This is a genomic window from Thermobifida sp., from assembly GCF_017577275.1.
In the GTDB taxonomy this organism is placed as follows: Bacteria; Actinomycetota; Actinomycetes; order Streptosporangiales; family Streptosporangiaceae; genus Thermobifida; species Thermobifida fusca.
The window spans coordinates 1-115,343 of the sequence record NZ_PITY01000021.1 but is presented as its reverse complement, the minus strand read 5'-3'; the positions used below and the strand labels follow the sequence as shown (position 1 = coordinate 115,343).

88 protein-coding genes, 4 tRNA genes and 1 pseudogene are annotated in these 115,343 nt (G+C 66.8%); 47 read left to right on the top strand and 46 right to left on the bottom strand.

Going from position 1 to position 115,343, the window contains the following annotated elements; translation table 11 throughout:
* The first annotated feature begins 968 nt into the window (after nt 1–968).
* Both CW348_RS09005 and CW348_RS09000 read left to right on the top strand, forming a co-directional pair.
* Complete coding sequence (locus CW348_RS09005) at nt 969–1,304, top strand: Lsr2 family protein (RefSeq protein ID WP_016189353.1); 336 nt, start codon at nt 969–971, stop codon at nt 1,302–1,304.
* 442 nt (nt 1,305–1,746) lie between these two features.
* Nucleotides 1,747–4,239: an ATP-dependent Clp protease ATP-binding subunit gene (locus CW348_RS09000; RefSeq protein ID WP_011293299.1), complete on the top strand. Its 2,493-nt coding sequence runs from the start codon at nt 1,747–1,749 to the stop codon at nt 4,237–4,239.
* Nucleotides 4,240–4,457: 218 nt separating this feature from the next.
* Here CW348_RS09000 and CW348_RS08995 read toward each other — a convergent pair whose 3' ends face one another.
* Nucleotides 4,458–5,333: an A/G-specific adenine glycosylase gene (locus CW348_RS08995; protein ID WP_011293298.1), complete on the bottom strand. Its 876-nt coding sequence runs from the start codon at nt 5,331–5,333 to the stop codon at nt 4,458–4,460.
* Between the two features lie 67 nt (nt 5,334–5,400).
* Between CW348_RS08995 and CW348_RS08990 the strand changes: the two genes are divergently transcribed.
* The gene (locus CW348_RS08990) at nt 5,401–6,156 is read left to right on the top strand and encodes a hypothetical protein (RefSeq protein WP_011293297.1); all 756 of its coding nucleotides are present in this window, start codon (nt 5,401–5,403) and stop codon (nt 6,154–6,156) included.
* Nucleotides 6,157–6,171: 15 nt separating this feature from the next.
* Here CW348_RS08990 and CW348_RS08985 read toward each other — a convergent pair whose 3' ends face one another.
* On the bottom strand, nt 6,172–7,203 hold the full coding sequence (locus CW348_RS08985; protein ID WP_011293296.1) for a folate-binding protein YgfZ: 1,032 nt from the start codon (nt 7,201–7,203) through the stop codon (nt 6,172–6,174).
* 302 nt (nt 7,204–7,505) lie between these two features.
* Nucleotides 7,506–8,045 (bottom strand): FABP family protein, encoded by a 540-nt coding sequence (locus CW348_RS08980; RefSeq protein WP_011293295.1) that lies wholly within the window; start codon nt 8,043–8,045, stop codon nt 7,506–7,508.
* A gap of 279 nt (nt 8,046–8,324) precedes the next feature.
* Between CW348_RS08980 and CW348_RS08975 the strand changes: the two genes are divergently transcribed.
* Both CW348_RS08975 and CW348_RS08970 read left to right on the top strand, forming a co-directional pair.
* On the top strand, nt 8,325–9,095 hold the full coding sequence (locus CW348_RS08975; protein WP_011293294.1) for a hypothetical protein: 771 nt from the start codon (nt 8,325–8,327) through the stop codon (nt 9,093–9,095).
* Between the two features lie 471 nt (nt 9,096–9,566).
* Complete coding sequence (locus CW348_RS08970) at nt 9,567–10,976, top strand: PepSY domain-containing protein (protein ID WP_011293293.1); 1,410 nt, start codon at nt 9,567–9,569, stop codon at nt 10,974–10,976.
* A gap of 465 nt (nt 10,977–11,441) precedes the next feature.
* Here CW348_RS08970 and CW348_RS08965 read toward each other — a convergent pair whose 3' ends face one another.
* On the bottom strand, nt 11,442–12,047 hold the full coding sequence (locus CW348_RS08965; RefSeq protein WP_011293292.1) for a hypothetical protein: 606 nt from the start codon (nt 12,045–12,047) through the stop codon (nt 11,442–11,444).
* 2,202 nt (nt 12,048–14,249) lie between these two features.
* Between CW348_RS08965 and CW348_RS08960 the strand changes: the two genes are divergently transcribed.
* The gene (locus tag CW348_RS08960; protein ID WP_011293291.1) at nt 14,250–14,582 is read left to right on the top strand and encodes an Lsr2 family protein; all 333 of its coding nucleotides are present in this window, start codon (nt 14,250–14,252) and stop codon (nt 14,580–14,582) included.
* A 141-nt stretch (nt 14,583–14,723) separates the two neighbouring features.
* Here CW348_RS08960 and CW348_RS08955 read toward each other — a convergent pair whose 3' ends face one another.
* On the bottom strand, nt 14,724–15,545 hold the full coding sequence (locus CW348_RS08955; RefSeq protein WP_011293290.1) for an SAM-dependent methyltransferase: 822 nt from the start codon (nt 15,543–15,545) through the stop codon (nt 14,724–14,726).
* A gap of 930 nt (nt 15,546–16,475) precedes the next feature.
* Between CW348_RS08955 and CW348_RS08950 the strand changes: the two genes are divergently transcribed.
* Nucleotides 16,476–17,063 carry a hypothetical protein gene (locus CW348_RS08950; protein ID WP_011293289.1) on the top strand — a complete coding sequence of 196 codons (588 nt, stop codon included), beginning with the start codon at nt 16,476–16,478 and terminating at the stop codon, nt 17,061–17,063.
* A 676-nt stretch (nt 17,064–17,739) separates the two neighbouring features.
* Nucleotides 17,740–17,815 (top strand) — tRNA-Lys (locus CW348_RS08945).
* Between the two features lie 314 nt (nt 17,816–18,129).
* Here the strand turns inward: CW348_RS08945 and CW348_RS08940 are convergent.
* Entirely contained in the window at nt 18,130–18,969 is an 840-nt protein-coding gene (locus CW348_RS08940; protein WP_016189348.1) for a VanZ family protein, read from the bottom strand.
* Nucleotides 18,970–19,066: 97 nt separating this feature from the next.
* The gene (locus tag CW348_RS08935; RefSeq protein WP_011293287.1) at nt 19,067–19,636 is read right to left on the bottom strand and encodes a hypothetical protein; all 570 of its coding nucleotides are present in this window, start codon (nt 19,634–19,636) and stop codon (nt 19,067–19,069) included.
* Between the two features lie 551 nt (nt 19,637–20,187).
* Here CW348_RS08935 and CW348_RS08930 point away from each other — a divergent pair.
* Nucleotides 20,188–20,652: a hypothetical protein gene (locus CW348_RS08930; RefSeq protein WP_011293286.1), complete on the top strand. Its 465-nt coding sequence runs from the start codon at nt 20,188–20,190 to the stop codon at nt 20,650–20,652.
* A gap of 512 nt (nt 20,653–21,164) precedes the next feature.
* Here CW348_RS08930 and CW348_RS08925 read toward each other — a convergent pair.
* The 6 genes from CW348_RS08925 to CW348_RS08900 all read right to left on the bottom strand — a co-directional run bounded on the left by CW348_RS08925 (nt 21,165) and on the right by CW348_RS08900 (nt 27,197).
* Nucleotides 21,165–22,769, bottom strand: coding sequence for a cation acetate symporter (locus CW348_RS08925; protein WP_181140030.1), 1,605 nt, complete (start codon nt 22,767–22,769; stop codon nt 21,165–21,167).
* Between the two features lie 5 nt (nt 22,770–22,774).
* A complete protein-coding gene (locus tag CW348_RS08920) occupies nt 22,775–23,125 on the bottom strand; it encodes a DUF485 domain-containing protein (protein WP_011293284.1) in 351 nt (116 codons plus the stop codon).
* Between the two features lie 265 nt (nt 23,126–23,390).
* Nucleotides 23,391–25,079, bottom strand: a complete 1,689-nt coding sequence (locus CW348_RS08915) for a cation acetate symporter (protein WP_011293283.1) — start codon at nt 25,077–25,079, stop codon at nt 23,391–23,393.
* Complete coding sequence (locus tag CW348_RS08910; protein ID WP_011293282.1) at nt 25,079–25,429, bottom strand: hypothetical protein; 351 nt, start codon at nt 25,427–25,429, stop codon at nt 25,079–25,081. The genes CW348_RS08915 and CW348_RS08910 overlap by 1 nt, the downstream gene beginning before the upstream one ends.
* Nucleotides 25,429–26,223 carry a LytTR family DNA-binding domain-containing protein gene (locus CW348_RS08905; RefSeq protein ID WP_011293281.1) on the bottom strand — a complete coding sequence of 265 codons (795 nt, stop codon included), beginning with the start codon at nt 26,221–26,223 and terminating at the stop codon, nt 25,429–25,431. The genes CW348_RS08910 and CW348_RS08905 overlap by 1 nt, the downstream gene beginning before the upstream one ends.
* A complete protein-coding gene (locus CW348_RS08900; protein WP_227480940.1) occupies nt 26,223–27,197 on the bottom strand; it encodes a sensor histidine kinase in 975 nt (324 codons plus the stop codon). Before CW348_RS08900 ends, CW348_RS08905 begins: the two co-directional genes overlap by 1 nt.
* A 332-nt stretch (nt 27,198–27,529) precedes the next feature.
* Between CW348_RS08900 and acs the strand changes: the two genes are divergently transcribed.
* Together acs and CW348_RS08890 are read left to right on the top strand one after the other, a co-directional pair.
* Entirely contained in the window at nt 27,530–29,500 is a 1,971-nt protein-coding gene (acs, locus tag CW348_RS08895) for an acetate--CoA ligase (RefSeq protein WP_287463442.1), read from the top strand.
* 255 nt (nt 29,501–29,755) lie between these two features.
* Nucleotides 29,756–30,016 carry a PspC domain-containing protein gene (locus CW348_RS08890; RefSeq protein ID WP_011293278.1) on the top strand — a complete coding sequence of 87 codons (261 nt, stop codon included), beginning with the start codon at nt 29,756–29,758 and terminating at the stop codon, nt 30,014–30,016.
* A gap of 153 nt (nt 30,017–30,169) precedes the next feature.
* On the opposite strand, the gene CW348_RS08885 is transcribed toward CW348_RS08890, so the two are convergent.
* Nucleotides 30,170–31,528 (bottom strand): MFS transporter, encoded by a 1,359-nt coding sequence (locus CW348_RS08885; protein WP_104612735.1) that lies wholly within the window; start codon nt 31,526–31,528, stop codon nt 30,170–30,172.
* Nucleotides 31,529–31,690: 162 nt separating this feature from the next.
* A complete protein-coding gene (locus CW348_RS08880) occupies nt 31,691–32,035 on the bottom strand; it encodes a metallopeptidase family protein (RefSeq protein WP_011293276.1) in 345 nt (114 codons plus the stop codon).
* 69 nt (nt 32,036–32,104) lie between these two features.
* Between CW348_RS08880 and CW348_RS08875 the strand changes: the two genes are divergently transcribed.
* From CW348_RS08875 to CW348_RS08860, 4 genes are all read left to right on the top strand, one after another.
* Nucleotides 32,105–33,718, top strand: a complete 1,614-nt coding sequence (locus tag CW348_RS08875; protein WP_016189343.1) for a metallophosphoesterase — start codon at nt 32,105–32,107, stop codon at nt 33,716–33,718.
* Nucleotides 33,719–33,818: 100 nt separating this feature from the next.
* Nucleotides 33,819–33,891, top strand: a tRNA-Glu gene (locus tag CW348_RS08870).
* Between the two features lie 120 nt (nt 33,892–34,011).
* Nucleotides 34,012–34,086 (top strand) — tRNA-Asp (locus CW348_RS08865).
* Between the two features lie 28 nt (nt 34,087–34,114).
* Nucleotides 34,115–34,187 (top strand) — tRNA-Phe (locus CW348_RS08860).
* 279 nt (nt 34,188–34,466) lie between these two features.
* Here the strand turns inward: CW348_RS08860 and CW348_RS08855 are convergent.
* Together CW348_RS08855 and CW348_RS08850 are read right to left on the bottom strand one after the other, a co-directional pair.
* The gene (locus CW348_RS08855; protein WP_016189342.1) at nt 34,467–34,670 is read right to left on the bottom strand and encodes a hypothetical protein; all 204 of its coding nucleotides are present in this window, start codon (nt 34,668–34,670) and stop codon (nt 34,467–34,469) included.
* 823 nt (nt 34,671–35,493) lie between these two features.
* Nucleotides 35,494–35,679: a hypothetical protein gene (locus CW348_RS08850; RefSeq protein WP_011293272.1), complete on the bottom strand. Its 186-nt coding sequence runs from the start codon at nt 35,677–35,679 to the stop codon at nt 35,494–35,496.
* 312 nt (nt 35,680–35,991) lie between these two features.
* Here CW348_RS08850 and CW348_RS08845 point away from each other — a divergent pair, with 312 nt between their 5' ends.
* Nucleotides 35,992–36,156, top strand: a complete 165-nt coding sequence (locus tag CW348_RS08845) for a hypothetical protein (RefSeq protein WP_155983554.1) — start codon at nt 35,992–35,994, stop codon at nt 36,154–36,156.
* Nucleotides 36,156–38,414 carry a cation-translocating P-type ATPase gene (locus CW348_RS08840; protein ID WP_104612736.1) on the top strand — a complete coding sequence of 753 codons (2,259 nt, stop codon included), beginning with the start codon at nt 36,156–36,158 and terminating at the stop codon, nt 38,412–38,414. The genes CW348_RS08845 and CW348_RS08840 overlap by 1 nt, the downstream gene beginning before the upstream one ends.
* Nucleotides 38,415–38,509: 95 nt before the next feature.
* Here the strand turns inward: CW348_RS08840 and CW348_RS08835 are convergent, their stop codons facing one another.
* Together CW348_RS08835 and CW348_RS08830 are read right to left on the bottom strand one after the other, a co-directional pair.
* Nucleotides 38,510–39,142 carry an AAA family ATPase gene (locus CW348_RS08835; protein ID WP_016189340.1) on the bottom strand — a complete coding sequence of 211 codons (633 nt, stop codon included), beginning with the start codon at nt 39,140–39,142 and terminating at the stop codon, nt 38,510–38,512.
* A gap of 9 nt (nt 39,143–39,151) precedes the next feature.
* Nucleotides 39,152–39,490 (bottom strand): zf-TFIIB domain-containing protein, encoded by a 339-nt coding sequence (locus tag CW348_RS08830; RefSeq protein WP_081430436.1) that lies wholly within the window; start codon nt 39,488–39,490, stop codon nt 39,152–39,154.
* A 245-nt stretch (nt 39,491–39,735) separates the two neighbouring features.
* On the opposite strand from CW348_RS08830, the gene CW348_RS08825 reads away from it, so the two are divergent.
* Together CW348_RS08825 and CW348_RS08820 are read left to right on the top strand one after the other, a co-directional pair.
* A complete protein-coding gene (locus CW348_RS08825; protein WP_011293268.1) occupies nt 39,736–41,424 on the top strand; it encodes a serine/threonine-protein kinase in 1,689 nt (562 codons plus the stop codon).
* Nucleotides 41,425–42,164: 740 nt separating this feature from the next.
* Nucleotides 42,165–45,014, top strand: coding sequence for an FAD-binding and (Fe-S)-binding domain-containing protein (locus tag CW348_RS08820; RefSeq protein ID WP_016189338.1), 2,850 nt, complete (start codon nt 42,165–42,167; stop codon nt 45,012–45,014).
* Nucleotides 45,015–45,218: 204 nt separating this feature from the next.
* Here CW348_RS08820 and CW348_RS08815 read toward each other — a convergent pair whose 3' ends face one another.
* Together CW348_RS08815 and CW348_RS08810 are read right to left on the bottom strand one after the other, a co-directional pair.
* On the bottom strand, nt 45,219–47,942 hold the full coding sequence (locus CW348_RS08815) for a tetratricopeptide repeat protein (protein ID WP_287463434.1): 2,724 nt from the start codon (nt 47,940–47,942) through the stop codon (nt 45,219–45,221).
* Entirely contained in the window at nt 47,939–48,322 is a 384-nt protein-coding gene (locus CW348_RS08810) for a hypothetical protein (RefSeq protein ID WP_011293265.1), read from the bottom strand. Before CW348_RS08810 ends, CW348_RS08815 begins: the two co-directional genes overlap by 4 nt.
* A 515-nt stretch (nt 48,323–48,837) precedes the next feature.
* Here CW348_RS08810 and rox point away from each other — a divergent pair.
* Nucleotides 48,838–50,265, top strand: a complete 1,428-nt coding sequence (gene rox, locus CW348_RS08805; RefSeq protein ID WP_016189335.1) for a rifampin monooxygenase — start codon at nt 48,838–48,840, stop codon at nt 50,263–50,265.
* A gap of 129 nt (nt 50,266–50,394) precedes the next feature.
* Here the strand turns inward: rox and CW348_RS08800 are convergent, their stop codons facing one another.
* Nucleotides 50,395–50,946, bottom strand: a complete 552-nt coding sequence (locus tag CW348_RS08800; RefSeq protein WP_011293263.1) for a hypothetical protein — start codon at nt 50,944–50,946, stop codon at nt 50,395–50,397.
* Between the two features lie 24 nt (nt 50,947–50,970).
* Nucleotides 50,971–51,243 (bottom strand): hypothetical protein, encoded by a 273-nt coding sequence (locus CW348_RS08795; protein ID WP_011293262.1) that lies wholly within the window; start codon nt 51,241–51,243, stop codon nt 50,971–50,973.
* A gap of 625 nt (nt 51,244–51,868) precedes the next feature.
* Here CW348_RS08795 and CW348_RS08790 point away from each other — a divergent pair.
* Nucleotides 51,869–52,153, top strand: a complete 285-nt coding sequence (locus CW348_RS08790; protein WP_104612739.1) for a hypothetical protein — start codon at nt 51,869–51,871, stop codon at nt 52,151–52,153.
* Between the two features lie 11 nt (nt 52,154–52,164).
* Nucleotides 52,165–53,397, top strand: a complete 1,233-nt coding sequence (locus CW348_RS08785; protein ID WP_011293260.1) for a zeta toxin family protein — start codon at nt 52,165–52,167, stop codon at nt 53,395–53,397.
* Between the two features lie 163 nt (nt 53,398–53,560).
* On the opposite strand, the gene CW348_RS08780 is transcribed toward CW348_RS08785, so the two are convergent.
* The 5 genes from CW348_RS08780 to CW348_RS08760 all read right to left on the bottom strand — a co-directional run bounded on the left by CW348_RS08780 (nt 53,561) and on the right by CW348_RS08760 (nt 62,686).
* Nucleotides 53,561–54,289, bottom strand: coding sequence for a hypothetical protein (locus CW348_RS08780; RefSeq protein ID WP_104612740.1), 729 nt, complete (start codon nt 54,287–54,289; stop codon nt 53,561–53,563).
* Nucleotides 54,286–54,630 (bottom strand): DUF4913 domain-containing protein, encoded by a 345-nt coding sequence (locus tag CW348_RS08775; protein WP_016189333.1) that lies wholly within the window; start codon nt 54,628–54,630, stop codon nt 54,286–54,288. Before CW348_RS08775 ends, CW348_RS08780 begins: the two co-directional genes overlap by 4 nt.
* Before the next feature lie 147 nt (nt 54,631–54,777).
* The gene (locus CW348_RS08770) at nt 54,778–59,736 is read right to left on the bottom strand and encodes a DNA repair ATPase (protein ID WP_287463428.1); all 4,959 of its coding nucleotides are present in this window, start codon (nt 59,734–59,736) and stop codon (nt 54,778–54,780) included.
* A 7-nt stretch (nt 59,737–59,743) separates the two neighbouring features.
* Nucleotides 59,744–61,990: a flotillin family protein gene (locus CW348_RS08765; RefSeq protein ID WP_104612922.1), complete on the bottom strand. Its 2,247-nt coding sequence runs from the start codon at nt 61,988–61,990 to the stop codon at nt 59,744–59,746.
* A gap of 54 nt (nt 61,991–62,044) precedes the next feature.
* Nucleotides 62,045–62,686: an OB-fold-containig protein gene (locus CW348_RS08760; protein WP_061783811.1), complete on the bottom strand. Its 642-nt coding sequence runs from the start codon at nt 62,684–62,686 to the stop codon at nt 62,045–62,047.
* Nucleotides 62,687–63,117: 431 nt separating this feature from the next.
* On the opposite strand from CW348_RS08760, the gene CW348_RS08755 reads away from it, so the two are divergent.
* Both CW348_RS08755 and CW348_RS08750 read left to right on the top strand, forming a co-directional pair.
* Nucleotides 63,118–64,575 carry an MFS transporter gene (locus tag CW348_RS08755; protein WP_104612921.1) on the top strand — a complete coding sequence of 486 codons (1,458 nt, stop codon included), beginning with the start codon at nt 63,118–63,120 and terminating at the stop codon, nt 64,573–64,575.
* Complete coding sequence (locus tag CW348_RS08750; RefSeq protein WP_011293253.1) at nt 64,556–65,119, top strand: TetR family transcriptional regulator; 564 nt, start codon at nt 64,556–64,558, stop codon at nt 65,117–65,119. Before CW348_RS08755 ends, CW348_RS08750 begins: the two co-directional genes overlap by 20 nt.
* A gap of 49 nt (nt 65,120–65,168) precedes the next feature.
* Here the strand turns inward: CW348_RS08750 and CW348_RS08745 are convergent, their stop codons facing one another.
* The 3 genes from CW348_RS08745 to CW348_RS08735 all read right to left on the bottom strand — a co-directional run bounded on the left by CW348_RS08745 (nt 65,169) and on the right by CW348_RS08735 (nt 67,298).
* Nucleotides 65,169–65,891: an HAD family hydrolase gene (locus tag CW348_RS08745; protein ID WP_258076889.1), complete on the bottom strand. Its 723-nt coding sequence runs from the start codon at nt 65,889–65,891 to the stop codon at nt 65,169–65,171.
* A 71-nt stretch (nt 65,892–65,962) separates the two neighbouring features.
* Complete coding sequence (locus tag CW348_RS08740; RefSeq protein ID WP_011293251.1) at nt 65,963–66,502, bottom strand: type 1 glutamine amidotransferase domain-containing protein; 540 nt, start codon at nt 66,500–66,502, stop codon at nt 65,963–65,965.
* Between the two features lie 28 nt (nt 66,503–66,530).
* Nucleotides 66,531–67,298, bottom strand: a complete 768-nt coding sequence (locus CW348_RS08735) for a cupin domain-containing protein (RefSeq protein WP_011293250.1) — start codon at nt 67,296–67,298, stop codon at nt 66,531–66,533.
* A gap of 310 nt (nt 67,299–67,608) precedes the next feature.
* Here CW348_RS08735 and CW348_RS08730 point away from each other — a divergent pair, with 310 nt between their 5' ends.
* Nucleotides 67,609–68,292 carry a type 1 glutamine amidotransferase domain-containing protein gene (locus CW348_RS08730; RefSeq protein ID WP_011293249.1) on the top strand — a complete coding sequence of 228 codons (684 nt, stop codon included), beginning with the start codon at nt 67,609–67,611 and terminating at the stop codon, nt 68,290–68,292.
* A gap of 51 nt (nt 68,293–68,343) precedes the next feature.
* Here the strand turns inward: CW348_RS08730 and CW348_RS08725 are convergent, their stop codons facing one another.
* Nucleotides 68,344–69,237, bottom strand: coding sequence for a LysR family transcriptional regulator (locus CW348_RS08725; RefSeq protein ID WP_016189327.1), 894 nt, complete (start codon nt 69,235–69,237; stop codon nt 68,344–68,346).
* A 351-nt stretch (nt 69,238–69,588) separates the two neighbouring features.
* On the opposite strand from CW348_RS08725, the gene CW348_RS08720 reads away from it, so the two are divergent.
* The 3 genes from CW348_RS08720 (at nt 69,589) to CW348_RS08710 (ending at nt 73,675) form a co-directional block, all read left to right on the top strand.
* Nucleotides 69,589–70,758, top strand: a complete 1,170-nt coding sequence (locus CW348_RS08720; protein WP_258076887.1) for a transposase — start codon at nt 69,589–69,591, stop codon at nt 70,756–70,758.
* A gap of 449 nt (nt 70,759–71,207) precedes the next feature.
* Nucleotides 71,208–72,539 (top strand): bifunctional o-acetylhomoserine/o-acetylserine sulfhydrylase, encoded by a 1,332-nt coding sequence (locus CW348_RS08715; protein ID WP_011293246.1) that lies wholly within the window; start codon nt 71,208–71,210, stop codon nt 72,537–72,539.
* Nucleotides 72,536–73,675, top strand: coding sequence for a homoserine O-acetyltransferase (locus tag CW348_RS08710; RefSeq protein ID WP_016189325.1), 1,140 nt, complete (start codon nt 72,536–72,538; stop codon nt 73,673–73,675). The genes CW348_RS08715 and CW348_RS08710 overlap by 4 nt, the downstream gene beginning before the upstream one ends.
* A gap of 57 nt (nt 73,676–73,732) precedes the next feature.
* Here CW348_RS08710 and CW348_RS08705 read toward each other — a convergent pair whose 3' ends face one another.
* The 4 genes from CW348_RS08705 to CW348_RS08690 form a co-directional block, all read right to left on the bottom strand.
* Complete coding sequence (locus CW348_RS08705) at nt 73,733–76,318, bottom strand: HAD-IC family P-type ATPase (RefSeq protein WP_258076886.1); 2,586 nt, start codon at nt 76,316–76,318, stop codon at nt 73,733–73,735.
* Between the two features lie 311 nt (nt 76,319–76,629).
* The gene (locus CW348_RS08700; protein WP_011293243.1) at nt 76,630–77,250 is read right to left on the bottom strand and encodes a peptidylprolyl isomerase; all 621 of its coding nucleotides are present in this window, start codon (nt 77,248–77,250) and stop codon (nt 76,630–76,632) included.
* Nucleotides 77,251–77,434: 184 nt separating this feature from the next.
* Nucleotides 77,435–78,529: a hypothetical protein gene (locus tag CW348_RS08695; protein WP_173668101.1), complete on the bottom strand. Its 1,095-nt coding sequence runs from the start codon at nt 78,527–78,529 to the stop codon at nt 77,435–77,437.
* 87 nt (nt 78,530–78,616) lie between these two features.
* Nucleotides 78,617–79,723 (bottom strand): SPFH domain-containing protein, encoded by a 1,107-nt coding sequence (locus tag CW348_RS08690; protein ID WP_016189323.1) that lies wholly within the window; start codon nt 79,721–79,723, stop codon nt 78,617–78,619.
* A 253-nt stretch (nt 79,724–79,976) separates the two neighbouring features.
* Here CW348_RS08690 and CW348_RS08685 point away from each other — a divergent pair, with 253 nt between their 5' ends.
* From CW348_RS08685 to CW348_RS08675, 3 genes are all read left to right on the top strand, one after another.
* Nucleotides 79,977–81,215, top strand: a complete 1,239-nt coding sequence (locus CW348_RS08685) for a phosphatidylserine/phosphatidylglycerophosphate/cardiolipin synthase family protein (RefSeq protein ID WP_287463419.1) — start codon at nt 79,977–79,979, stop codon at nt 81,213–81,215.
* A gap of 109 nt (nt 81,216–81,324) precedes the next feature.
* Nucleotides 81,325–81,993, top strand: a complete 669-nt coding sequence (locus tag CW348_RS08680; RefSeq protein WP_061783816.1) for a TetR/AcrR family transcriptional regulator — start codon at nt 81,325–81,327, stop codon at nt 81,991–81,993.
* A 26-nt stretch (nt 81,994–82,019) separates the two neighbouring features.
* On the top strand, nt 82,020–82,901 hold the full coding sequence (locus CW348_RS08675) for an alpha/beta fold hydrolase (RefSeq protein ID WP_016189321.1): 882 nt from the start codon (nt 82,020–82,022) through the stop codon (nt 82,899–82,901).
* A 5-nt stretch (nt 82,902–82,906) separates the two neighbouring features.
* On the opposite strand, the gene CW348_RS08670 is transcribed toward CW348_RS08675, so the two are convergent.
* Nucleotides 82,907–83,956 (bottom strand): glucose 1-dehydrogenase, encoded by a 1,050-nt coding sequence (locus CW348_RS08670; RefSeq protein ID WP_016189320.1) that lies wholly within the window; start codon nt 83,954–83,956, stop codon nt 82,907–82,909.
* A gap of 9 nt (nt 83,957–83,965) precedes the next feature.
* Nucleotides 83,966–85,261, bottom strand: a complete 1,296-nt coding sequence (locus CW348_RS08665; RefSeq protein ID WP_011293236.1) for an aromatic acid exporter family protein — start codon at nt 85,259–85,261, stop codon at nt 83,966–83,968.
* Nucleotides 85,262–85,542: 281 nt separating this feature from the next.
* Between CW348_RS08665 and CW348_RS08660 the strand changes: the two genes are divergently transcribed.
* From CW348_RS08660 to CW348_RS08650, 3 genes are all read left to right on the top strand, one after another.
* Nucleotides 85,543–86,517, top strand: coding sequence for a hypothetical protein (locus CW348_RS08660; protein WP_016189318.1), 975 nt, complete (start codon nt 85,543–85,545; stop codon nt 86,515–86,517).
* Between the two features lie 142 nt (nt 86,518–86,659).
* On the top strand, nt 86,660–89,902 hold the full coding sequence (gene icmF / locus CW348_RS08655; RefSeq protein ID WP_104612917.1) for a fused isobutyryl-CoA mutase/GTPase IcmF: 3,243 nt from the start codon (nt 86,660–86,662) through the stop codon (nt 89,900–89,902).
* 157 nt (nt 89,903–90,059) lie between these two features.
* Nucleotides 90,060–90,812 carry a helical backbone metal receptor gene (locus CW348_RS08650; protein WP_104612916.1) on the top strand — a complete coding sequence of 251 codons (753 nt, stop codon included), beginning with the start codon at nt 90,060–90,062 and terminating at the stop codon, nt 90,810–90,812.
* 54 nt (nt 90,813–90,866) lie between these two features.
* On the opposite strand, the gene CW348_RS08645 is transcribed toward CW348_RS08650, so the two are convergent.
* Nucleotides 90,867–91,727 carry a LuxR C-terminal-related transcriptional regulator gene (locus CW348_RS08645; protein WP_104612915.1) on the bottom strand — a complete coding sequence of 287 codons (861 nt, stop codon included), beginning with the start codon at nt 91,725–91,727 and terminating at the stop codon, nt 90,867–90,869.
* 156 nt (nt 91,728–91,883) lie between these two features.
* Between CW348_RS08645 and CW348_RS08640 the strand changes: the two are divergent.
* From CW348_RS08640 to CW348_RS08610, 7 genes and pseudogenes are all read left to right on the top strand, one after another.
* A pseudogene (locus CW348_RS08640) lies at nt 91,884–93,616 on the top strand (AMP-binding protein).
* Between the two features lie 677 nt (nt 93,617–94,293).
* Nucleotides 94,294–95,691 (top strand): sensor histidine kinase KdpD, encoded by a 1,398-nt coding sequence (locus CW348_RS08635; protein WP_104612914.1) that lies wholly within the window; start codon nt 94,294–94,296, stop codon nt 95,689–95,691.
* Nucleotides 95,691–96,104 (top strand): roadblock/LC7 domain-containing protein, encoded by a 414-nt coding sequence (locus CW348_RS08630; protein WP_011293229.1) that lies wholly within the window; start codon nt 95,691–95,693, stop codon nt 96,102–96,104. The genes CW348_RS08635 and CW348_RS08630 overlap by 1 nt, the downstream gene beginning before the upstream one ends.
* Complete coding sequence (locus CW348_RS08625) at nt 96,101–96,457, top strand: DUF742 domain-containing protein (RefSeq protein WP_011293228.1); 357 nt, start codon at nt 96,101–96,103, stop codon at nt 96,455–96,457. The genes CW348_RS08630 and CW348_RS08625 overlap by 4 nt, the downstream gene beginning before the upstream one ends.
* The gene (locus tag CW348_RS08620) at nt 96,438–97,031 is read left to right on the top strand and encodes an ATP/GTP-binding protein (protein ID WP_181140042.1); all 594 of its coding nucleotides are present in this window, start codon (nt 96,438–96,440) and stop codon (nt 97,029–97,031) included. The genes CW348_RS08625 and CW348_RS08620 overlap by 20 nt, the downstream gene beginning before the upstream one ends.
* A complete protein-coding gene (locus CW348_RS08615; protein ID WP_011293226.1) occupies nt 97,028–98,272 on the top strand; it encodes a cytochrome P450 in 1,245 nt (414 codons plus the stop codon). The genes CW348_RS08620 and CW348_RS08615 overlap by 4 nt, the downstream gene beginning before the upstream one ends.
* Nucleotides 98,272–99,501: a cytochrome P450 gene (locus CW348_RS08610; protein ID WP_016189313.1), complete on the top strand. Its 1,230-nt coding sequence runs from the start codon at nt 98,272–98,274 to the stop codon at nt 99,499–99,501. The genes CW348_RS08615 and CW348_RS08610 overlap by 1 nt, the downstream gene beginning before the upstream one ends.
* Nucleotides 99,502–99,573: 72 nt before the next feature.
* Here the strand turns inward: CW348_RS08610 and CW348_RS08605 are convergent, their stop codons facing one another.
* Together CW348_RS08605 and CW348_RS08600 are read right to left on the bottom strand one after the other, a co-directional pair.
* Nucleotides 99,574–100,761 (bottom strand): glycerol dehydrogenase, encoded by a 1,188-nt coding sequence (locus tag CW348_RS08605; protein WP_011293224.1) that lies wholly within the window; start codon nt 100,759–100,761, stop codon nt 99,574–99,576.
* 112 nt (nt 100,762–100,873) lie between these two features.
* Nucleotides 100,874–101,158, bottom strand: a complete 285-nt coding sequence (locus CW348_RS08600) for a hypothetical protein (RefSeq protein ID WP_038044176.1) — start codon at nt 101,156–101,158, stop codon at nt 100,874–100,876.
* A 722-nt stretch (nt 101,159–101,880) separates the two neighbouring features.
* On the opposite strand from CW348_RS08600, the gene CW348_RS08595 reads away from it, so the two are divergent.
* From CW348_RS08595 to CW348_RS08580, 4 genes are all read left to right on the top strand, one after another.
* Nucleotides 101,881–102,504, top strand: a complete 624-nt coding sequence (locus CW348_RS08595) for a TetR/AcrR family transcriptional regulator (protein ID WP_016189310.1) — start codon at nt 101,881–101,883, stop codon at nt 102,502–102,504.
* 335 nt (nt 102,505–102,839) lie between these two features.
* Nucleotides 102,840–104,396: a CdaR family transcriptional regulator gene (locus tag CW348_RS08590; protein WP_041428153.1), complete on the top strand. Its 1,557-nt coding sequence runs from the start codon at nt 102,840–102,842 to the stop codon at nt 104,394–104,396.
* A gap of 96 nt (nt 104,397–104,492) precedes the next feature.
* A complete protein-coding gene (locus tag CW348_RS08585; RefSeq protein ID WP_016189307.1) occupies nt 104,493–105,752 on the top strand; it encodes an FAD-binding oxidoreductase in 1,260 nt (419 codons plus the stop codon).
* A 249-nt stretch (nt 105,753–106,001) separates the two neighbouring features.
* Nucleotides 106,002–107,195 carry a PP2C family protein-serine/threonine phosphatase gene (locus CW348_RS08580; protein ID WP_104612911.1) on the top strand — a complete coding sequence of 398 codons (1,194 nt, stop codon included), beginning with the start codon at nt 106,002–106,004 and terminating at the stop codon, nt 107,193–107,195.
* A 21-nt stretch (nt 107,196–107,216) separates the two neighbouring features.
* On the opposite strand, the gene CW348_RS08575 is transcribed toward CW348_RS08580, so the two are convergent.
* From CW348_RS08575 to CW348_RS08555, 5 genes are all read right to left on the bottom strand, one after another.
* Nucleotides 107,217–107,657, bottom strand: coding sequence for a hypothetical protein (locus tag CW348_RS08575; protein ID WP_011293218.1), 441 nt, complete (start codon nt 107,655–107,657; stop codon nt 107,217–107,219).
* Nucleotides 107,658–107,661: 4 nt separating this feature from the next.
* Complete coding sequence (locus CW348_RS08570; protein WP_011293217.1) at nt 107,662–109,077, bottom strand: multicopper oxidase domain-containing protein; 1,416 nt, start codon at nt 109,075–109,077, stop codon at nt 107,662–107,664.
* A complete protein-coding gene (locus CW348_RS08565; protein ID WP_011293216.1) occupies nt 109,074–109,748 on the bottom strand; it encodes a metalloregulator ArsR/SmtB family transcription factor in 675 nt (224 codons plus the stop codon). The genes CW348_RS08570 and CW348_RS08565 overlap by 4 nt, the downstream gene beginning before the upstream one ends.
* Before the next feature lie 185 nt (nt 109,749–109,933).
* A complete protein-coding gene (locus CW348_RS08560) occupies nt 109,934–111,091 on the bottom strand; it encodes a hypothetical protein (RefSeq protein WP_011293215.1) in 1,158 nt (385 codons plus the stop codon).
* Nucleotides 111,092–111,927: 836 nt separating this feature from the next.
* On the bottom strand, nt 111,928–113,127 hold the full coding sequence (locus CW348_RS08555) for an endo-1,4-beta-xylanase (RefSeq protein ID WP_011293214.1): 1,200 nt from the start codon (nt 113,125–113,127) through the stop codon (nt 111,928–111,930).
* Nucleotides 113,128–113,296: 169 nt separating this feature from the next.
* Between CW348_RS08555 and CW348_RS08550 the strand changes: the two genes are divergently transcribed.
* Together CW348_RS08550 and CW348_RS08545 are read left to right on the top strand one after the other, a co-directional pair.
* A complete protein-coding gene (locus CW348_RS08550; protein WP_011293213.1) occupies nt 113,297–114,343 on the top strand; it encodes a LacI family DNA-binding transcriptional regulator in 1,047 nt (348 codons plus the stop codon).
* A gap of 164 nt (nt 114,344–114,507) precedes the next feature.
* Nucleotides 114,508–115,188 carry a polysaccharide deacetylase family protein gene (locus CW348_RS08545; protein WP_227480935.1) on the top strand — a complete coding sequence of 227 codons (681 nt, stop codon included), beginning with the start codon at nt 114,508–114,510 and terminating at the stop codon, nt 115,186–115,188.
* The last annotated feature ends 155 nt before the right edge of the window (nt 115,189–115,343 follow it).

The following is a 115,343-nucleotide window of genomic DNA, read 5'->3' as shown; positions in this document are numbered from 1 at the left end:
ATGCCCAAGGGGGAGTCCTGGTGTGCGCAGACAGCGGGGTCTGCCACTCTCTCCGGTCACCCTGCAACGATCCCACAACTTCCCACTGGGACAGACCTTAGAGCTTGCTGAGAGCACTCTGTGGAGAGAAGGGGTAATCTGTGCAATGCGAACAAAAAGCGGATCGGTTTTTGTTCGCATAGGACGTTGCGCGGCGCTTTGTGATCTTCTTCTGTTTAATACGATCTGCTTGCGGCTGGGTGTTTGAGTTCTCTGCCGGCTACGCGCAGTTGTCTTTTGGTCCTGTGTGTATGGGTGTTTTAGGCTGAGTGCGATCCCCGATAGACCTTTAGCCACTTCCAACTCTGGCTAAACGGGACGCGGGTTCCTGGTGGAACAGCGTGGCTGCTCACCTATGATGACCTGGGCTCGTCGACAGTTGATACGGCCGTCGTACCAGGGAACCAGCAGGCATCCCGCTCTGGGTAATCGCTGTATAAAGGAACGGCCAGGAGAAGGGTTCGTCTGATGTGGGACGTATTGTCAGCACTGATCCCGCCCGCTGTTGTCGCGACAGTGTTCTGCGTGGCTATCTACACGCTGCTCCGTAAGGAGATGGCGCCCAGAACGTCCGACGGCAGGCCCATTGACGAGGGCGAATCACCAGAGACGAAGGAAGCGGACAACAAAGTCGCTGCTGAGAGCCAAGACACACCGCGCGCTTCCGATGCGGAAGTCCGTGACACAGAGGAAGAGCACAAGGGGCGCTAAGCCCACATCAGTGAATGCTGTGTCGGCGGGCATGTTATGAACTTCTTGACTGCATCTGACAGCTCAGCATCAACTCTGTCATAAATTTCTTCCCATCATCTTGATGTGATCGAAGATAACTTCATTCTGAGTAGAGTGAATTGTCTTTCCAAAGGCCGCAGGATAGCTTTATATTCAATGGCCTGTTAACACTCTTCTCAGCCAAGAAAGGACCCAGCATGGCCCAAAAGGTACAGGTGCTACTCGTCGATGACCTCGATGGAGGTGAGGCTGAGGAGACGGTCTCCTTCGGAATCGACGGTGCCACCTATGAGATCGACCTCAGTGGTGAAAACGCGGCTAAGCTCCGCGCTGCGCTCGAACCTTTTATTAAGGCCGCCCGCAAGGCACCGACGAAGCGTGGTGCTACCCGCAGCAAGCAGCGCAGCACGCTGAGTCGGGAGCGCAGCGCCGAGATCCGCGCCTGGGCCCGGGCGGCTGGCAAGCAGGTCAGCGAACGAGGCCGCATCCCTCAGGCGATCATGGACGAATACCACGCCGCCCAGGGACGCTGACTGTCGCCCTCGCCCCGGATTCACGCCGTGCCGCTGAGGGCGTGAATCCTCTCCAGCGAGGATTGCCCCCTCCGGAACACCGACCAGCAACGCTGTTCGCTTAGAGCAAATATCGTGCGAACACGCATCACGGCCCGCGTTCTCTCACGTAGTTGAGGGTCGCGGGCCGTTCGCTTGCGGCGTACGCGGAACATATGAGGGGCGAACAGTAGTTGGATGAGGATGAACGCCCTATCGTCGGGGAAAGTCTCTTGGCATAGCACCGTGTGAAGAGATCGGTGGTGGGTGTATTCGTGTGGCCGTCCGGGGAGCCGGTCGGCGCGGTGTAGACGGGTGCGACAGTGCCCTGGAGGTTCCCTGATCCACCTCGGGGCCGATAGGCGGAAAAGTGAGGGTCGGAACTTCCGTCCCTGCCTGACCGCTCTGTGAGGAGCGACGAGACATGTTCGAGAGGTTTACCGACCGCGCACGGCGCGTGGTTGTCCTGGCTCAAGAAGAAGCCAGGATGCTCAACCACAACTACATTGGCACGGAGCACATCCTGCTCGGCCTCATCCACGAGGGCGAGGGCGTCGCTGCCAAGGCTCTGGAGAGCCTCGGCATCAGCCTGGAAGCCGTCCGTCAGCAGGTTGAGGAGATCATCGGGCAGGGGCAGCAGGCCCCGTCCGGCCACATTCCCTTCACACCCCGTGCCAAGAAGGTCCTGGAACTGTCACTGCGCGAGGCCCTGCAACTGGGACACAACTACATTGGCACGGAGCACATCCTGCTCGGCCTCATCCGAGAAGGCGAGGGTGTGGCCGCCCAGGTGCTGGTGAAGCTGGGCGCCGACCTCAACCGGGTGCGCCAGCAGGTGATCCAGCTGCTCCACGGCTACCAGGGCAAGGAGCCGCAGGCCGCCGGCACGGCCGCCGAGTCGGCACCGTCCACGTCCCTGGTGCTGGACCAGTTCGGCCGCAACCTGACCCAGGCCGCCCGCGAAGGCAAGCTCGACCCGGTCATCGGTCGCGACAAGGAGATCGAACGGGTCATGCAGGTCCTGTCGCGGCGCACCAAGAACAACCCTGTCCTGGTGGGCGACCCCGGTGTCGGAAAGACCGCCGTGGTCGAAGGCCTGGCGCAGAAGATCGTCAAGGGCGAGATCCCCGAAACCCTCAAGGACAAGCAGCTCTACACGCTCGACCTCGGCGCCCTGGTCGCGGGCAGCCGCTACCGGGGTGACTTCGAAGAGCGGCTGCGTAAGGTCCTCAAGGAGATCCGCTCCCGCGGCGACATCATCCTCTTCATCGACGAGCTGCACACCCTGGTCGGCGCCGGCGCCGCGGAAGGCGCGATCGACGCGGCCTCCATCCTCAAGCCGATGCTGGCCCGCGGTGAACTGCAGACCATCGGCGCGACCACCCTGGACGAATACCGCAAGTACCTGGAGAAGGACGCCGCGCTGGAGCGCCGCTTCCAGCCCATCCAGGTCGAGGAGCCCACGATCTCGCACACCATCGAGATCCTCAAGGGCCTGCGCGACCGCTACGAGGCGCACCACCGCGTGTCCATCACCGACGGTGCTCTGGTCGCCGCCGCGCAGCTAGCCGACCGCTACATCAGCGACCGCTATCTGCCGGACAAGGCCATCGACCTGATCGACGAAGCCGGCTCGCGCATGCGGATCCGCCGCATGACCGCCCCGCCGGACCTGCGCGAATTTGACGAGAAGATCGCCAAGGTGCGGCGTGACAAGGAGGCGGCGATCGACGCCCAGGACTTCGAGCGGGCTGCCGCACTCCGCGACGAAGAGAAGCGGCTCCAGGCGCAGCGCGCGCAGAAGGAGAAGGAGTGGAAGGCCGGCGACATGGACACGGTCGCCGAGGTGAACGAGGAGCTCATCGCCGAAGTCCTCGCCACCGCTACCGGCATCCCGGTCTTCCGGCTCACCGAGGAAGAGTCCTCGCGCCTGCTCCGCATGGAAGAGGAGCTGCACAAGCGGGTCATCGGCCAGGACGACGCCATCAAGGCGCTCTCCCAGGCGATCCGCCGCACCCGCGCCGGCCTGAAGGACCCCAAGCGTCCCGGTGGCTCGTTCATCTTCGCCGGCCCGTCCGGTGTCGGTAAGACCGAGCTGTGCAAGGCGCTGGCCGAGTTCCTCTTCGGCGACGAGGACGCGCTGATCCAGCTCGACATGAGCGAGTTCATGGAGAAGCACACCGTGTCGCGCCTGTTCGGCTCGCCTCCCGGCTACGTCGGCTACGAGGAGGGCGGCCAGCTCACCGAGAAGGTGCGGCGCAAGCCGTTCTCGGTGGTGCTGTTCGACGAGATCGAGAAGGCCCACGGCGACATCTTCAACTCGCTGCTCCAGGTGCTGGAGGAGGGCCGTCTCACCGACGCCCAGGGCCGCAACGTCGACTTCAAGAACACGATCATCGTCATGACCACCAACCTGGGCACCCGGGACATCTCCAAGGGCCAGCCCATGGGCTTCGCGCGGCCGGACGACACCCAGACCACGTACGACCGCATGAAGGCCAAGGTGAACGAGGAGCTCAAGCAGCACTTCCGGCCTGAGTTCCTCAACCGGGTGGACGACACGATCGTGTTCCACCAGCTGACGCAGAAGGAGATCACCGCCATCGTCGACCTGATGGTCGCCCGGCTGGACGAGCGGCTCAAGGACCGCGACATGGGTATCGAGGTCCGGCCGCACGCCAAGAAGATCCTCGCCGAGCGGGGCTACGACCCGGTGCTGGGCGCCCGGCCGCTGCGCCGGACGATCCAGCGGGAGATCGAAGACGCCCTGTCGGAGAAGATCCTCTACGGCGAACTCAAGTCCGGCCAGATCGTCATCGTCGACGCGGAAGGCGAAGGCGCCGACGCCAAGTTCACCTTCCGCGGTGTGCCGAAGCCGCAGGCACTGCCGGAGACCGCAGAGGTGGGCGCTCAGTAGCACCGAGCTCTTCCATCGAGCGGTCCCGCACCGACCCGTAACGCACCCAATACACGAGAAGGAGGGGTGGTCCACCGGCCACCCCTCCTTCTCGTATGCGCCGACCTGTGCACACCCCGACAACCGCGGCACGCACCACGCACCGGCTTTCCCGGCCGGCCGCACCCGCACCGCCTCCCCTTGCCGCCTCGAGACACGACACGGGCACGGCTTCCCGGTCAGTTAGGCAGCGCGTACTCGCCCGTCTCCAACGGGTCCACCAGACCGTCAGCCACCAGACTGTCCAACGCCCGTTCCCGCTGGACCGCGTCATCCCACACCGCGTCCAACATCGACTTCGGCACCGGACCGGACGCTTCCCGCAGCACCGCCAACAGCCGGCCGCGGACCTGGCGGTCCGTCCCCGCATACCGCTGGCCGCGCCGCGGCGGCCCGTCATGCGGGGGACACCCCGCGAGCACCCACGCGCACTGGTCCACCACCGGGCACACCCCGCAGCGGGGCGACCGCGCCGTACACACCAGCGCACCCAGCTCCATCACCGCGACCCCCCACCGAGCCGCTACCGCGGGCTCCTCCGGAAGCAACGACTCCGCCAGCCGGTACTCGGCTTTCGTGGGGGTTCGCGGCGGATACTGCCGCCCGTTCACCAGCCGCTCCAAGACACGCCGCACGTTCGTGTCCAACACCGCATGCCGCTGCTGGAACGCGAAACTCGCCACCGCGGCCGCCGTGTATGCCCCCACCCCGGGCAGCGCCAACAGTTCGTCGTACGAGTCCGGCACTGTGCCGCCGTGCCGCTCCACGATCACCGTCGCACACGCGTGCAACCGCAGCGCACGACGCGGATAGCCGAGCCGCCCCCACATCCGCACGGCTTCCCCCGCAGAATCGGCCGCCAGGTCCTTCGGGGTAGGCCAGCGTTCCATCCACGCCTGCCAGGCGGGCAGCACCCGCGCCACCGGGGTCTGCTGGAGCATCACCTCGCTCACCAGCACACCCCACGGGGTCACCTCCGCGGAGCGCCACGGGAGATCCCGTGCGTTGGCGTCATACCAGGCGAGAACGGCTGTACGGTAGGGGTTTGCGGTCATAGACGATCAGAATTCCAACGGCGGGTCGAGTAGGCGTAAAACTCTGGAAGCCGGGATACTTACGGTTATGGCTTCGGGACCGGTAAGCAAGGCAATCTACTGGCGGCGACGGTTCGTGGTATTGGCAGGGCTGCTCGCGGTACTCGCGCTGATCGCATACGCCTGCCGTCCCTCCGCCGACGAGGAGGACTCGATCATCCCGGCAAGCACCGACTCCAGCCCTGGCTCGGAGGACGCTCCGCACAGCGCCGGGTCGGCAGAACCCAGTATCCCAGCCTCACCCCCCGACGACCCCGACAATGCCGACGATTCCCCTGAAACCGACGATGCGGGGGAGGGGGACCCCGACACCACCGCGGCAGGCGGCAGCACCGACCCTGACTTCGCCGCGGGCGGCTCGTCCGGGGGAGGAAGCAGCGGTGCCCAGTCCACCGCCGCCCCCTGCCACCCCGAGAACGTGGTCGTGACTGTGCACTCCGACCGGGACGACTATGCCGCAGGGGTCTACCCCGTCCTCACCCTCACCCTGGTCAACACCGGTTCCACCACCTGCCGGGCAGACGTGGGACCCGACACCCTGGAACTGCGCATCACCTCAGGCAACGACCGCATCTGGTCCAGCGCCGACTGCGGGGACGCGTTCCGCGCAGAAGCCGTGGAACTCCGGCGCGGCGTCCCCCACGACGTGGACCTCACCTGGGACCGCACCCGCTCCTGGCCGGACTGCCGGGACGACGTCGTCCACGCCCGCCCCGGCACCTACGTGGCCAAGGCCTACAGCGACTACGAAGTCGCCGGATCCCAAGTGTTCCGCCTGCACTAGCCCCTGAAACCGGGGTCAGTGCGGGCGGCGCCGCAAGGCGATCTGCGCGTTCGCCCCCGTGTCCGGGCTGACCACCACTTCCTGCGCGGCAGCGATCCCGTCCACCACAAACTCGGCGTCCACGGGAACCGTCCGCTTGACCAAACCCAAAGCGATCGGTCCCAGCTCGAAGTGGCGGGCCGACGACCCCACGAACCCCACGGAACGGCCGTCCAACTCGATGTCGGCCCCCCGCGCGGGCAGCCGCTCAGCCGTGCCGTCCAAGTGCAGCATCACCAGACGGCGCGGCGGACGCCCCAAGTTGTGGACTCGCGCCACCGTCTCCTGCCCCGGATAGCACCCCTTGTCGAGGTGCACCGCGGAACCAATCCACCCCATCTCGTGGGCGATCGCCCGGTGGTCCGTGTCAATCCCGAACCGGGGCCGGTGCGCGGCAATCCGGCGCGCTTCATAAGCCCACAGCCCGGCAGGCCGCGCCCCCGCCGCAGTCAACGCCTCAGTGACCTCCACCAGCGCCGCTGCCGGCAGGAAAAGGTCGGTCTCGTCGGCAGCGGGACGGAGCACGGTCTCCGGCGGCAACGAGTCACGCACCGCGTCCAGCACCGCAGCCCGATCCGGGCCCGCCACGGTCACCACGGCGCGCTCCGCGCTCAGATCGTCCACCTCGACCCGCAGCATGAACCGCATGGACTGGAGGAACGCAACAAGCTCCTCCGCGGTCCCCGGTTCCACGTGAGCCCACAGCGCGGTGCCGTCGTCCACCACCGACAAGTGGTGCTTGATCCGCCCGTTGGCGTCCATCACCAAGGTTTCAGTGGCGGTCCCCGGGGCCAGCTCCCGCAAATGCTGGCTGGTGAGGTCGTGCAACCATCCCAACCGGTCCGGGCCGGACACGCGGACCACGCCCCGGTTGCTCCGGTCCACCCAGCCCGCGCCACGGTCCAAGGCCCGCTGTTCCTGGAACATTTCCCCGTAGTGGGCGGCGATCTCAGTATCAGGCGCCTCGGCGGCCACCGCGCCGGGACGCGTGAGCAACGGCGAAGTCATACCTGTGAGCCTATGTCCCCGCCACAGCTCGGTGGGGCGGACACCTCCCCGTTCCCGGAATACCCGCGAAAAAAAGGTTTGCCCCGCACCCGTCCCTGCACGTACCGTCGAGGGCACGCGAGAAAGGAGGTGGTCCACAAAGTGAGCTCTTTGCGGACACGCGAGGTGTTCGCCCGCTAGGGCGACCCCACGGATCGCGCTAGCGAATCCACGGTGGACACCCGGACCCTCGGGTGGCCAGCCTTGTCCGACTGGCCCCAGCCTGCGCTGGAGAAACCCGAGGGTCCGCCCCAGGCCACTTCTCACGACTTGCGGTCGACCCGCTGCAACTGGGCGGACATGTACGGCTGCAGTTCTTTGCTGTTGGCCGCCAGATCCCAGGCGTAGCCCAGCGTCTCCCGGTTGTCCCCGAACAACCCGTACAACCGGTGGCTGGCCGCCGCAGGAAGCCCCGTCTCCGTGCGGACCACCACATCCGTGTGCAGCTCCACCCGGTGAGCGAAAACCGTGCCGAGGTAGACCTCGCTGTACCCCTCGGGGTGGGAGATCAGCACCTCCACGTGGATGGGCGGCTGGTCAGGATCCTCCTGCTGCGCTGCCTTGCCCGTCCGAACCCGCCAATACCCCGACTCGGACGTCACCGGTTCACCCCGGGAACCGTCCTCGTTGACCCGCCACACCTGGCTCCGATAGTTCAGATGCGGATGGCCGTCGTGGGTGAACTCGATGACCTGGGTGAACTGGAATTCTTCGGTATCCGGGTAGCCTGCGACCCCCAGTCCTTCCCAGCGGCCCAGCAAAAACGACAGCTTCGCCAGTTCTGGATGCATCTCAGACTGCATAGTGTCCGAGACTAGCGGCGGCACAGCATTCGCCCGTACCCGCAGCCGACGCGGCCGGCACCAGCACTTCTTGCGCCTACCACGGTTTTCTCCGTTCTCTTCGGCACCGGCTACCCGCCATTCGGGCAGGCGTTGTCCACGACGGATATCAGTGGAGACGTTCTCACGTCTCCCTGTTATGGCCCTAGCCCGGCACAGACCCTGGTAAAGAAGTAAGGAACGGACAAGGGGCACGGATGCCGTGGCCCGCGGACCACGACAATAGAGAAGAGGGGCTTCATGCTGGTGATCGGAATTGCCCTCCTTGCCAGCGCGGCGATTCTGGCACCCATGGGCTTCCTCGCCTACCGGCGCTGGCAGCACCGCCACGCCTTGGCCACTCTGTGCCCCCGCGCTTTCGTCGCTCTCGCCGGCCACAACGTCACCCTGCACGGCCGGGCAGCCACCGGACCGGCCGGAACAGTCGAATCCCGCCTAGCCGGGGTGGAATGCGTGTGGCACGGCCACGAAGTCATCCGTCACTACACCACCTGGCGCACCGTTGAAGAGACTGGGGAACGCCAACAAGTGCTCGGCGACGACCGGATCGCCGACTACAGCTCCCCGGAACTGTTCGCCCTCATCGGCCCCGACGGCAGTCCTCCCAGCGACCAGCCGATCCTGGTGGACCCGGAGGAGGCCGACACCACCCGGGTGAACCTGTGCCTCCAACGTGTCGTCAGCCGCCCGCAACGCGGAGTACCTGCTCCCGCCGACGACCTGCTCGGCCGGATCAAAGGCCGCGTGTCCGGAATCTTCCGGGGAGAGACCCTCGAATTCGAATACCGGGAGCGCGCCATCCGCGCAGGGGACCCTCTGATCGTGCGGGGCCGGGTAGAACTGCGGGAAGGCCACCCCGTCCTCGTCGCCCCCGAAGACGGTCGGCTCAGCATTGAACACAGCACGACCGCGCCCCCGCCCGTCCCCGGACCGCCGGTCCACGCCCTGCTGTTGAGCGGCAGCGCCCTGCTCCTCGGCATCGCGGGCCTCCTGCTCTTGGTGAGCAGTTAACCCCGACCCGGGCCACCAGCATGCCGCCCCGGGACGCCCAACCCACCGGGACCGGCGAGGGCCTCACATCAGGAAGCACCCGGCCCTGCGCGGCACACGAGACCAGCAGTGAAGCTTTGACCTGCGTCTTTCTCCCGCTATGGTGACCGGAGAAGACGCCCTTGACCCAGGCTTTACAGGCTTCATTGCCCACCACACCGGGCCGCAACCTCGCCTGGTCCCACGTGCACTGGCGCGCGCCTGTCCTGCCGCCATTCTCGTGCGGAACACCCACACTGATCCGCCAGTGCCGGACCCTCGCATTTCGCAGCAGCTCACCTGGCATGGCCTCGATATGACCAGGGAACACTTCTGCGAATCTTGTCTTACTTTCCGTAATGAGAGGATAATTGACAGTAAATCACCAGTGGGTGGGGAACATGCGGAGCCCTAAACCATGTCCACTGTGGGGGCACACACCAAAGGAGAAGTATGTCCACACAGGAGCACGCCCCGCCCTCCTCCGGGGAACCAGTCACTGCTCCCACACAGCACCGAAGCGCCCCGTCACTCTGGCCGCCGCTGCGCGCCCTCGCCTTGCGCCTGCACTTCTATGCGGGAGTCCTCGTCGCACCATTCATCGCGGTCGCAGCGATCACCGGGCTTCTCTACGCCTACACCCCGCAACTCGAACAATGGCTCTACGCTGACCAGTTGCGCGTTGAACAACAAGGGCATCGGATTCCGCTCAGCCTGCAAGTCGAAGCAGCCCAAGAAGCCCACCCGGAAGGCACCCTCCACGCGATCCGTATCGGCGGCCCCGAAGACAGCACCCGAGTCCTCTTCCAGGTCGACGGGCTGGAAGAAAGCGTCCGTTCCAGCGTCTTCGTCGACCCCTACACCGGGGAAGTCCTCGGCACCCTCGAGGTCTACGGCAACAGCGGCGCCCTCCCGGTACGCACCTGGATCAGCATGCTCCACCGCCATCTCCACTTGGGCGAGGTCGGCCGCCTCTACAGCGAACTCGCGGCAAGCTGGCTGTGGGTGGTCGCCCTCGGCGGCGTTGTCCTGTGGGTGAGCCGCGGCCGCACCGGCTCGTGGATCCGCCGCGTCTTCCTGCCTGACCAGGGCGCCACCGGGCGGCGCAACACCATGTCCTGGCACGGCACCGTGGGCGTGTGGATGCTCCTCGGAGTGCTCGCGCTCTCCGCAACCGGCATGACCTGGTCAGCCTATGCCGGGCAGAACATCGGAACCATCCGCCAAGCCTTGAACTGGCAGACCCCTTCCCTGAACTCGGAGGTTTTCGAAGCAGGACACCACGACACGGGCGGCACAACCGCAGAACACGGCCACGAGCACCACGTCGCGGTCAGCGTCGACCAAGTCGTCGGCGCGGTACGCGAAGCCGGGATCGACGGCCCCATCGAAGTGATCTACCCGGCTTCCGAAACCCAGGCGTTCAAAGTCGTCGAAACCGGCAGGGAATGGCCGGTCCAACAGGACTCGGCGCTCGTCGACCCCATGACCGGGGAAGTCATCGACATCCTGCGGTTCGAGGACTACCCGCTGATGGCCAAGCTCACCGTGTGGGGCATTGCCGCGCACATGGGCCTGCTGTTCGGGCTCCCCAACCAGCTTGTGTTGACCGCGCTGGCCGTGGGCATCCTGGCTCTCATCATCTGGGGATACCGCATGTGGTGGCAGCGCCGCCCCACCACCCGGGAAGGATTCGCCCTAGGTCGCCCGTTCCCACGTGGGAGCTGGCGACGGCTGCCCCTGTGGGCGAAGGTCGCACTCGTCGCGGTGCTCGTCGGACTGGGCTGGCTGATGCCGGTCTGGACGGTTTCCCTCGTGGGATTCCTTGTCATGGACGCGGTCATCGCCCGAACGAGCACGTAACCTCCCTGCCGGTGCCGCCGGGGTGGGCGTCCGTGGTTATGGGCCCCGGCGGCACCCCTCACCTCCGCGCAGGAATGCGCGGACCTAGGGACAGCCCGGACATGAGCACCCGTCGACAGGCCCGGGACCGTAGCGCAGCGGAGACCCCGCAAACACCGGGGAACACCGCAGCCACCCTCCCCAGGCCCCGGCGCCATCGTCGAACAGGCAGTCCACGAACCACATGTCCTGCCCGCGTCCCGCAACTGCTGCCGTCACCGCCGCAACGGGTTTCCCGCCAGTGCGCAGCCACTGGCGGGCGGACGACTTCGGTGGACCGGGCAGGGAAGCTGGGATACGGCGGCGTAGCCGCTACTGGGCGGGGTGTCGGCTCGTGCCCACGCGTCGTCCACGGGGAAATGCTCACCCAGGCGAGCGGGACCTCCTTACCACGGCAGAGGAGCAGACCGGTCAGACCAGGACACGCTATTCCTCGCGGTCCGATGCCTCCTCGGTGTCACGCTGGAGTGAAGGAGAAGCGGGGGAACGGCGGTTCGAACGGTCCGCGATACGCAGTTCCAGCCTGCGCCAGGCAGTGGCCCAGCGACGGTACTCCTCGTCGCTGCCGCCGCACGCGGCGATGAACGCTTCGACGAGGGAAAGCTTCGGGAGTTTGTCCTGGCTCAGTGCAGTGTGGAACGAGGTGGCAGAGCACCGGTTGCCGCAGTTCTGCTGCATCTTCCGGTAGGAAGGGGTGCCCGCCCAGCGGCGGAAGAGCCGCATGGCCTCCACAAACTCCGCTGGCGTAGTGGCGGCCAAGGGGTCCGGACGGGTGTCGTGTCCGTCTAGGTCGGGGACTGCCGTGGAACGAGGAGGCTGCCGGTCCAGTTCCCCGCCCCGCGTGTTTCGGACACCCTGGTCTCCCTCGTCGTGGGGGACGGGGATCAGCGGCACCTCACCGTAGAGCTTTCCGTCGGCTCCCCGCCGCACTCGCTTGGGAAGAGCGTCGGGCGCGACCCGGTAGACGGTCGACGGGGTAGTGCGACGCAGGGAAGGATGTGGTCCGCTAGGGCTGAGCAGGTCAGAGGTCATACTCGCACCTCCCGGACTCCGGCGGACACGCTGGTGCTGAGACGAACGATCACGGAGCCACTACTCCTTGGACGTGAAAGCGAATGGGGCGCCTGCCCGGACGCGACCCGGAAATGGCGGTCTGTCGCCGTATAGGGAAGAGCGCGGTCAAACTCTCCACAAAATATTGGACTGTGGGAAAGAAGTTACCGGAACAGTGGTGTGACGCAATCCCCCAGACGGGGGATGAGTCCGCTATGTCCGGTCTGTGTCTTTGCTGGGTGCGGCAGGGTCCTGCCCGGTGAGCGCGGGGACGGTAGCGGCAACGTGCAGCAGCATTCGAAAATGTTCAATTTTGTACAGAAGTGTCCAGGGGGATTCCGTATCGTCGGTGAGCTGCGCACGCGAGGGGGATCGGTGAAGATGGCACGGAACAAAAACGAAGACGGAGAGTGCTAGTTACGGCGAACTTTTTTCAGGTTTTTAGGCCGGCTGGAAGTAGGAAGTCCGCCGGTTCGGGCCGACCGTCCCGAATCGGACCCGATCTGACCATCCCCGCACCGGACACCGGAATTCCCGCACGCTGATCGGACCATTCCAGCCCTGCCCAGCACCTTCCCGAACACCACAGTCGCACCGCACCACCGGCCGCCGCCCCAGCGCGCCACCCCGCACCCGGCTCTGCTGTGCCCACGCTCCCCCACAACCGCACAAAAAGGGGGACATATGACAGCATCCCGCGACAGCAGCGGACCACCCTGGAGCGCGCCCCGCACCGACAACCGAGAACCCCCGGCCACCGCAGCTCCGGGAACCACGACAGGCCAAGCAGACACACGAGCAGAAACCCATCCCCAGCGCGGAGCTGGAGCCAGCCGCCGGACCCCGTACCCCACACAGCCCAGGCGCCCAGCGCCGCACGGCACCCCACGAGAAGCGCAGCACCCACGACCCCTGGGCAACGTTGCCCTCCCCCGGAGGGGAAACCGCCTCGCGCAGCCCGTCTCACAGATCACGGCCCGCAGAAAAAAGACACCGCATCCGCGTCATTTCACAGACGCTGATTCTCCGCTCTCCACTCGCAATCTTTACCGAGCCATTCCCTTTCCGTGGTGCATTCCTGAAATTTTGCTGAGTCAGATAAAAATTTCAGAACACGGTGTCGTGATACTCGATAACCGGAAACTCAACCCGCTCCCGGCCACCATTCCCCCCGCACTTGCCTGAATCGCCGAAAGGAATCCCGAAGCAAACCACCAATGTGCGAGCACCTGAAAGGGATTTCTCCACTGTGCAGGGAAGAGCATGACTACCTGCGATCCCGCCCTGTGCTCACGACTCAGGAACTGCCTTACAGAGACCCACGTCACCCCCCACCGATGCGCCCCATCCCAGGGAGGGAGAGCACCGATCCCCACCAGCAGTGCTGCACCCCGCCCCCGCAGCGACGTGGGAGAAGGCAACGGCGACAGAACAACTCCGCAACCTTTCACCATCCGATAATCCGTAGGGACGGCCGGGGACCCCCAATGACCGAACCGTCAATCTCCCGCGCAAAGCCCCAAGATGCGGCCTAGAAAACCGACCAAAGAAGTGTCCAGGAGCACAACCACCGCCGACAGCACCGGCACGGACCTGCGAAGACACACTCTTGGGGGTGAGGATCGCAGACCCAGCGGGCATTCCCCGCCGCCCGTCGGCACATCCCCTCTGCACGCCGCCACGAACAGAACCCAGAAACGGACAGGATGACTCTTGCTGGTGGGTAAGCCTTAGACTGGGAAGCGAACTGGTATAAGGGATAAGGAGACCGCGGTTGTTTTCCTCAACAGCCGCCCCAACTACCACCAACACTCACCGTGTCCACTAACGTCATGGCTCTGTTACTGTCTGTGCTTAACCCCCCGTGTGTAAACCGCTTTTAATGCTCCAGTCAGCGCTGTGTTTCAGCGGAAGTGGAGAAGACACGCTCTTATCGCGGTAAAGGACAGTTCATGGGCCGGTGATCCACGTCCTCCCTAGGACTCCGTAAAGCTGACAACCAGTCTCCTGGGTTCAGAGCCAGGTATACGAGCCTGCGGGAGAACACACGCGACAATTGGTTGTTTCCGGAGCCCTGAACGAATAGTTCTCTCCCACAGGTTTGAGTCCTGCACTGGGGGGATGAAAGGGGGGTACTGGCCGAAGAGGCCAATTGCTTTTCGGATTTCTCAGGAGAGATTCATGGCACGAAAAGTCCAGGTCCTTCTCATTGATGACCTTGACGGCAGTCAAGCCGAGGAGACGGTCTCGTTCGCACTCGACGGCACTTCCTACGAGATCGACCTCAGCAGCGCTAACGCCAAGCGACTGCGTGAGGAACTCGCCCCGTTCGTCGAAGCCGCCCGCAAGGTTCCGGCGCGTCGGGGTGTCTCCAGGACCAAAAAGCGCACGGCGCTCAGCCGGGAGAGGAGTGCACAGATCCGTGCCTGGGCGCAGCAGCAGGGCAAGCAGATCAGCGAACGCGGGCGCATCCCGAAGGCCATCGTGGACGAATACGAAGCCATCCACGGGTAGCAAGAAGGATCCTGACAACTGTGAAGGGGACATGGCCGTCCCCTTCACAGTTTTTTGAAAACTCGTTGCAGTGCCCCGGGACGGAAGATCACCCCGCCCCGGTCACCGGGGAGAAAGTCACGAGACCGGGAATCGCCGCACTCAGGCCTTCTTACGGCCGATTCCAGCCATTCCCAACTGCTCCCCCGGGGAGAGGTTGTCCGGGTCAACCGGCTCGTCAGGACGCCACAGCGCGGTGTAGACGACGCCAGGCTCCACAAGTTCAAAGTCGCCGAACTGGCGTTCAATCTCCTCGGGGGTGCGCGCCCACCCTTCGCCGAGGTTCTCCCGAGTGATCCGAGCCAGTTTCTGCTGTGCGGGAAGCCCCGTGTCCACCAGGGAAGTCATGAAAAGGTAGCTGCCCGGTGCCAGTGCGTCCCGATAAGCGCCCACCACCCTGTCCACAACATCAGGGGAGAGATAGTGCAGCATGCCCACCAGCATGATTGCTGCTGGACGGCTGAAGTCGATCATGCGGCGCACATCGGGATGGTTGAGAATGTACTCCGGGTCGCGGACATCTGCGGTGAACACCGCGGTGTTGGGGTCTTTTGCCAGCAACGCCCGACCGTGGGTGAGCACCATCGGGTCGATGTCCACGTAGACCACGCGCGCATCAGGGTTGACCGACTGGGCAACTTCGTGCGTGTTCTGCACAGTGGGCAACCCGCTGCCCAAGTCCAGGAATTGGCTGATCCCTGCCTCACCGGCGAGGAACCTCACTCCGCGGACCAGGACCTTCCGGTTTTCGATAGCCGATTCTTTGAGCCCGGGAATGTGCTTACAGGCGTAGTCCGCCAAGGCCCGGTCGGCTTCGAAGTTGTCCTTGCCACCGAGTAGCGCATCGTAGGCGCGGGCTATCGTGGGCTTGGAGAAGTCGAGTCCTGGGGGCGGCCACACGGAGTCGTGCTGCTCGTCGCTCATCAGTGCGCTCCTCGTTCGGGGGATTCAAAAGGGAAAACACCGACATCGTAGTTCGCTTTTGTGCTCTGATGTCCCCGTGAGCGCTATTGATCCGACAGTGGATGTGGGGACGCGATTCCGTGGTGAAGAGCCTGGGGAGGCTTCTCACCACTAAGAAGCATTCCGGGAAGCTTCGTGGTTTTGTTCGTTTTGTCCTGGTTTATCAGGTTTTCGGGCTTCTCTGGCTGCCATTCATGGAGCGCAAGTGTCAGGACAGGCGGTTGGTGCGCACCCGCTGAGGATCACAGCCGTACTGCCCGCGACGAACGCTTTAAGGCATCAGCGTGTCAACCCGTCCACGGACAAGAGGCGCAAGGTCGGCCTCAAGGCACAGAGCCGTAGGACTGAACGAAGGACCAGGGGCGCACCGAGCTAGCTTCTCAACAGAGGCTTCCCTGAAAACCGTATGCCCACTGCACCTTGCCAGACACGTTCCTGGGCTTCGGGTTGGGGATCCTTCCGGGGTGGGAAAAGGCTAACCGCTACGTGCGGTTGGGGAAGTCGACGGGGAGCAATGGCGGCCACGGCAGGACGCCCGCCGACAAACACTTCCCAGACTGAGATGTTTGGGGTGTTTGTTGATCAAATTGATGTTTGTGGTGCTTTGTGTGTCAGATCTGTGCTGTCTTCGAAGGAAGACGAGGAAAGGTGATCGGATCCCTGAGTTGATCCACCGTGCCTAGAACAGCCCTCCCTGCAGGGGAGTAAGGACTTACCGTTAACACCTGCTGTCCAGCTTTCGGGGTTAGGGATCGACTGTCAAAAATTGTCGGAACGAAAGGACCGAAGCTCCGAGATCGCCACTTTGCTTGGGCTCTGTAGCAAGATTCGCCTGTATGGCCGGGCTCAAGGAGAATAGGCGTAAACAATGCGCTGGAATGGATCCCCCCGATGGACTCTTCTCCTGCTGGTGGTCGCGTGGCCTATGGCGACGAGTCTTATCTCGAAGCTGTATCCGGCGGCTACTACGTGTTAGCCAGTGTGACGTTCGATCCCTCTGTGGCCGAAGAAGCTCGCCAAGCGATGCGCGAGCTCCGCGGCAATCGTCGCACTGACAAGCTGCACTGGAACGAGATGGACCGAAAGCAAAGGGAGGCTGCAGCCTTTACAGTTGCCTCTCTTGAAGGCTTCCACGTTGTCGCAGTCGGCGCCCCTGTGCCCTTAAAACGTCAGGAGCGGGCTCGCGCTGCTTGTCTCACGAGGCTGGTGGACGAACTCTACGGCTACGAGGTGAGAACCCTGGTGCTGGAGTCGCGTGGCCGGACTCTCGACAAAAAAGACGAACGGGTGGTCAGGCCATTCCAAGCGCAGCACAACGATGACCGCTTCACGCTCCGGCACGAACCTGGCGGCAATGAGCCACTGCTATGGGCGGCTGACATCGTTGCCGGAGCAGTTCGCGCTAAACAGGACGGAGAGTCGAGGTACTGCGACATCCTCCACGACAATCTTTACGATGTCACAGTCTTCGTCCGCTAGGCATACTCGGCCCCAGAAACGCGCCGAGCCAGGCTCCCGGTCTGCCCCAGGCCACCTGGCTCCACGACTTCTGACCTCCCGTAGGGGCCAGCAAAACTCTTTCGCTAGCTGACGATAGTGGTTCTTACGAAGTTTCACAAGTAAATTTTTGGCACATTTAAGGTATTCATCGTTAATTTCTTGCAAGGTGTCCTGTCTGTTAGTGGGTTGTGCCCCCATCACATGGCCCCCATCACGTGAAGGCACTCTGGCTCGTCTCAGGGCCCTCTTCGGCTGGATGCCAGACATCGTGACGGGCCACCCAGTTCTCTACGGGCCGCTGTCAGCGAGCAGCGCACGGCCTGGATGAGGGCCTGTACCGGTCCGCCGAGGCCAGCCGAGGGGCATCGCTGAAAGTGGATCCCAACTCTGGGATGGACAACCGACGAGGCGGCCAGGCGCAGGGCTACCGACGGCACGTGACCGGGGCACTGCGACACCAAGTACCTGGGACAGTCACGGGCTGCTCCGTCCAGGAATTTTCACTCCGCCTGCTTGGTTCTTGCTGGTAGCAATCAGGCTCATCTCCTACAGTTGTGTTCACAACACCCAGCACCACCCCCCTCTGGCCACATCCAGTCCGAAAACCCGTTACTCTTAAGGAAGGCATGTGGCACCCTAGTGGGTGAGATGTCACGGGCCATTAGCTCAACTGGCAGAGCAGCGGACTTTTAATCCGCGGGTTCTGGGTTCGATCCCCAGGTGGCCCACCACAAAAGCCCCGGGTCGGATCCTGTCTAGACAGGATCCGACCCGGGGCTTTTGTGGTGTGCGCCTAGTTCCGGCAGTCGGCTGGAGCCCTCGCCCCCGCATCGCCCAGGTCTCTGGGACGAAGGCTCTGCTCCACCAGTGGACGCCTCCGCTCCCCCGCGGCCACGGTTGAACGGAGACCGTGCCAGTAAAGCTGGTTACCGGCTCACTGAACGCCTCGTTCCCGTGTCCTGGGGAAGAACTGCCGTATCATCAGGTCCCTCAACAGCGAGGGAATGAAGACCTCAGTCCAGGAAACGGGTGCTATTTGCGCTGTTCAAACGGGAAGGCTGTCCTCTCCCGCGATGACAGGGCTGTGGTGCCGTGCGCCCTCACGATGGAAGAAGCCGAGGCACAGCGAGGCGAACGCGGTCATGGCCACCCCTATCGCGGAGCCCACAGTGTTGACGAGTAGGTCACCGGTGTCTGCGGTACGGCCAGCAGCCATTGCCCACTGGACTGTCTCTATGGCCAGTGACAGCCCTGGTCCTGTGGTTAGGCGCGCCCACCAGGAGGAGAAAGCAGCGAAAGCCAAAATGCCGATGGGCACGAAGAGCAGGGCGTTGACGATCTTCTCCTCCACAATGAGGCCTGCTGACGGCTCGGTGCGGACAGGAGGTGGCGGGACAGCCTCAAGTTCCGCGCGTTTGTCGAGGTCCACGTCGTGGCCGTAGGCGTCGATCCATACGATGCGGCCGTCGGTAGTGGGATAACGGTAGTAGGCTGCGTCGCCTGGATCGACTTCCCGACGCGCCTGTTCCAATTCTTCAGGGGATAGTTCTCGTGCCCCGTAGTAAACGGTTTCTTCCGCGCTAGGTCCCAGTGCCAGGTAGGCGCCCTCTGAAGCAAGGGTTCTCTGGCGCAGTTCCTCATAGGCCGACAGCGGATTCCACGTTATGCCCCAACCGGTGGTGCCGACCTTGTCCCACCCCAGCAAGGGACCGCCCAGAATGAGCAGGTACATCGCTGCGGCCGTGCCCAGAAGCCATCGGGCTTCCCTTGGGAACAACCGCGGTGAGCGGCGGTTCCATCGAGCCACCACCACGGCGGATACTCCCAGAATGACCAGGGCGATACCGACCGTGATCGGGGTCACATAGAACAATACCTGCCACATGACGGGTTTCTTTCGTGAAACCTGGTTGCGTGCGTCCGGAGGTACCTGGACGCACGCAACCAGGAAAGTAAATCAGTTTCAGTTAAACCTTCTCAGGTCACATGCACGAGACCCTTTCAGTCGTGTAAGTCGTGCTTGACCCTGTGACTTGCATGAGACCGGAAATAGGAGGTCCGCCATAGGTGAAGTAGGAGCGGATACGGAATGTTGCTCCGGCCCTTCCTCCAGGAGGAACGTTCATGTAGGAGCTCCACTGATCGGATTCTCCAGACTGGCGGACACCAAACCTCGCAGTAATTGTGTTGCCGTAGTTCTTGAAGTAGTCCACGGAGGCAACCCTGCAGTCGATGGCGTCGACACGCAGAGTTCCGTTGCTCAGGTACCCATAGCCGATCGCCATCGGGGTGAACGTTCCAAGACCGTCAGTGTTGATGCCGTCTTCCCGCATGGCCTGTCGGACGTATTCCTCTACGCTTTCGACGTCCTTGCCCTCGCCGACTTCGAGGATCTCGTAATCATCCGTGATAATAATTTCCTGCTCGAAGACGGTGTGATTGGACTCTTGAGCAGACGCAGGACTAGCAGTCAGAGCAATCAGGGAGACCGCTGCTACCACTGTTCCTGCGGCTTTGGCAACGAAGGATTTCTCAGAGATTCTTCTTGCCACCAGTGTTTCTATCCGTTTCTTTTTATATATGCAAAACAACTAAGAGGTGATCGCTGATTCGATGTCTCTAAGGAAACAGCCGATGTGTCGGATCAGCTCTCCTAAAAGAGGAAGGAAGTGCCGTTGGAAACCAGGATGGTACTTCCTGGCCAGAGGAGAGTATGGCAAGACAAGAAACGAAAATCCTTATTTTGGCCACATTAGGTCTTTTGTTTGTTGTGAGGGCCCGGCAGGGTTGGCAGTTGGGGCTGGTCTTTGTCCAGCTCAGAAACCGAGCGCGGAGGTTCCCGCAACAGCTGCACGAGAGTTACCGCGTGAGAATCCGCCTCTGGTGAGCAACACGCCACAGCGGTATTCGTGGTATAAGGGTGCCCGTTCGCTTTCCACCGGGAGCTTTGAGGAGCAGCAGACGGATTTCTTATGTGAGAACACGGGGCAGGACTCTCATAAATCACGACTGGAAGCATGAAGAAGCGCACCAGGAGGACCCGATAAGGTGCGCTGTTTCCTTCCAGCGTTGACTGCACCCCGCTGGACCATCTGAGGAGACGATGGACCGGCTTCACATCTCCACTTACCTCCGCACTCCCCGGGGGCGCTTCATTGACGTCTTCTCCATGGAAGCCGAGCGGCAGCCGACCAAGGCCTACCTGGAGGGGGCGATTGAGCTGGTGCTCTCCGGGAAGGCGGTGCTCAACCAGAGCCTCTGGGACGATGTCGAGTTCCTTTGGTGGGGCCTGGTCGACATGGTGGTCGAGTTCCGCAAAACGGGAGAGGCGAGCATGGACTTTCCCGACCAGCCGCTCACCGCCACGCTGACCCGGCGGGAAAGAGAGTGGCTCAGGTTTGAGGTGCGGAACTGGCAGGGCGAGCTAGTAACCGCTTCCTCGGTCCAGGAAACGGCGCTATTTGCGCTGCTCAAGCGGGAGGGGCCGAAAACTTTGGCGCGGCTTGCGGAGTTGAATCCCGCTAACGCTGCGTCCCATGAGCGGGCGCTGGCCGCGCTGAGCAGGTGACCTGCCCAGTGTGGCTGTTCCAGCCTTTGGGGACATCGGGCAGCCCTGTGCCGGACAGGGGTTCGTGCTGCACGGTGGGAACAGCACTACGTCCTGCACTCAGTGGCGGGGAGGGGAGCCGTCACGCCGGTGAGCAGCGCAGCCGAGCAGCACTGTTGCGTCAACCAACGCGAGCGTGAGCCGGGTCGTAAGGAAAGCGCCCGCGGAGGACTGCTGCACAGCCAGGCCTTGCCCGAGTGGCCACGGCGGGTGCCCGCCCGTCTTGCCCGACCGTGCCGGAACGGCTTCAAGCGTGCCCGGGAACTCCACACGTCGCCGGGCGGGGAGCCCTTGGACAGGGGTGTGCCCCCGCCATTGTGTGGCGAGGGCACTTCGCACCACTGGTGGTGGCTGGGAGCTCCCGCCGCTGAGATGGGGCAGGGACGTGAGGGGCACCTCGAGCAGCGGGAGCGTGGGAGGGGAGGCCGCCCTGGAGGGGAGGAAACCCCAGGGCGACCTCACCGTGTGGCTGGTCAGTGGGAGACCGCTTTTTCCGCTCCGGCACCGGTGAGGGACCGGACCTCCATCTCGGCGTGCTTCTTGGCGTCGTGCTCGCTGGAGAGCATGGTGCCGAGCCAGCCGAGGAAGAAGGACAGCGGAATGGAGATGATGCCGGGGTTGGACAGCGGGAAGAACGCGAAGTCCAAGTCCGGGAACATCGCTTTCTCCGAACCGGACACGGCCGGGGAGAACACGATCAGCGTGATCGTGGTGATCAGACCGCCGTAGATGCTCCACAGCGCGCCCTGGGTGTTGAACCGCTTCCAGAACAGCGTGTAGAGGATCGTCGGCAGGTTCGCCGAGGCGGCCACAGCGAAGGCCAGCGCGACGAGGAACGCCACGTTCTGCTCCTTGGCGAAGATACCGCCGACGATGGCCACCGCACCGATCACCAGGGAGGTGATTCGGGCCACGCGGACCTCGCTGCCGGGGGCGGTCTTGCCCTTCTTGATCACGTTGGAGTAGATGTCGTGGGCGAACGAGGCCGACGCGGTGATGGTGAGGCCCGCGACCACAGCGAGGATGGTGGCGAAGGCGACTGCGGCGATGAAGCCGAGCAGGACCGGGCCGCCCAGGGCCAGGGCGAGCAGCGGGGCCGCCGAGTTCACGCCGCCGGGGGCCGAGGAAATGTCCTCAGCACCCACCATGGCGCCGGCCGCGTAGCCGAGCACCAGGGTGAACAGGTAGAACAGGCCGATCAGGCCGATGGCCCACACCACCGAGCGGCGAGCTTCCTTGGCGGTGGGGACCGTGTAGAACCGCATCAGCACGTGGGGCAGGCCGGCGGTGCCGAGCACGAGCGCGAGTCCCAGCGACAGGAAGTCGAGCTTGGTGAGCGCGTTGATACCGTACTGGGCGCCGGGGGCGAGCAGCGCTTCACCCTTGCCGCCTTCCATGGACACGGCGTCGGCGAGCACGGCCGAGAAGTTGAAGCCGTACATGCCGAGGACCCACAGGGTCATGCCGCCGGCACCGCCGATGAGCAGGGCGGCTTTGATGATCTGGACCCAGGTGGTGCCGCGCATGCCGCCGATGAGCACGTAGAGGATCATTACAACGCCGACGGTGGCGATGATGGCGTTCTGCGCGGCTTCACCTTCGATACCGAGCAGCAGGTTGACGAGGCCGCCCGCTCCGGCCATTTGGGCCAGCAGGTAGAAGAAGGACACCGCCAGGGTGGAGAGGGCTGCGGCGGCGCGGATGGGCCGCTGCCGCATGCGGAAGGCCAGCACGTCGCCCATGGTGAATTTGGCGGTGTTCCGCATCAGTTCGGCGACGAGCAGCAGCGCTACGAGCCAGGCGACGAGGAATCCGATCGAGTACAGGAATCCGTCGTAGCCGTTGACGGCGATGGCACCGCAGATGCCGAGGAAGGACGCGGCGGACAGGTAGTCGCCGGCGATCGCGAGGCCGTTTTGAGCGCCGCTGAAGGACCGGCCGGCCGCGTAGTAGTCGGCCGCGGTTTTGGAGTTGCGGCTCGCCCGGAACACGATCACCAGGGTGACCAGGACGAACGCGACGAAGACGCTGAAGTTGAGTGCGGGGTTGACGGAGTCGAGGACGTGCGCAAGGTGCATGTCGGTCACTTGTCCTCACCTTCGATGTCGTGGCGGATCTTGTCCGCGATGGGGTCGAGGCGGTTGCCGGCGTAGCGCACGTACAGGCCGGTGATGATGAAGGTCGACACGAACTGGAGCAGGCCGAAGACGAGGCCGACGTTGATGTTGCCGACGAGCTTGATCGCCATGAAGTCGGAGGCGTAGGCGGCGACCAGTACGTAGAGCAGGTACCAGGAGATGAAGAAGGCGGTCATGGGGAACACGAAGACGCGCAGGCGGCGCCGCAGTTCCCCGAATTCAGGGCTTGCCTGTACCGACTCCCAGGCGGGTTCTGTGCCCTGGTGGGTGAGCTTTCCGGACTCGGTTTGGGTCACGGTGAGACCTCCCCAGCAATCGGGATGTGCGGGAGAACACATGTGGCTTGCGCCACAGTAAGTGGGCTGGGGTGGGAGCGATAAGACCCGCAAGATCGAATGACGAGTGTTGCGACGAGTGTTGCGACCAGCGGTCGATGAACGGCATATGAGCGTTCGAGGACCGTCGACCGGGGTGGAGGGCGGCCGAGGGCAGGCGTGGGGCAGGCCGAAAGTCCTCTGGAGGGGTGCGGCCTCCGGTGCTAGGCGGAGGAACGCTTGCCGGCTAGCGGCCTAGCGGGGTGTCGCGGGGCGGTTCGTCCAGGTGGAGGCGGAGCATCGCGGTGCGCGACCACGGGGGAGCTTGGCCGCGCAGGGAGACCACCACCATGGTGGCGAAGGCGAGCGGCACGGTCCACGGCGCGGGCTGGGTGATGAGGATCGCCTGCCAGCCTGCGAGCGGGGGGCCGAACAGGGCCACTGCGATCGCACCTAGGGTACTGAACAGGCCGACGAGGACGCCGCTGACGGCTCCCGCTTTCGTCAACCGCGGCCACCAGATCCCCAGGACGAGCAGGGGGCAGAACGTGGACGCGGCCACGGTAAACCCCCAGGTGACGAGCATGCCCGCGGCGAGAGGTGCGGCGGGGAGCGCGAGGAGCACCATGACGGCTGCGGCGAGCAGCACGGTGATCCGCAGGCGGCGCAGTCCGCCGGGCAGCAGGTCGTAGGAGATCGCCCCGGAGATGACGAGCAGCAAGCCCACCGAGGTGGCGAGGAACGCGGCGAACGCGCCCACCGACAGGAGGGTGGTCATGAGGGTGCCTACCCAGTCGTCGGAGACGCGGGACGGGAGGGCGACGACTACGGTGTCGGTGACTCCGGACAGGTAGAGCTCGGGCACGAGTACGCGGCCGAGCGCCCCGTAGATGCCGGGGAACAGGTAGAAGATGCCGAGCAGTGCCACGGTGAACGCGGCGGTGCGGCGCGCGGAGCGTCCGTCAGGGCTGGTGTGGAATCGCATGAGCACGTGCGGGAGGCCCATGGTGCCGAGGGCGGTGGCGGTGAGCACGGCGAGGGTGGCGAGCAGCGGGTGCCCGTAGTCGCTCAGGTTGAGCAGGGGCCGGTGCCATTGTTCGCCGCCGGGGATGCCGCCGCCGTTCACGGTGGGCACGGGGGTGTCTTTGGGGAAGACGAGGGTCTGGTTGGCGTCGACGCGTACTTCACCGGGGCCGAGCACGGTTTCGGTGCCGTCGGGGGTGCGCACGGTGACCGGTTCGGGGAAGGTGAGGGTGGCGTCCACCTGGAATTCGACCGCGGTGTCTTTGGGGAAGTGGGTGAATTCCACGGGGTGGACGGCTTCGTGGCGGACGTGGGGGCCGACGATGACGAGCAGCCACAGCGCGGGGACGATGAACAGCAGGAGCTTGACGAGGAACTGGAAGGCTTGCACGTAGGTGGCGGCGCGCATGCCGCCGAGGGCGAGGGTGGCGCTGACGACGACGCCTGCGATGACGACCCCCACCCAGTAGGGCAGGTCGCTGACCACGCTGAGCACGAGTCCGGCGGTGCGGAGCTGCGGCACGAGGTAGAGGGCGCCGATGACGAGCACGACGACTGCGCTGAGGCGGCGCAGGCCGGGGGAGGCGAGTCGTGCTTCGGCGAAGTCGGGCACGGTGAGCGCGCCGGAGCGGCGCATGGGTGCGGCGACGAGGATGAGCATTGCGATGTATCCGGCGGTGAATCCGACGGGATACCACAGCGCACCCACCCCGTCGCGGACGACGAGCCCGGCGACGCCGAGGAAGGAGGCCGCGGACAGGTATTCCCCGGAGACTGCGGCGGAGTTGAGCAGCGGGGAGACGCGGCGGGACGCTACGAGGAAGTCGGAGGTGGTGCGCATGGCAGCCACCCCGTGCAGTCCGATCAGTAGCGTGACCACCATGACGGTGGCCACCGCGACGAGTGTGGCCATCAGCGCCGCTCGATCCGTTCTGCTTGACGCAACTGCCAGAAGGACAGTGCGGTCAGGGCCGGGTAGGGCAGGACCGCCAGCATCAGCCAGGACACGGGGATGGTCCACAGACGGATGGTGTCGAGGGCTGGCCAGGCGGCGAGGACGAGGGGCAGGCCGACGAGGGTGACGACGCCCAGGATGAGGGCGAGGAGTCCTTGGCGGCGTTGGGCGAGGTAGAGGGCGGCCGCACGTTCCGCGTCGTCGGCGTCGAGGCGGGGGACCCGCCACCGGCCGCGGGCTCTGCCGCGCAGGTGGGCGAGCCGGGTTTGCGGGCTGGTGACTGCTACGCGTTTGGGTCGGTGAGGCATCACGCCCCCCGGGTGGGGTCGTCGAACATGCCGGTTTGGGCTGCGTGCAGTAGTTGTTCACGCAGTTCACGGGCGTGGCGGCGGCTGACGGGGACGTCGCCGAGGTCGGTGTGGGCGAGCAGGCCGCCGCTGGAGTCGCTGCGTAGTTCGCGGATGGCGCTCAACGCGACCAGGTAGCCGCGGTGGACGCGCAGGAAGCCGGAATCTGCCCAGTATTCCTCGAGCCGGGAGATCGGCATGCGCACCAGGTGGACGCCTTCCGGGGTGTGGAGGCGCACGTAGTCGCCGTTGGCTTCGACGAATCGGACGTCGCTGCGGCGCACGTACCGGGTGCGGCCTGCGGTTTCGACGGGGAGGACCGCCATCGCGTCGGGGCGGCGCACCCGGTGCGGGGTGACGGGGGCGGTGCCGGCGGACAGCATGCGGACGACTTTGGTCAACGCCATGGCGAGCCGTTCGGCGCGGACGGGTTTGAGCAGGTAGTCGACGGCGCCGATGCCGTAGGCGGTGACAGCGTGTTCTTCGTGTGCGGTGACGAACACGATGACGGGAGGGTCGCTGAGTTTGGACAGGAGGTTGGCGAGTTCGACCCCGTCGAGTCCCGGCATGGAGATGTCCAGGAAGACCGCGTCGAACCGGTCCGCTTGGATGTTGCGGAGTGCGCTGATCGGGTCGTCGGCGGCGACCACCTCACCGACCTCGGGTGCCGCGCGGAGCAGGCGGCACAGTTCGGTCAGTGCTAGGGGAACGTCGTCGACCGCAAGTACGCGTAGGCCGCGGGGGGAAGGCAGCATCACGGCATCACTCCTGGCTGGAATCGGGGGACGCGGACAATCACGCGGGTGCCTGCGTCCACTGCGGTCTCTACGACAAGCCCGTACCAGGGACCGTAGACGTGACGGAGTCGACGGTCTACGTTGGCGAGTCCTACGCTGTCGGATCCGCCCCGGCCCGCGAGGATTTCCCGGGCGCGTTCAGGGTCCATGCCTACGCCGTCGTCTTCGATGCTGATGACGCAGTCGTTCCCTTCGGCTTCCCCGGTGACTTGGATGAGTCCGGCGCCGGCCCGGGGTTCGATGCCGTGGCGTACGGCGTTTTCGACGAGCGGCTGCAGGACCAGGTAGGGGATGGCCACGCCGAGGACTTCGGGGGCGACGCGGACTTGGACGCGCAGCCGGTCGCCGAGGACGGCTCGTTGCAGGGCCAGGTAGGTCTCGATGGCGTGGAATTCGTCGGAGACGGTGGTGTAGTCGCCGCGTCGGGCCAGGCTGTAGCGGGTGTAGTCGGCGAAGTCGAGCATGAGTTCGCTGGCCTGGTCCGGGTCGGATCGCATGAGGGAGGCGATCACGGTGAGCGCGTTGTAGACGAAGTGCGGGGAGATTTCGGCGCGGAGGGCGCGGAGTTCCGCTTGTTCGGCGCGGTCCGCGGAGGCTTCGAGGCGGCCGCGTTCCACGGCGTCGGCGACCCAGGAGGCGGCTTCGCGGAGGGCGGAGCGGCGGATGGGGCCTGCGACGACGAGGACGCCGGCGACGCCGTCGCCAGCGTAGATGGGGGTGGCGGTGAGGGGCGGGAGGTCTTTCGCGGTTTCGCCGCGCAGCACGTGGTCGACGAGGGTGGCGACCGCGTCGGAGTCGGGGGAGTGTCCTGACCACACGAGGTTTCCGGACAGGTCGGCGAGGCCGAGGCCGGGGGTGTTGAGGAGCCGCCGTAGGCGCCGTGCGGCGCGTCGCGCCCCGGGGCCGGAAAGCCCGTCTTTCAGGTCGTTCATGATGGCGCGGGCGACGCGCAGCGTGGGGAGGAGATCGTGGCGTGGGCGGGGCCGCCATAGCCTGGATGGTTTGCGGCGAGGCGGTGTATCGGTCGGGTGGTGGGACGGCCTCAACATGGATGGGACTGACCACTCCCGTGAGGTTGGATACGTGAAGGTAAATACTAGTTTGTGACCTGCCGCACGTGGAGCCCTCAGCGACCGTTCGTCTCATTTCCGAGGCATTCCGTCGCGAGAAGCCGACACTTCGCCGCTTTAACGGTTTCCTATGGCACAGCTCACGTTCTACGGTTGGGTGGCAGTAGCGGGAATCACACCTGTCAGGAGTTGACATGGGCGACGAAGTGCTGGCGAACCTGATGCAGCAGAGCCAGGTCTTCCCTCCCGACGAAGCGTTCGTGGCACAGGCTAACGCCACCGCGGACCTCTACGGTGAAGCGGAAGCTGACCGGGAGGCGTTTTGGGAGAAGCAGGCCGAGCGGCTGCACTGGGAGACCAGGTGGAACCAGGTGTTGGACTGGTCCAATGCACCGTTCGCCAAGTGGTTTGTGGGTGGCAGGCTCAACGTCGCCTACAACTGTGTGGACCGGCATGTAGAGAACGGTTACGGCGATCAAGTCGCCATCCACTGGGTGGGTGAGCCCGGAGACACCCGCGACATCACCTACGCCCAGTTGAAGGACGAGGTGTGCAAGGCCGCCAACGCGCTGTCTTCTTTGGGGCTGAAGCCAGGCGACCGGGTCGCTATCCAGATGCCGATGATCCCCGAGGCGATCGTGTCCATGCTGGCCTGTGCCCGCCTGGGCCTGGTGCACAGCGTGGTCTTCGGGGGTTTTTCGCCTTCCGCGCTGCGTTCCCGGGTGGAGGACGCTGACGCCAAGGTGGTCATCACTACTGACGGCCAGTACCGGCGCGGCAAGGCCCTGCCGATGAAGGCCAACGTGGACGAAGGCATCGAGGGGATCGACGCGGTCCAGAACGTCATCGTGGTCCGCCGCACCGGCATGGACGTTCCGTGGACCGAGGGCCGCGACCGGTGGTGGCACGACCTGGTCGACTCCCAGTCGGCCGAGCACACCCCTGAGGCGTTCGACTCCGAACACCCCCTGTTCATCCTCTACACGTCGGGCACCACGGGGAAGCCGAAGGGCATCCTGCACACCACTGGCGGTTATCTGACCCAGGCGGCGTACACCCACCACGTGGTGTTCGACCACAAGCCGGGCAAGGACGTCTACTGGTGCACCGCCGACATCGGCTGGATCACCGGGCACAGCTACATCGTTTATGGGCCGCTCGCGAACCGCGCCACCCAGGTCGTCTACGAAGGCACCCCGAACACCCCGCACGAGGGGCGCCACTGGGAGATCGTGCAGGAGTACAAGGTCACGATCTACTACACGGCTCCCACGCTGATCCGCACGTTCATGAAGTGGGGGGAGGAGATCCCCGCCCGCTACGACCTGTCGTCGCTGCGGCTGCTGGGCAGTGTCGGCGAGCCGATCAACCCCGAGGCGTGGCTGTGGTACCGCAAGCACATCGGCGGTGACAAGACCCCGATCGTTGACACCTGGTGGCAGACCGAGACCGGCGCGATCATGATTTCGCCGCTGCCTGGCGCGTTGAGCCTCAAGCCGGGGTCGGCGCTGCGGGCGCTGCCGGGGGTGAGCGCGAAGGTGGTCGACGAGAAGGGCAACGAGGTTTCGCACGGTTCGGGCGGCTACCTGGTGCTGGACAAGCCGTGGCCGTCGATGCTCCGCGGGATCTGGGGCGACGAGAAGCGCTACCGCGAAACCTACTGGGCGCGGTTCGCGGACAAGGGCTTCTACTTCGCCGGGGACGGCGCCAAGTACGACGACGACGGCGACATTTGGCTGCTGGGCCGGGTCGACGATGTCATGAACGTCTCCGGGCACCGGATTTCCACCACTGAGGTGGAGTCGGCTCTGGTGGCGCACCCGACGGTGGCGGAGGCCGCTGTGGTGGGTGCGTCCGACCCGACGACGGGCCAGGCGATCGTGGCGTTTGTGATCCCGCGCGCCGGGGCGGCCCAGGACGAGGCGAGCGGCGAGGAGGCCATCAAGACGCTGCGGGAGCACGTGGCGAAGGAGATCGGTCCGATCGCTAAGCCGCGGCAGATCATCGTGGTGCCGGAGCTCCCCAAGACCCGCTCCGGCAAGATCATGCGCCGCCTGCTGCGTGACGTGGCGGAGAACCGGGAGATCGGTGACGTGACCACGCTCGCCGACTCGTCGGTGATGGACCTCATCGCGAAGGGGCTGCGCAGCGGCAAAGACGACTGATCTGCACTGACTGTTCTCGTGGGGCGTGCCGAGCAGGGGCCGGCGCGCCCCACGACTTGTCTCTGCTTTTTGCCGCGGAGCGCAGCAGAGGCGGGGCGCGACCGGTGCTGTGGTCCAGGGTGTGGCTTGTCCTGTCCGTGGGCGGGGGCTGTCTGTCCTCCGGGCTTTGGCCTGCCGGGGTTTCAGGGAGAGCTCAGGGAGAGACCAGGGAATTTCCCCATGGGATAACAGGCTTGGGGCGGGCAGTCTGAAGATATGAGCGAGTACACGACGAAGAAGACCCTGCGACGGAGTAAGAGCAACCGGATACTCACCGGCGTGTGCGGCGGTATCGGTGAGTTCCTCAACGTGGACGCCAACCTCATCCGGCTGGCTTTCGCTGTTTTCACCCTGCTGGGCGGCAGCGGCGTGTTGCTGTACCTCATCGCCTGGCTGGTGATCCCGGAGGAGGACGCGGGCGCTTCCGTGCTGGAGCACATCATCCGCACGTTCCAGGGCAAGGAATCCAAGCTGTGAAGTGGACGCTACGCGCACTGTCCGGGCGGGCCGCTCCGCTGCCCCGGGATTTCTTCTCCCGGAAGGGGGAGGCAGCGGAGACGGCCTCGGACCGGCAGTCGGAACGGGATGTGCGGGACACGCGCGCGGAGCGCCCGCAGGAACGCCGGTGAGCTAGTCGGCGCCGTGCATCATGTCCACGGCGCCGGCAGACAGTCGGGACCAGGGGAAGGCCAGCGCGACTGCGCCGAGTGTGCCGATCAGTCCGGCGAGGGTGACGACGAGGTGGGTTCCGACGTGTTCCACGAGGAAGCTCGCCACTGCGATGCCGATGCCTTGGGCTACTTGGAGGCCGGCGGCGACGAGCCCGAACGCCACCCCGCGTCCGGTGGAGGGCGCACACAGCACGAATGTGGCGTTCGCCACGAACTGGTAGGAAGCCGCCATCCCGGAGACGACGAGAAGCAGCACCATCGCCCACAGCGGTGGTTTGAGGATCCACACGGTCAACGGGAGCGAGGCGAGGATCGCTAGGAGCCCCAGCAGGTGGGTGCGCAGCGGCGGGGGGACGAGCCGGGTGAGCGGGAAACCGCCGATGATCGCGCCGATCGCCGGGGACGCCATGATCATTCCCGCGGTTGCGGGGCCGCCCCCGATTTCTGCGGCCATGGGGGTGGCCACGCCGTAGGGGACGATGTAGCAGCCGGCAAGCCAGGCGAGGAGCGCCAGGGTGCGCAGCCTCGGGTCGGTGAAGACCAGACGGGGGCCTTGCCGGGTGATCTGCCAGAGGGTGGGGCGTTCCGCGTCCTGGGATTCGGGTGCGGGCCGCGGCCGCACGCCGAGCGTGACGATGGTCGCGGACAGCAGGAAGGTGAGCCCGTTGCAGAACACGGTGGGGCGCACGTCGAGCAGGGAGATGACGAGCCCGCCCACGGCAAGCCCGACCAGGGAGCCTACCTGGGATGTGATGTTGATGAGGGTGGATCCGGCGACGAAACGCTCCCCTTGGGTGATCTGCGTGAGGAGCGCAGCGCGGGCCGCGCCGAAGGGGATGGTCGGCATCACCGAGCAGAACAGCAGCAGCCAGATGACGGGGAGCGGCAGCCCGGGAATGCTCATGGCGATGACCAGGACGGCGCGCACGACGTCGCTGACGATCATGACGCGACGGCGGGGGAACAGATCGGCGAGCCCGGACAGGAGGGGGCCTGCCACGAGCGGCGGCAGGAAGGTCAACGCCAGGGTGAGCCCGGTGACCAGGGCGGAGTCGGTGCGCTGGTAGACGAGGACGGCGACCGCGATGTTCAGCAGGTAGTTGCTGGTCATGGAGAGGGCGTGGGAGAGCCACAGGGCGCGGAATTCGCCGTTGCGGAGCACGTCGCGGTAGCCGCTGCGCCAGTCGGTGCGGGGAGGTTCTGGGGCCGCGGGGGGATCGGCGTGGGCGGGCGTGTCAATGGTGGGCAACTGTTCGTGGCGCCCGTCGCTCTGTCGTGGAATGCCGTGGCTGAAGCCGCCTGACCGCGGATTGTGCACTCTTGATTGCCCCCACGTTCAATCACTTTGCGTCGTTGCTTGTTGACATAGCGTCTCTAGAGGGGGCGAGATTGGCAAGCGGTTTGGGGGAATCGCCGGTTCTTGTTTGCGGGCGTCCGCTGCCGGGGTAGGGAGCGTGCGGCGGGGCAGTCCAGTGCCAGGTCAGGTCCAGCCGAGTTCGTGGAGGCGCTCGTCGTCGATTCCGAAGTGGTGGGCGATTTCGTGGATCACGGTGATGCGGACTTCTTCGACGACGTCTTCTTCGGTTTCGCAGATCGCGAGGATTTCCCGCCAGTAGATGAAGATCTGGTCTGGCAGCACTCCGCCGTAGCTGTCGCCCCGTTCGGTGAGCGGCACTCCTTCGTACAGGCCGAGCAGCCCGGGTTCCGGGGGGTCTTCGGCCAGGGTGATGACCACGTTGTCCATGTACGCGGTCAGTTCGGGTGGAATGGAGTCGAGGGCGTCGGCGACGAGCTCTTCGAAGCGGCGGCGGGAGGTTTCGATCACGTCTCGTATTGTGCGCCACGAGGGTAAGGGGAGCGAAAGAGCCCGGGGCAGCGACGTCCGGGAGCACTGGTGACCTGGGGAGGCGACGCTGTGGAGTGGCGAGCGGTCCTGGCCCGGATAGGGCTGGCCTTCCATCCGCGGACGTGGCGCAGGGCTGCGGGGTGGCTGCGGCACCGCCACGCGGTCCGTGTGTGGCGCGTCGGGGCGGTGGTGGCCGCAGGGATCGCCGGGGGATGGGCCGGGCTGGCAGTGGGCGGTCAGGTGCTGACTCCGATCGGCCCTGCCGACGTCGTCTTGGCGGTGGGCCCGTCGTGGCGCGGGGAGACTGTGATCAATATCGCCCCGTTGGGCAAGCTGGCGTTCGACACGCATGCTGCGCCGCTGCGGTTTGAGGCGACGATCGCGGAGATCCGGTTGACCGCGGCCGAGGAGATGGTGCAGAACCCGGAGTCGATCCACCGGCTCGGCGCGAGCATTGTCGCGGACGTGAAGCAGGGCGCGGTCATGTTGGCGTGGCGGGCCGTGCTGGCCTCGGTGGGTACGGCGGCCCTGGTGTGCCTGCTGCTGTTCCGTAGTTGGGTGCGGGCCCTGGTGGGCGCGCTCACCGCCTTGGTGATGCTCGCCACCGCTGGCGGTGTGACGTATTTCACTTTCAATCCGGGGGCGATTGCGGAGCCCCGCTACACCGGTCTGCTCGCCGGCGCCCCCCAGGTGGTGGGCAGCGTGGAGGACGTGATCAACCACTTCTCCGAATACCAGGCGCAGTTGGCTGGCCTGGTGGGCAACGTCTCCCAGCTGTACCAGGTCACTTCGACCCTGCCCGTCTACGAGGAGGACGCCGCCACGATCCGGGTGCTGCACGTGTCGGACCTGCACCTCAACCCGGCCGCGTGGGAGGTCATCAACTCGCTGGTGGAACAGTTCCAGGTGGCCGTGGTGGTGGACTCCGGGGACATCAGCGACCGGGGCAGCGCCGCCGAGGACGTGTTCATGGACCAGATCGCGGACCTGGACGTGCCCTACGTGTGGGTGCGCGGCAACCACGATTCGATGGGCACCCAGCGCGCGGTCGCCGCCCAGCCCAACGCGATCGTGCTCGACGACGACATTGTCGAAGTGGCAGGGCTGCGGTTCTACGGGGCGGGAGACCCCCGGTTCACCGCAGACAAGGCGTTGGACAATCCCACGGACGCAGAGGTCGCCGCGATCGGCGCCCGTCAGGCGCGCAGTATTGCGGACGCGGATCCTCCGGTGGACGTGGCGGTGCTGCACGACCCGCTGCAAGGGGAGGCGTTCAGCGGGGTGGTGCCGCTCGTACTGTGCGGGCACGGCCATGAACGCTGGACCGAGATACGGGAGAGCGGGACCCGGATTTTCGCGCAGGGGTCCACGGGCGGCGCCGGGCTGCGTGGGCTGGAGCACGACGAGCCCACCCCGTACCAGGCGTCGGTGCTGTATTTCGACGCGGAGACCAAGCGGTTGCAGGCGTGGGACGACATCACGCTGGGCGGGCTGGGACTGACGTCGGTGCAGATCGAACGGCACATCGAAAGCGACCCAGACCGGGAGATCACCCCGGTGGAGACGGTTGCGCCGTCGCTGGACACGACCCCGCCTACGCTTCTCCCGCCGGAATCGCCTAACCTAGAGTTGTCTCCTCCCGCTTCCGCGGTACCACGGTGACGTGTTGGGGAAACACTTTGGCACTTGGTCCCAATGTCCCCTATGCTTAAGCCGTCCCCGACGGAAGGACGGGGGAAATGACGACTCGGTCGTCGTCGAGGCCCCCATCGTCTAGTGGCCTAGGACGCCGCCCTTTCAAGGCGGTAACGCGGGTTCGAATCCCGTTGGGGGTACTGGTGGTCTGAAACACTGCCAGAGTCTGGCAGAATAAAGACCGCGCGGAGGACGCGACGAACCTGATAGAATCAGGCAAGAAGCGGACAAAGCAAAAACAAAAAATAATTAAATATCGGGGTCCTGTGGAGCAGTTTGGAGTGCTCGCCACCCTGTCAAGGTGGAGGCCGCGGGTTCAAATCCCGTCAGGACCGCTCACTTCGCAGTACAGTATGTGGCTGGGGCCAGGTAGCTCAGTTGGCAGAGCGTCCGCCTGAAAAGTGGAAGGTCGGCGGTTCGATTCCGCCCCTGGCCACTCACTGCATCGGAGAAAAGCCCGGAACTTTTGTCCCGGGCTTTTTGGTAGTTGTGCCACCGTATTTTTTCTTTTGGCGGTTTTTAGCGGACGCGCCGTCGGCTTCACCACGACGGTAGAAATCCGGTTCTGCTCTGCCACGGCAGGTTTCAGCGGACACGGTGCGACAGGATTCCGTGAAGGGCTGACAGAGCCGTGCCGCCGTCCATCCCCAGGGCGCACGAAGTGCGCCGCAGGGCGGCAGGAAATTCTCCGACTGGGGACTCTCTCGACGCCGCCCTAGCGGGTGCGCTTGGTGGCCCTCCAGCCGAGCAGCGCCCCCACGAGAGCGCCGACAGCGAATCCGAGGAGGATGCTGAGGACGACACCCATCGCGGAGCCGCCGCTGAAGAGAAGTCCGAGCGACAGCACGCAGGCCGCGCCGGCAGCGACCCCCAGGATCACGGCAAGGGTCTGTGTGTTTTTGAGTTTCTGGTTGACCATGGTTGGCCTCCGCGGAGAAAGGATTCTCTGCTTTGACGGAGACGGTGGGCCACTGGTTCTTGCTGTGCAGCCCGAATCTCCGCAAACCGCGGGGCGACAAGGCCGCGCTCGGCGGCCGGAAGCCACGACGAGGGCAGGGCACGAGGCCCCGGCGCGCTCTTTCCGCGCTGAGAGGGCGGCTTACCCGCCTAGGGAAAGGCGTCGCGTGGGGAAGGCAGGGCCTCCGCCGCAGGGAACAGGAGACGGGGTGCGCCCGAGGGGAAGGTGCGACCAGGGCGCACCGGGAGGACACGCGCGGGTCGCTGCGACGCTGGGATGGGGGTCCTGCACGGGTGACGTGGTGGGGAACGTCAATCAGTCTTGACGGGTCCGCTTGGCGTCTCTCCGGTCGAGGAGGAGCCCCACAATGAAGCCGATGAGGCATCCGAGAGGAATCGTGATGAGGGTTCCTGCTCCGAAGAGTCGCCGAGGAACAGCAGCCCGACAGGAAGACTGAAAGCGCCGCCGATCGCAGCCCCTAAGCCCAGGCCTAGAGCCCATTTGTTGCGGGTTTTCTCAGCCATGACGAGCCTCCACGGGTTCTGACCGTTTCTTGCACCGTGGTTTATTGCCGTGAGAAGCGGCGCACAACCGGTTCCTTCCCTTCGTTCTTGCCGACATGAACATCAGCAAAGGACCGGACCAGAACCCTCAGGGCAGGAACCGCGCCAAGGGCGGGCGTGGAGGCTTCCCCGCGCTCGCCTGCCGGGAGTGACATGGGGCACGAGGCATCGAACCGCGGGAGGCACGCGCAGCCCCGGTTTCCCCGGTGAACGAGCGGGTCTCACGTGTCGGTGCGGCGTCTGCCGTACAGCAGGCCGACAAGGAGCCCGGCCGCGGAGCCGACGACGAAGCCGATACCGATACCCAGCGGGATCGCATCGAACACCAGGCCGACCACGCTGCCGAGCGCAATCCCCATACCGGCTCCGATGCCTAGGCCGAGTGGAATCGATTGTCGCAACTCCATCGTGTTTCTCCCTCCCGCAGCCCCTCCCCCTACCCCTCCGATGCCCGGGTATCGCGGAGAGTTCAGGCTCAACCGCGGAAAGCGGTGGAGAGGGATGTCACGTCTCTCAGGAAGGCGAGTGTCACCCGGTGGTGGCGGTCTGGACGTGGCGCAGGCGGGCTGCCGGACCTCGGCACCACCGGGGCGAGGCCTTCCGCCGCCAGAGCCGGGGCAGGCGAGGAGCGCCGCCTCACCCGCCTCGACCAGGTCTTTTCGGATGAGCCCTCCCATAGTGGAATACCCCTGGGGGGTATATTGGTTGAGGGTAAGGGAGTGTCGGCAACATCGGAGAAACCGGCCATGAGCGTGGTGCGCAGACTCGGAATCTACGGTTTGGTGCTCGTCGCCGTATTCGGGATCGCCTACGGGGTGGGCACGCTCACCCACGCGAACGCGGCGGAAAGCACGCCCGTGGCCGTGCAAGAGCAGGGGGACTGATGGGTGAGGAAGCCACACGGCGCCGCGACGCCGAACGGGTTGAACTCCTCATCGGCGGCATGACCTGCGCGTCGTGCGCCAACCGAGTGGAACGCAAACTCAACAAGCTCGCCGGGGTGCGGGCCAGCGTCAACTACGCCACTGAGAAAGCGTCAGTGGAGTTCGACAGCGGCGTCACCATCGACGACCTGATCACCACGGTCGAGAAAGCAGGCTACACGGCGGCCCTCCCTGCCCCGCCCCGCGCCGCCCAGGACACGGAAGACCAGGCCGCTGACCCGGTGGCAGCGCTGCGCACACGGCTGCTGGTCAGCGCGGTGCTGTCGATTCCGGTCATCGCCATGGCGATGATCCCGGCCCTGCAGTTCACCTACTGGCAGTGGGCGTCCCTCGTCCTGGCCGTTCCGGTGGTGGTGTGGGGTGCGCTGCCCTTCCACATCGCCGCGGTCAAAAACCTGAGGCTGGGGGAGGCCACCATGGACACGCTGGTGTCCATGGGCACGCTGGCGGCTTTCGCCTGGTCGCTGTATGCGCTGTTCTTCGGGGAAGCGGGCATGCCCGGCATGACGCACCCGTTCGAGTTCACCATCAGCCGCACCGACGGTTCTGCCGCCATCTACTTGGAGGTCGCGGCCGGGGTCACCACGTTCATCCTCGCCGGACGCTACTTCGAAGCTCGGGCTAAGCGGCGGGCCGGGGCCGCGCTGCGCGTCCTCCTGGAATTGGGCGCGAAAGAGGTCACGGTGGTGCGCGGCGGCCGGGAGACGCGGATCCCCGTGGAGCAGCTCGCCGTCGGTGACCGGTTCGTGGTGCGTCCCGGGGAGAAGATCGCCACGGACGGGGTTGTGGAGGAGGGCGCCTCCGCCGTGGACGCGAGCATGCTCACCGGTGAGTCCGTGCCCGTCGAAGTCGGGGTCGGCGACGCGGTGGTCGGCGCCACGGTCAACGTCGGCGGCCGGCTCGTGGTGCGCGCAACCCGCGTGGGCGCGGACACCCAGCTCGCGCAGATGGCGAAGCTGGTGGAGGAGGCGCAGAGCGGCAAGGCCGAGGTGCAGCGGCTCGCCGACCGGATTTCCGGGGTGTTCGTGCCCGTGGTGATCGCGCTCGCGGTGGCCACGCTCGGGTTCTGGCTGGGGGCGGGCGGCCCGGTGGAGGCCGCGTTTACCGCTGCTGTCGCGGTGCTCATCATCGCCTGCCCGTGCGCGCTGGGCTTGGCCACTCCCACGGCGCTCCTGGTGGGCACGGGCCGTGGAGCCCAGCTCGGCATCCTCATCAAAGGCCCTGAAGTGTTGGAGAACACGCGCCGCGTGGACACGGTGGTGCTCGACAAGACCGGCACGGTCACCATGGGCACGATGGCGCTCGTCGACGTGGCCGCTGCCGACGGGGAGGACGCCGACGAGGTGCTGCGGCTAGCCGGGGCTGTGGAGCACGCCTCCGAGCACCCTATTGCGCGGGCGATCGCCCGGAGCGCCGCCGACCGGGTCGGGAATGTGCCGCCGGTGACTGATTTCGCTGCCACCGCAGGGCTGGGGGTGCGGGGGGTAGTGGACGGCCGCACGGTCCTCGTGGGGAAGGCCGCCCTGCTCGCCCAGGAAGGCGTGGCCGTGCCGGAGGCGGTGGCGCGGAAGGCCGCACAGGCGGAAGCCGCAGGCCACACCGCGGTCCTGGCCGCCTGGGACGGGAAGGCTCGCGGGGTGCTTGTCGTCGCCGACACGGTGAAGCCCACGAGCGCCGAGGCCGTGGCCCAGTTGCGGCAGCTGGGGCTCACCCCGATTCTGCTCACCGGCGACAACGCGGCCGTGGCCCGCACGGTCGCCGAACAGGTCGGTATTGACGAGGTCATCGCCGAAGTGCTGCCCGCCGACAAGGTGGACGTGGTCAAACGGCTGCAGGACGAAGGCCGCGTGGTGGCGATGGTCGGTGACGGGGTGAACGATGCGGCCGCACTCGCCCAAGCCGATTTGGGGCTGGCGATGGGCACTGGCACGGATGCGGCGATCGAGGCCGCGGACCTCACCCTGGTCCGCGGGGATCTGCGGGTCGCCGCGGACGCGATCCGGCTGTCCCGCCGCACCCTGGCCACGATCAAAGGCAACCTGTTCTGGGCGTTCGCCTACAACGTGGCGGCGCTGCCGCTGGCCGCTGCCGGGCTGCTCAACCCGATGATTGCGGGCGCGGCCATGGCGTTCTCCAGCGTCTTCGTGGTCAGCAACAGTCTGCGGCTGCGGGGCTTCCGCCCCCATGCCGCGCCGTGAGCGCGCCACACGCTGCCGTCTGGGCGGTGCGGGCTGCTGCCCGCGCCGCCCAACTGCTGTTGGGGGCCGTGTGCCCGCCCTCGTCCCGCCCCGGGTCAGGGCGTGGCGGTATGGCTGGTGATCCACTCTTGCACGGCGTGAGCGGTCTCCTCCACCGAGGCGTCGGTGGTGTCGAGCAGGGTCATCGGCGGGGTCATGGTCGCCGCGTTCTCCCGGATCCACGCCGCGTATTCCAGCATTTCCGCGATCCGCGGCTCGTCCCATTCCCGCCACGCCGGGCGGGCCCGCAGCCGGGCAGCGAGCACTTCGGGATCGCACATGAGGGACAGGTAGTGGATTTCGGAGAACAGGGCACGCTCCGGCAGCGGTTCGAACTCCGGGGGCACGACCGTGCCGCACAGCACGACGGGGCGGCCGTTCTGGTGGATCATGGCGGCCATACGCAGCCACGTGGACCGGAACAGCCGGTGGTGGTGGGACGGGTCGCGGAGCCCGTCCACCCACAGCACGTCCTGTTCCACCACCACGTAGCGGTCGGACAGCCGTTCGGTGAGCAGCCGCCCCACCGTGGATTTTCCTGTGCCACTGGGCCCAGTCACCGCGAACAGGGGGAGACGTCGGAACGGCCGCCGGTGCCCGCACTCGACACAGTGGAGCACCGGCGGGTCTGCTTCCACGACGGGAGTGTCCGTGTACGCGTCGCAGCGCGCACAGATGAGGAGGTTCACGGCTGCGGCCTAGTCGAACAACTCCTCGAGGAAGCTTTTCCGGCGACGCTTGTAGCCATAGGGGCGTGGGGAGTCGGCGTAGTACGGTCGGGGAGAGTCGGGATAGTAGGGGCGCGGCGAGTCCGCATAGCCGTAGGAGTCTGGTCGGGCGTGGTACATGGGTGGTGGCGGTGCCCCGTGCGGTGGAGGCGGCGGGGGCGGGGCCGCGTAGTGACGCTGCTCAGCCGCCACGATTTGCTCCAACTCTCCGGCGTCGAGGAAGATGCCTCTGCACCGTTCACACTGGTCGATGTGGACACCCATACGGTCGAAGGTGCGCATACGGCCTTGGCACTTAGGACAAATCACAGTGCCATCGTATTCGGGGAAGGGTTGCCAGTGTCCCTAGCCGACGAGACACGCGCGGGCCGCCATTGGCCGTGTCGTTTTTCTCCCTAAAAGACCGCAGGTCATTCCGGGTTTCCGAAGGATTTGGACAGACAAGGCGACAGTCCCGCCTGTGGAAGGGGTTCACAAAGGGCTGAGCCTTCTAAAATTCCGGTTGGGGCGCCGCACCGGTAGGCCGCGCCAGCATCAGACCGAGGAAGCCGCCGATGAGCAATGATTCCCCCCAACTCCCCGATTTCCTCCTCGCTGGTCGGTATCGGCTGCACAGACTCATCGGCGCAGGAGGGATGGGACGTGTCTGGGAGGGTGTCGACGAACTCCTTGATCGGCCGGTAGCCATCAAGGAGTTGACGATCAATGAGCATCTGCCGCCGCAGGAGATCGAGATTCTGCGGGCCCGGATGCTGCGGGAGGCGCGTAGCGCCGCTCAGCTCAGCCACCCGTCGATCATCACCGTGTTCGACGTGGTGGAAAAGGACGGTTTTCCGTGGATTGTGATGGAGCTCGTCCACGGCAAGTCCTTGAGCGAGATCATCAAACAGGAGGGGGCGATCAGCCCGGAGCGGGCCGCTAATCTCGGGCTTCAGGTGGCTGCGGCGCTGTCTGTGGCGCACCAGCGCGGGATCGTGCACCGCGACATCAAACCGGGGAACGTGCTTGTGGCCCGGGGGGACCGGGCGGTGCTCACCGACTTCGGTATCGCCTATTTGGAGGGCAGCAGCCGGCTGACTCGGACGGGGAGCCTGCTGGGGTCGCCCAGTTATCTCGCGCCGGAGCAGGCGCGGGGCGAGCCTGCGAGCCCGGCAGCGGACATGTGGGCGCTGGGCACCACGTTGTATGCGGCGCTGCACGGGGCCCCGCCGTTCCAGCGCGCCACGCCGATGGCCACGCTCACCGCGGTGGTGGTGGACGAGGTGCCTCCGCCGGTGAAGGCGGGGCCGTTGCGGCCGCTGCTGGAACAGTTGCTCAACAAGGACCCGCAGAAGCGTCCCACGGTGCACGAGGTCGTGGAGGAGCTGCAGCGGGTGGTGATGAGCTTCCCGCCGCAGAGCAGTTCCGCGTCGTCCACGGGGACGCACACGCTGCAGGAGGAGGCCAGCCCGGCCCCTGCCGAGGTGAGCGTGGCGAAGCCGGCTGCGGACACGAGTGCGCTGCCGCTGTCCTCGCCTGCGGAGCCGGGGAAGCGGAACAGCACGCTGGCGACCGTCGGCCTGGTGGCGTTGGCGCTGTGCGTGGTGGTGGCGGTGATCACCGCCGTGGTGCTGTTCGTCCCTGCGGGCGGGAACAGTCGGGCGGACGGGGAGCAGCCGGCCGCGGAAACCTCGCAGAGCAGCGAGGAGACGGGGCAGGCGGAAGAGCCGGAGCCCACAACCTCCGCGGAGGCCGCCGAGCAGGGCGTCGGAGAAGACGACGAGGACAGCGAGGAGGAAGCGGAGGACGACGACTATTCGGGGCCTCCGCTGGTCCGGCACGAGGATCCCACTGGGTTCTCGTTGGACGTGCCGGAAGGATGGTCGGTGGACCGGCGGGGAAGCAGCGTGTTCTTCCGCAACCCCGAGGGCGGCTATCTGCAGGTGGACCAGACGGATTCGCCGAATCCCGACGCGAAAAAAGACTGGGAGGCCCAAGAGCGGGGCGCGGCTGGACGCTTTTCGAACTACTCCCTGATTGACATCAGATATTCCGACCACCCGTCGATGGAGCGTTATGTGACGGCGTCGGATTGGGAGTTCACCTTCACGATCAACGGCCAGCGGATGCACGCGGTGAACCGGGGATTCCACACCGAGAAGAAGGGGTATGCGCTGTTCTTGGTGTATCCGGCGGACGGCTGGGAGGAGACGGGGGCGCCGCTGCTGGACCGGATGTCGGAGAGTTTCGAGCCTGCCGCGTAGTCGGGGAGTGGAGACACCCGTGAGACGGGTGTGAGAAATGTCCCCAGGCGGGGAAAGAAGAGGAAAAGAAGTGGGGGTCGGGGCGCCCGCACGCACCCCGACCCCAGGTGGCTCAAGTCTCCAGGCGAGCTCTCTTCAGGTGGCGAAGAGCCAGGGCGCCCGCACGCACCCCAACCCTTCCAGGGCTGGCTCAAGCCTTGGAGACGAGCCCTTCGGTGGTAGAGACCCAGGCGCCCGCACGCACCTCGGTCTCTCTGGGAGTGGCTCGAGTGGGGTGAGCCATCATCCAGTGAGGATCCGGTGACCGGTTCGGCCCTCCCGGGTAGGGCCGCCGGTCTGGGGGCTCACAGATCTCTTGCCGGGGGGGAGGAACGGTGGCCACCCTGAGGATGGGAGGAGTGGAGGAAGGCAGCCACCGCCCAACAAGGGATCTTCTCCTGACCTTTTGGGAGCGCTCCCAAGCGGTCGATACCTATTATTTGTGGCACTCTTCATAGATGTCAATGGGTTCGGGGCAGGAAAGTTCATTCGTCTCGTTCTGGGGCTAAGAACAGGAAAAACGCTAATTGGACGTTCGCTGATGAAGATCTAAAAACCGGAAAAACTTCGCACTGTCGGTGGTGGTGTCCACGCCAGGAAACCCGCCCCGGCGCCACCCGGCTAAAAAACCATCCCGCGCCTCCCCGCGATGACGGCCCCCGGCCCCGCTGACCACGCCACGGCGGGGTAGACGTGGACCCATGACCACCGTCGCATCCCACGAACACACCCCGCTCGCCCGGACCCTCGCCGTAGCCATCCGCGGCGACGTCGACTTCTCCCCCCTCGCCCGGGCGCTCTACTCCGCTGACGCCTCCATCTACCGCCGCATCCCCCTCGGCGTCGTCTACCCCCGCCACACCGACGACATCGCCGCCACCGTCGAAATCTGCCGGGAAGCCGGAGTCGGCATCACCATGCGCGGCGGCGGCACCTCCTGCGGGGGACAAGCCCTCGGAACCGGCGTGGTCGTGGACACCTCCCGCTACTTCAACCGCATCCTCAGCGTGGACCCGGAAGCCCGCCGCGCCGTCGTCGAACCCGGGGTCGTCCTCGACACACTGCGCACCGCCGTCGCCCAGCACGGGCTCACCTTCGGCCCTGACCCCTCCACCCACAACCGGTGCACCCTCGGCGGCATGATCGGCAACAACGCCTGCGGCTCCCATTCAGTCGCCTGGGGCACCACCGCCGACAACATCACCGCCCTGCACGTGGTCACCGCGGACGGCCGCCACCGCACCGTCACCGCCACCCAGATCACCACCCCCGACGGGCTGCCCGACCACGCCCTCATGGACGGCTTGGACGCGGTCGCCGCTCACGCCCTCGCCCCCATCCGCACCGAACTCGGCCGCTACCGCAGACAAGTCTCCGGATACCCCCTGCAGCACCTGCTTCCGGAACGCCGCGACTACGCCAAAAGCCTCGTCGGCACCGAAGGCGGCTGCGCCATCACCACCTCAGCCACCCTCACCCTCGTGCCCGCCCCCAAAGCACGCGTCCTGCTCCTCGTTGGCTGCGCCGACCGCTACGCCGCCGCGGAAATCGCCCACGAATTCCTCGCCTACCGTCCGCTCACCGTGGAAGGCATGGACACCGAACTGCTCGGCCCGCGGGTAGCCGACCTGCCCGAAGGCGGCGCGTGGCTGTACGTGGAATTCGGTGGAGACACACCTGCCGAAGCCGAAGCCGCAGCCCGCCGCGCGGAACGCGCCTTCGCCGCCCACGTCCGCTCCACCCTCGTCGTCACCGACCCCGCGGACCGGGTCCGGCTGTGGCGGATCCGCGAAGACGCCGCTGGACTCGCCACCCGCCCGCCCAGCGGCGACGAAGCCTGGCCCGGCTGGGAGGACGCCTCCGTGCCCGCGGAAAACCTCGCCGCCTACCTCCGCGACTTCGACGCGCTCTGCCGCGACGAAGGACTGTCCGGCCCCGTCTACGGCCACTTTGGCGAAGGATGCCTGCACGTGCGGCTCAACGCCGACCTGACCAGCCCGGAAGGCGTGGCCCGCTACCGCCGGTTCGTTGAAGCCGCCTGCGACATCGTGGTCCGGCACGGCGGCGTGCCGTCCGGGGAGCACGGCGACGGGCAAGCCCGCTCCGAACTGCTCTCCCGCGTCTACTCGCCCGCCCTACTCAACGCGTTCGCCGACACCAAACACGTGTGGGACCCGCACAACCTGCTCAACCCGGGCGCGGTCGTGCGGCCCCGCCCGCTCGACGCCGACGTGCGGCCGCTCGCCATGGCCGCCCCGGTCCGCCCCGTCCTGCGGCTCGCCGAGGACCGCGACGACTTTGCGCGCGCCGTGCGCCGCTGCGTGGGCGTAGGCAAGTGCCGCGCCCACGCCGGGGCGATGTGCCCCAGCTACCAGGTGACCCGCGAGGAAAAAGACTCCACCCGCGGCCGGGCCCGCGTCCTCGGCGAGATGCTCGCCGGGGAAGTGGTCACCGCCGGCTGGCGGTCCCCCGAAGTGCGCGAAGCCCTCGAACTGTGCCTGTCCTGCAAGGCGTGCGCTCGAGAATGCCCGGTCGGAGTGGACGTAGCCGCCTACAAGTCGGAGTTCCTCTACCACCACTACCGGCACCGGATCCGGCCGCGCGCCCACTACACGCTGGGCTGGCTGCCCGTGTGGCTGAAACCCGCCGGCGTGATGCCGGGCCTGGTCAACACGGTGGCCCGCTCCCCGCTCGCCGGGCTCCTCAAACGCGTCGCGGGAATCGACCGGAGACGCGATCTGCCCGTGTTCGCCACCCGCCGCCAACGTCGCGCCTCCGCCGCGGATCGGACCCCGCTGCGCCGCGGGTTCACCACAGACCAGCCGCGCGCCGTGCTGTGGACCGACAGTTTCACCCTCGCGTTCTTCCCGCAGGTGCTCGCGGACGGCCGCGCCGTGCTGCGGGACGCGGGCTGGGAAGTCGTGGACAGCCCGGCCCGGCTGTGCTGCGGGTTGACGTGGACGTCGACCGGACAACTCGGGGTGGCGCGGAGAGTAGCGGAGCGCACGGTGCGCGCCCTGCTGCCCGCGGTGCGCGCGGGCGCGGTCATCGTGGGCCTGGAACCCAGTTGCACCGAACAGTTGCGCCGCGAACTGCCGCGCCTGCTCGGTACCGACGAGGCCGCTGAAGTCGCTGGCGCGGTCCGCACGCTCGCCCAGGCGCTCACCGAGTTCACCCCCGACTGGGAGCCGCCCCGCATCACCAGCCGGGTGATCGCTCAAGTGCACTGCCACCAGCACGCCGGATCCGGCTGGCACGCGGAACGAGCCCTGCTGGAACGGGCCGGAGCCACAGTGGAGGTGCCGCAGAACTCGTGTTGCGGCCTGGCCGGTGATTTCGGGTTCGTGGACGGCCACTACGAAGTGTCGCTGGCATGCGCGGAACAAGGACTGCTGCCCGCGGTGCGCGCCGCAGGAGCCGGGGACACGGTTCTCACCGAAGGGTTCAGCTGCCGACTGCAAGTCACCCAAGCCCACCCGGAGGCCCGGCCCGTCCACCTGGCGACCCTGCTCCGTAACGGCCGCGGCAGCCAAGCCACGGCCGGGCAGTGACCTGTCGGTGTTCCGGCTTCAGCGGAACACCGCTGCCCGGGCCAGGTCCATGGAATGCTCCCCCAGCCTGGAACCAGGGCGGGGAAACGCAGCGGCCCGCCGGGGATGCCCCGGCGGGCCGCCCCAACCTTTAACTACCTGCCAGTAACTCGTCACTGGACTGACCAGGGCGTGTCACGCACCAGGGTGTGCCGCAGTGGATTGCTATTTCTGGCTCTGGCGGCGCAGTTGGCGCGCCCGCACGAACGCTTTCAGCGCCTTGATGATGCGCCCGGATCCCAACAGAGTCAGCCCCATCCCGGCCCATGCTTCCGCTTCACCCTTGGTGTCTCCGATCTGCTGGAACAGTTCTTGGGCGCGGGTGACAGCCTTGAGGGCTTCTTCAGGCCGATTCGCTTGGCCGAGCGCTGCGGCAAGACCACTCCAGGCCTGCGCTTCACTCTGGATGTCCCCGGCCTGCTGGAACAGTTCTTGGGCGCGGGTGAAAGCCTCGGCAGCGTCCTCACCCCGACCCGCACCAATCAGCGCTGTGCCGAGGCCAGCACACGCTTCCGCTTCACCACGGGCGTCCGTGGTTTGGCGGAACAGCGTGCGGGCGCGAGTGAGCGTGTCGACGGCTTCCGTAAACTCACCTGAAGCAAGCTGGGACATGCCAAGGGCAGCCAGCTCCGGTGCTTCAAGGGCGGCGCCTTCTTCCTGCCCTAGCAAGTCACGGACATGGTCGGCGGCCTTGACGGCTTCTTCCGTCTGTCCTGTTTTCCGCAGTGCCTCCGCGAGGCCAGCCCATGCCTGTGCTTCGCCTTGGGTGTCCTCGGTGCGCTGGAACAGCTCTCGAGCGTGGGTGAAAGCGTCGATAGCCTCCTTCGGCCGGTTCGCTTGGTTGAGCGCTGTGCCGAGGAGCACCCATGTCTGTGCCTCGGCGTGTGCGTCCCCGGTGCGCTGAAACAGCTCTTGGGCGCGGGTGAGCGACTTGATGGCGTGCTCAAACCGGCTCATACCGAGCAGGGTCAGGCCACGGCAGGACAATACTTGCGCTTCCCCGTAAGGGTCTGCGGTCTGCTCGAGCAGAGCATGGGCGCGGTCTAAAGCGTCGAGGGCTTCCTTAAAGCGGCCCATACTCTGGAGCGCGAGACCGACACCGGTGAGCGCCGGCACCCCGCTGCGAGGATCTGTGATACGCCCCAGCAGGTTGGAGGCGTTCGTGAACGCCTCAAGAGCGTCGTCGAGCTGACGCGCTTGCTGCCGTGCTCCACCAAGCCCGGTCAACGCTTCCACTTCGCCAAGGGTGTTCCCGGTTTGGCGGAACAGGTCGCGGGCACGAGTGAACGCTGCGCCGCCCTCCTCGGGGCGGCGCATGCCTACCAAGGCAAGGCCGAGAGCGAGCCATGCCTGCGCTTCTGCGTTCGGGTTGTCGGTGGCGTGCGCAACAGCTTGAGCAGAGCGGGAAACCTGTTCCAACTCCCCGAAACGACGCCTGAGGTCCAGGTACTTGGTCAAGAGCAGGGGGAGAAGAACCGCTGCGTCGGTGTGGTCGAGGGTGGGGGCAGCGAGCGCGGCAGCTACCAGAGTGGCCTGCTCGTTGTCCAGCCAGGCCAGCGCCTCCTCCCGGCGGGCGAACCGGTTGGAAACCTCTTGACTGGGTGGGGCTTTCAAATGGGTGTCCGCAGCGTGAGCCGTGGTCACGTAGTAGTCCAACAGTCGGGTAAGAGCCTGGTCGCGGTCGGCAGGCGGTTGGGGGTGGCTGGCAGCGTAGTCGATGAGCAGGTCATGCGCTCCCCACCGGTCCTCGCTGGCGTGTTGGACCAGGTGCACGGCCACCAGTTCTTCAAGCACTTCTTCCACGGCGTCTTCGTCAAGGCCGGTGAGTACCGCGGCGGCGGACGTGGAAATAGTCGGGCCTGGGCTGGAAGCCGTAAGAAGGAAAACTCGTGCTTCGTCGTCGGTCAGTTGTGCGAGGGAGGTGTCGAAGACCGCTCGGAGAATCCGTGTTTGACTCGCGTCTCGGCTGAGGTCGTGGATCTTGTCCACTCGCGAGGCCGCTTTTTTGAGCCGTTGCACCAGGCGGGCAGGGGTGAGTTGGGGAGTACGAGCGAGTTGTGCGGCAACGATCTCCAACGCCAACGGCAGATAGCCGCACACCTCAGCTAGTTGCCGCAAGCCCTCAGTGTCGCGGGTGCGCGCATCGTCTTCCTTGAGGATGCTGGCCACCAGTTCCACGGCCGCATCGGCGGTGAGAACGTCCAGGTCAATGTGGTGGGCACCGGTCAAAGAGTGCAGGCTGCTGCGGCTCGTGGCTACCAGCCGGTGATTGCCGGGACCGGGAAGCAGGGGGCGCACCTGCTCGGCGCTCTGAGCGTTATCTACCACCACCAGCACCGGTCGGCCGCGCGGGTCGTTGCGGGACAGTTCCGTCAGAGCTGACCGGTAGAACGCGGCGCGCTCCTCAAGCTCCGCGGGGATCTCCTCGGGGGCGATACCCATTTGGCGCAGCAGCACGTCTAAGGCTGCGTCTGCGGACAGGGGTACGGCGCCGGGGGTGTAGCCGCGTAGGTCCACGAACAGTTCCGCGCAGAACCATTCACGCTGGTGGGCTATCCGTCCTGCGGAGGCGACCAGAGCGGTTTTACCCACTCCTCCCATGCCCGCCAGCGCGGACACCACGACGCTTGAGGACGTTTCGTCCTCCTCCTGGTGAGAAGCGGTGGGGTCAAGCCAGCTCAGCAGAGTGTCCACTTCGTGCTGGCGGCCTACCAGGGCCGGGGGAGGGGCGGGGAGGGAGAACTTCGCGGTGGGGCGGGACCGATGGAGATAAAAGTGAAAATTGTTCTCTTTTGTGATCTGTTGGCCAATAACGTTGTTGCCAGCCTGGGCCTTTATAATTTTGATATGGACTGGGGTAGGGTTCGGTGTGGACCCGGTGTCGCTCACTTGCGCTCCTTCCGGGACTGAGTGGTCTGCTTTCCGATGACGTCCTTTCCGGCCTCGATGCCGCGCATGTGGATGTAGTCTCCGCCCGGGAAGGTGCTGGGACCGGTTTTGCCTTTCACGGAGCGCCCGGCTTTCACGCTTACGAACTTGATGACATCGCCGTTCCCGCTTTTCTTGCCTTTCCCCTCAGGGGAAGCAGGAGGAGGCCACAAAGCCACCACCAGGCCTGCTACTGCCACCACGAACGAGGCGATAGCAGAGAATTGGCTGAGCTCGCTGAGCCCGCCTAGGCCAGGCACGAAACGGGCAAGCGCCCACAGTCCGGCCAGTATCACCGCAACAACAACAAGGATTGTCACCCAAAGCCATTTGCGCTTCATACGGAGATGGTTCCCCATCCTCAGCTGACTATGGACATGTCGCCGTAGTTTTTGTGCGCAACTGATACACGGTCGAAATCAGCAGACGAGCACAGTTTGACCCCGCTGCCTTCTACGCAAGGAAAAGGTGGATCAACGGCCGGCAGGGACCCGGCTTCAGGTGCGACCGGAATAGCGGGGCGGCTATAGGCCACTATTCGCAGTACTGGTCTCACCGAAGGTTCCGGCGCGGCCGCACGCCACCCAGACCCGCCTAAGGCCAATCCCGTCCACGCGGCGCCCCTGTTCCCTAAGCGTCGCAGTTGCGCACAGCCACAGGCGGACAAGGACCTGCTCTGTCGTGCACCGCGCGAGGAACCAAAACCGGAGCCGTGAGGCACAAGAAAAGGCGGGGATCCAGAAAAATCCCCGCCACTGCCAATGTACGACACACCCCCGGGCTTGCGGCAAGACCCCGGGTATGCCGCAGAATCGCTGGCCTGGACTGGGACACGCGTTGATGGGGGACGAGCGTCATGATCGATGTGATCATCGTCGGCGGGGGACCGACCGGCACCATGCTGGCCAGCGAGCTGCGGCTGCACGGCGTGCACACGGTCGTGGTGGAGAAGAGGGCCGAACCGACCCGAATCGTCCGCGGACTCGGGTTGCACGTGCGCAGCATCGAAATCATGGACCAGCGCGGCCTGCTGGAACGGTTCCTCGCCCACGGCACAAAACACCCGGTGGGCGGCTACTTCGCCGGGATCATGAAGCCGTGGCCGAAGTCGCTGGACACCGCCCACCCGTACATCCTCGGCATTCCGCAGCCGACCACCGACCGGCTGCTAGAGGAGCGCGCCGCTGAACTGGGCGCCGACATCCGACGCGGCTGGGAACTCGTGGGATTGAGTCAGGACGAGGACGGGGTGACCGCACAACTGGCCGACGGCACCCAGTTGCGGGCCCGCTACCTGGTCGGCTGCGACGGCGGCCGCAGCACCGTGCGCACCCTGCTCGGCGTCGGTTTTCCCGGCGAATCCGCCACCACTGAGTGGCTGCTGGGCGAGGTGAAAGCAACCGCAAGCCCGGAGACGGTCGCTGCCGTCATGGCGAAGGTGCGCCAAACCCAGCTCGGGTTCGCCATGGGCCCTCTCGACGACGGGGTGTACCGGGCCGTGGTTCCCGCAGCGCACGTGTCCGAAGACCGAGCGGCCCCGCCCACCCTGGAAGAGTTCGCGCAACGGCTGCGGGAGGTGACGGGCACCGACTTCGGCGTGCATTCGCCGCGCTGGCTGTCGCGTTTCAACGACGCTACTCGGCAGGCCGAGCGCTACCGGGTGGGGCGGGTCCTGCTCGCTGGCGACGCGGCGCACATCCACGCACCCCTCGGCGGGCAAGGACTCAACCTGGGCATCCAGGACGCGTTTAACCTCGGCTGGAAACTGGCCGCAGCGGTGAACGGCTGGGCGCCGGAAGGACTGCTGGACAGCTACCACACGGAACGGCACCCGGTCGCCGCCGAGGTTTTGGACAACACTTTGGCGCAGTCCGCGTTCATGTCCACCGATCCGCGAGCCCGGGCAGCACACCGACTGCTGTCAGAGCTGATGGACTTCGAAGAAGTGAACCGGCATGTGATGGAGAAGATCACCGCGGTCGGGGTCCGCTACGACTTCGGGGACGGCCATGCCCTGCTCGGCCGTCGGCTGCGGGACGTGCGCCTGGGGCAAGGGCGCTTGTATGAGCGGATGCGGCACGGCCGCGGAGTGCTGCTGGACCGGACTGGGCGGCTTTCCGTGGCGGGCTGGGCGGACCGGGTCGACCATGTCGCCGACAGTGCAGCGGAGATCGACGTTCCTGCGCTGCTGCTGCGCCCGGACGGCCACGTGGCCTGGATCGGGGAGGACCAGGACGACTTGCTCGCCCATCTGCCCCGGTGGTTCGGCGACCCAGCAGCCTGATCCGGAGTGCCGGACGGCCCCGCAGCAAAGCAGTCCTCCAATGCCACGGCAACCGGTTGTCGCGGCAGAGCCAAGGCCGCGCCGGGGACCTGCCGTTCTTCCCCCGGTCGGCGGCTGCCGGAAGGGGGGTCAGAGTTCAGGACCGCGGTCTTTGCTGCGGTGTGGGGTGTCAAGGTTGCGGCGCGGGGCAGGAGCCTGGGACCGGCCGTGTGCGCGTGTCCCAGGCGGGACCATCCCTTGCTGAGCCTGCCGTACCGCTTCGAATGCTTTGGCAATCGTTGGGTTCTGTATTTCGAGCCCTGCTTCGTTGTCGAGGGTGAGGGACTGTCCTGCGCCTTTGCGCTGATAGACGGGCTGTCCGGTTTTGCGGCTGCTGATAGTGAGCGTCCCGTCGGGAAGGGCTTCAATGGTGTTTCCCTTGGTCACCGCCAGGATTCTGCCGTCGGCGGTGTATTCCGTGAAGTCTTCCCTGGGCGGGTACATACGGCCGTCGAACTTCAGGCCGGGGTTGGGGTTTTTGGGGACGCCGCTGTATTCGTCTTCGACTTCTTCCAGGACGGTGTTGAGGCGGTCGAAAGCTTCCTGAGCGGTGGTGGGCGGCGGCATTTGGTCGAGACGCTGGTAGACCAGGGCGAGGCGTTCTTTGAGGGAAAGAGGGCTAGGGGTGTCTTGTTCCGGCATATGCGGTCTCTTTCCTGGAGTGGATTAAGGGGCGAGGAGGGCGTTGCGGGCGATATCGAGCGCTGTGGAGAAGGAGTCGGTGACGGTGTCGTGTCCGGCCATAGCGGTGGCCTCGTCAGGGTCGATGGACACACCCCACTCGCCGCTAGGGGTGCCGTCGATGACTGCGGTACGGCCCTGGGCACGCAGGGTGATGGAGACGGCGCCGGAGCTGAAGGTGTGGACTTGGCGGTCGATGGCAGGGCCAAAAACAGCGGTGATGGAAGCGTGGATGTCGTGGGGGGTTGGCACGGCCATGGCTTTCTCCTCAGACGGTGGTTAAGTGACGTGAATATCGACTTGATGACCGGTCAGGATCGGTAAGGACATGGTGTTCAGGGGAGCGGGGCGGATGGGACGAACTTCCGTTGGTGTGAAAACCGGACCGGATGATACCGGTGTGGCGGTTAGGGGCGTCGAGTAGATTTCGAAGACCGTTCCATTCCCGAGCGCGGCGGCATAGTGCCGGGCTCTCGGCTGTGCGATTCCCCTTGAAAACGCAGTCCTAGGTGCTGTATCAGGCGTGGCATTCCTCCATACGGTCGCTGTCGATCACCACAGGAGTGCACCGCCCAGGGGGTGGTGTCGCCCTACGGACCCGTTCGGGGCCGATGGTGGGCCGGAGCACCAACGTGCCTATCGTTGCTAGTTCTTTTGGAGCGTCGGCCGGTAGGGGTATGGCCGGAACCGGTCAACTTTGACGTCCAGTTTTGTGGCGTTATTTCTGTTTTGTAGTGATATCTGGGCGAGTGTGTGGGTAGGGTGGCGTCGATACGATCCTTTTCCGCACATGTTCGAAAGTGTGCTGGAGAGGCATGCGGGACTGGCGCCACTCGTTGAACGGCGCACCCTCATGCCGAGGCTGGAAGAAAAGGAGTAGAACATGGACCACACATGGAAGGGCAGAAGCGACAAAGAAGTCCTCTACGACGAAGACACTTCTGACGAAGTGATCCGAGATGTCCTTGACCATACTTCTGCAAGGCTGAGTGCAGCCCTGGCGCGCAAAGCGGAAAAGATCGAAGACCCCAAGGCCAGGGAGGAAATTAAAGAGCGCTCAATAGAAGTGTGGCAGATTCAAAACAATCTTGGTCTGAGTCGAGAGCAGATGGTCGAGAAAATTCTGAGGATGCGCGAAGAGCTGGACGAGATTAAGAGCGAAGGCTGAGAGCCTGGGGAATGGCTAACGAATTCGACGTCTCTCCGGAAGAACTTCAAAGAATATTTGACGAATTAATACAGCCCCGGCTGTTCAGGAACGCAAAGCCCTATCCGCGGGGTGAGCGCCCGGTCCTGGTCCAGTTGGGTGGCCAGCTAGCAGCGGGAAAATCGCACGCTCTCAACGATATTGTCGTCCGGCACGGCGGGCGCATAGTCCAGCTCAGCCCTGACCAGCTGCGCACGTTCCATCCCCGCTATGAGGAGATCATGCGGGACCGCCCCCACGAGATGGTCCCCTTGACCTCGCAGGCCATGTACGTCTGGTCCGACATGGTTCGCCAATACGCCCACCAGCACGGGTACGGCATCGTCGTCGAGGGCACCTTCCGTTCTCCCGAATACCTGGTGCAATACGCTCAGGAAGCGGCTCAACCGGTCCCGGGTGTCCACGACGGCTTCCTTAACGAGATCGTCGTTGTCGCCACTCCCCGCGAGCAGAGCGCCTTGGACATGGTCGGCCGCTACCTTGCCGATCCCCCGGGAGAGGGCCGGTGGGCTGACATTGGCGGCCATGACGCCACATTCGACCAACTGCCCTTGTCGGTCGAGATATTGGAAAACACCCCGCAGATAGACCGGGTGATCGTCACCGACAGGGCAGGAACGATCCACTACGACAACAGCCGCGGACCTGACGGGGCGTGGCAGCAGCCGGCACGTGCCGCGGAAGCCCTACGCGAAGCGCGCAGCGAAGGAAAAATCCCCTTTAACGCTGAACAAGCGCAGAAATGGCTGAACGCCTACTGGAAGAACTCCGCTGATCTCATCGCTCGAGAGGAGCTGAACCCCACCACAGCCCCGACGATGCTCGCCCTGCACCAGCATGCGGACCGCGTCGCCCACGTCGCCTATGCGGATGATCCTGAGCGGATGGCGCAGCACGAAACGTGGCAGAAAGTGCAGAAGATCGTTTTCCAGGCTGGGGAGCGCGGCGTTCCCAACACGCAGCTTCCGCGCCATCCAGAAGAGTTCATGAACGCCAGCAAGGAGGAGAAGACACGTTTCTATGCGCTGGTAGCGGGGGCGCTAAAAGAAACCTCGCAGGACCTGCCCAAAGACGCTGTGGAAGCAGTGAAACGAGCACAGCAAGGGGTAGCGCCGCCCATGAGGGGCACGTCGACTTCCCCGTCCCCTCAGGCTGCTGCGGACAAGCGTCAAGGACGTGAAAAAGACCCCGGTCTTGAGCGGTAGCGTCCCCCGGTCCGGCCCTTAACCGTCACCACGCCGCTGCGGGAAACATCGACGAAGGCGTTCCCACCTCATCAGGAGCCAGAACGAGAAGCCGCAACCGGTTGCAGTAACACGCGAGGGTGCGCCGCCTCTATGCCTGGGGCAGCCCACCCTCGTGTCAGGATCAGCGTGTTATCGCTCGAGGTTTGTCCAACTGGCGGCTCGGGACACGGCTGCGGGACGTGCTCGAGGAAAGAACACGACGCCGGTCCCGGACAGCGGCCTGCGGTGGCCTGGCGTTCATCCGGTGCACCCGCATGTGGACTTTGATGAGCTCAGAGGAGACACCGCTTTCGCGCATCCGCTGTTCCATCAGCACGCGGCGCTCCGCAGAGTCCCAAGGAGGAAGGGCTGCCTCGCCTTTTTCCCCGGCGGTGGGCTCCGGCACCAGCGGCCCTGCTCCATCGAAGTCGTATTCGGCGCTGGCGTGAGCCGACCGGTCCTCGCGCGGGGCCTCGTATACGGGAGCCTCGTGAACCTGTTCGGAGGAGATGACGCTCATCTCGTAGCGTTCCAACGTTCTGCGGTAGACCACGTCAATACGCGCGGCTTCCGTCTCGTGTTCCCGCCAGGCGGTCACGACCTCGTGGACTTCCGCGATCTCCACGACAGTGGCCTGCCTCCACCACTGCGGGTTGTCCACTACGGCGAGCTTCTCCCGGGCCTTGTCCCACACCGCCTGGTAGCGGGCTTGGGCCGCAGCACGGCGTGCAGCTTCCTCCCGCTCCCGTTCAGCGATCTCACGGATCTTCCCGATGACACTGGCCCACTGGCGTCCGAGCTGTTCCGCTACGTGGAGCGCTTCGCGCAGGTTCTCATAGAGCGCTTCCTCAATGCCGTCAGACTCGTTCATTTAGCCTCCAGGTCAGCGCCCCTCGCGGACGTCAGGGAACAGTCCCGGCGGGGCGGGGTGTAGGGCAGGGGAGCACCGGGTTTGTTCTCGTCTTCGCTGCGTCCGAACGGTCCGTCGGGAGGAAACAGGATGTTCATGTGGTAGTCAGCGTGGTCGCGCCACCAGGTGCTCATTCCCAAGGCGCCGTCCAACCGGAGGTGCTCCCAGGCCCGCCACAGGGCATCCAAACGAGACACGGCCTCTGCCGAGCGCCACCATTCAGCAGACCAGCGGCGAGAGCTGCGGGGACCAACTTTGCGCTGGTACATGGGCAGAATGACCTCGCGCACGAACTCGTCCACCGAGCCGTAGAACAGTTCGGCGTGGTCTTCCCCCTCGGCTTCTTCTGTAGAGAGAGCCGCCCCACCATCCGGCCCTGTCCTAAGAACCCGCGGTGGTCCTGCCCCGCGCCCGGGACAGGACCACCAGTGCTTCCCCTCGCTGTGCGGTCACTCCGACGACAACCGTTGCGCGGCGCGGTCGATGGCCTGCTCTACCGCACCCACCCGGTCGGCGAGCAGTCCCACCGCGCCCACCGCCCGGTTGATGGGGGAATCCTCGGCACCGCCCAAGGCTTGGGCGCGTTGGAACGCCGCCTTCACCTCGGCCCACCGCGCCCGCTGCTCCTCCGTCATGCGGCCGCGCAGCTCAGCCAGCTTCAACAAGTTCGCTTCCGCGCCCGAGGCGAGCGCCTGCGCCTCACCCCGATAGTGGTCGTCGATGAGCGCCTCCACCTCGGCGTCGTTCATTACCGGAACGATTCGTTCCGCAATCGCGTTCATGTTCCGGTACGAGCCTTGAAGCAGGAACGGCGGCTCGGTGCGTGCCGCATCCGACTGGGCGGCCGAAGCGATATAAGCCCGGTTCACCGCCAACACCACCTCCTGCACCCGCAGCAAGGTGCGCAGCACCGACAGGATCTGCTCCAACTCCACCTTCGAATAAGGGTGGGACAACTGGTCGGGGCGGACACCTTCCTCGCCGCGAGCCAGCCGCACCAGCAAGCGCACATCCCCGCGGTCCCGCGTCGACAGCGGGGCCAGCACCGGGTTCGACGTCAACGCGTTCTCCACGTAGCTCAACGCGAACACGTCATCCCGGCCGCTGAGCACGTCTCCCAGATTCCACACGTCAGCGCGGTTCGCGAGCATGTCCGGGACCCGGAACCGTTTCCCGTCCTCCGTGTACGGGTTGCCGGCCATGCACACGGCGAAGCGTTTGCCGCGCAGGTCATAAGTGCGGGTGCGGCCCTGCCACACACCCTCCATGCGCCGCTGGCCGTCGCACAGCGACACGAACTTCTGCAACAGCTCCGGGGACGTGTGCTGGATGTCGTCCACATACAGCAGCACGTTGGTGCCCGCCTCCAACGCGAACGAGATCTTCTCCACCTCTTGGCGGGCCGTGGCGTTCGGCGCCTCAGCCGGGTCCAGCGACGTGACCGCGTGCCCCAAGGACGGGCCGTTCACCTTCACAAACAGCAGACCCAACCGGTCGGCCACGTACTCCATGAGCGTGGTCTTGCCGTAGCCGGGCGGGGAGATCAGCAACAGCAGCCCCATCTGGTCGGTGCGTTTGCCGGAGCCCGCCGCCCCCAACTGCTTCGCGAGGTTGTCGCCGATCAACGGCAGGTACACCTCGTCCACCAGCTGGTTGCGGACAAACGAGCTGAGCACGCGAGGCTGGTATTCGCTCAACCGCAGCCGGGCACGTTCCGCGGCAACCAGTTCGTTGCGACGGCGCAGATAGGCGCGGTAGGCGGGCACGCGTTCCGTGCGGAAGCGGCGCAACCGGTCCAGGAACTCGTCCAACCGCACCTCCAGGCGGCGTTCCTGGATCCGCGGGTGCACGCCCAGCAAGCCGTCCACTGCTGCGGTGAGCGCCCCCTCCGCTGGGTAGCGGGGAAGAGTGTCGGCGAGCAGCAGCGCGACCGCTTCAGGAAGGTCGGCGGTGTCCACGTCCTCCCGGGTTGCGGCGAACGCGGACAGCCACGCGTGCACCACGCGGAAGCGGGCCGCCACCTTCGAACCGAGGGCAGCAAGCTCTGCCGTGAAGTCCTGGTCTGGGCCGAGCGCGTCACGGAACCGGTCCACCAGCGACCGCGCCCCCGGGCTGGTCACAAACCCCTCCGGGCTGGCAGCGAGTTCTTCCACCAGGTAGCCGCCCGCGCCCGCAGCCCAGTCGCGGTAGGCGTCCAATCCCGTGGTGGTAAGGAACACGGTGACCTGTTCTTCAAGTTCTGCGGCGAGCTCGGCGAGCGCGTCCGCGGTACCCGAGCCGAACAAGGACCGGGCCCGCACCAGGGACCGGGCTCGCGCCGCCCACTCCTGCCGGTCCGGGGCCGCGGTGCCGTACGCCCACCACACTTGGGCTGCGGCCCGGCACCGGCCCGGATAGCGCAGCAGGCCCGCCCGGTCCACGAGGCGCACCAGCACGGCCAGGATCGCGGCAGCATCGTGGTCGTGGACGCCGCGTTCATACCCTTCGTCATAGCGGGACTCTGCTTCCCGGCGGACCACGGCGAGCAGCGCGTCCCGATCCTCCGCGGCCTTCCGCAGCGCGGACAGGGACAGGCCGTTCCGTCCGGCCTCGGCTGCGGCGAGCAGTTCTGCCGCTAAATATTCGGCCCGGTACACGTCCGGGGATTCCGACACTAAAGGCTGGTCCCAGAACGGGCGGGTCTTCTCAAAGTCCGGGTCGGTCACCCAGGACCGGTAGTCGGTGCCGGTGATGACGTAGGCCATGCGCCCCTCGTGGGGCACCATGGTCAATTCCAGCGGCTGGGTGTTGACAGCGAACCGGTGGCGGCCCAACTGGATGGTGGTGCCGTCGTCGGCGAACAGGTCCTGCCGGTCCCGCAGCGCCCGTCCCGCCTCCTGCCGGGCCGCTGCGACCTGGCCGTCAACCTCTTCAGCGCGCACCTGGTCGCCGAGTTCCCGCAGCTCCTCGGCCAGGGAGCGGAGTTTGGCGACCATGGGGTCGGAAGTGAAGAACGTGGTGACCTCGTCCAGCGAGCCGAACGTGGCGGCGCGGCGTCGCACACTCGCCAGGATGCGTTCCGCGGACTCCACCAGCCGGTCGGCGCGGCGCATCCGCTCATCCACTAAGGCTTGTTTGCGGGCGTGCAACGCCTCGTAGATGTCGTCGCGTTTCGTTTCCAGTTGGGCGAGGAAGTCGCTGAACTCCGCGAACCGCGACGTTAAACCGTCCACCCGCAGCAGCAGCCGTCCCAACTGCTCGTCGCAGGCCTCCGGCGTGTCGGCGGCGGCGAGCGCACCGGCCACCGACTGTTCCAGCAGCGCGAATTCGGCGGCGAACTCGGCTTTCCGCTCCGCGGACAGCAGTTCGCGGCGGCGCGCGTCCACGATTGCGCGGGCCCGGTTGATCGTGGCCAGCACTTCCGCGGCCTGTTCCAGGATGCGGGTGCGCACCGTCGCGTCGGCGGCCTCCAACGAGCCGACCACTTCGGTGACGGTTTCCAACCCGTCGGTCTGCTCGGCGAGCCTGCGCTGTACTGGTTCAGCGTCCGCGACCGTGGCGATCGTCTCCGCCTCGGCGGCCAGGGCGGCGACCGCGGAATGGTAGTCGGCGAACGCGTCCGCGCCGCTGAGGAACTCCACGGCGCGGCGTCCCGCATCCGCGGTCGCTGACTCGAGTGTGTCGATGAGCGCGTCCAAGCGTGCAGTGTCCACGTAGCGGAGGTCACGCAGGGTTTCTGCGCGGCCGCGGGCCCGGCGCATCTCCGCGAGGCTGCGCACCCACTCGTCCGCGGAAGTCGGCACCTCGGCGCGGATCCGGCGCACGAGCGCGGTGATGTCCGCTTCCGTCTCGTCGAGAGCACGCCTGGCCTGCGCGGTGAGCTCCTGGACTTTCGCGAACTCGTCCACCACCTGTTCGGCGGTGGCCCGCACCTGGGTGAGCGGCTCCGCCAGGTTCTCCAACTCCGGGTCGGACAGCCAGTAGTGCTGGTCGAGGATGCGCGTGCACGCGGCGATCAGCCCGTCGAACACCGGCCCGGACGGGGCCATCTCCCGCACCATGCGGGTCACCGCCAAAGCGTCGGAGATCCCGCGCACCAGGTCGGCGTTGCCGACCCGTTCCAACGGCCCGGTTCCCGTGGGTTGGCGGGCCGCGTACGTGTCGGACTGGAACGGGGTCCGCCACACCTGCAAGGGGTGCACCCGGGTGGGTTCGTCGTCCAAGGCGCGGAACACCACCATGGTGCCGTCGTCGAAGACCGCGTGCCCGTGGCAGGAGATCGGGGTGGCGACCTCTTTGCGGATCGTGTTGTAGGGCAGCAGCAGGCTGCGGCCCTCGGCGCGGGAGTGGAAGACGTAGAGGACGTCTTCGCCGTTGGGGGAGCGGACCAGGGAGAGGAACTCCAGGCCGGACACGTCGGTGTCGAACGTTTTGACGGCTCCGGTGGCCAGGTAGTAGCCGCCGGGGAAGATGATCCCCTGGTCGTCGGGGAGCCGCTGGCAGGCCTGCCCGATCCCGTCGAGGCGGACCACAGTTTTGGTGCGCGTGTTGAACACCAGGTGCCGGTGCTCGGTCTCCTTGTACGGGAGGATGCGCAGCAGGAGGAGAGATCCGGTGCGGGCGTAGGAGACGTCGGCGTCGGCGAGGCTCTGCAACCGTTCCGCGACCGGTTCGCTGTAGATGCCGTCCCGGGTCTCCGTGTCGTTGTCGACCTTGACGGTCAGGGTGCCGCCGACTGTTGACACGAACACTTCGCCGTCGACGGAAATATGCGGGTGGCGGCCGAGCACGTGGTCGTCGCGGGTGGTTTGCACCCAGGTGACGTCCTGCTGCGGCGGGAGAACATGGTCCCGTTCCCCCTTGTTGTCCACGTAGGTGACAGAGCCGTCGGCCCCGATCCGCCAGCGCAGCACCCGGACGTCGGAGACCGTGGGACCGGTTTGGAACACGGCGAGCAGCAGGCCTTCCACGCGCCGCAACTGCAGGAGCCGCGTGTTTCGGAAGTACCGGTACATTTCCGCAAAATCGCGGCGGAATCGGGTGTCGTCTACGAGGCCCGGCAGGTCGCCGGGCGCTGCCGTGACGAGGGAAGGCGTGCCGTCACCGGACGAGAAGCGGTGCAGGGAGAACACGTCGGAGACGCGGGTCTCCGACCCTAGTCCGCGGGCCGGGTTGGCGCCAAACAGCAGGAAAGAGCCGAGGGGGACGATGTCCCGCGGCACGCAGGCGGCGGCGGTGTGGATGCGTTCGGTGCCGAGCAGCGCCAGCTCGGCACCCCCGAAAACTTTCAGCCGGGCAGCGTTGAGAGTTTCGGCGCGGCGCGCCAGCTCCTCGGCCTGCTCGCCCAGCCGGGCTCGGAGCACCTCGTAGGTGCCCATGTCGAGCCCGGCACGGGTGTCGTCGGAAGCGGGTGTGACAAGGTCAGTCACGAAACCCTCACTTCTCCGGTACAGGGCTGGTGAGGTCGGCGAGCGGCAGGTCAGCCACCCCCAGTTTCCGGGCGGACTCCAGCAGGGCGGACAGTTGCTTCGCCTGCGGACCGCCCGCGTTGATCAGCGTGAGGAGCAGTGCCGACAAGGACAGGTTCTTCACGTCCTCCGAACCGATCCCGCTCAACACGCGGGTCAGATCGGCGGGCAGGTCCCGGGAGCCGTCCAGCCACGGACCGGCCAGGGTGCGCGCGGTCGCTGAATGGTCCATGAAGCTGTCCACGGCCTTGCCTGCGCTGACCGCGTTGATGACCCGGTCGAAGAACGCGCCGTCGCCGCCGACAATGTCGATGTCGGCGTTCTCCAAGCCCTTGCCGAGCACCGTGGCCTGGGCTTCGGCAATCTGCCGCTGCGCGTCGATCCCGGCGAGCCGGACTTCCTTCTCGGCTTCCAGCCGCAGGCGGTACTCCTCGTGTTCCCGGGTTGCTTCGTTGAGCGCGGCCATCGCTTCGGCCTTGTCGTGGATCCCTTCGGCTTCCGCCTTGAGCTTCTCACGGACCCCTTCGGCATCGGCCTTGAGCTTCTCCCGGGCCCCTTCGGCCGCGGCGAGGGCTTTCTGGCGGTCGGCAGTGGCCTCGGCCTGGCCGATCTGTTCGATCTTTTCGGCGTGGGCCAGGGCTTTCTGGCGGTCCGCAGTGGCCTCGGCTTGGGCGACCTTTTCGATTTCTTCGGCGCGAGCGAGGGCTTTCTGCCGGTCGGCAGCGGCTTCGGCCTGGGCGATCCGCTCGATCTCTTCGGCCCGGGCCAGCGCCTTTTCGCGGGCCACCGCAGCCTCGGCCCGGCCCAGCTTCTCCAACGCTTCGGCTTCGCGCTCGCTCACCTGCACCTGGGCCAACCCTTCGGCCGCGGCCTGAGCCTGGGTGCCTTCCGCCAGGCGGATCGTGGCGTCAGCCTCCAGCTCCGCGGTCCGCTGGCGGGCCTCTGCGAGAGTGAGCTGCTTGCGCGCCGTGTGCTCAGCGGCTTGCGCCGCGGCCTCCGCGGCCTTGATGTCCTTGACGAGCTTCTCCTGGGCCTCGCTCTCAGCGAGAATGACCGCGGTCTGCCGGTGGCGCTCCGCCTCCTCAACCGCGCGCAGCCGCTTGATGCTCTCCTCTTGTTCGGCGACGGTCCTCTCTACGGCGACGCGTTCGCGGACGACTTCGGCGATCTGGCGCCGTTCGACTTCCAGCTCCTTGTCCTTGGCGTAGCGGGACAGTTCGGTTTCGCGTTCCCGGGCAATGACTTCCAGGAGCCGGTCCTTTTCGATGCGTTCCGTTTCGATAGCGAGGACCCGTTCGCGGTTCTTCGCGGCGACCGCGATCTCCCGCTCCCGGTTTTCCCGCTGGACACCGAGCTCCTGTTCGGTGCGGATCCGCGCCATCTCGGCGCGCAGCAACTCCTCGGCCCGCACGATCTCGGTTTCGGCTTCGGCCTGGGCGCGCATCGTCTCGATTTCGCGCTTCTGCCTGGTCTCAGCCTCCGCGCGGCGGCGTCCCAGTTCGAGGATGGCTTCGCGCGCCTCGACGTTCTGGCGCTCGATTTCCTTCTCCTCGTTGCGGCGGTGCTCGTTGGTGCGGATGTTCTGCTCGGTGGTCAGCTCGGTGATCTTGCGGATGCCTTGTGCGTCGAGGATGTTGTGGGGATCGAGCTGGGACAGGGGAGTCTGCTCCAGGTGGTCGATCGCCACATCCTCGAGGATGTAGCCGTTGAGGTCGGTGCCGATCACGCTGATGATCCGGTCACGGAACTCGGCGCGCTTGGTGTAGAGGTCCTCGAAGTCCAAGTGCTTGCCCACGGTCTTCAAGGCCTCGGAGAACTTGGCGTTGAACAGTTCCTGCAGCGTGGCCTGGTCGCTGGCGCGTTCCGCGCCGATCGCTTGGGCGACCTTGATGACGTCTTCGACGGTCTTGTTGACCCGCACGAAGAACGTGATGCGGATATCAGCGCGGATGTTGTCCCGGCAGATCAGGCCGTCTTTCCCCATGCGGGAGATCTCGATGGTCTTCACCGAGATGTCCATCACCTCGGCTTTGTGCAGCACGGGGAGCACGATGGCGCCGGTGAAGGTGACGTCGACCTTGCGGACCTTGGAGATGATCAGGGCCTTGCCCTGTTCCACTTTGCGGAACAGGCGGCTGACGATGATGACCAGTCCGAGGAGGACGAGGAGGAGGACAGCGATCAGTACACCGGCCCCCGTGGCAATAGTGTCCATGGGTGGTGGTCCCTCACAGCTCGTGGTTGGTGGGTGGGCGATGGTGTGGGGGAGTTAGGAGCGGTGCGGGTCGAGTTCTGCGTGGTAGGCGGTGACCCAGAAGAAGGAGCCTTCCGGGTCGTAGTCGACGATCAGGGCGGTGCTGCCTGCGGTGAGGGATTCCTCACCGGTCTGCCGTACTTGGATGAGCGCGGTGGATCCGTCAGCGGCGGTGACTTCGGCTTGGCCGAAGTCCCGGTCGACGCGGCCGGTGCGGACGACGCAGACCCGGCCGATGAAGTCGTGGCGGGAGGGTTCCTTGTGGTCGGGGAGGAAGCGGCGTACTGCTAGGGCGAGGGCGCTGGTCACGGCCCACGCGCAGACGAGGGCGATGGCGAGGAGGAGGATCCCCAGCGCGATCGTGAGGGGATCGGACAGGTCGAAGCGGTCGAGGAGGACGGTCCCGCTCAGCGAGACGAACCATGCGACGGCGATCATGGTGGAGAGCGACACGGTGACCGGGACTCCGTGCAGGCCGAGGGCGGACATGGCTGCGGTGAGGCCGCCGAGTTCGGTGGTGCCGTCGACGTCAGGGTCGAGCGTGTCGACCCCGAGGGCGCCGATGATGACGAGACACCAGTAGCAGGCGACCACGACCAAGGCGAAGCTGAACAGTGCGGTAGGGAAGGCGAGGGCGGCCGTCACGAAGTCGCTCACTGCTCTGCCGCACCCCTCTCTACGTTTTTGTCTCTCTGGGACCCGGTTGGTCCGACGCGGTGCACTGCGGTGCCGTCTGTGTACGGGCAGTGGCGCGGTTCCCCAGCCGGTTCACCGTCCGGTCCAGTCGGAAGTCCGGACCGGACGGATTGCGCGCCCGCGATCGCCACCACGGTGCTGTGCGGTGGCGGTCTTGTGTCTGGTGGGACGCCGCGCGAGGAGGGTTAGGTTCCGAAGTTCGGCAAAAAAATTCTGCAGCCGGGGGCGCTCCCGTCCCGGCGGTCCGGGCCGCAGAGCGGTGGGAACTGCGGTGATCAGCGATTTTCCCCGGGGGCGGTAGGGAGAAAACGCGCATATCTGACTAGGATGATCTTTGGGGTGAACAACCGTTCACCCCGGTTGTCCTCTCCACCGAGGCCGAAGGGAGCCCCGTGACCGACGCTTCCGCCAATCCCCCACGCCACCCCCGCCTCCTCCTCGTCGCCATGGCCTTCGCCGGCGTGGTCACCGCGGTCATGCAAACCCTCGTCGTCCCGCTGCTGCCCACCCTCATCACCGCGTTCAACACCACTCACGAAGCCGTGAGCTGGGTCGTCACCGCCTCCCTCATCGCCGGCGCAGTCTCCACCCCGGTCCTCGGCCGCCTCGGCGACATGTACGGCAGACGCGAAGTCATGCTGGGCGCGCTCCTCAGCCTCGTCGCAGGCTCCCTGCTCGCCGCGCTCAGCACCCACATCCCGCTCCTCATCGTGGGGCGGACCCTCCAAGGCATCGCGCTCGCCGTCGTCCCCTTAGGGATCGGTATCCTCCGCGACGTGCTCCCCCCGGAACGGGTCGCCTCCTCATCCGGGCTGATGAGCACCACCATGGGCGTGGGCGCAGCCGTCGGCGTCCCACTGACCTCGCTGATCGCCCGCTACGCCGACTGGCATGCCGTGTTCTGGATGAGCGGCGGATTCGGGCTCGTCGCCCTCCTCCTCGTGCTCGCATTCGTGCCCCGCACCCGCACCCGGCTCGGCGGACGCTTCGACGCCGTGGGCACCCTCGGCCTCACCGTCGTCCTCGTCTGCTTCCTCGTCGCCGTCTCCCGCGGCAGCGAATGGGGGTGGACCTCCCCGCTCGTGCTCGGCCTCTTCGCCGCGGCCCTCCTCGTCGGCGTCGGCTGGGCCTACTACGAGACGCGCATCCCCTCACCCGTCGTGGAACTCCGCAGCATGGCCAACCGCGGCGTCCTGTTGAGCAACCTCGCCACCCTGCTCGTCGGGTTCTCCTTCTTCGTCAACTCCCTCGTCACCTCCCAGCTCGTGCAAGAACCCCCGGAAACCGGCTACGGGCTGGGATACTCCGTGATCGTGGGAGGCCTGTGCATGCTCCCCGCCTCGCTGACCATGCTGCTGTTCGCGCCGATCGCAGCCCGCATCGCCGCCGTCCGTGGCCCCAAAACCACGGTCATGTTCGGCCTCGTCCTCATGGCCGTCGGCTACCTGCTGCGGCTGTTCACCAGCGAGCACCTCGTCACCATCATCGTGGGAGCCACGATCGTGGGCATCGGCACCGCCTTCCCCTACTCCACGCTGCCCGCCCTGCTCATGCAGCACGTGCCCCGGGAACAGACCGGTGCCGCCAACGGCGTCAACGTCCTCATGCGCGCCGTGGGACAAGCGGTGTGCAGCGCCGTCGTCGCCGCGGTCTTCGGCAGCATGACCATGGAAACCACCGGCGGCACCGCACCCACCTTCGAGGCCTACCTCACCACTTTCTTCCTCGCGGCCTGCTTCGCGGTGGCGGCCCTCGTGGTCACGCTTCCCGTCCGCGAACGCCGTTCCGGTATACAGAAGAACCCCCAACCGTCCGCACCAGGAGCCACGGGTGAACCACAGTCACGGTGAGCGCACCGCAGAATCCAGCCGGCCAGCGATCCTGCTGGCCGCGCGACGCGCCTTCGCGCTCCACCCCTACGCCGACGTCACAATCCGCTCCATCGCCGCCGACGCGGGAGTCAGCGCCGCCCTCGTCATCAAACATTTCGGCACCAAAGAGCAACTGCTGCGCGCCTCAGCGGACTTCACGAAAGCCGTGGAACTCCTCCTGGACGCCCCCCTCGACCGGCTCGGCGAACACATGGTCCGCACCCTCATCTCCCTGCGGGAACGCAACGGCGCCGACCCGCTGCTGCGCGTCGTGTTCTCCACCTCCGCCCAAGACGAGCGGGCCGTCGTGCGGGAATACTTCACCACCCAGGTCACCGAGGCGATGGCGGACCGCCTCACCGGCCCCGATGCCCGGCTGCGCGCCGAACTGGTGATCGCCCACCTGCTCGGCCTGGGCGCCACCCTCAACATCCACTACCGGGCCACCGGCCGCACCCCCGACACCGAGCGGATCGTGGCCCTGTACGCCCCGGGGATCCAGCAGCTCATCACCGGACCATGAGGGATCCCGCCCCGCGGGGGCGGTCCGCAGGGCGGGACCCGTCCGACACTCACACCGTCACACAGGCGAGGTCAGCAAGCCGGATCTCCGGAATCCGCAATGCGGCTGCCTCGGCTGCATGCTCGGGCGTGCCATACCCCCACCTGGCCCACAGCGACCGCGCCCCCGTGGCGGCAACCCGGCGCACATTAGTGAGGTTGTCGTCGATGAAAACCGCCGCGGAGGGAGGAATCCCGGCCTGCTCGCACAGCTCCCGGACCGCCCCGGCCTTGTCGCTGCACTCGCCCACCACCGCGGCGACCGTGTGCCCCAGGCCGTGGAAGTCCAGGATCGCCCGAACCGAAAGGGTGTCCTTGGCGGTGACGATCGCCGTGCGGCCCGCATGGCGGACCAGCAGTTCGGCGATCCCCGGATACAGGGTGTGCATGCCCAGCCAGAACTGGGCGTCCCGCTCCCGCAGCAGGTCGCGTGCTGCCGAAGCGCGCCGCACGAAGGTGGCCACCTCGTCCGCGGGGATCGACGCGAACAGCGCGTCGAACTCCGCCTGGCTGCGGACCGTGGACGCGCCGGGCAGGTGCGCCACCATGAAGTGGTCAAGGAGCCGCGCATAGTCCCGCACGTGGCGGAACACGGAGCGGAACTCCGGGGGAAGCCGTTTCAAGCTCGCCTGCCCCGTCGCCTCCGGTTCGTTGCCTGGCTTGCCCAACCAGGTGACGAGGGCGCACTCGTCGAGCGCGTCGCAGACGACGCCGTCGAAGTCGAGAATCAGCACGGCGCTCTCCTTCCTGCTCCCGTGCTCGGACATGAGGAGAGGGGGCGGCGGCACCGCCGCCCCCAGCCCGGTCACTGGTCGAGCTTCTCCACGGTTTCGAAGACCGCGCGCATGAACGCGCCCACGTAGGCGTAGTAGGAGCAGGTGATGATGTTTCCGTCGACGATGACGTCGCTGTCCACCACCTCGGCGCCCGCGTTGATCACGTCGTCCCGCAGCCCGATGTAGGCGCAGGCCCGACGGCCCTTGAGCACACCCGCGCTGACCATGATCCACGGCCCGTGGCACAGGCCCGCGACGACCTTGCCCGCGTCAGCCATCGCGGCGACGAACGCCAGCACCTGCTGGTCCTGGCGGACCCGGTCGGGAGCCTCGTGCCCGCCGGTGAGGATCACCGCGTCGTAGTTGTTGACGTCCAGGTCGGAGAAGGAGATGAGCGGGGCCGCGGTCTTGTCCATAGGGAGCGGGACCCCGTACTTGCCGGTGACGGGCGCGGCCTCCTTGGTAGCGACGTCGACGTGCCAGCCCTCTTCGAGCAGGCGGTAGTAGGTGTAGACCACGTCGTGGTCCTGGAATCCGGGGCCGGTGATGATCACTGCGCTGCGGGACATTCCTGTTCTCCTCTCGTGTGGCTTCCGGTCAGTTCGCCCTGCTGACGCACAGGTAGTTCTTGTCCGGTTCCGGACGGCTGTTTTCGGAAGAATTGGCCAGGATTCGGATATCGGAGTAGACGACGCCTGAGACGCAGAGGGGAATGTAGAAAATGTCTTCTGGGCGGCGCCGGTAGAAGACATCCATTCCGGTTCTGATTTCGAAATGGAATTTCCCGTCGGGAGATCCGGAGCGGACTTTTGCGTTGGGGAGGCGACGGGTCGGTTTCAGAGGAAACTTCTCCTCCACCAACGACGTCGATTCATACGATTTCCCGGCCCGGTTGTAGTCGTCGCGCAACCGCATCAGGTCGTATTTGTTCCTCGGAACCTCGACCTCGATGAGTTCCAGCGCTTCCGACCCGGTGTTCCGGGTGGAGTGGAACGCCCCCGGGGCGATGCGCACAATGCTCCCAGGCTTCACCGGGAACTCCCGCTCGAGCCCTGCAGTGACCCCTTCGCCCGACAAGCACAGCAGGTAGGTGAGCTTGCGCGGGTGCGCGTGGGTCGACGTGCTGTGGGATACGTCGATGTGCAGCGACCACAGGTCGAAGAAGTCGTCGACGTAGGCGCGGTACTCGTACCCCCACGGTTTGGGGATGATCTCGTTCAAGTGCGAATCGTCGTCGAACTGCTCATTGAGTGCGCGCGCCCCGCCGCGGGTCAGCCTTTTCAATTCGGCAATATCGGCCGGGCCCGCGTCGATGTGCAGCGACGTTGCGGACCGGTTTTCTTCGAGAATTGGTACAGCAGACAAAGGCCCATTTCCTCCGGGTGTGAGACGGGCGTTCTGGCGGGCGTTTTCGCCAGCCGTGTGCAATCTTGGGGCGCGTCCTCCGGGTGAGGCAAAGGTTTTTCTCCGACTTTGTCATTTTCTGTTCTGGGAGTGTGATCCTCGTCCTATTGCACGGGGAAGGGAAGGCTTTCCATATGCCATTAACGAGGGGCTATTAATATGCCTATCCGCCCCCCTTGAGATATCTATTGGCACGGCGGGGGAGCGGGTGCTTATCGTCTGGTGGGCGTAGGACCGCGGAAGTCCGTTGAGGACGAGGAAAGGGAAAGAGATGCCGAACCTTCCGAAGCGTGTGCTGCTCGCGCTCACCAGCCACGGCAGCCTCGGCGACACCGGAAAGCCCACCGGCTACTACGTTCCGGAAGCCGCGCACCCCTGGGAGGTCTTCCGCAAGGCGGGCTACGAAGTCTCCTTCGTCTCCGTCAAGGGCGGGCAGCCCCCGGCGACCGGATACAACGCCGAAGACGAGGTCCAGAGGGAGTTCCTCGAGGACCCCGAGGTGAAGAAGGCGCTGGCCGACACGCCGACCGCCGACTCCCTCAACCCGGCCGACTACGCGGCGGTGTACTTCGTCGGCGGCCACGGCACCATGTGGGACTTCCCCGACGCGGCCGACCTGGCTGCTCTGGCTCGGGACATCTACGAGGCCGGCGGCGTCGTCGCGGCGGTGTGCCACGGCCCGGCCGGTCTCGTCAACCTCAAACTGTCGGACGGCCGCTACCTGGTCGAGGGCAAGGAGTTCGCCTCCTTCACCAATGAGGAGGAGGACGCGGTCAACCTGTCGGGTGTGGTGCCGTTCCTGCTCCAGAGCAAGCTGGAGGAGCGCGGCGGCATCCACGTGAAGAAGCCGAAGTTCGAATCGTGCGTTGTGGTCAGCGAGCGCCTGGTCACCGGGCAGAACCCGGCTTCGGCCTCCGGTGTGGCCGAGGAGACCGTCAAGCTGCTGGCTGACTGACGAGCAGGCGGGTGGCGCTGAGGGGACGCCACCCGCCCGGAACCACCCTTCTCACCAGCTCCTGGCTTCGGTCAGGAGCTTTTGATGTACGAGCGCAATGCGCTGCTGGGCGAGCGACCCTGCCCGGACCACCAGGTAGATGGTGTTGATCGGGGAGAGCTCGGGCTGGTGCAGGACGGTCAGCTCGCCCTGTTCCAGAGCATTGGCGGCAAGGTAGCGGGGGAGGACTGTGATTCCCGCCCCGGCAACAACAGTCGCCAAGACGCCGCGCAGGTCCGGCACGACGACCGCTGCCCGCATGGGCGGGCGGCGTCCGAACACGGTCAGCCAGTAGCGGCGGATGATCGGCAGCTCCTCGGCGTAGGCGACGACGGGCACGCTGTCCAGTGCTTTTCCGGCATCCGCCGCGACGTCGGCAGGGAGCCGGTCCTTCCAGTCGGGGTGGGCGACGAGCAGGAACTCCTCGTCCATCAGGGGGGTGCTGGAGATACCGCGGCGTCGAGGCGGGGCAGTCGACACGACGAGGTCGTGGCGGCCCGCGAGCAGCCCGTCGAGGAGTTCGTCCGGCATGCCGGTCACCGTCCGCAACTGAAGCCCTTCCGCCACCAGCTCGGCGAGAGCAGGGAGGACGCGCACGGTAAGCAGTTCGGTAGGGCCGCCGATATGCAGGGGCTGTTCGAAGGGGACCCGCTGGAGCACTTCGGTTTCGATCACTGCTTCCAGCGCGTCCAGGTGCGGGGCCAGGCGCCGGGCAAGCTGGTCGGCGGGACCGGTAGGCCGGACCCCGTCGGGTCTGCGGATGAAGAGCTGCCGGCCGAGTTCCTTCTCAAGGGTGCGGATCTGCGCGGTCACTGTCGGCTGGGACATCCCCAGGTGGGAGGCTGCCCTGGTGAGTGACCCCGCTCGGTGGACGGCCAAGAACGTTCTGAGGAGCTCGAGGTTCACGTTTCCTCCGTGGCCGGATCCGGCCTTTTATTTTTCTATTTCAGGGAACCGTTCGGAAGGCCAGTGCGTCGTTTTATGAACGTAGTCGAGAGCGGGGGATATTTGTGCAGGTAGAAATTTGGTTGTGAAATATCACGGTCGCCTTTCAGGCCTTCTTGCTCCGGGTCTATCGACGGTGACTACGCAGGGTGATTGTCTATATATAACACTATATTTGCGATTTGTCGACTTTTGCTGTGTAATGAACAGTGTTCCGCTGGCGATGGCGTATACCGCAGTGCGGTGAGGAGTGGGGGAGAAGCGGAACCTGCCACGGAAATAAACGCTGGCCTGCTGTGATAAGGAGGGGGTTTGAACGGCAGCAGCCAGAGAGCAGCAAGAGTCCGTCATCCATCCGACAAGCTGGTAGAACACGTCTGCGAAACGGCCTTCTCCCCGTTCCGGAGAAGACGGCAGCGTGAATGGGGGGAAGTGTATGTCAAAGGCCTTCTCACTACTGCGGGAAGGAAATCCATACGCAGTATCGCCAGCAGCGCGGGGATGTCTTCCGCAGAGCAGAATCTGCACCATTTCATTACCAATTCGACGTGGGACTGGAAAGAGGTAAGAAGAGAACTCGCCCGGTACGCGGATAATGCGGTAGCACCCGTCGCATGGGTCGTCGACCCGCTCGTCATCCAGAAGGCAGGCGAACATTCCGTCGGGGTCCGGAGGACATTCGTCCCCGGATTGGGAAAAACCGTGCAACGCCAATATGTCCTCGGGGTCTGGATCGCTTCCGAGAAAGCAAGCGTGCCCGTGGAATGGCATATGGTCCTGCCCGACAAGTGGACCAGCAGCGAATCCCGCCGCAAAGTCGGCACACCCGGCAAAGCCTGCCCGTCGCGCAGCGACTGCCTGCGGGAAGCGATCGAAGAACTCTCCCGATGGGGGCTGCGGCAGCGTCCCGTGGTCATGGACGCCCGGGAAGTCGACCCGCTGCCGCTCATCGGGAAACTCGCCGCCAGCTCCGTCCCCTTCCTGCTGCGCATCAGGGAAGACACCCGGCTCGCCGACCTCGAATCCGGACGGTTCATGGCCGCCGCGCAGCTCGCTGAACTGCACAAGGGGGCGAGCCGGCCACTGCTCCCCGCCGGATCCGGTGCCCCCAGGACCCCGGTGTGCGGGCTGGGCCTGCGTGTCGGAGCCGCCGGACCCGTGCGCACCGGACCGCTCCTCATGGCGGCGCAGTGGACCGCCGACCCCCGGGCAGCCACGATGATCTGGCTGACCAACATGGTTGACACGCCCATCCCCATGCTCCTGGGACTCGGCAGGGCCCTCCACTGGGTCCGCGCTGACAGGGAAACGTGCAGCCGGGTCGGCATGCGCGACTTCGAAGGACGTTCCTTCCCCGGATGGCACCGCCACATGACCCTGGTCTCTGTGGCGCACACCATCGCCGTGCTCACCCGTACCGGGCAGCAGCGCCAGCAGTGGACCCGGCGCACGGAGGCCCGCCTCGGGCAACTGGTGCACTAAACGCGGCTGCCCAAGCCGGACAGGACGACACCAGCGGGACCGGGGACGCGCAGGTCAACGCCTGACCGCGGACCCGGACCCGTTACCCCCGCCCTTCGACCCGCCGCCCTGCACCCGGCCACCCGTGCAGCGGGGAGACCTTGCCTCCAGGGCAAGATCACTCTGTCCAAAGTGCGAGACGCCTGGACGGGATGCTGAGACAGCGGTTAACCTCGTGAGCATGGTTGAGCTGGTCTCGCGCCGACACATCGACTACGCCCGTGTGAGCAGCATGCTCTGTCGCGGCATGCGCTGCATGTTCTGATCAACCGACGCTCTTCTCCCGCACTGCGTCTGCCATACCGGCGCGCTGCCAACCATTCCACCCTTCCCACCGACCGATCCTGGCTGGGGTCAGCCGTTTCCAGTGCCTGTTTCCCGTTGTGGCACTGCGTCCTGACAGGAGCATCATGACTGCTGAAGACACCACGCCTGAATCCACCGCGGCCGACAAGTGGTCGTTCGAAACCAAGCAGATCCACGCCGGAGCGGCCCCCGATCCGGCCACCAACGCACGGGCCACCCCCATCTACCAGACCACGTCGTACGTCTTCCGGGACACGCAGCACGGGGCCGACCTGTTCTCGCTCGCAGAGCCGGGCAACATCTACACGCGGATCATGAACCCCACCCAGGACGTGCTGGAAAAGCGGGTCGCGGCTCTGGAAGGCGGGGTCGCCGCGGTCGCGTTCGCGTCCGGGTCAGCTGCCATCACCGCTGCCGTCCTCAACCTGGCGGGTGCGGGTGACCACATCGTGTCCAGCCCGTCCCTGTACGGCGGCACCTACAACCTGTTCCGCTACACCCTGCCCAAGCTCGGCATCGAGGTCACCTTCATCAAAGACCAGGACGACCTCGACGAGTGGCGTGCCGCGGCCCGCGACAACACCAAGCTGTTCTTCGCGGAAACCCTGCCCAACCCGGCGAACAACGTGCTCGACGTGCGCGCGGTGGCGGACGTCGCCCACGAGGTCGGTGTGCCGCTCATGGTCGACAACACCGTGCCCACCCCCTACCTGCAGCGGCCCATCGACCACGGCGCGGACATCGTGGTGCACTCGGCCACCAAGTTCCTCGGCGGCCACGGCACCACGATCGCGGGCATCGTGGTGGACGCCGGCACCTTCGACTTCGGCGCCCACGGCGACCGGTTCCCCGGCTTCGTCGAACCCGACCCCAGCTACCATGGCCTGAAGTACTGGGAGGCGCTGGGACCGGGTGCCTACGCTGCCAAGCTGCGGGTGCAACTGCTCCGCGACACGGGCGCGGCCATCTCGCCGTTCAACAGCTTCCTGATCCTCCAGGGGATCGAAACGCTGTCGCTGCGCATGGAACGGCACGTCGCCAACGCCCAGGCGCTCGCCGAGTGGCTGGAATCCCGCGACGAGGTGGCGAAGGTCTACTACCCGGGCCTGCCTTCCAGCCCCTACTACGAGGCTGCAAAGAAGTACCTGCCCAAGGGGGCGGGTGCGATCGTCTCCTTTGAGCTGCACGGCGGTATCGAGGCCGGACGCGCCTTCGTGGACGGCACCGAACTGTTCAGCCAGCTCGTCAACATCGGTGACGTGCGCAGCCTCATCGTCCACCCGGCCAGCACCACGCACAGCCAGCTCACCCCCGAAGAGCAGCTCGCCAGCGGGGTCACTCCCGGCCTCGTGCGGCTGTCCGTGGGCTTGGAACACGTTGACGACCTTCGCGCAGACTTGGAGGCCGGGCTGCGCGCAGCCAAGGCATACCAGTGAGTCACGACACCACCCCTCCCCTTCCCGCGACCGGCGCGTGGCGGGAAGGGGACCCTCCGGGCGACCGGCGCTGGGTCGAACTGTCCGAACCTCTGCCGCTGGAGACCGGGGGTGAACTTCCCGGGGTCCGCCTGGCCTACGAGACGTGGGGCAGTCTCAACGAGGACCGCTCCAACGCGGTCCTCGTGCTGCACGCCCTCACCGGCGACAGCCACGTCGTAGGCCCGGAAGGCCCCGGGCACCCCAGCCCAGGCTGGTGGGAAGGCATCATCGGCCCCGGGCTGGCACTCGACACCGACCGGTACTTCGTGGTCGCCCCCAACGTGCTGGGCGGCTGCCAAGGCAGCACCGGGCCGTCGTCGACCGCGCCCGACGGCAGGCCGTGGGGGTCCCGGTTCCCGAGGATCACCATCCGCGACACGGTGCGCGCCGAGTTCGCCCTGCTGCGCGAATTCGGCATCCACTCGTGGGCCGCGGTCCTCGGCGGGTCCATGGGCGGGATGCGTGCCCTCGAATGGGCGGCCACCTACCCGGAGCGGGTGCGTCGCCTCCTGCTGCTGGCCAGCCCTGCGGCCAGCTCCGCACAGCAGATCGCCTGGGCCGCCCCCCAGTTGCACGCCATCCGGTCTGATCCGTACTGGCACGGTGGCGACTACTACGACCGTCCCGGTCCGGGACCGGTCACCGGCATGGGGATCGCCCGCCGTATCGCGCACATCACCTACCGGGGTGCCACCGAGTTCGACGAACGGTTCGGCCGCAACCCCCAAGACGGGGAAGACCCGATGGCCGGGGGCCGGTTCGCTGTCGAGTCGTACCTGGACCACCACGCGGTCAAACTCGCCCGCCGGTTCGACGCGGGCAGCTACGTCGTGCTCACCCAAGCCATGAACACCCACGACGTGGGTCGGGGCCGCGGCGGGGTGGCGCAGGCGCTGCGCCGGGTCACCGCCCGCACCATGGTGGCCGGGGTGAGCAGCGACTTCCTGTACCCCCTCGCCCAGCAGCAGGAGCTCGCCGACGGTATTCCCGGGGCCGACGAAGTCCGCGTCATCGAATCAGCCTCGGGCCACGACGGGTTCCTCACCGAGATCGACCAAGTGTCGGTCCTCATCAAAGAACTGCTGGCGCAGTAAGCGGCTCGGCCGTGCCGCCGTACCCGGACCACAAGCAGACGGGGAAAGGCGGCACGGTCACCCTGGGGCCTGGGACGGCCGGACCACCTTGTGGATCGTGTCCGCGGCCAGCAGCGCAGGCACCACGCACACCACCCCCGGCCAGACGAAGCCGGGCGGCACCGTGCTCCCCAGCCATCCGGCCAGCGGGGGTGCGGTGAAGAACAGCCACAGCAGGAGAAGCTGTGCGCCGAGCTCGCGGGGCAGCGGGTCGCTGCGCCACGGCACCGCATCAAACGGCCGGGTCTCACTGCGGCACGCCAAAGCAGCCGCGACCTGACCCAGCACGATGGTGGCGAACGCCGCCCCGGAAGCCTGGGCGAGCAGCAGCGGCGCAGGCGACTGCCCCCACTGCCAGCCGTTGACCCACAGCACCACGCCAAACGTGAACAGTGCCGTGACCGCCTCCACCGGGCCCAGCACGCCGCCCACCCGGACAGCGAGCCGCCGGTCCACCAAGAACTCCCCGTCCGGCGGCGGATCACGCAGGGCACGCCACCCGCGCGGCCCCACCCCCAACGCCAGAGCGGGAAGCAGGTCCACGCCCACCCCGATCGCGAGCACCTGGCCGAGCGTCAACGCGGGCGGCACCGCGCCCCCGGTCACCGCCCAGACCAGGAAAGGGGTAGCCATCGCCACCACCCCCGTCAACCGGTAGGTGAGGGCCCGGCGCAGCGTGACGCGGATCGCGCGGCCCGCACCCAGCGCGGCCGCCACCGTGGCGATGCCGCTGTCGAGCAGCACAAGGTCGGCGGAGTCCCGCGCCGTGTCCGCCCCCGCATACCCCGGGGCTATGCCCACGTCGGCGCGGCGCAGCGCCGCATCGTCGGCGGCCCCGCCCGCCGTGGTCGCCACCGTGTACCCGCGGTGCTGGAGAGCGACTGTCACCCGCCGCCGGTCCTCGGGCGTGACCCGGCTGACGACAGCCCCGTCGCTGTCCAACAGCTCCCCGATCTCCCGCAGGTCGTCAGGAAGCTCCGCGCCGTGGAGGACCGGGGCGCCCGGCCTAGCCAGCCCGGTGGCGCGGGCCACGGCCAGCGCGGTGCGCGGATCCTCCCCGGTCACCAGCGCCAGCCGGATGCCTAACCTGCGGCAGCGGGTCACCGCGGTGCGCGCGTCCGACCGCGGCGGGTCCGCCAACCCGATCAGCCCCAGCAGGGTGAGGTCGCGTTCCGCGTCCTCGGCCTGCTCCGGCGGGGCGGCAAGGTCGCGGCGCGCGACCGCCAGCACGCGCAGCCCGCGGTCCGCCATCGCAGCGGAAGCGTCCGCGGCGCCCGCCACAGCCCGGCAGCGCGGCAGCACCGCGTCGGGAGCGCCTTTGACGTGCACGGATCCTTTCGCGAACGCGGAAGCCCGCCTGCGGTGGGGGTCGAAAGGATAGCGGCGCTCCACCGCGGCGAGCGAAACATCCACCCCGGCCCGGGCAGCCAGCACGTGACAGGCCGCTTCAACCGGATCCCCCACGGGCCGCCACTGGCCGTCAGTGAAGAAGTAGCCGTCACTGGAGCACAAGGCCGCGCTCAACGCCAGGTCGTGGGCGGCAGCCACCGCGGCCGCGTCCCCCACCAGCGCGCCCTCCGGGGCATAACCGGTACCGGTGACCTGCACGGTGCCTTCCGGAGTCCACACTTCCACGGCCACAGGCTCGCCCCGGGTGAGGACCCCGGCCGCGGGAATGCACAGGAACGTGACCGTGCCCAACTGCTGCACAGCCGCGGAATGCCGGACGAGGGCGTGCGCGTCAGCCATCCGCTGCGCCGCCCACGCCAGACACAAGTGGACGATGGACCGCAGTCCTAGCGGTACCAGCGCCACTGCCAGGCCGACCGCGGGCAGAAACCCTTCCGCGGGCGGAACTCCCACCAGCAGGGTGAGCAGGAACACGACGAGAGCGGTCCCGGTGGCGGCTGCCGCGGCGGCCGCCGTCAGGTCGCGCAGGTTCTCCACCAGCGGCCCGGACGGGCGGCGGGCGTGCCGCAGCAGCGGAGAGTCCTGGCCGAGCCGCGTCCACATGCCGGTGGTGACCACTACCCCTTCGGCTTCCCCCGCGGCCACGTGCGTGCCGGCGAACACGGTGGTGCCTTCGTCGCAGCGCAGCATTTCCCGCATCCCGGTCACCCCGACCTCCACCACTACGAAGTCGTGGACTTCCGTAAGGCGGATGTCCGCGGGCACCCGGTCGCCGGCGCGCAGCAGCACCACATCGTTGACGACGAGCTCGTCAGCGTTGACTCGGGCCTGCCGTCCGTCACGGATGACGCGCACGGCGGCGGGCGCGCGGCGGCGAAGCCGCTGCCCGATCCGGTCGGACCAGTAGTCCAACACGAAACCGACCAGGCCGCTCACCACGATCACGGTGACCACAGCCCAGGCCGCTTCCGGCAGGCCGCCGATGAAGGCGAGCGCCGCGGCAGCCCACAGCAGCAGCGCGAAAGAGTGGGTGAACGAGCTCGCCAACAGCAGGAAAGGCAGGGTGCGCTGCGGCGGAGGCACGAGGTTGCGGCCGTCGTGGCCGAGCCGCCGGGCAGCGTCGGGGCCGGTGAGGCCGCTGCGGACGGGAACCGGCCGCCCTTGCAGGGGGTCAGCCTGCGGCTCGCGTGTCATCACCATCGCGGTGCCTGCCCGCCGGGCCGCCGAGTCGGGGACCGTGTCCCAGCAGTGTCATCCCAGACCTCCCTGCCGACCACACTCCAGGGTGCTGCCCGCGGTGGGCCGCGGGAGGGTCCTACTACCCGGATCAACGGCAGCTATCCGGTTTTCTCCGCCCGTGCCGGGCAGGAAAAGCGTCGGACGCGCCGGTGCACCGGCAAGGAGAAGGGGGTGCGCACCTGCTGCCGCGGGAACCGCTCAGCCCACCCGCGGCAGGCCCAGGCCAGCGGACACCGCCCTGCCGGGGCCGCTGGCCTGGGAGAAGATCACTCGTTGTCGCGGTGGATGGTCACCGACTCCAAGACCACGTCCTCGGTGGGACGGTCGTTGGCATCCGTCGGCACTTGGGAGATCGCCACGGCCACTTCGAGGCTCTCCTCGTCAGCGACCTCGCCGAAAATGGTGTGCATGCCGTCCAGCCACGGGGTCGGCACCGTGGTGATGAAGAACTGGGACCCGTTCGTGTTCGGGCCCGAGTTGGCCATGGCGAGCTTGCCGGGCTCGTCGAAGATCAGATCAGGGTGGATCTCGTCGTCGAAGGTGTAGCCGGGGCCGCCGCGGCCGGTGCCTTCCGGGTCGCCGCCTTGGATCATGAAGTCCTTGATGACCCGGTGGAAGATCGTGCCGTCGTAGAACCGGTCGTCCCCGGTCGTCGGGTTCGTGGCTTTGTCGCCCTCCGCCAGTCCCACAAAGTTCGCGACAGTCTCTGGGGCTTTGTCCGGGAACAGCACCACTTCGATGTCGCCGAGGCTGGTGTGCAGGGTCGCCCCCGTCACATCGGAAGCCGAATCCGTGCCAGAGTCAGAGTCGGACTGGCAGGCCGTGGCGGTTGCCAGCAGCACGCTGCTCAACACCAGTGCGGTCACGGTCGGGGTGAAACGCTTCATCGCGGCTGTGTCTCCGGGTGGGTAGGGTGGCTTGGAGGCACAGCGTAGCGGTACCGATGCACCGTGTGTGAACAAGGGCATCACAGGTACACATCGGACACCACGGGCCGACCCGGACCAGGCCGGTGTGCGGCCGTGCGCGGGGCACGTCCAGGCCCGGGCTGGCCCGCGCAGCCGCAGCAGGTCACCCTCCGTTCATCCGGATCACGGCGATAACCGCGGCGACCACGATGAGCGCCACCAGGACCGCGAATGCGATCTTGACCGCGCTGTATGGGCGGTCGCCTTGGACTTCCCCCGTGCAGCCGTTGATCAGCACCTGCCAGCTTTTGCCGTTGTACAGGTAGGAGCCGCTCCACACGGGGAGCAGTACCAGCTTGCCCGCCACGTTCGAATACTGGGTGTTCACCCAGTCGAGGCGCTGCTCGTCGCCGCCGATATCCCGCCGGCAGTCCTGCTCGATGACCTTGCGCATCTTGCCTTTCGCGATCTCCAGGCCCTGCTCGGGTTCCACGCTGTAGCGGACCGTGTGGTGGCCGGCCAGGAACTCTGCGGCATACGGGCGGGCCTGGGCGAGCGGCCACGGATCCAACGCGTCGAGGCGTTTCACCGGGACGCGGTCGGTGGCCACGACCAGCACGTCGTCGAATCTGCGGGACACGGTTCCCGACGCCGGATACCAGGCGGTGCGCCGTTCCCGGCGGCGGCGGCCTTCGCTGTCGGTCACCGTCACGTAGTAGTACTCGCCGCGCCGCCCCCGGTAGGCGGTGACCGTGTCCGCGTCGAACGTCCAATGCGGCAGGTAGGTGCTCTTCATCGTCTCCGCGTCCGCCACTTTTTTCAGCCCGTTGGGGGCGAACCAGCGGCTCTGCGTCCACTTGCGGAGCGCTTCCCGCGCCTGGGAGCGGTCCACCGTGAAAGGCACCACTGCTTCGGGGACGATCTGCGGATCCTCACTGGTGTCCACGACGAGCGGCGCGGAACAGAACTGGCAGTGGGAGGAGAGCGCATCGGACAGGGTGTGCGCCCCGCACCGGGAGCAGACGAGATGGTGGGGCGCCAGTTCAGCCGCGCGTTTGCGGGGCATGGCCACCAACTGCTCAAACGGGTACTCCTGCACGGGACGGGCCGGGGCGGTGATCTGCTGGGAGAAACCGCAGTAGGGGCAGACCAGGGTGAGCGTGCCGGGTGCGAACTCCAGGTGGGCGCCACACCCCGAGCAGGGCTGCGAGATCGGGGATGGCGAAGCAGGCGGCATAGGGGGCGGTGGTTGGGACATGGGAGAGCCTCACGGCAGTCAAACAGCGAAACAGCGAAGGTGAGGACGGGGCAGGGCCTCACCAGGGTGAAGTCCAGGCACGCCGCGCTACTGGGGCGGCAGCGGGGGAGGACCCTGCGGGGTGAAGAACGGGGCGAGTTCCGGAACCTGGCGGGCCGGGGTCCACTGCGCCATCCCGTTCTTCCACACGAGTGTGTCCGGGGTGAGGGTCCCGTTCGCGACGTGGCTGTGCAGGGCGGCCGTGGGGAACGGGCCTTGCTGCTGGCCGTTGACGGCGAGATACCACTGCTCCTGCGGCAGCGGGGGAGGCCCGGCCGGGGCCGCGGACTGCTGGGCGCCCGGCTGGAATGCGGCAGCCATCTGCTGGCCCATCGCCATTCCCATACCGATGCCCATGCCGCTGCCCATGGCGCCGTCCGGATTGTCCGCGGCGCGCTCCATCGCGGTAGCGGCCTGGAACTTGGTGTACTGATCGAGGTTGCCCACGATCCCCATCTGGGCGCGCTTGTCGAGCGCGGCCTCCACCTCGGGCGGCAGGGAAATGTTCTCGATGATGAACCGGGGGATGGCCACCCCGATCGACGCGAATTCCGCGCTGAGCGCCTGGGCGAGCCGGTCTCCGAGCGCCTGCTGGTTCGCCGCCATGTCGAGCACCGACATCCCGGAGTTGGCGAGCGCAGGGGCGAGGTGGCTGACGATCCGCTGCCGCAAGTGTTCCGCGACTTCCTCGGTACGGAACTGCGGGTCGGTGCCCACCAGTTCCTGGAGGAGCAGCGGGGGGTCGACGACGCGGAGCGCGAACCCGCCGAACGCGCGCAGCCGCACCATGCCGAACTCGGGGTCGCGGACGATGATCGGGTTCTGGGTGCCCCACTTCAAGTCAGTGAACTGCCGCGTATTGAAGAAGTACACCTCGGCTTTGAACGGCGAGTTGAAGCCGTACTTCCACCCTTGGAGCGTGCTGAGCACGGGCAGGTTCTGCGTGGTGAGGGTGTAGGTGCCAGGGGCGAACACGTCCGCGATCCGCCCCTCGTTGACGAAGACAGCGAGCTGTCCTTCCCGGACGATGAGCTTGGCGCCCATCTTGATTTCGTTGTCGTGGCGGGGGAAACGCCAGGCGATCGTGTCGCGGCTGTCATCGAGCCACTCGATGATGTCGATGAACTCGCCGCGGATCATGTCGAACAGGCCCACGCTGCGTCCTTCCACGTAGAGGGCTCAATCCGGCTGGTCCGGCAACGGTACCAACCAGGGTTTTCACCGTTCTTAGGCGCTGTCAACGCGATAACGGTGCCATTGCGTTCCGTGACCGGACCCTGGCAGCGCGGGGTAGCGCAGCGGTGGGAAGGTACATATCGGCAGAAAGACGCAGGCGCCGCGGTGGACCGCGGTGGACGGCGCGCAGGTTGCGTCCGCATCGAGTGCGGACGCAACAGGAGAGGAACGAGTGGTGCGGCGAAAAACGGTGGTGACCGTTCTGCGGCGGATTCTCCTCGGTGTGCTCACCGCCCAACTGGCGGTGGCTGCCGTGCTTGTCGCCATCGACACCTGGCGCAAACGGGTCCGCCCGTACCGCGCAGTGTTCCCCCGCACCAACCCCCTCACCGTGTCGGTGGGCGAGACCGAGGTCACTATCTACACCTACGGGGAGGACCTCTACCGGGACATGCTGGCGGCGATCCGGTCCGCGCAGCACCGCATCCTGTTCGAGTCCTACATCCTCAAAGGGGACCGGGTCGGCGCCGAGTTCAAACAGGCGCTTATCGACGCGGCCGCACGGGGCGTGGAGGTTTTCGTCATCTACGACGGGTTCGCCAACCTGGTGGTGCCCCGGCGGTTCTTCGATTTCCCGCCGACGGTGAACGTCATCCGCTATCCCGCGTTCCGTCCCGGGGTGCTCCTGCTCGACGTGCGCAAGTCGGGGCGCGACCACCGCAAGATCCTCACCGTGGACAGCCGGGTGGGTTTCATCGGCGGATACAACGTGGGGGAGCTGTACGCCACCGAGTGGCGGGACACCCACCTGCGCCTGGTCGGCCCGGCCGTGTGGGAGTTGGAGAACGCCTTCTCCGATTTTTGGAACGCCAACCGGAAGGACAGCCAGCCGCAGTTGGCGGACGTCGGCACCGACCATTGGAATCCGCGGATCCGCGCCCACCGCAACGTGCCGGAGGTGCTCATCTACCCGGTGCGGGCCATGTACTTGGAGGCCATCGACCGGGCCAAGGAGCGGATTCTCATCACCCAGGCGTATTTCATCCCCGACCGGGAGATCCTGGGGGCGCTCATTGCCGCGGCCCGCCGCGGGGTGGAAGTGAACATCCTGGTGCCGGAACGCTCCAACCACGTCATCGCGGACTGGCTGTCGCGCGGCTGTTATACCCCGCTGCTGAAAGGCGGGGTCCGGTTGTGGCTGTACCGGGATGCCATGATGCACGCCAAGACCGCCACGATCGACGGCCGGTGGAGCACGGTCGGTACCGCGAACGTCGACCGGTTGAGTCTCACCGGCAACTACGAGATCAACGTGGAGATCATCGACGACAAGGTTGCAGCCGGTTTGGAGCAGGTGTTCGCCAACGACCTCACCAACGCGCGTCTGCTCACCTTGGAGGAGTGGCAGCGGCGCCCGCTGCTCGCCAAGGCCGCCGAGGCGCTCCTGGCGCCGTGGCGGCCTCTCCTCTAGTCCGCAACTCGCCCGTGTGCCAGGCACGGCATGGTTCCAGAACCCGCCTCACCAGGGAGATCTGCTAGCGTGTGACCAAAAGTACTAAAACGGTCATAAGGTCACGGGGATGGGAACGGAACGCGCAACACGCATCCTGGACGCGGCAGCTGAACTGATCGCCCGCTACGGCTACGCCAAAACCAGCGTCAGCGACATCGCGCAGCGGGCAGGAATCGCGAAAGGCGCCATATACCAGGAGTTCCCCAGCAAAGAAGCGGTCGTTGCCGCGCTCGTGGAACGCCAAGTCCACCAGTTGACCGCAACCGTCGCCCGCGCCGTGCGCGACGACCCTGACGGGGCGCGGCTTTCCGTGATCTACCGGCACGCGCTCCGCGCCCTCGCCGCGGACCCGCTGATGCGCGCGTTCTACACCGCCGACAGCCAGATCCTCGGCGACATCGTGCGGCGGCGCGGCCCCGAACGCTACGGCCCCCGCCAGCGCCTGGTCGTGGACTTCGTCTCCCGGATGCAAGACGCCGGACTCATCCGAACCGACCTGGACGCGGCCGCAGTCGCCCACGTGCTCGGCATCATCTCCCTCGGCCTCATCACCATCGAATCGACGGTCGGCTCCGCTGTCTCCCCGCCCCTCGAGAAAACCCTGGACGCGCTCAGCACCCTCCTCGCGGAAGGGTTCGAAGCCGGACCGGACGCCGACCGCGCCGCCGGGCAGCGCGCCTTCGACACCTTCCTCGCCGACCTGGCCGCCACCGCACGTCCGGGCACCCCGCAGTGACCGCCGAGCGGGAAAGGAGGACACCCGTGCCCTTCGACGCCGCCACCGCCCACACCCTCCACACCGACCACGGCCCCCTCCACTACTACCGGGCCGGCACCTCCGGGCCCGCCGTGGTGCTGCTCCACGGGGCCATGCTCGACACCGCCCCGCTCACCTGGGGGCGCACCCTCGCCGCGCTCCGCGACACCTGCCGGCTGTTCGCCCCCGACCTGCCCCGCCACGGCGGCAGCCGACCCTGGCATGGGCCCACCGACCAGGAAGGACTGGAAGCAGTCCTCGCCACCCTGCTCGACCACTGGGAGCTGCCGCGCGCCACCGTGGTCGGCCTCTCCCTGGGTGGGGCCATCGCCGCGGGTTTCGCCGCCCGCCACCCGGAGCGGGTCGACCGGCTCGTACTCATCGCCCCCGGCGGGATGGAAGGCCGCCGGGTCGCCCAAGGCACCACCTACCTGTTGCTGCGCGCCCCGCTCCTGCTGCGGCTCACCACGGCACTGTTCGCCCGCGCACCGAGGCTGCTCCGCGCCACCCTGGCCGCGTCCCTAGTCGACGGCGCCCGCAATCCAGACTTCGCGGAGATCACCGCGCTCGCTGAGGCGGAGGCTCGGGCCACACACGCGGCGGGGGAACTCATCCTGGACGACTGGCAGATCCACTCCTACGGGTGGCGGCGCATGCGCACCGACTTGCGCCCGCTGCTGCCCGGCATCACCGCCCCCACCCTGGTGGTGCGAGGCGACAAGGACACCCTGGTCTCCCTCGCCACCGTGCAAGAAGTCGCCCAGCGTATTCCTCGGGCGGAACTCGTGCAGGTCGCTGAGGCCGGGCACCTGCTGCCCCGCGACCGTCCCGACGAGTTCCACGCCCTTCTCCGCGGCTTCCTCCAGAAGGGCCACGCGCACACCTAGCAGGCTCACAGGTCGATGACGACCTTCACCTCGTCCCCGGTGCTGTCGTGGAACGCCTCTGTGGCGCGCGCCAACGGCAGGCGCCGCGTGATCATCCGGGCCAGCCAGGAGAGGTCCGCCCACGACAGGGCGCGCGCAGCCAGCTCGTAGTGGTGCAGGTTGGCGTTGACCGAGCCGAAGAACGCGTGGTTGCCGAGCACGATCGTGCGGTTGAGCGCCCCCGCGTCCACCGGGATCGATGCCCCCTCGGACGACAGTCCAACCAGGCAGACGATGCCGAAAACTGCGGTGGTGGTGAGCGCGTCCACGACGAGCCGGGGCACCCCTGTGGTTTCGATGAGCACATCCGGTTTGACCGTGGCAGCAACAGCCGCGAGATCACCGGTGTGGTAGGCCGCGTCCAGCCCGGCCACCAGCTCCGGCTTCACCCCGTGCGCCACCTGGTCGAAGACGTGCACGTCAAGGCCGCGCTGCATGCCCAGCAGGGCGGCCAGCAGGCCGATAGGTCCGGCACCGGTGACCAGCAGGCGCTGCGGGACGAACCACGAACGCTCCCCGATCTGCTCGATCTGCTCCCACGCTTTCGCGACCACCGAGGCGGGCTCCAGCAGGACGCCGACCTCCTCCAGGGACGGGTCGAGCCGGACCGCGTACTCGGCTTCCACCGTCCATTGTTCCGATCCGTAGCCGTGCCGTTTCTTGATGCCGCGCTCGGTGAACTGGCCGTTGCGGCACGAGTCGAAGTAGCCGTGGGCGCACGCCCCGCAGGGGACCGGGTCCGGGCGGCGGACCACGCCGACCACCAGGTCTCCGGGGGTGAAACCGCTGTCCGGCGGGGCTTCCCGCACACGTCCCAGCGACTCGTGCCCCAGCACGAGGCGGTCCGTGCCAGCGGGGGCTGAGCCGTAGACGCCGTGGACGATCTCGTGGTCGGTGCCGCAGATCCCCAGCGCGATCCCGTCGACGAGTAGTTCCCCCGCACCAGCGACCGGATCGGCGAGGTCCCGGACCTCCAGCGATCCGGGCTGGGTGGGCACCACAGTCAAAGCACGCATGCGTCTTCCTCACTGGATGTTGCGCTGCTGGTGGTCCCTGCGTTCGGCTTCTCTGCGTTCCGCTTCCTCTTCCTGCCGGTCTTCTTCCCGGGAGACGAATTCAGCGAGCCGGGCGCGCCACTTCTGCACCCTTTCCTGCACGGGGACTTGCGGCCGCCACGACACCCACGGCAGCCACGGCACCGCGGTGTGCCGGGTGACCCGGGGCCGGTCGATGTCTTCTTCGAGCACGCCGCGGACTTCCTGCGGGTCGATACCGGCGAACAGCATGATGTCGGTGGCGACGAGCATCACGGCCAGGTGGGTGGAGACGGTCAGCGGGTCGTCGTCGGTGGGGCGGCCACCGAACGGGCGCGCAGCTTCCAACGCCCGGTCGACCGCGCGCTGGCGGGTGGCTTGATTGTTGAGGTCCTTGGCGAGCATGTCGAGGGCTTCCGCGATCTCCCGCACCATGGGGGCGAAGCGCTGCCGTTCCTCGGTGCTCATCGCCGCCGTGGTGCGCGCCAAGGTCAGGCAGCTTTCCCCCAGGTAGATGAGCCGGTCGACGTGCTCGTCTTCGCGGGTGATCGGTTCCAGGTCGCCTAATCGGATGCTGGAGCTGCGCACGGTGCGCCGACTGCTCTCCCGGGTCTGGGTGAGGTTGGCGATCGGCTGGCTCAGCCCGCCGAGTCGATCGACGGTCTCTTCAGTGGAGGAGTCGTCGTCGCGGGCTAACGCGCGTCCGGTGTCGTCGAGCATCCGCGCCATTTCCGCGAGCGCGTTGGCTTCTGCGCGGCGCAGGATGGCGACCACCCGCACGGGGAACAGGAGTTGGCTGATGATGAGCGCGACTCCTGCGCCGATCAGCGCGTCGGCGAGCCGGTGCAGGCTCGCTTCTTCAGCGAACGTCACGATCAGCATGGCGCTGACCGCGGCTTGGCCGATGACCAGGCGGGCGAAGTTGACGACGATGGCGAGCGCCATGGCTAGGCCGATGGCAAAGGCTAGTGCCCGGTAGCCGGTGCCGAGCAGGGCGATGGTCAGTTCGCCGACCAGGATGCCGATGACGACGCCGAGCAGGAGGCGGACGGCGTTGGCGCCCCGTTCGCTGGCGGAGGCGTTGAGCGCGATGACTGCGGCGATGGGGGCGAAGAACGGCATGCGGGTGGCGGTGAGGTTTTTGGCGAGCAGCCACGCCACAGTTCCCGCGACCACGGCGTGCACGATCGGCCAGAAGTTTTCGGTCAGGCGGTCCCGGACAGCGGGGAGTTCGGACGTCAGCCACCGCTGTCCGGCGTGCATCAGGGCATTGACGAGCCGCCGCATGCCGCCGTCACCCCGGTGTGGCTGGGGAGCGGCCGCCGTAGAGGTGTGTGGGAACGGTCATGCGCCTTTCGGTACCCGGAACTTCGCGAGGAATGTACTTATTTGCGGTTTTTTCGGACGGGGTGGACGGAATCCGGGAGGGCGCGCGATCGGAGCAGCCGTCTGCGGTGGCCGCAACAGGCCAACTCTGGGTCATGCGGAGTTGTTCTTCTGGTCAAGGGAACGCCTTAGCGCAGGGGCGGCGTTCTGCAGCGGACGGGCGAGCACAGAGGGGCAGCGGGATGGCGGGCAGTGTGGTACGCAATGGACTCTCCCTGGCCGTGGGGGTGTGGGGTGCGGCGGAGCTGGTCCCAGGGGTGTCGCTGGGAGAACGTCCCCTGGTGGCGACGGCGGTCTTCACGGCGGTGGTCGGGATCTTCGTGCTGGTCCCCATCGGCGTGATCCGCGCCTATATCCGGGCCCGAGCGTTGCGGGAGACTGCCGCGCCGGGGATGTGGGCGGGCACAAGGGACGCCTTCACCATGGTGCTGCCCGCTACGGGTTCGCCTGCGGACCTGGTCACTACGGCGGTTGCCCAGGCTGAACTCCGTGCCCAGCAGGAGAATGCGCTCCGCGTAGCCCTGTCAAGAGAGCTCTTCGAGCTGGCGCGCTGGCGGTACGCGATCTTCACGGCGGTCCTCGTCGTGCCGGTGCTCGCGGTCGGCTTTCCCGTCAGCCTGTGGCTAGGGGGATGGCTGTCCGAGGCGTGGGCGGGGGCCCGCCTGGGCACCGGTCTGGGGACCCCCGTACTGGCTGTCGCGGTCGGATACCTCGTCTACCGGCTGTGCAGTGACGTGCTGTCCCGGGTGGCCTCGTTCTCCTGGAAGCCGCTCGGCCACCTGCTGTTGAGCCGGGCTTTCTTCCTGGGCGGGCTTGGCGCCGCGGTGGCCCTGCTGGACGGGGTGGAGATGGAGTTCTCCTCGGTGGGGCAGGGGGTGCTGGCGCTTGCCGTGATCGCCCACACCTCGATGACGTTCCGGCTGAAGGGGGAGCGCGGGCTGCAGGCGATCGCCGCACAGATGCTCTTCACGCTCGGGTGGCTTGGGGTTTGGGCCGGCTGTGGGGGCTGGCTGGCGGCTGCTGTGCGGTTCGCTGACGGGGTGTCATTCCTGGCCGCGTGCCTGATGGTGCTGGTAGCAATGGTGCCGGTGCACCTGCTCCGCAGTGGTGAGCGGTCGTCGCTCCCGCCGTGGAACCCCTGGGATTCGTGGCGGTAGAGGGGGTGCTGCGCCTCTCCAGGGGCAGCGCAGGAGAGCGTGTCCCGGGGAAAAAGCGAGTCGCTTGAGACGGAAAAAGTTGGATGACCTACTATTTAGTTGGTAGTCCTACTAATTCGCTTCTCGCTCCGGGAGGTCCCAGATGAGCGACAAGGCCACGCCAGGGGCACTACACCGTCCGACCCACCCCGTGCGGTTCGTCACCGCGTCCAGCCTGTTCGACGGGCACGACGCGGCGATCAACATCATGCGCCGCATCCTGCAATCGCAGGGAGCCGAAGTCATCCACCTGGGACACAACCGGTCGGTGCGTGAGGTCGTAGACGCCGCCCTCGAAGAAGACGTCCAAGGAATCGCGGTCAGCTCCTACCAGGGCGGACACGTCGAATACTTCAAATACCTGGTCGAACTGCTCCGAGAACAGCACGCCGACCACATCAAGGTGTACGGCGGTGGGGGAGGCGTCATCGTCCCCCAGGAGATCGCCCGGCTCCGCGAATCCGGGGTGACCATCTTCTCCCCCGAAGACGGCCAGCGCTTCGGCCTCGCCGGGATGATCAACACCCTCATCCGCGAATGCGACTACGACCTGTGGGAGCACCGCCGGGCCGACCTGGAAGCCGTCGTCGCCGGAGACCGGCTCGCCCTCGCCCGCGCCATCACCGGAGCGGAACTCGGCCGCCTCACCGACGAAGAGCGGTCCTGGCTGCGCTCAGCTGCCTCCGCCCCGCCGGTCCTCGGCATCACCGGCACAGGCGGCTCCGGGAAGTCCTCCCTCACCGACGAGCTGGTGCGCCGCTTCCGCTTCGACCAGCAGAACAAACTGCGGATTGCGGTGATCGCGATCGACCCCACGCGCCGCCGCGGCGGCGGGGCGCTGCTCGGCGACCGCATCCGCATGAACTCCATCGACAGCGACCACATCTTCTACCGCTCCCTGGCCACCCGAGGCAGCCGCGAGCTCCCCGAACACATCGACGACATCCTCACCGTCGTCAAAGCCGCCGGATTCGACCTGATCATCGTGGAAACCCCGGGCATCGGGCAGGGCGACGCGGCGATCGTGCCGTACTCGGACGTGTCCCTGTACGTGATGACCCCCGAGTTCGGCGCCGCCTCCCAGCTCGAAAAAATCGACATGCTCGACTTCGCCGACGTGGTGGCGATCAACAAGTTCGAGCGGCGCGGCGCCCACGACGCCCTGCGCGACGTGCGCCGCCAGTTGATCCGCAACCGGGAAGCGTTCGGCATCAAACCCGAAGACATGCCGGTGTTCGGCACCTCCGCCGCCACCTTCAACGACGACGGGGTCACCGCGCTCTACCAGCACCTGCGCGACCTTCTCGCCGAGCGGGGCCTGCCCGTCAGCGAAGGCGTCCTCCCCCGCGTCGACGTCCGCCACTCCACCGGCATCACCCAGGTGGTGCCGCCCCACCGGGTCCGCTACCTCTCCGAAATCGCCGACACCGTCCGCGCCTACCACGCGGAGACCCGGCGGCTTGTCTCCGCGGTCCGCCGAGTCCAACGGCTCGAAGAAACCGCCCGCGACCTCGCCGCGGCGGGACACGACACCAGCGCCGTCGACGAACTGCTCGCCAAAGCCCGCAAAGAAGTCCCCGAGGACGTCGCCGAGCAGCTCGTGAACTGGCCGAACGTGGTGGCCTCCTACTCCGGTGACGAGCAGGTCATCAAAGTACGCGACCGCGAGATCCGCACCCGGCTCCACCGCGAGTCCCTGGCAGGCACGAAGATCCCCCGCGTCGCCCTGCCCCGCTACACCGACCACGGGGAACTCGTGTCCTTCCTGCGGCGGGAGAACCTTCCCGGCTTCTTCCCCTTCACCGCGGGCGTCTTCCCGTTCAAACGGGACGACGAAGAACCCGCCCGCATGTTCGCGGGGGAAGGCGACCCGTTCCGCACCAACCGGCGCTTCAAACTCCTGTCCGAAGGCCAGCCCGCGACCCGGCTCTCCACCGCGTTCGACTCCGTCACCCTGTACGGCCGCGACCCGGATCCCCGACCCGACATCTACGGCAAGATCGGCACCTCCGGAGTCTCCGTGGCCACGCTCGACGACATGAAGGAGCTGTACGCCGGGTTCGACCTGGCCGCGCCCACCACGTCGGTGTCGATGACCATCAACGGGCCGGCCCCCACCGTGCTGGCGTTCTTCCTCAACACGGTCATCGACCAGCAGCTCGACGCGTTCCGGGACAAGCACGGCCGGGACCCCGACGAGCAGGAAGCCGCGGAGATCCGTGCCAACGCGCTGCGGTCGGTGCGCGGCACAGTGCAGGCCGACATCCTCAAAGAGGACCAGGGACAGAACACGTGCCTGTTCTCCACCGAATTCTCGCTGCGGATGATGGCCGACATCCAGGAATGGTTCATCGCCAACCAGGTCCGCAACTTCTACTCGGTGTCCATCTCCGGCTACCACATCGCCGAAGCCGGGGCGAACCCGATCACCCAGCTCGCGTTCACCCTCGCCAACGGCTTCACCTACGTGGAGGCCTACCTGGCGCGGGGCATGCACATCGACGACTTCGCGCCCAACCTGTCGTTCTTCTTCTCCAACGGCATGGACCCCGAGTACTCGGTACTGGGGCGGGTGGCGCGCCGCATCTGGGCGATCGCGATGCGCGACAAGTACGGCGCCAATGAGCGCTCGCAGAAGCTCAAATACCACGTGCAGACGTCGGGGCGGTCCCTGCACGCCCAGGAGATGCAGTTCAACGACATCCGCACCACGCTGCAGGCGCTCATCGCGATCTACGACAACGCCAACAGCCTGCACACCAACGCCTACGACGAGGCCATCACCACCCCCACCGAGGAGTCGGTGCGCCGGGCGCTGGCGATCCAGCTCATCATCAACCGGGAATGGGGCCTGGCGATGAACGAGAACCCGCTCCAAGGCTCCTTCATCATCGACGAGCTGACCGACCTGGTGGAGGAGGCGGTCCTCGCCGAATTCGACCGGATCACCGAACGCGGCGGGGTGCTCGGCGCTATGGAGACCGGCTACCAGCGCGGCCGCATCCAAGACGAGTCGATGCTGTACGAGCAGCGCAAACACGACGGATCGCTGCCCATCATCGGCGTCAACACCTTCCGCAACCCCAACGGGGACGACGGCGCGGCCCAAGAGATCACCCTGGCCCGTGCCACCGAGGAGGAGAAGCAGTCGCAACTGCGCCGGGTCCGGGAATTCCGGGAAAAGCACCGGGAGGAGGCTGAGCGGGAACTCGAACGCCTTCGGCAGGCGGTCATCAACAACGAGAACGTGTTCGCGGTGCTGATGGACGCGGCACGGGTATGCACCCTGCAGCAGATCACCGACGTGTTCTTCGAAGTGGGAGGCCAATACCGGAGAAACGTGTAACCGGTTGCCAGTCCTTGACTGGAATGGCTGGGTTCGGAGCCTGCCAGCCCGCACGGCTGGCAGGCTCGTCCAGTGTGCGGGCTTGGACTTTCCCGGTCCGCAAGGCGAGAGAACGGGCGGCGCACGACGACCGCGGCACGGAGAGGGTGGTAGTGCGGTGGCCTACGACGACATGGGGTTTCCGGTCTCAGTGTCGGGTCCGGCACGGCGCGTGGTGTCGCTGGTCCCTTCCTTGACCGAGGCGATCGCCCACACCCGACGGGAGGCGCTGGTCGGCGCGACAGACTGGTGCACCCATCCCGCCGGTCTCGATGTGGCGCGGGTCCGCGGCACGAAGAACCCGAATCGGGCGGCGATCGCCGCGCTCCGCCCCGACCTGGTCATCGCGAACAAGGAGGAGAACCGGGAACTGGACGTGCGCATACTGCGCGCCGCAGGCATCCCGGTGTGGGTGACGGTCATCCAGACCGTGCCGCAAGCACTGGACTCGCTGACGCGGCTGTTCACCGAAGCCTTGTGCTGGCCGCTGCCCGACTGGCTGGTAGAGGCGCGCCGCCTGTGGTCGCACCCGCTTCCCCCGGTACGGGCCCGGGTGGCGATCCCCGTGTGGCGCGACCCGTGGATGGTGGTGGGGTCGGCGACGTTCACGGGGGACCTGGCACGGCGCTTGGGGCTCGCCAACGTGTTCGCCGACCATCCCGAGCGCTATCCGAAAGTGGCGCTCGCCGACATCGACCGGGACGATGTGGACCTGGTCGTCCTCCCCGACGAACCCTACGCCTTCACCCCGCAGGACGGGCCGGAAGCGTTCCGCTGTGCTCCCACCGTGCTGGTCAGCGGCCGGCTGCTCACCTGGTACGGGCCGTCACTGCTGCACGCCAAAGAAGGGCTGGCTGCGCTCGTCCAGTAACCGGTGCCCGCTAGGCGCCACCGGGACACGCCGCACGACCGCGGCCGGTCAGGGTCAGTCGAGGGCGCCTGCGGCACGCGCCAGGTTGACCGCCTGCACCCGGTTGGTTGCGCCAAGCTTGCGCATCGCGCTCTTCAGATACGACTTCACCGTGTTCGGCAGCAGCCCCAGCGCCTCGGCGACCTCGTCGTTCGTGCACCCCCTGGCGACCTCTGCCAGCACCTCCCGTTCCCGCGGAGACAACCGGACCGCTGCCACGGCTGGGGCAGGGGACCGGTCCGCTGACGGGACACGGCCCGCCAGCAGCCGGGTGCGGCGGCACACGTCGACGAGACGGCGCCGGATCCCTTCGTCTTGGACGGTGGCGGCGATCTGCGACAGCTCAGCCACCAGTTCGTGCACTTCCGCGGAGTGGAGGGCTGGCGGGGCGGCAGCCAGTCTGCGCCGCACTTCTTCCTCAACGGCGAGGTCCCGCTCCACGAGCTGCACGACACGGGCCACCGATTCCAAGAGCCGGTCTCCGAAGTCCACCGAGCTGCGGCTCGCCACGTACAGCACAGCGCGGGGCGCCCCGTCGACGACCACGGGTGCTGCGGCGATCGACCGCAAGTGTTCTGGAGCAACAGCGTGGTCGTAGACGTGCGTGATCTCCTCAGCGGCAAAGTAGTCGTCCACGACCCACGGGCGGGCGAGTGCGAGCGCCCGACCGCCGAGCCCGGCACCGGCCTGGACCCGAAGGCGAAGGAGCGACGTCGTCCGGGCTCCGTCGAGCTGCTCGATCACGAACCCCCGGCCGTCCCGGGAGACCGGGCCGCCGAAAGCGACGGGAAGACCAGTGTCACGGCGCAGCGCACGCAGTGCGCGGGCCAGCAGGGGAGCGGGGTTCGGGGAATACGGGCCGGGAGGGATCGTCATAGGCCACACCCCCGGGGTCGACATATGAGTGACGCAGACCACGTTACCCCATTTCGGGGGTAGTGACCCAGTTCACTTCGAGGTCAGGATGTCCCCCGCAAGAGGCCGTACCGGCGCCCACAGGGCTGGGAGGCCGCTACTGCCGTGGACAGCACCATGAACCGACCTCGAGGGGGAGACGTGACCGACGGTTCCGCAACCGAGAACTATCGTCGCGCCCGCGACACCCTGCTGGGACTGTCCGGAGACCACCGCACCGCGGTGGAGACGTTCCGCTGGCCTGACCTGGGCCCCCGGTTCAACTGGGCGATCGACTGGTTCGACGTCTACGCGCGGGACAACGACACCACGGCGCTGTGGATCGTCGAAGAGGACGGCAGCGAAGCGAAGTACAGCTTCGCTGAGATGGTCCACCGCTCCGACCAGGTAGCCGCTTGGCTGGCAGAGCAGGGGGTGCGGCGCGGCGACCGGGTGATGGTCATGCTCGGCAACCAGGTGGAACTGTGGGAGACGATGCTCGCCGTGATGAAGCTCGGCGCGGTGATCCTCCCGGCCACCACCGCCCTGGGCCCGGCCGACCTGGCTGACCGGATCGAGCGCGGCGGCGCCAAACATGTGGTGACCTCTGCCGCGAACACCGCGAAGTTTGCCGAAGTGCCCGGCGACTACGGCAGGATCGTCGTGGACGGCGACGTCCCGGGCTGGGCCGACTACCGCGCTGCCGCCACGATCGCTGAACCGAAGATCGCACACCCGGAGACCGCCCCGGACGACCCGCTGCTGCTGTACTTCACTTCCGGTACTACGAGCCGCCCCAAACTCGTCCAGCACACCCAAGCCTCGTATCCCCTCGGCCACTTGACGACCATGTACTGGATCGGGGTGCGCCCCGGCGACATCCACCTCAACATCAGCTCGCCGGGCTGGGCGAAACACGCGTGGAGCTGCTTCTTCACTCCCTGGATCGCCGAAGCCACCGTGTTCGTCTACAACTACTCCCGGTTCGACGCTGCGGCGCTGCTCGCGCACATCCGCCGCGCCGGGGTCACCACGTTCTGCGCACCGCCGACCGTGTGGCGGATGCTCATCAACGCGGACCTCTCCGGCGGCCCCGGCGCGCTGCGGGAGATCGTCGCCGCAGGTGAGCCCCTCAACCCCGAGGTGATCGACCAAGTGCGCCGAGCCTGGGGCCTGACCTTGCGCGACGGATTCGGGCAGACCGAGATGACCGCTGTCGTGGGGAACACCCCGGGCTCCCCGGTCAAACCCGGGTCGATGGGCCGCCCGCTCCCCGGCTGCCCGGTCGTGCTGATCGATCCCCGCAGCGGACAGCCCGCCGAGGAAGGCGAGATCTGCCTCGACCTGTCGGCCCGTCCGGTGATGCTCATGCGCGGCTACCAGGACGACCCGGAGCGCAACGCGGAGGCGATGGAAGGCGGCTGGTACCACACGGGCGACATCGCCCGGAGGGACGCTGACGGGTACATCACCTACATTGGGCGCACCGACGACGTGTTCAAAGCCTCCGACTACAGATCAGCCCGTTCGAGCTGGAGAGCGTGCTCATCGAGCATCCAGCGGTGGCGGAGGCCGCGGTGGTGCCCGCCCCTGACCCGGTGCGGCTGGCAGTGCCCAAAGCGTACGTGGCGCTGGCCCCCGGATACGAGCCGACACGGGAGACAGCGCTGTCGATCCTGCGGTATGCCCGGGAGAATCTCGCACCTTTTCAGCGGGTGCGGCGGCTGGAGTTTGCCGAGTTGCCGAAAACGATCTCGGGCAAGATCCGCCGAGTGGAATTGCGGCAGCAGGAGCAGGAACGTGCTGAGGGCACGGGACAGGCGAGTCAGGAGTGGCGCGACGACGAGTTTCCGGAACTGCGCCGTTCGTAATAGTCCGAGGTGAGGCCGGGGCCGCAGGCTCCGGCCTTTTTGCGGTTCCTGTGGGTGTTCTCCCGGTGCAGCGGGACGGGTGCCGCGCCGGTCGGTCGGTTCGGGGCAGTGCGTCCGCGACGGCAAAAGTGGTCTAGTTCACGGATCGCAGTGCGGGATTTGCGGTGGCGAAGGCCCCAGATGTGCCTTCCTGGCAAGAAAGTGGACAAGAAAGAAAAAGGTCACCTGCGTGGGGCCGTGATCCGGCGATCCCGTTGTTTCTCCTCGTCAGAACAGATGTCACGACAAATATGAGAATGATTGCTTAGGTTGTAATGTTCCAATTGATGGGATGATGTGATGACCTGACTGAGACGAAAAAATTCGTATTACGCATAACGGCGCCATATGTCATTGCTGCTGATCAGTTCCATGATTTGGAGTTATCGAGACTGATTTAACCGTAAACAATAGAGAATTCTCGTTTAGGAGCTTTAGGGACGTCCATCGCTCGGCTATGCTGCCGCAGTGGCGGTGAGGCGTCCCAAAGGTGAAACGCCATGGGATCGGGTTCAGATCCCCAGACGCGATTTCATGACAATCAATACACATCTTTGATCTCTGGAGGATGGTGGCGTCAACCGTTGCTGATCCCCCCTATCCCCACATTTCAGTGACGTGCCTGAACGCGAACCATAATGACTGATCAGAAAACTGCTCGCACTCACACGGGCGCAACGCCGCTGGGCGTTCTTCTCCTGCTGGCCGCCGTCCTCATCATGGCCGCGGGATGGACCTGGACAGCGTGGAGCGCCCCCTCAACCATCCTGCTGCCCGTCTTGCTCACGGGCGGGGCTTCCATCATCCTGCTGGTCGCCTTCGGGGTGGTCATGTACTACCAATCCGCACGGGCCGCGCGGGCGACCGACCGTGCCGACCGGATCACCGCCGACGCCCAGCGGCTCGTCGGCGAAGCCCTTCCCACCGTGGTGCAGCGGGTGCGCTCAGGAGCGTCCGCAGCCACCGCGCTCGACGGCGTCAACGAGACCGTCGACTCCGTCCACCGCACCGTGCTGGAAACCGTGGCCACCGAAATCGCGCGCAGCGAACGCCAGCGCGCTGCCGCCATGGCGGCCTGCGCCACCGCGGCCGGACGAGTCCAAGCCATCACCACCGCGATGGCCGCCGACCTGCGGGAAATGCAGCAACGCTACGGCAACGACACCCCCGCGGGAGACATCCTTGGCGACCTCATGCACCTGGACCACAGCACTGCCCAGGCTGGACGGGTCGCCGACAGCATCGCGGTGCTCACCGGGGCCCGCAGCGGACGACGCTGGACCCGCCCCATTCCCATGGAGAGCATCCTCCGCGGCGCCATGGCCCGTATCGGCGACTACAAGCGCGTGCGCTGCCACTCGACCTCCACCCTCGCCGTGATCGGATACGCGGCTGAAGGAGTCATCCACGCCCTCGCGGAACTCCTCGACAACGCCGCGAAATTCTCCCCGCCCTCCTCCACGGTCCACGTCTACGTGGAAGAGGTGCAGGCAGGAGTCACGATCACCGTCGAAGACAGCGGCCTGGTCATGAGCGAAGAAGCGCTGCGCCGCGCCCGCGAAGCCGTCAGCAACGGGGGAGACCTCACCAACCTCTCCGGCAGCCGGCTCGGCCTCGCCGTCGTCGGCGCCCTCGCCCGCCGCTACGGCCTGTCCGTCTCCTACCGGCCCTCCTCCCGAGGCGGCACCGCGGCAGTCATGCTCGTCCCGCAGCGCATCCTCAAAACCGCGCCGCAGCCCTCCGCGGCCAGTGCACCGCCAGCCGCGCCCCAACGGCAGCCGCGCACCCCAGCCCCGCAGACCGCCCCCTCCGGCCGGACCGCAACCACCGAACCCGTTGCGCAGGCCGCCATCCGCAACGCCAGCGGCCTCCCGGTACGCCGCCGCGGTCAAACCCTCGCCGCAGCCCAGCGGCGACAGCAGGCCCCGAAGCCGCCCGCCCGCCGCACGCCGACCACGTCGGCAGAGGGCTTCGGAGCGTTCCGTGCCGCGGTACGCAAGACGACCCCTAACCGGACTCAGGAGGACGAATCCTGATGGATCTCGCCAAGCTTAGTTGGCTCTTGGAAAATCTCCTGGAACGCACCCCCGGAGCCCGCCACGCTCTCGTGCTCTCCCGGGACGGCCTCAAGCTGTGCCACACCTCCGGGCTCAGCACCGACCAGGCAGACCACCTCGCGGCCATCGCCGCCGGAATGCAGAGCCTCGCGCACGGTGCGTCTATGGAGTTCGGTGACGGGGCCGGTGGAGTCCGCCAAGCCATGGCCGAGTTCTACGGCGGACTGCTGTTCATCATCGAAGCAGGCGCTGGAGCCCACCTCGCCGTCATCGCCGCCGAGGACGCCGATCCCGGGTTGACCGGGCACAACATGAACGAGCTCGTCGAACAGATCGGCGAACACCTCAGCGTCGGAGTCCGTACCGCTGAACCCCTGTCTGGTAGAGCATGAGCAGAGCCATCGACCGGGAGGGACCCGATCGCTTCTACGTCATCACCTCCGGACGCAGCCGCGGTGGGGACGAGGCACTCGACTCGGTGACGCTCATCGTCACCGAGTCCGACCCGACGCCCGGAATGCAGTCGGAACACGCTCGCATCCTGCAGATGTGCCGACGTCCTATGGCGGTTGTGGAGATCGCCGCCCGGCTCGAACTGCCTGTCACCGTGGTGCGCATCCTGCTGACCGACTTGCTCGACGCAGGGTACGTCACAGCCCGCCACCCCGTTACTACGGGTTCCGCGACAGTCCCCGTTTCCCCGGCCGTGCTGGAGAAGGTTCTCGTTGCACTCCACAACCTCTGAATCCACAGTGCTGCCCGCCACAGCCGCACACGGGTTGAAAATCGTCGTCGTCGGCGGATTCGGCGTCGGCAAGACCACCCTGGTGCGCGCGGTCAGCGAAATCCGTCCGCTCAACACCGAGGAGACGATGACCCAGGCAGGAGCCGGGGTGGACAGTCTCCACGGAATCCCCAACAAGTCCACGACAACCGTGGCCTTCGACTTCGGCCGCATCACCGTCGACGACACGTTCGTGCTCTACCTGTTCGGCGCCCCCGGCCAAGAGCGCTTCTGGTTCCTGTGGGACCGGCTGTTCACCGGGGCGCTCGGCGCAGTCGTCCTCGTCGACGCCCGCCGACTCGAAGACTCCTGGTACTCCATCGACCGGCTGGAGGCGCAAGGCACTCCCTTCGTCGTCGCCCACAACAACTTCGGGTCCTCCTACACCCTGGACCAGATCCGCGGGGCACTCGACCTGGACCCCTCAGTCCCCCTCCTGGAATGCGACGCCCGGGAACGAGAGTCCGCCAAACAGGTGCTGGTCACCCTGGTCCGACATGTGATGACGACCATCGCGGGGGAGGCCCTCCGATGAACGCCCAACGCGGCATACCGAGCAGCCACCAGAACGCTTTCCGCCTGTACGGTCCCCAGTTCCAGAACAAGCCCGCCGAACTGTACCGGCAGATGCGCACCGACTACGGGCCGGTGGCCCCCGTCCTCCTCGACGGGGACATCCCCGCCTGGCTCGTCATCGGCTACCGGGAAGTCACCCACGTCCTCAACCACCCTGAAACGTTCGCCCGCAGCTCCCGGCGGTGGAATGCGTGGGACCTGGTGCCGGAGAACTGGCCGCTCTACCCGATGGTCACGCGCACCCCCAACATCCTCTACTCCGAAGGAGAAGAACACCGTCGCAGGGCTACGGCCATCAGCGACGCGCTATCCGGGGCAGACCAGCACGAAGTCCGCCAGTACGCGGTCCAGGCTGCCGACCGGCTGATCGACGGGTTCTGCGCTGCCTCACGAGCCGACCTGCGCGCCGACTACGCTTCCCGGCTGCCCGCCATCGTGCTGGGCCGGCTGTACGGCCTCGACCAGAAGCACGCCGAAGTGCTCGCCGAGGCCATGACCACCATGATCGACAGCGGCCCTGACGCGGTGAAAGCCCAGCAGTTCCTCCTGCAGACCATGGGCACGCTCGTCGCGGAGCGGCGGAAACAGCCCGGCCCCGACGTGGTCAGCCGACTCGTCCACCACCCCGCCAAGCTCCGCGACGAAGAACTCATCCCTGACCTCGTAGTGATCCTGGGCGGCGGCCACCAGCCGACCACCGAATGGCTCGGCAACACCCTGCGCTTGATGCTCACCGACGACCGGTTCGCCGCTTCCCTCACCGGGGCCCGCAGCAGTGTGCGCGAAGCCCTCAACGAGGTGCTGTGGGAAGACACCCCGACGCAGATCTACCTGGGCCGCTACGCCGCCCACGACGTCGAACTGGGCGGCCAGCTGATCCGCCGCGGCGACCTGGTCCTCCTCGGGCTCGCGGGAGCCAACAGCGACCCGCAGATCAACCCTGGGCCGGAATGCCGGATGAGCCAGGGAAACCAGGCCTACCTGTCGTTCTCCCACGGAGAACACCGCTGCCCCTATCCCGCCCCAGAACTTGCCGAAATCATCGTCACCGCGGGCATCGAAGTCCTCCTCGACCGGTTGCCCGACGTGGAACTCGCTGTCCCGGTTGACGAACTGCGCTGGCGTCCCTCCCCCTGGATGCGCGGCCTCGTCGCGCTTCCAGTGGTCTTTACCCCCGTTCCCCCCATTGGAGGTCAGTGATGGCTTCGCCTACCGACAATCCGATTGTCCTCGATCCCTACGTCTCCGATCTGGAAGGTGAACGGGAACGCCTCTACGAGGCCGGACCGATCGCCTGGGTTGAACTGCCCGGTGGGGTGCGGACCTGGTCCGTCACCCACCACCAGGCTGCCCGCGAACTCCTCACCGACTCCCGCCTGTCGAAAAACATGGCGCACTGGGGCGCCTACAACCGCGGCGAGATCTCCCCGACCTGGCCGCTGCTGAGCGTCATCCCGCCCACCCCCACCAACCTGCTGGGCACGGACGGCGCTGAACACAAACGCCTGCGCACCCTGACCGCCCAGGCGTTCACCCCCCGCCGCGTAGAGAAACTCCGGCCCCGCATCCGCGAGATCACCGAAGAACTCCTCGACGCCCTCGAAGAACGCGCCAACGAACCCCAGGACCTGAAGAGCGAGTTCTCCTTCAAACTGCCGATGCGGGTCATCGGCGAGCTGTACGGGGTGGAAGAAGCAGCCCACGGGCAGCTGCGCAGCCTCTACGACAAGTTCTTCAGCTCCGTGACCCCGCCCGAAGAGTTCCTCGCCACCCGGGAAGCCCTCGTCCAGTTCTACACCGAACTGATGGAGCGGAAGAAAGCCAACCCCGGCGACGACCTCACCACCGCTCTCCTGCAAGCCAACGAGAACGGCGACCGGATGACGGACGAGGAAGTCCTCGGCACGCTCCAGATCGTCGTGGCCGCCGGGCACGAGACCACAGTCAACCTGCTCACAAACACGGTGCGCGCCCTGCTGCGCTTCCCCGACCAGCTTGAACTCCTGCGCACCGGCAAGGCCACCTGGGAGGCGGCGATCGAAGAATCGCTGCGCTGGGACCCGCCCACCACCAACTTCATCTTCCGCTTCGCCACCGAAGACATCGAATACGGCGGGGTGACCATCGCCAAGGGCGACTCGGTGATGATCTCCTACGGCGCGATCGGCCGCGACCGCGGCCAGCACGGCGACAACCCTGAAGTCTTCGACGTCACCCGGAAGACCAGCAGCCGCCACATCTCCTTCGGCTACGGCCCTCACGTGTGCCCCGGCGCCCCCCTGGCCCGCCTCGAAGCGCAGGTCGCCCTGCCCATGCTGTTCGAACGCTACCCCGACATGAAGCTCGCCGTGGACGACTCGGAGCTCGTCCCCAACCCGTCGGTGATCGTCAACAGCCTTAAAGAATTCCCGGTCATCCTGCGCCCGTAGTTCCCCCGTAAAACCGGGGCGGGAGGGCAGCCGTCCCTGCGGCACGGCCCTCCTGCCCCGACCCTTTCCCACCTACGCCATGCGGGCGGCCGGCACCGGCGGACGCTCCTCCTGCGGGGCGCGAGGCTCGGGCAGTCCAGCCTCGGCACGGACCGACCGCCCCAGCTCTTCCACCATCTTCAACGCGTCCAACAGGTCGTTCTCCGAAACCGAGAACGGCAGGTTGTGGATCGTCTCCTCCGGGGCGAGCGCCGCCTCCACCACCATGCGGAGCACTTCGTCGTCCACGTGGCCCAGGCCTGCCTCCGTCAACGTGGTCGGCAGTCCGAGCCGCGCGGTGAACTCGATGAACTCGCGGATCTCCTCGGCTGCCGCCGCCTCCAAGATGAGCTGGGTGATCGACCCGATGTTCACCTTCTCGCCGTGCATGAGGTGGTGGGTGTGGGGCACGACCGTCAACCCGTCGTGGACCGAGTGCGCCGCCGCCAAGCCTCCCGACTCGAACCCGAGACCGGACAGCAGCGTGTTCGCCTCCACCACCGCCTCCACGGCGGGGGTGACCAGGTTGCTCCGCACCGCCTCGACCGCTGGCAGCGCGTTCTCCCACAACAGGTCCCACGACAGTTTGGCCAACGCGATCCCGGTGTGCGTCGCCATTCCCCCGGCGAGCGTGGGGCCGTTCGCCCGCTGCACGGCGCGCGCTTCGATCCACGTGGCGAGCGCATCCCCGATACCCGAGACCAGGAACCGTGCCGGAGCGTTGGCGACGAGCTGCGTATCCACGAGGACAAGGTCGGGGTTGCGCGAGTAGAACCGGTAGGTTTCGAAGACGCCTTCCTCGCTGTAGACGACCGACAGCGCCGAAGTGGGGGCGTCCGTGGACGCCACCGTCGGCACGCTCACCCACCGGATCCCCGCGTTGTCCCCGGCAGCCTTGGCAGTGTCGATCGTCGAACCGCCGCCGAGACCGATGATCACGTCGCAGCCGCGGTCAGAGAGCACGTCGGCGACCCGCCGCGCCTCAGCGGCGGTGGGGATCCCGCCGAACTCTTCGAACCGCACCGCGAGCCCCGCCTGCCGGAACGACTCGGTCACCGTGGCCTCCGTCAACTGCCGGACCACGGGATCAGCCAGGATCAGCGGCACGGACCCGATCGCTGCGACATAGGTGCCGAGATCCGCGAGAACCCCCCGCCCCTGCACATACCGCCCCGGGGCGAGCAGCGACCGCGTCGTCGGCATCGTGGTTGTCTTCGCCATGGTTCCCCTCGTTCGTCTCTGACGGTGTGGGAAACCGCTCTACCCACATTCGCGGTCGCGCTTCTCCAGCAGCAGCGAGTTTTGCTGTCGCCTGGGACGGCCCGCGCACAGCTCACTGCGGACGGGGGCGCAGCTCCCACGGCCGAGGCCAGTAGCGACGGTTCGGGTCGCGTCGCGGCAGTTTCGCCTTAGGCGCAGTGCGCAGCGTGTGGACCAGTTCAGACACTGAAGCAGCACACACCAGGACAGCCAGGCCGATGCCTTGATAGGGAGGTTTGAGGACGGCTGTTACCTCCGGGATGCCGGCATCGTCGTGGAGTACACAGATCTCGTAGTGAGGGAACTCCGCCCGGGCGCGGCGCAGCTCTTCGGAGGGGATGAGCTGGTACACGGTCACTAACCTTCGACGAGGGACGCCGTAGGAAGGGCGTGCTGGCGATGATGGCTGGGATGCCTTCCGCGACGGTGCGGAGGCGAGTGTCCCCCAGCACCGGTGCGCGGTTCGCGGAGGACAGGAGACAGACCAGCCACTGCTGGAAACGGGAAAGGTGGCCCGCGTTTTCAGCAGTAGAAGGTCGTCTGCGATCACCAGAGCACCTGCGGGGGAGAGCAGCCCGCGGTCCGGATTGATCGGTGCAACGTGCCCGATCCCCGTCGAGGATGGTGTCCCTGACAGGTCCGGAGTGCTCAGGCGACAAGAAGGCACACGGAAGCGGCACGTCATTCCGGGGTACCGGGAGAAGGAAAGAGAATCGGCGCTTACCGGGCCTACCCAAACTCTATCCTGAGCCGCGCCAAAAAATGACGGACTTCCGGAGTTCGAGGGAGAAATCTCACGAAAGACGCCAGAGAGGACACTGTTTGGCGGATCGGGGAGAAAACCGGCCCCTCACCGCAGCGGGCAGTCGAGCACGCTGCAACGTGGGCCAGCCGACTCCTGTCCCGGAAGGATCGGGAAGGATACGATGGCTCGGTCAAGACACTGCCCTGCCGCGCCGCACGCCCGGCCAGCGGGAGGGAGCAGAAGCGTTTCCGACCAACCGGTGCCGCCCGCGCCGACCCGGCCGCCCCCACGGCACCGGGACCCGCGTGGGACAACGATCCGATTCGGACCATGTGATGGCTGAGGCAACAACAGACAAACGGCAGGGCCACACCCGGGGACGGACCGGCAACGATCGGCGTACCCAGATCATCAAGGTCGCCACCGAACTCTTCCGCGAAAAGGGCTACTACGCCACGTCCCTGGACGACATTGCGGACCGCATCGGATTCACCAAACCGGCCATCTACTACTACTTCAAAAGCAAAGAAGACGTGCTGTTCGCGATCGTGAACAGCATCGTGGACGAGGCCCTGGAACGATTCCACGCCATTGCGGCCGGTCCCGGCAGCCCCGGGGAACGCATCCACGCCCTCCTCGTTGAGCACACCCGCACCATCCTGCGGAACCTCGACGCCAACACGGTCTTCTACAACGAGCGCGGTCTCCTCTCCCCCGAACGGGAACGGGAGATGCGCAAACGGGAACGCGAATACACCGAGATCATGCAGCGCCTCTACGCCGAAGGCGTGGCCACCGGGGAACTGCTCGACGTCGACCCAACCGTCGCCACGGCGACCCTGCTCGGCGCCGCGATCTGGACATACCGCTGGTACGACCCCGAAGGCCGACTCTCCGCCGACGAAGTCGTCGAACAGATCACGCGGCTGCTCCTCAACGGCTACCGCCGCCCCGCCTGAGCGGCCCGGCATTGCCGATCCAGAACCGGAACCGGGAAACCTCCCCGCCCCGGAAGAAAACCCGAGGATACTGACCCCATCCCCGTGGTAGGGGAGAGGTGGGCTGCGGGAAGGACGCACATCCGGACCCGGTGCCGGCCCGCGCCCAGCGGCGCTGCACCACCGGGGCCCGGACCACCACGGAACGGGCTGCCTCCCCCGTACGGCTGGCCGCAGCAGGCCCGCCACCCGGCCGCCCCTTCCAGAACAACCACCAGCACAGTCCGCACCGAATCCGCGCCCATCCCGACACAGGGAAGATGAGGGCGTTCCACACACGGGAGTGGGGAAAGCGGATGATCAGGCTCGACCGGTTAGTCAACGTCCTGGGACGCTTCGGAGTCCGGCTCTACTGCGACCCGCGGATGCGCCAGGCAGAACTGCGCAGCGTCGTCACCTACGATCCCACCGACCCTCGGCCGGTCGGCGGTGACGTCTTCCTCGCCGTGGGAGTGGCCAGCGTCGCCCACGCCGTCGACCTCGCGGCCGCAGCCAACGCCGTCGTCGTGCTGGTCCGCGCCGAAACACCCCCGGACAGCGACGTGCTGTCCCGGGCCCGCCACGAGGAGATCGCGATCGCCGTCCTCGACCCGGCCGTGTCGTGGAGCCAGCTCGCCGCGGTCGCCTACGGGCTCGTCCTGGAAGGCCAAGAAACCGAGGCGGGCCGCGGCCCCACCGACCTGTTCGCGCTCGCAGACACGATCGCCGGCGCCGTCGGCGGGCCGGTCACGGTCGAAGACGTCCTGTCCCGCGTCCTCGCCTACTCCAGCCTCCAAGAACACACCGACCGTGCCCGGGCCCGCACCATCCTGGGCCGGCGCGTCCCCGAACCCGTCCGGCTCGCCCTCGCGGAACGCGGCGTCTTCGCGCACCTCGCCGAATCCGACCAGCCGCTGTTCGTGCCACCCATGCCCGAACACGGGCTCAACGGGCGTGTCGTGGTCGCCGTCCGCGCCGGACGGGAACTCCTCGGCTCCATCTGGGTGGACGCCGAAGCACCCCTCCCCCCGGCGCGCGCCGCCGCTTTGGAAAGCGGGGCCCGCACCGTGGCCCTGCACTTGCTGCGCGCCCGCGCCAGCGCCGACCTGGAACGCCAAGTCGAATCCGACGGGGTGATCCAACTCCTCGAAGGCCGCGGCGATGCGCTGGTGACCGCCCAGCTCGGCCTGCCCGTCGGCCCGTTCCGGGTCGTGGCCCTGCAAGCACACGTCGGCGACGACCAGCACGCCGCAGCCCTGCTGGTGTTCGAACACGTCACCACCGGATTCGGGTGGGCACGTCCGGGACGCAGCGCCCTGTTCGGCACCACCGTCTACACGGTGCTCCCCGATACCGGCGTGGCCCGGGCCCGCGACTGGATCGCCGGAGTGGTCGCCGCCCTGCCGTCCGACGTGGAAGTGCACGCGGGGATCGGCGGACCCGCCGACATCGACCAGCTCACCGAAAGCCGCCAGGAAGCCGACGAAAGCCTGACCTTGCACGCCGCCCACCCGCGGGGGCGGATCGCAGTCAGCTACGACGACGACTGGGACGAGATCCTGCTGGGCCGGCTCCGCCGGGTCGCCGCCACCGGACGGATTCCTGCGGGCCACCCCGTGGCGCGCCTCGCCCGCCACGACCACGAGCACGGCACCCGCCACGTGGAGACACTCCGCGCCTGGTTCGACGCCCAAGGCGACCACCGGGCCGCCGCCGACCTGCTGGGCGTCCACCCCAACACGGTCCGCTACCGGATGCGCCGCATGGCCGAGATCGCCCGTGTCGACCTGGACTGCCCCCGCACCAACCTCGCGCTCGCGATCGCTCTCGCAGTAGAGGCCGACGGTCCTTTTGTTCTCCGCGAACAGTCCTGACTTGTGGATTTGTTCACACCGAATAGACCGCTCCGCGAGATTGTCCGCCATGCTCAGAGCAGAGGGAAGGTCTGTGGAGCTTTGTGGGGAGCGGCGATGAACCAGACACGAGACGGAGGCGCACCGCGCACCGCGGTGGTCATTGGGGCCGGAATGGTCGGCCTGTCGACCGCCTGGTTCCTGCAGGAGCGGGGCGTGGACGTGACCGTGGTCGACCGGGACAGCGTGGCGGCAGGCGCGTCATGGGGCAACGCGGGATGGATCTCCCCGGGACTGTCGATCCCGCTGCCTGAACCGTCCGTCCTGCGCTACGGACTGCGGTCGCTGCTGGACCGCAATGCCCCCCTCTACGTTCCGATCCGTGTCGACGTGGGCTTGTGGGGATTCCTGCTGCGGTTCGCCGCCCACTGCACCATGCGGGCGTGGCGCCGGTCCATGCAAGGGTTCATCCCCATCAACTCGCAGTGTTTGGACGCCTACGACCAGTTGGCGGAGAACGGCATCACCGTGCCGACAGTGGACGCGCCGATCACCGCGGCCTTCGAAAAACGCGCCCAAGCCGCGGACCTGCTGCGGGAGCTGCGGCTGATCCGCGACTCCGGCCAGGAGATCGGTTTCGCCGAGATGACCGGGGACGAGCTGCGGGAGCGGATGCCGCAAGTGTCGCAGCGGGTGGAACTCGCGATCCGGTTGGACGGGCAGCGCTACGTGGACCCGGGAGCGTACACGAAGGCGCTCGGCGAAGCCGTGGTGAAACGCGGCGGCACCCTCCGCGAAGGGTTCACCGTCACCGACATCCGGCCGGACTCCGGGGCGATCGCGGTCCGCTCGACGACAGGGGAGAGCGTGCGCGGCGACGTGGTGGTGCTGGCCGCCGGATCGTGGATCACCGGGCTCGCCCGCAAACTGGGGGTCCGCACCCGCGTGCAGGCGGGACGCGGATACTCGTTCACCGTGCCCACCGAGCAACCCGTGCCCGGCCCCCTGTACCTGCCCGCCGTGCGCGTAGCCTGCACCCCCTACCAGGGCAAACTGCGGGTCGCGGGCACGATGGAGTTCCGCGGGCCTGACGACCCTCTGGACCCGGGGCGGATCCGCGCGATCATCGCCTCGGCACGCCCGCTCATGGAAGGGATCTCCTGGGAGGACCGCACCGACGAATGGGTCGGCCCGCGCCCGGTCACCCCGGACGGGCTGCCGTTGATCGGAGCGACGAAAGCACCAGGCGTCTACGTTGCGGGAGGCCACGGTATGTGGGGGCTGACCCTCGGTCCGATCACCGGCCGTCTCCTCGCCGAACAGATCACCACCGGAAAGCGGCCGGAAGCACTGGCCGCATTCGACCCGCTGCGCTAACCCGGGCGCAGCAGCGACCACTCCCTGGTGGGGAGGGAGGAGGGGCCCGCCCCGGTTCCGGCACCGCGGAACCCGAGGCGGGCCCCTTTTTTACTCGCGTGCCCGGCAGGTGCCACGGCCCGCATTCCCCGTAGTCAGCGTTATGGTCCACCGGCCTCGGGACAAGAACGTCACCGGTGTGCTGTTTTTCCTGGTGGGTACCGGTTACCGGATCACACACGGACAGCACACCGGGAAGAGGAGATCGTGATGCGGACTGCCGGTGCTGGCGGAGCCGTGGAACAGGGACGCCCCCTCAGTGCGGGGCCACGACGGTCGTCCACCCTGGGCACGGTCGTGTTCTGGGCCTCGCTGGGGATTTCGCTTGTCCTCACCCTCAGCTTCGTGGTGGGAGCGCTTGCGCCGCTCGTTCCGTTTCTCGTTTTTCTTCCCGCGATCGTCGCCACGGTCGGCACACTGCAGCAGACCGCCATCATCGCCGGGTGGACCTACCTTGTCGCTTTCATGGTGTACGCCTCGCGGGACGGGATCTCCGGCCAAGAACTGTACGGGCTCGTGCTCGCCGCAGTCCTGGCGGTGCTGAGCATCGCAGCGAGCTGGTACCGCATCCGCAGCGCCGAAGAAGAGTACCGGCGGCGCTCCCACGAAGAAGAAGTCCGCCAGCTGCGGTCGACCGTCGCCGAGCTCCAACGGCGGATCCTCCGCCCGCTGCCCGCACGGGTGTCCGGGCTCATCGTCGACGGCCACTACCGGCCCGTCGAAGAGAACCAGATGGTGGGCGGCGACATCTACGAAGTGGTCCGTACCCCTTTCGGGTTAAGGGTGATGATCGCCGACGTCCAAGGCAAAGGCCTGCCCGCGGTCGGCACCGCGTTCTCCGTCCTCGGCGCTTTCCGCAGCGCCGCCTACCACATCAAAGACCTCATCCAACTAGCGGATGTACTGGACACCTCAGTGGTGCGGTACAACATCTACGCCAAACAGGTCCAAGAGCCGGAACGGTTCGTCACCGCGCTCCTCCTCGACATCGACGACCAGGGCCGGGTGCGGGTCATCAACTGCGGCCACCTCCCGCCCTACGTGGTGTGCCCCCAGTACGCCGGTCCAGCAGTCCCGCACGACCCCAGCGCCCCGCTGGGCTTGGGCAGCCTCGTCCCCCAGGCCCGGGTCATCCAAGAGTTCTCCCTACCCCCGGAGGCGACCCTCCTGCTGTGCACGGACGGGGTCACCGAGGCACGCAACCGCGACGGGAAGTTCTACCCCTTGAAAGAACGCCTCCGCGGGTGGCGGAACGTGCCCGCGGAACAGCTCATCGAACGGATCGCCGCGGACCTGGGCGAGTTCACCGAGGAGGACTACCGCGACGATATGACCGTGCTGACCCTGTACCGGGAGCGGAGCGCCGCCCCCGTGGCAGAGCCGCCCCGGCAGGCCGCCCGCTGACCTGTCAACCCCGGCCGCCGGTCAGGTGGCGGGCAGGGCAGCGGCCAGCGCGATCACCCCCACCGAGGCCACCACGCTGGTGATCGCCATCACCCGGGCGAAGACTGGGTATCCCCGCGAACTCGCTTCGCCGTGCAGTGCCGCCGCCACCATCACCAGAGCAAACAGCACGAGTTTGGCGGTCAGGATCTGCCCGTAGCCGGGCAGGAGCAGCGACTCCCATGTCACGCCCTTCCGCCACGCCAAGGCGACACCGGTGCCGATCTGCAACGGCAGGAAGAACGCCGCGGTAAGAATGCCGAACCGTCGGCCGACCGCGGTCAACAGGGTGGCGCGCCGTTCGTCGTCCAGGCTGCGCCGGGCCAGCGGCAACACCACCAGGGACACGGTGAGCTGCCCGCCCACCCACAGTGCAGCGCCGAGTACGTGGAGAAACCGCACCACTGTCCAGATCGTCAGCACCGTTTCACTCCGTGATCGTGAAGAAGCCGCGGGCCCCGTTCTCGGCATGCCGCATGTCATGGTCGACAAAGGGATAGGAGCCCGCTTCGGGGAACACTGTTTCGACAAAACCGCCTTGGGCGACCGCCAGGTCGAGCGCTTGCGCGCCCCCGGCGTCGCCACGGCGCACCAGGTAGGCACCCTCCTTGTAGACGGTGTCGAACTGGGCGCCGACGATGTGGAAAGACGTTCCGCTGGTGGGACCGGCCGCCACCACCCAGATCCGGACGCGCTCCCCGACCTCGGCGGTCAACGGCGCGTGGGCGTAGCCGGCGGCGACCCCGTTGAACACCCACGCGTCCGGCTCACCCGCCCGCATCCGGGCGACCTGGTCGGCGCTGCCCGGCTCGCCCAGGTACAGCTCTCCTTGGACCAGCAGGTATTCACGGTCGACCGGCTCAAGGTCGGGCGGGTCGATGATGACCGCGCCGTACATGCCGTTGCCGATGTGCTGCAGCATGGGCGAGGTCGAACAGTGGTACACCCAGGCACCGGCTTTCTCCGCGCGGAACCGGTAGGTGAGGCGCTCGCCCGGATTGATCGTGCGCATCGGCTCGTCCGGGGCGAGACTGCTGGCGTGGAAGTCGATGCCGTGGCCCATCGTGCCGTCGTTGACGAAGGTCACGGTGAACACGTCGCCGACCTTGCCGCGCAGCACAGGGCCGGGGACGTCGCCGCCGAACGTCCACACGCTCTGCCGCACCCCGGGGGCGACCTCCAGCTCGGTTTCGGTGACCCGGATCTCCACTTCGTGTTCGGTGCGGTCCGGCGCGGGCGGCAGGACAGCGTCGCGGGGCTGCCAGTCGTCGCTCATCTCCGCGGACAGGGGGAGCGGTGCGGGCGGACCGCTGTCCGCACCAGCGGGCGTGTCGGGGCTGTCAGCGCTGTCCGCAGTGTCAGTGGTGTCGATCCGCATCCGCATGCCCGCGGCGCTGTGCCCGAGCACAGTGCACCAGGCGTCGATGGGCTCGGTCACCGTGCCGACCTGCAGGGTGGCGCTGTCACCTGGCGCAAGCCGGGGCGTGCGGGCCCCGGTCTCCACCACCAAGTCGTGGACTTGAGTGTCCTCGTTGCGCACGCGGAGGACGAGGGAGTCGCCGGGCGCGACGGTGACGTGGGACGGGGAGACGGTCATGTCGCCCAGCACCACGTCGACGGTACGGACCTGGCCGGAGCCCGCGGGCACTTCGGAGGCGGGAGCGGTTCCGCTGCCCGCTATGCCGAGGGCAGCGGCGGTGAGCGCCGCACCCAGCGCGGTCCCTACCGCCCCGGGCGGGGGAGCCGTGCTGCTGTTCCGCACGGTGGGGATGATGATCGCCGCCGCGGCAGCGACGACGATGACGCCGAGCAGCAGGGACCACAGGAGGGTGTCGGCGTTCACTCTGTCTCCTTACGGGGCCGGAGTTCTGCGACACAGCGGTCGGGTTCCGCGAAGGGCCGCAGCCGCACCGCCTCCACGGGGGCGCCCAGTTCGGCGAGCACGCCGCGCATCATGCCCAGGTGGATGCCGCAGACGATGTCGGGGGCGGATTCGGCGAGTTCCCGGAACGGGCAGCGGTGCAGGTCGATGCCGGCTGCGCTGCGGCGGGGACGGAAACCGGCCTGGTCCAGCAGCGTGGCCACGGCGCGGATCGCGGTGTCGGCATCGACCCGCTCGCCCGCCTGCGGTGCATGCACCATGCGGCGGCCGTAGCTGCGGCCGGCGTCGATCGCGGCGGCGGCGTGGTCGGCCGCTGTTTCCGCGAGGTAGTCGACGAGCATTTCCGCGAGCAGCCGGTAGTTGCGCAGGGCAGCGGTCTCGTCTGTGACCGCGGAATAGAGCAGGCGGGGGCGGCCGGGCTGGTCGCGTTCCTCAGGGGCGCTGGTCACGTATCCGCGTTCCGCGAGGATCGCTAGATGGCCGCGGACAGTGTTGGCGTGGAGCCCTACACGCTGGGCGAGGTCCTGAACGGTGAGCGGACCTGGGGCACGGCGGAGGGCTTCCCAGACAGCCACCCGGCTCGGGTCCGCGAAGACCCGGTGTTCGCCGGGGTCGATGCCTGGAGTTCGCACGGTCCCGTCCTCACTTCCCACGCTCCCAGTGTAAATACGGTGATCGCCGTAAAAATTCGGGGGTGGTAGTGAAGCGTTTCCCCTGGTACGGCGGTGGGGCGTGCGCGTCGCGGCTGCTTTGCGGAAGAAACAACGGCCCTCACCGGCGGGACCGGCGGGGCCGTCACGACTGCTGGGCGTGCCCGCTACGTGCCCTGCTTGGGGATGATGCCGAGAATGCGTGCCGAGTCGGTGCGGTGGGAGACGGAGTCGTCGAAGGTGAACTCGGAGAACAGCTCCGTCGGTGAGCCGCCCCGGGCGTGGAACGGGAAACCGTAGTAGGTACCGTCCGCGTAGAGGACGTAGCGGTTGTTGTCGAAGTCCGTCCAGATGCGCTCGATCTTCTTCCCGGAGAGTGTGACGAGCTCTTCCACGTCGGAGACTTCGCCGTCCGGGGACAGTTTGAACGTCCGCAGCGTGGAGTGGTCGACCTCACCCCCCTGCCCGTCCTTCGGCAGGAGGCCGACGAAGTTCCCCGACGGCCCGGGGAGGAAATTCCGCGAGGCGACCCGGGTCCCGTCGGTGAGGAAGTGGAATTCTTGGGTGGCTGCCCCTCGAGGAGAGGTCAATATCTGGAGTTTGTTGTCCGTAGTGGCGGTGTAGGCGGCTTTAGGGATGAAAGAGCCTTCCGGACCTTTGAGGAGAAGAGCCCCTTCATACTCTTCGAGGGGAAGAGAATCGTGCGGCACCTCGCCCCGTTCCTCCGGGGGATTGTCGAGAGGAGCGTCAGTGGGCACCGCGAGTACCCGGTATTTCTCCTCCCCTTCGCGCCGTTCTTCGAACCACAATTCGCTGCCGTTCGGGGAGAACTGCGGGGACTGGTAGGAGACTTCGGCTTCGGATTCCTCGCTTCCGACGCCGTACACGTCCTCGGTCTCCGGCGCTGCTTCGTCCGGCGCGAGGACCGCGGTCACATGGTAGGAGCGGCTGTCGGCGTCCAGCTCGGCGAGCCGGATTTCTCCTTCCGAGGTCTCGTAGGCGGCGTGGCGGAAGTCCGCGGAGAACGCGAAGTCCGTGGTGTCCAGGAAGAACATGTAGTTCGCGGAGCGGTCCGTCAGTTCGGTGAGGTCGAGGAAGAGCTTCTGGACTCCGTCATCCACGTCGTGAAAGGTGAGGTAGACGGTCTTTCCCGACGAGCTCTCCGCCAGCCGGGCGAAACCGGACAGCGTCTCAGCAGTGACGCCCCGGTCCTCTGGCGTGGGTGGGGCGCTCGAGGTCCCGTCTCCGCCGCAGGCTGCCAGTGGGAGCAGGAGGGCGAGGAGTGCGGAAACCGGGGTCTGCGGAGACCGTCTGGTGTTCGTCACGGTTCGTCCTTCGGATCGTCCTGGGGGGAACAGGGCTCTCTCCGCGTTTCGGGCGTGGAAAGGTCGAGGCAGGAACGGACGATTGTGTCGTCTCTGCCGCCCGAGAACCGGGATTCCGGCGGGGAGATGCGGTTTTCTTGCCTGAAGAATAGCGGAATGATCACCAATAGGAAGAATTCGGGTAATCCCGGTCAGGGATCCCGTGGGTGAGCAGCGGTTATGCGACTGTGCCGCTGGCGCGGTTTCTGTGCGGAATCCGTAGAGGCCGAGATGGCGGTGGCGATCCGCGGTACTCTCGTATTTTTTTGACGTCCGAGGGCGGATAAGTTAAAGGAAATTTCACGCCGATGGCAGAACGAATACAGCGGACTTTACGGACAATCTGTGGAGTTTTCGAGGTCAGACCCTGGTGAGGGGACGGAATCCGAACAGAAATCGAAAAAACGGTATGCATACCGGAGTCCAGGATCCTCTTCCCCACCAGGAAAAAGGGGACCGCACCGCAGAATCCCGCTGGCGGGACGCCGAGGAGAGACCCCGCGAGACCGCCTGCGCCCGCAAGCTGGGAAGCACGCTCCCACGGCCCTAGGCCGCACCGTGCCCGGCGCGAACAACCGCGGGCACGCCCACTAGGTCTGACAACTGGCCTCGCACCCCATGGAAGCCGCGCGGGACGCATCCGGCCGGTGCAGCGCAGAAAAACTGCCCCTGGCACACGCCAGGGGCAGACATGCCGTGGCGGGGAACCGGGAGTCCCGGCTCCCCGCCGTCAAGCGCTACGCCCAGGGAGCAGCCGCCCCACGCGGTGCCCTCCCCGAAGCTCAGAACGGAGCGCCTCAGCAGTGATCGTGCTTGGGGCCCTTGCCCGGCTTCGGCTTGCCCGGTCCCGGCTTGGGGCTGTCCGCGCACCGGGCTTCCCGCAGCGTCTGCTGCAGCGCGAAGAAAGCGGGCTTGCGCTCGTACTTCTCCGTCATGATCGTCGCCGCGCCCTCGTCGGGGAAGAACACCGGCACCCAGGAGTACTTGTCCGTGAAGCCCCAGATCGTGAAGGAGTCGCAGCCTTCCACGGCCAGGCACGCTTCAAGCGCCTGCTGGTAGTAGTCGGCCTGCTGCTCCAACTGCTTCGGGGTCGGCTTGCCGCTGGCCGGCAGGTCCATGCGCACGTCCAGCTCGGTGATCGCCGTGGCCAGACCGAGCTCGTCGAACCGGCGCAGGTTCTGTTCCAGGTCGCCCGGGAAGCCGTAGCGGGTGCTCAGGTGCCCCTGGACGGAGAAGCCGTGGACCGGAACCCCGTCGTCGAGCAGCTCCTGGATGAGTTCGTAGTAGGCGTCGCTCTTCGGGTTGATGCCCTCCACGTTGTAGTCGTTGAAGAACAGCTCCGCGTTCGGGTCTGCCTCGTGCGCCCAGCGGAACGCGTCAGCGATGATGCCGGGGCCGAGCTCGCGGATCCAGATGTTCTCCTGAGTACGCAGGTTGCCCTGCTCGTCGAAGATCTCGTTGGCCACATCCCACTGGTGGATCCGTCCGGCGTAGCGGCCGACCACGGTGGTGATGTGGTCCCGCAGGATCTCGCGCAGCTCCTCAGGGGAGTAGTCGCCCTCTTCGAGCCACTCGGGGTTCTGGCTGTGCCACAGCAGGGTGTGACCGCGGACCTTCTGGTCGTTACGCTCCGCGAAGTCGACGATCTTGTCGGCCATGGCGAAGTCGTAGCGGTCCGGCTCAGGATGGATGTACTCCCACTTCATCTGGTTTTCCGGGGAGACTGAGCTGAACTGCTGAGCCAGGATGCTGCGGTATTTCCCGTCGTGGGTGAAGGGGTCGGGGTAGTCCTGCTCCAGGTGGTGGCCGCCGCCCGCGACCGCGCTGCCGATGTAGAAGCCGTCGGGGGCAGCCCAGCGCAGCCGCTCGGATTTCGCGTTGGAGTGGGGAGCGGGATGATGGTCGTGGACCGGTCCCGCGCTAGCGGGAACCACCATGAGGGGGAGAGACAGCACCGCAGTAGTGAGCGCGGCGGTGATGAGACGCACCGGTTTCATCAGACTCCCTAAGGTTGAGTCGTAATATTTTCCGAAAATTTCCGGAACATTGTGACGAAGGACACTAGAGGCAATGGGGCAGGTCGTCAACCACCGGGCGACGTCTCAGGTATGACCGCGGCCTTCTGCGCTCATACTTTGAAGGAGAGACAGAGGAAAAGGAGGACGCGTGGCCGAGACACCGAGCCGATCCGTGACGATCTCCGCAATCGCGGCAGAGGCGGGTGTGTCCGCGCCGACGGTCTCGCGCGTCCTCAACGGACGAGGCGATGTAGCACCCGAGACCCGCGAACGCATCGAAAACCTGCTCCGCCTCCGCGGATACCGCCGCAGGGGGAGCCGCGGCGACGGACAGCGCCGCGGCGAGCGGATCGGCCTCATCGACCTGGTCTTCAACGACCTGGACAGCCCGTGGGCAGTGGAGATCATCCGCGGAGTCGAGGATGCCGCGCACGGCATGGACAGCGGCATCGCCGTGTCCGCCATCCACCGCCAAGCCAGCTCCACCCGGAAATGGCTCCAAAACGTCCGCTCCCGGGCCAGCGACGGCGCGGTTCTCGTCACCACAGACCTGGACTCCGAACTCCGCTCCGAACTGGAAGAACTCCACATTCCGGTGGTGGTCATCGACCCGGTTGGACTCTCTGACCTCACGGTGCCCACGATCGGCTGCACGAACTGGGCAGGCGGACTCAGCGCCACGACGCACCTCATCGAGCTCGGCCACCGGCGGATCGGCTTCGTGGCCGGACGCCCCGAACTGTGGTGCAGCCGCGCCCGCCTCGACGGCTACCGGGCCGGCCTGGAAACAGCGGGAATCGAGGTGGACCCCGAGCTGATCGCTCCCGGGGAATTCAACTACGAATCCGGGTTCCGCGCCGGTGAACGCCTGTTTGACCTGGACGATCCGCCGACGGCGGTGTTCGCGGCCAGCGACCAGATGGCTCTCGGCGTCTACGAGGCGCTGCGCCAGCGTGGCCTCCGCGTCCCCGACGATGTCAGCGTGGTCGGCTTCGACGACCTGCCGCAGGCACGGTGGTCGTCCCCGCCGCTGACCACGGTGCGCCAGCCCCTCGACGACATGGGTCGACTCGCCGTGCGCACCCTGCGTCGACTCATGGACAGCGAGGAGATCGAAAGTCCTCGCGTTGAACTCGCTACTGAGCTCATCGTTCGAGACAGCACCGCTCCTTCGCCCACAGCAACCAAAAAATGACGCTACTTTATGTAAGGCTCCGTTGACTGTGCGGAGTCGATTTCTTTGGCGTCTCTTTACCTGCCCGGACGCAGAAAAGTCCGGGAGATTCCCGTGTGAGGTTTCCATCCATGCTCTGTGGGCAAACGAAGCGGTGGCACGGCTTACTCGGCGTGCTCTCCGTCTTGACCATCGGTTTAACCTGCGGCATTGCAGCTCCCGCGCATGCCAAGGCGACCGCCGACCTCGTCACCACCACGGGCAGGGCCGGGAAGACCGTCGCACTGACCTTCGATGACGGTCCCGACCCGGACAACACTCCGGCTCTGCTCGAAGTCCTGCACAAATACCAGGTCAAAGCCGTGTTCTGCCTGGTGGGTGACCAGGCACGCAACCACCCTGACCTGGTCCGCAGGATCGTGCTGCACGGCCACACACTGTGCAACCACTCGATGCACCACGACGACTTGGGCGACTGGTCAGCCGCGGACATCCGAGCTGACCTGCTCGAAGCCAGCAAAGCCATCCGCGAGGCAGTGCCCGGGGCACGCATCCCCTACTTCCGGGCTCCGTATGGCTCGTGGGGACAGAGCCCGCAGGTCGCCGCTGACCTGGGCATGCAGCCGTTGGGCTGGACGGTCGAAGTCGCTGACTGGGAGCAGCCTGGCACCAGCGAACTGGTGCGGCGGCTCAACGAGCAGCTCACCCCGGGGGCGGTGGTCCTGCTCCACGACGGGATCGGCGACCGCAGCCAGACCGTGCAAGCCGTGGACCAGGTGATCCCGCGGTGGCAGGCGCAGGACTGGATCTTCACACGTCCTGCCCGGCCGGTGCAGCCCAGCATGATCGTCCTGCGTCTGGGCTGATCCGGGGCTTGGGGACGGTGCCTATTGGCGGGGGGGGCGGGGGGGGGCGGGCCGCCACACTTCCACGCGATCTGCCCGCGGTGTCGGAAAAAGCGCCCTTTACGGAGGGTGTACACATATTTACATAAAAGCGTGGCGCCCTTTTGGGTTTCTAT

Coding starts and splice junctions, on each gene's coding strand:
- CW348_RS09005 (WP_016189353.1), top strand. CDS start 969: ATGGCCCAAAAGGTACAGGTGCTACTCGTCGATGACCTCGATGGAGGT.
- CW348_RS09000 (WP_011293299.1), top strand. CDS start 1,747: ATGTTCGAGAGGTTTACCGACCGCGCACGGCGCGTGGTTGTCCTGGCT.
- CW348_RS08995 (WP_011293298.1), bottom strand. CDS start 5,333: ATGACCGCAAACCCCTACCGTACAGCCGTTCTCGCCTGGTATGACGCC.
- CW348_RS08990 (WP_011293297.1), top strand. CDS start 5,401: ATGGCTTCGGGACCGGTAAGCAAGGCAATCTACTGGCGGCGACGGTTC.
- CW348_RS08985 (WP_011293296.1), bottom strand. CDS start 7,203: ATGACTTCGCCGTTGCTCACGCGTCCCGGCGCGGTGGCCGCCGAGGCG.
- CW348_RS08980 (WP_011293295.1), bottom strand. CDS start 8,045: ATGCAGTCTGAGATGCATCCAGAACTGGCGAAGCTGTCGTTTTTGCTG.
- CW348_RS08975 (WP_011293294.1), top strand. CDS start 8,325: ATGCTGGTGATCGGAATTGCCCTCCTTGCCAGCGCGGCGATTCTGGCA.
- CW348_RS08970 (WP_011293293.1), top strand. CDS start 9,567: ATGTCCACACAGGAGCACGCCCCGCCCTCCTCCGGGGAACCAGTCACT.
- CW348_RS08965 (WP_011293292.1), bottom strand. CDS start 12,047: ATGACCTCTGACCTGCTCAGCCCTAGCGGACCACATCCTTCCCTGCGT.
- CW348_RS08960 (WP_011293291.1), top strand. CDS start 14,250: ATGGCACGAAAAGTCCAGGTCCTTCTCATTGATGACCTTGACGGCAGT.
- CW348_RS08955 (WP_011293290.1), bottom strand. CDS start 15,545: ATGAGCGACGAGCAGCACGACTCCGTGTGGCCGCCCCCAGGACTCGAC.
- CW348_RS08950 (WP_011293289.1), top strand. CDS start 16,476: ATGGACTCTTCTCCTGCTGGTGGTCGCGTGGCCTATGGCGACGAGTCT.
- CW348_RS08940 (WP_016189348.1), bottom strand. CDS start 18,969: ATGTGGCAGGTATTGTTCTATGTGACCCCGATCACGGTCGGTATCGCC.
- CW348_RS08930 (WP_011293286.1), top strand. CDS start 20,188: ATGGACCGGCTTCACATCTCCACTTACCTCCGCACTCCCCGGGGGCGC.
- CW348_RS08925 (WP_181140030.1), bottom strand. CDS start 22,769: ATGCACCTTGCGCACGTCCTCGACTCCGTCAACCCCGCACTCAACTTC.
- CW348_RS08915 (WP_011293283.1), bottom strand. CDS start 25,079: ATGGCCACACTCGTCGCGGTGGCCACCGTCATGGTGGTCACGCTACTG.
- CW348_RS08910 (WP_011293282.1), bottom strand. CDS start 25,429: ATGCCTCACCGACCCAAACGCGTAGCAGTCACCAGCCCGCAAACCCGG.
- CW348_RS08905 (WP_011293281.1), bottom strand. CDS start 26,223: ATGCTGCCTTCCCCCCGCGGCCTACGCGTACTTGCGGTCGACGACGTT.
- CW348_RS08900 (WP_227480940.1), bottom strand. CDS start 27,197: ATGAACGACCTGAAAGACGGGCTTTCCGGCCCCGGGGCGCGACGCGCC.
- acs (WP_287463442.1), top strand. CDS start 27,530: ATGGGCGACGAAGTGCTGGCGAACCTGATGCAGCAGAGCCAGGTCTTC.
- CW348_RS08890 (WP_011293278.1), top strand. CDS start 29,756: ATGAGCGAGTACACGACGAAGAAGACCCTGCGACGGAGTAAGAGCAAC.
- CW348_RS08855 (WP_016189342.1), bottom strand. CDS start 34,670: ATGGTCAACCAGAAACTCAAAAACACACAGACCCTTGCCGTGATCCTG.
- CW348_RS08850 (WP_011293272.1), bottom strand. CDS start 35,679: ATGGAGTTGCGACAATCGATTCCACTCGGCCTAGGCATCGGAGCCGGT.
- CW348_RS08840 (WP_104612736.1), top strand. CDS start 36,156: ATGGGTGAGGAAGCCACACGGCGCCGCGACGCCGAACGGGTTGAACTC.
- CW348_RS08825 (WP_011293268.1), top strand. CDS start 39,736: ATGAGCAATGATTCCCCCCAACTCCCCGATTTCCTCCTCGCTGGTCGG.
- CW348_RS08820 (WP_016189338.1), top strand. CDS start 42,165: ATGACCACCGTCGCATCCCACGAACACACCCCGCTCGCCCGGACCCTC.
- CW348_RS08810 (WP_011293265.1), bottom strand. CDS start 48,322: ATGAAGCGCAAATGGCTTTGGGTGACAATCCTTGTTGTTGTTGCGGTG.
- rox (WP_016189335.1), top strand. CDS start 48,838: ATGATCGATGTGATCATCGTCGGCGGGGGACCGACCGGCACCATGCTG.
- CW348_RS08800 (WP_011293263.1), bottom strand. CDS start 50,946: ATGCCGGAACAAGACACCCCTAGCCCTCTTTCCCTCAAAGAACGCCTC.
- CW348_RS08795 (WP_011293262.1), bottom strand. CDS start 51,243: ATGGCCGTGCCAACCCCCCACGACATCCACGCTTCCATCACCGCTGTT.
- CW348_RS08790 (WP_104612739.1), top strand. CDS start 51,869: ATGGACCACACATGGAAGGGCAGAAGCGACAAAGAAGTCCTCTACGAC.
- CW348_RS08785 (WP_011293260.1), top strand. CDS start 52,165: ATGGCTAACGAATTCGACGTCTCTCCGGAAGAACTTCAAAGAATATTT.
- CW348_RS08780 (WP_104612740.1), bottom strand. CDS start 54,289: ATGAACGAGTCTGACGGCATTGAGGAAGCGCTCTATGAGAACCTGCGC.
- CW348_RS08765 (WP_104612922.1), bottom strand. CDS start 61,990: ATGGACACTATTGCCACGGGGGCCGGTGTACTGATCGCTGTCCTCCTC.
- CW348_RS08740 (WP_011293251.1), bottom strand. CDS start 66,502: ATGTCCCGCAGCGCAGTGATCATCACCGGCCCCGGATTCCAGGACCAC.
- CW348_RS08730 (WP_011293249.1), top strand. CDS start 67,609: ATGCCGAACCTTCCGAAGCGTGTGCTGCTCGCGCTCACCAGCCACGGC.
- CW348_RS08715 (WP_011293246.1), top strand. CDS start 71,208: ATGACTGCTGAAGACACCACGCCTGAATCCACCGCGGCCGACAAGTGG.
- CW348_RS08705 (WP_258076886.1), bottom strand. CDS start 76,318: ATGACACGCGAGCCGCAGGCTGACCCCCTGCAAGGGCGGCCGGTTCCC.
- CW348_RS08700 (WP_011293243.1), bottom strand. CDS start 77,250: ATGAAGCGTTTCACCCCGACCGTGACCGCACTGGTGTTGAGCAGCGTG.
- CW348_RS08695 (WP_173668101.1), bottom strand. CDS start 78,529: ATGTCCCAACCACCGCCCCCTATGCCGCCTGCTTCGCCATCCCCGATC.
- CW348_RS08680 (WP_061783816.1), top strand. CDS start 81,325: ATGGGAACGGAACGCGCAACACGCATCCTGGACGCGGCAGCTGAACTG.
- CW348_RS08670 (WP_016189320.1), bottom strand. CDS start 83,956: ATGCGTGCTTTGACTGTGGTGCCCACCCAGCCCGGATCGCTGGAGGTC.
- CW348_RS08665 (WP_011293236.1), bottom strand. CDS start 85,261: ATGCGGCGGCTCGTCAATGCCCTGATGCACGCCGGACAGCGGTGGCTG.
- CW348_RS08660 (WP_016189318.1), top strand. CDS start 85,543: ATGGCGGGCAGTGTGGTACGCAATGGACTCTCCCTGGCCGTGGGGGTG.
- icmF (WP_104612917.1), top strand. CDS start 86,660: ATGAGCGACAAGGCCACGCCAGGGGCACTACACCGTCCGACCCACCCC.
- CW348_RS08645 (WP_104612915.1), bottom strand. CDS start 91,727: ATGACGATCCCTCCCGGCCCGTATTCCCCGAACCCCGCTCCCCTGCTG.
- CW348_RS08635 (WP_104612914.1), top strand. CDS start 94,294: ATGACTGATCAGAAAACTGCTCGCACTCACACGGGCGCAACGCCGCTG.
- CW348_RS08630 (WP_011293229.1), top strand. CDS start 95,691: ATGGATCTCGCCAAGCTTAGTTGGCTCTTGGAAAATCTCCTGGAACGC.
- CW348_RS08625 (WP_011293228.1), top strand. CDS start 96,101: ATGAGCAGAGCCATCGACCGGGAGGGACCCGATCGCTTCTACGTCATC.
- CW348_RS08615 (WP_011293226.1), top strand. CDS start 97,028: ATGAACGCCCAACGCGGCATACCGAGCAGCCACCAGAACGCTTTCCGC.
- CW348_RS08610 (WP_016189313.1), top strand. CDS start 98,272: ATGGCTTCGCCTACCGACAATCCGATTGTCCTCGATCCCTACGTCTCC.
- CW348_RS08605 (WP_011293224.1), bottom strand. CDS start 100,761: ATGGCGAAGACAACCACGATGCCGACGACGCGGTCGCTGCTCGCCCCG.
- CW348_RS08595 (WP_016189310.1), top strand. CDS start 101,881: ATGGCTGAGGCAACAACAGACAAACGGCAGGGCCACACCCGGGGACGG.
- CW348_RS08590 (WP_041428153.1), top strand. CDS start 102,840: ATGATCAGGCTCGACCGGTTAGTCAACGTCCTGGGACGCTTCGGAGTC.
- CW348_RS08585 (WP_016189307.1), top strand. CDS start 104,493: ATGAACCAGACACGAGACGGAGGCGCACCGCGCACCGCGGTGGTCATT.
- CW348_RS08580 (WP_104612911.1), top strand. CDS start 106,002: ATGCGGACTGCCGGTGCTGGCGGAGCCGTGGAACAGGGACGCCCCCTC.
- CW348_RS08555 (WP_011293214.1), bottom strand. CDS start 113,127: ATGAAACCGGTGCGTCTCATCACCGCCGCGCTCACTACTGCGGTGCTG.